This is a genomic window from Ruminococcus sp. 210702-SL.1.03 (genome assembly GCF_020559915.1).
GTDB lineage: Bacteria > Bacillota > Clostridia > Oscillospirales > Ruminococcaceae > YE71.
In genome coordinates, this window is the sequence record NZ_JAJCLZ010000002.1 from 115,344 (window position 1) to 229,581 (window position 114,238).

At 51.5% G+C, this 114,238-nt stretch carries 119 protein-coding genes (2 of these 119 only partly in view); 78 read left to right on the forward strand and 41 right to left on the reverse strand.

All coding sequences use genetic code 11. From position 1 onward, the window contains the following. Both LI114_RS02050 and LI114_RS02055 read left to right on the forward strand, forming a co-directional pair. Positions 1–371: the end of a diacylglycerol/lipid kinase family protein gene (locus LI114_RS02050; protein ID WP_227218945.1), read on the forward strand. Its footprint begins 625 nt before the window's first position; only the last 371 of its 996 coding nucleotides appear in the window; its start codon lies off the left edge, out of view; it ends in the stop codon at positions 369–371. Positions 372–374: 3 nt separating this feature from the next. Continuing rightward, positions 375–1,196 (forward strand): RluA family pseudouridine synthase, encoded by an 822-nt coding sequence (locus LI114_RS02055; RefSeq protein ID WP_227218947.1) that lies wholly within the window; start codon positions 375–377, stop codon positions 1,194–1,196. Positions 1,197–1,241: 45 nt separating this feature from the next. Here the strand turns inward: LI114_RS02055 and LI114_RS02060 are convergent, their stop codons facing one another. From LI114_RS02060 to LI114_RS02090, 7 genes are all read right to left on the reverse strand, one after another. Then, the gene (locus LI114_RS02060; RefSeq protein ID WP_227218949.1) at positions 1,242–1,826 is read right to left on the reverse strand and encodes a helix-turn-helix domain-containing protein; all 585 of its coding nucleotides are present in this window, start codon (positions 1,824–1,826) and stop codon (positions 1,242–1,244) included. Between the two features lie 15 nt (positions 1,827–1,841). Then, positions 1,842–2,588 carry an elongation factor P 5-aminopentanone reductase gene (gene ymfI / locus LI114_RS02065; protein WP_227218950.1) on the reverse strand — a complete coding sequence of 249 codons (747 nt, stop codon included), beginning with the start codon at positions 2,586–2,588 and terminating at the stop codon, positions 1,842–1,844. Further along, positions 2,585–4,231, reverse strand: coding sequence for a DAK2 domain-containing protein (locus tag LI114_RS02070; RefSeq protein WP_227218952.1), 1,647 nt, complete (start codon positions 4,229–4,231; stop codon positions 2,585–2,587). The genes ymfI and LI114_RS02070 overlap by 4 nt, the downstream gene beginning before the upstream one ends. A gap of 42 nt (positions 4,232–4,273) precedes the next feature. Next, a complete protein-coding gene (locus LI114_RS02075) occupies positions 4,274–4,567 on the reverse strand; it encodes an Asp23/Gls24 family envelope stress response protein (protein ID WP_022126811.1) in 294 nt (97 codons plus the stop codon). A gap of 165 nt (positions 4,568–4,732) precedes the next feature. Continuing rightward, the gene (locus LI114_RS02080) at positions 4,733–6,073 is read right to left on the reverse strand and encodes an MATE family efflux transporter (protein WP_227218955.1); all 1,341 of its coding nucleotides are present in this window, start codon (positions 6,071–6,073) and stop codon (positions 4,733–4,735) included. Positions 6,074–6,126: 53 nt separating this feature from the next. Then, positions 6,127–6,789 carry an endonuclease III gene (nth, locus tag LI114_RS02085; protein WP_227218957.1) on the reverse strand — a complete coding sequence of 221 codons (663 nt, stop codon included), beginning with the start codon at positions 6,787–6,789 and terminating at the stop codon, positions 6,127–6,129. A gap of 1 nt (position 6,790) precedes the next feature. After that, positions 6,791–7,438, reverse strand: a complete 648-nt coding sequence (locus tag LI114_RS02090) for a hypothetical protein (protein ID WP_227218959.1) — start codon at positions 7,436–7,438, stop codon at positions 6,791–6,793. A gap of 493 nt (positions 7,439–7,931) precedes the next feature. Here LI114_RS02090 and spoIVB point away from each other — a divergent pair, with 493 nt between their 5' ends. From spoIVB to LI114_RS02215, 25 genes are all read left to right on the forward strand, one after another. Beyond that, positions 7,932–9,167 carry a SpoIVB peptidase gene (gene spoIVB, locus LI114_RS02095; RefSeq protein WP_227218961.1) on the forward strand — a complete coding sequence of 412 codons (1,236 nt, stop codon included), beginning with the start codon at positions 7,932–7,934 and terminating at the stop codon, positions 9,165–9,167. A 357-nt stretch (positions 9,168–9,524) separates the two neighbouring features. Then, on the forward strand, positions 9,525–10,310 hold the full coding sequence (gene spo0A / locus LI114_RS02100) for a sporulation transcription factor Spo0A (protein WP_022126806.1): 786 nt from the start codon (positions 9,525–9,527) through the stop codon (positions 10,308–10,310). A gap of 202 nt (positions 10,311–10,512) precedes the next feature. Then, entirely contained in the window at positions 10,513–11,436 is a 924-nt protein-coding gene (locus tag LI114_RS02105; RefSeq protein WP_227218962.1) for a hypothetical protein, read from the forward strand. 151 nt (positions 11,437–11,587) lie between these two features. Beyond that, a complete protein-coding gene (locus tag LI114_RS02110; protein WP_227218964.1) occupies positions 11,588–13,216 on the forward strand; it encodes a potassium/proton antiporter in 1,629 nt (542 codons plus the stop codon). Between the two features lie 63 nt (positions 13,217–13,279). Beyond that, complete coding sequence (locus LI114_RS02115; protein ID WP_413770894.1) at positions 13,280–14,068, forward strand: NAD-dependent protein deacylase; 789 nt, start codon at positions 13,280–13,282, stop codon at positions 14,066–14,068. Positions 14,069–14,269: 201 nt separating this feature from the next. Continuing rightward, positions 14,270–14,542: an anaerobic ribonucleoside-triphosphate reductase gene (gene nrdD / locus LI114_RS02120; protein WP_022127099.1), complete on the forward strand. Its 273-nt coding sequence runs from the start codon at positions 14,270–14,272 to the stop codon at positions 14,540–14,542. A gap of 275 nt (positions 14,543–14,817) precedes the next feature. After that, a complete protein-coding gene (locus LI114_RS02125; protein ID WP_227218969.1) occupies positions 14,818–16,395 on the forward strand; it encodes a S1C family serine protease in 1,578 nt (525 codons plus the stop codon). Positions 16,396–17,459: 1,064 nt separating this feature from the next. Further along, positions 17,460–18,326: a substrate-binding domain-containing protein gene (locus LI114_RS02130; RefSeq protein ID WP_022126879.1), complete on the forward strand. Its 867-nt coding sequence runs from the start codon at positions 17,460–17,462 to the stop codon at positions 18,324–18,326. A 140-nt stretch (positions 18,327–18,466) separates the two neighbouring features. Continuing rightward, complete coding sequence (pstC, locus tag LI114_RS02135; RefSeq protein WP_227219134.1) at positions 18,467–19,300, forward strand: phosphate ABC transporter permease subunit PstC; 834 nt, start codon at positions 18,467–18,469, stop codon at positions 19,298–19,300. 3 nt (positions 19,301–19,303) lie between these two features. Further along, on the forward strand, positions 19,304–20,158 hold the full coding sequence (gene pstA / locus LI114_RS02140) for a phosphate ABC transporter permease PstA (protein WP_227218971.1): 855 nt from the start codon (positions 19,304–19,306) through the stop codon (positions 20,156–20,158). A gap of 61 nt (positions 20,159–20,219) precedes the next feature. Continuing rightward, positions 20,220–20,972, forward strand: coding sequence for a phosphate ABC transporter ATP-binding protein PstB (pstB, locus tag LI114_RS02145; protein ID WP_227218972.1), 753 nt, complete (start codon positions 20,220–20,222; stop codon positions 20,970–20,972). 209 nt (positions 20,973–21,181) lie between these two features. Continuing rightward, positions 21,182–22,975 carry a Na/Pi cotransporter family protein gene (locus tag LI114_RS02150; RefSeq protein ID WP_227218974.1) on the forward strand — a complete coding sequence of 598 codons (1,794 nt, stop codon included), beginning with the start codon at positions 21,182–21,184 and terminating at the stop codon, positions 22,973–22,975. A 42-nt stretch (positions 22,976–23,017) separates the two neighbouring features. Further along, positions 23,018–23,695, forward strand: a complete 678-nt coding sequence (locus LI114_RS02155; protein WP_022126874.1) for a response regulator transcription factor — start codon at positions 23,018–23,020, stop codon at positions 23,693–23,695. A 66-nt stretch (positions 23,696–23,761) separates the two neighbouring features. Next, positions 23,762–25,495, forward strand: coding sequence for an ATP-binding protein (locus LI114_RS02160; RefSeq protein WP_227218976.1), 1,734 nt, complete (start codon positions 23,762–23,764; stop codon positions 25,493–25,495). 147 nt (positions 25,496–25,642) lie between these two features. After that, positions 25,643–26,440, forward strand: a complete 798-nt coding sequence (locus tag LI114_RS02165) for a TatD family hydrolase (RefSeq protein ID WP_227218978.1) — start codon at positions 25,643–25,645, stop codon at positions 26,438–26,440. Between the two features lie 13 nt (positions 26,441–26,453). Next, on the forward strand, positions 26,454–27,431 hold the full coding sequence (locus tag LI114_RS02170; protein WP_227218979.1) for a glycosyltransferase family 2 protein: 978 nt from the start codon (positions 26,454–26,456) through the stop codon (positions 27,429–27,431). A 25-nt stretch (positions 27,432–27,456) separates the two neighbouring features. Continuing rightward, positions 27,457–28,002: an SseB family protein gene (locus LI114_RS02175; RefSeq protein WP_227218981.1), complete on the forward strand. Its 546-nt coding sequence runs from the start codon at positions 27,457–27,459 to the stop codon at positions 28,000–28,002. 232 nt (positions 28,003–28,234) lie between these two features. Next, a complete protein-coding gene (locus tag LI114_RS02180; protein ID WP_227218983.1) occupies positions 28,235–28,726 on the forward strand; it encodes an SH3 domain-containing protein in 492 nt (163 codons plus the stop codon). A 20-nt stretch (positions 28,727–28,746) separates the two neighbouring features. Then, positions 28,747–29,433 (forward strand): M48 family metallopeptidase, encoded by a 687-nt coding sequence (locus LI114_RS02185; RefSeq protein ID WP_227218985.1) that lies wholly within the window; start codon positions 28,747–28,749, stop codon positions 29,431–29,433. A 172-nt stretch (positions 29,434–29,605) separates the two neighbouring features. Continuing rightward, complete coding sequence (locus tag LI114_RS02190; protein WP_227218987.1) at positions 29,606–30,010, forward strand: bis(5'-nucleosyl)-tetraphosphatase; 405 nt, start codon at positions 29,606–29,608, stop codon at positions 30,008–30,010. Positions 30,011–30,579: 569 nt separating this feature from the next. Continuing rightward, positions 30,580–32,097 (forward strand): L-aspartate oxidase, encoded by a 1,518-nt coding sequence (locus LI114_RS02195; RefSeq protein ID WP_227218988.1) that lies wholly within the window; start codon positions 30,580–30,582, stop codon positions 32,095–32,097. A 14-nt stretch (positions 32,098–32,111) separates the two neighbouring features. Next, the gene (nadC, locus tag LI114_RS02200) at positions 32,112–32,954 is read left to right on the forward strand and encodes a carboxylating nicotinate-nucleotide diphosphorylase (RefSeq protein WP_022126864.1); all 843 of its coding nucleotides are present in this window, start codon (positions 32,112–32,114) and stop codon (positions 32,952–32,954) included. A 122-nt stretch (positions 32,955–33,076) separates the two neighbouring features. Next, positions 33,077–33,970, forward strand: a complete 894-nt coding sequence (locus LI114_RS02205) for a DMT family transporter (RefSeq protein ID WP_227218990.1) — start codon at positions 33,077–33,079, stop codon at positions 33,968–33,970. A gap of 267 nt (positions 33,971–34,237) precedes the next feature. Next, positions 34,238–36,001 (forward strand): ABC transporter ATP-binding protein, encoded by a 1,764-nt coding sequence (locus LI114_RS02210; protein WP_022127516.1) that lies wholly within the window; start codon positions 34,238–34,240, stop codon positions 35,999–36,001. Further along, positions 36,002–37,771, forward strand: coding sequence for an ABC transporter ATP-binding protein (locus LI114_RS02215; RefSeq protein WP_227218992.1), 1,770 nt, complete (start codon positions 36,002–36,004; stop codon positions 37,769–37,771). It abuts the gene before it with no gap. A gap of 98 nt (positions 37,772–37,869) precedes the next feature. Here LI114_RS02215 and LI114_RS02220 read toward each other — a convergent pair whose 3' ends face one another. The 3 genes from LI114_RS02220 to LI114_RS02230 all read right to left on the reverse strand — a co-directional run bounded on the left by LI114_RS02220 (position 37,870) and on the right by LI114_RS02230 (position 42,015). Beyond that, positions 37,870–40,587 carry an FtsX-like permease family protein gene (locus LI114_RS02220; RefSeq protein WP_227218995.1) on the reverse strand — a complete coding sequence of 906 codons (2,718 nt, stop codon included), beginning with the start codon at positions 40,585–40,587 and terminating at the stop codon, positions 37,870–37,872. Then, complete coding sequence (locus LI114_RS02225; RefSeq protein WP_227218997.1) at positions 40,587–41,288, reverse strand: ABC transporter ATP-binding protein; 702 nt, start codon at positions 41,286–41,288, stop codon at positions 40,587–40,589. The genes LI114_RS02220 and LI114_RS02225 overlap by 1 nt, the downstream gene beginning before the upstream one ends. An 88-nt stretch (positions 41,289–41,376) precedes the next feature. Beyond that, positions 41,377–42,015 (reverse strand): TetR/AcrR family transcriptional regulator, encoded by a 639-nt coding sequence (locus tag LI114_RS02230; RefSeq protein ID WP_227218998.1) that lies wholly within the window; start codon positions 42,013–42,015, stop codon positions 41,377–41,379. Positions 42,016–42,401: 386 nt separating this feature from the next. On the opposite strand from LI114_RS02230, the gene argS reads away from it, so the two are divergent. The 34 genes from argS (at position 42,402) to rplQ (ending at position 61,886) form a co-directional block, all read left to right on the forward strand. After that, positions 42,402–44,156 (forward strand): arginine--tRNA ligase, encoded by a 1,755-nt coding sequence (argS, locus tag LI114_RS02235; RefSeq protein WP_227219000.1) that lies wholly within the window; start codon positions 42,402–42,404, stop codon positions 44,154–44,156. 67 nt (positions 44,157–44,223) lie between these two features. After that, complete coding sequence (locus LI114_RS02240; protein ID WP_319638287.1) at positions 44,224–45,141, forward strand: DUF368 domain-containing protein; 918 nt, start codon at positions 44,224–44,226, stop codon at positions 45,139–45,141. Between the two features lie 63 nt (positions 45,142–45,204). Further along, the gene (locus tag LI114_RS02245; RefSeq protein WP_227219002.1) at positions 45,205–45,702 is read left to right on the forward strand and encodes a DNA-deoxyinosine glycosylase; all 498 of its coding nucleotides are present in this window, start codon (positions 45,205–45,207) and stop codon (positions 45,700–45,702) included. 432 nt (positions 45,703–46,134) lie between these two features. Continuing rightward, the gene (gene rpsJ / locus LI114_RS02250; RefSeq protein WP_022127524.1) at positions 46,135–46,449 is read left to right on the forward strand and encodes a 30S ribosomal protein S10; all 315 of its coding nucleotides are present in this window, start codon (positions 46,135–46,137) and stop codon (positions 46,447–46,449) included. 100 nt (positions 46,450–46,549) lie between these two features. Continuing rightward, positions 46,550–47,185 (forward strand): 50S ribosomal protein L3, encoded by a 636-nt coding sequence (gene rplC, locus LI114_RS02255; RefSeq protein ID WP_022127525.1) that lies wholly within the window; start codon positions 46,550–46,552, stop codon positions 47,183–47,185. Between the two features lie 18 nt (positions 47,186–47,203). Continuing rightward, entirely contained in the window at positions 47,204–47,827 is a 624-nt protein-coding gene (gene rplD / locus LI114_RS02260) for a 50S ribosomal protein L4 (RefSeq protein ID WP_227219004.1), read from the forward strand. Next, positions 47,827–48,120 carry a 50S ribosomal protein L23 gene (rplW, locus tag LI114_RS02265; RefSeq protein WP_022127527.1) on the forward strand — a complete coding sequence of 98 codons (294 nt, stop codon included), beginning with the start codon at positions 47,827–47,829 and terminating at the stop codon, positions 48,118–48,120. Before rplD ends, rplW begins: the two co-directional genes overlap by 1 nt. Positions 48,121–48,182: 62 nt before the next feature. Further along, the gene (rplB, locus tag LI114_RS02270) at positions 48,183–49,016 is read left to right on the forward strand and encodes a 50S ribosomal protein L2 (protein WP_022127528.1); all 834 of its coding nucleotides are present in this window, start codon (positions 48,183–48,185) and stop codon (positions 49,014–49,016) included. Positions 49,017–49,039: 23 nt separating this feature from the next. Then, positions 49,040–49,324, forward strand: a complete 285-nt coding sequence (gene rpsS, locus LI114_RS02275) for a 30S ribosomal protein S19 (protein ID WP_022127529.1) — start codon at positions 49,040–49,042, stop codon at positions 49,322–49,324. A 21-nt stretch (positions 49,325–49,345) separates the two neighbouring features. Beyond that, positions 49,346–49,681, forward strand: coding sequence for a 50S ribosomal protein L22 (gene rplV, locus LI114_RS02280; RefSeq protein WP_227219006.1), 336 nt, complete (start codon positions 49,346–49,348; stop codon positions 49,679–49,681). Between the two features lie 21 nt (positions 49,682–49,702). Continuing rightward, positions 49,703–50,503: a 30S ribosomal protein S3 gene (rpsC, locus tag LI114_RS02285; protein ID WP_022127531.1), complete on the forward strand. Its 801-nt coding sequence runs from the start codon at positions 49,703–49,705 to the stop codon at positions 50,501–50,503. Next, positions 50,503–50,925 carry a 50S ribosomal protein L16 gene (rplP, locus tag LI114_RS02290; RefSeq protein WP_022127532.1) on the forward strand — a complete coding sequence of 141 codons (423 nt, stop codon included), beginning with the start codon at positions 50,503–50,505 and terminating at the stop codon, positions 50,923–50,925. The genes rpsC and rplP overlap by 1 nt, the downstream gene beginning before the upstream one ends. Next, entirely contained in the window at positions 50,925–51,116 is a 192-nt protein-coding gene (rpmC, locus tag LI114_RS02295; RefSeq protein ID WP_022127533.1) for a 50S ribosomal protein L29, read from the forward strand. The genes rplP and rpmC overlap by 1 nt, the downstream gene beginning before the upstream one ends. Positions 51,117–51,131: 15 nt before the next feature. Beyond that, positions 51,132–51,389 (forward strand): 30S ribosomal protein S17, encoded by a 258-nt coding sequence (gene rpsQ / locus LI114_RS02300; protein WP_022127534.1) that lies wholly within the window; start codon positions 51,132–51,134, stop codon positions 51,387–51,389. Positions 51,390–51,522: 133 nt separating this feature from the next. Then, positions 51,523–51,891, forward strand: a complete 369-nt coding sequence (gene rplN, locus LI114_RS02305; RefSeq protein WP_022127535.1) for a 50S ribosomal protein L14 — start codon at positions 51,523–51,525, stop codon at positions 51,889–51,891. Between the two features lie 16 nt (positions 51,892–51,907). Further along, a complete protein-coding gene (rplX, locus tag LI114_RS02310; RefSeq protein WP_022127536.1) occupies positions 51,908–52,231 on the forward strand; it encodes a 50S ribosomal protein L24 in 324 nt (107 codons plus the stop codon). Between the two features lie 19 nt (positions 52,232–52,250). After that, positions 52,251–52,790 carry a 50S ribosomal protein L5 gene (gene rplE / locus LI114_RS02315; RefSeq protein WP_022127537.1) on the forward strand — a complete coding sequence of 180 codons (540 nt, stop codon included), beginning with the start codon at positions 52,251–52,253 and terminating at the stop codon, positions 52,788–52,790. A gap of 17 nt (positions 52,791–52,807) precedes the next feature. After that, positions 52,808–52,993 (forward strand): type Z 30S ribosomal protein S14, encoded by a 186-nt coding sequence (locus tag LI114_RS02320; RefSeq protein ID WP_022127538.1) that lies wholly within the window; start codon positions 52,808–52,810, stop codon positions 52,991–52,993. An 18-nt stretch (positions 52,994–53,011) separates the two neighbouring features. Then, positions 53,012–53,410, forward strand: a complete 399-nt coding sequence (gene rpsH / locus LI114_RS02325) for a 30S ribosomal protein S8 (protein WP_022127539.1) — start codon at positions 53,012–53,014, stop codon at positions 53,408–53,410. 13 nt (positions 53,411–53,423) lie between these two features. Continuing rightward, positions 53,424–53,975, forward strand: coding sequence for a 50S ribosomal protein L6 (gene rplF / locus LI114_RS02330; RefSeq protein WP_227219009.1), 552 nt, complete (start codon positions 53,424–53,426; stop codon positions 53,973–53,975). Positions 53,976–53,997: 22 nt separating this feature from the next. Then, positions 53,998–54,357, forward strand: coding sequence for a 50S ribosomal protein L18 (gene rplR / locus LI114_RS02335; protein WP_022127541.1), 360 nt, complete (start codon positions 53,998–54,000; stop codon positions 54,355–54,357). Between the two features lie 14 nt (positions 54,358–54,371). Further along, entirely contained in the window at positions 54,372–54,872 is a 501-nt protein-coding gene (rpsE, locus tag LI114_RS02340; protein ID WP_022127542.1) for a 30S ribosomal protein S5, read from the forward strand. 13 nt (positions 54,873–54,885) lie between these two features. Continuing rightward, entirely contained in the window at positions 54,886–55,065 is a 180-nt protein-coding gene (gene rpmD, locus LI114_RS02345) for a 50S ribosomal protein L30 (protein WP_022127543.1), read from the forward strand. 20 nt (positions 55,066–55,085) lie between these two features. Continuing rightward, positions 55,086–55,526: a 50S ribosomal protein L15 gene (gene rplO, locus LI114_RS02350; RefSeq protein ID WP_022127544.1), complete on the forward strand. Its 441-nt coding sequence runs from the start codon at positions 55,086–55,088 to the stop codon at positions 55,524–55,526. A 2-nt stretch (positions 55,527–55,528) separates the two neighbouring features. Beyond that, positions 55,529–56,830, forward strand: coding sequence for a preprotein translocase subunit SecY (secY, locus tag LI114_RS02355; RefSeq protein ID WP_227219011.1), 1,302 nt, complete (start codon positions 55,529–55,531; stop codon positions 56,828–56,830). A gap of 39 nt (positions 56,831–56,869) precedes the next feature. Then, positions 56,870–57,502 (forward strand): adenylate kinase, encoded by a 633-nt coding sequence (locus LI114_RS02360; protein ID WP_022127546.1) that lies wholly within the window; start codon positions 56,870–56,872, stop codon positions 57,500–57,502. A gap of 36 nt (positions 57,503–57,538) precedes the next feature. Then, the gene (map, locus tag LI114_RS02365; RefSeq protein WP_227219013.1) at positions 57,539–58,288 is read left to right on the forward strand and encodes a type I methionyl aminopeptidase; all 750 of its coding nucleotides are present in this window, start codon (positions 57,539–57,541) and stop codon (positions 58,286–58,288) included. 273 nt (positions 58,289–58,561) lie between these two features. Continuing rightward, complete coding sequence (infA, locus tag LI114_RS02370; protein WP_022127548.1) at positions 58,562–58,780, forward strand: translation initiation factor IF-1; 219 nt, start codon at positions 58,562–58,564, stop codon at positions 58,778–58,780. 72 nt (positions 58,781–58,852) lie between these two features. Beyond that, positions 58,853–58,966, forward strand: coding sequence for a 50S ribosomal protein L36 (gene rpmJ, locus LI114_RS02375; protein ID WP_022127549.1), 114 nt, complete (start codon positions 58,853–58,855; stop codon positions 58,964–58,966). A gap of 27 nt (positions 58,967–58,993) precedes the next feature. Then, entirely contained in the window at positions 58,994–59,362 is a 369-nt protein-coding gene (gene rpsM, locus LI114_RS02380) for a 30S ribosomal protein S13 (RefSeq protein ID WP_022127550.1), read from the forward strand. 17 nt (positions 59,363–59,379) lie between these two features. Next, positions 59,380–59,772, forward strand: a complete 393-nt coding sequence (gene rpsK / locus LI114_RS02385) for a 30S ribosomal protein S11 (protein ID WP_022127551.1) — start codon at positions 59,380–59,382, stop codon at positions 59,770–59,772. Between the two features lie 93 nt (positions 59,773–59,865). Further along, complete coding sequence (gene rpsD / locus LI114_RS02390) at positions 59,866–60,462, forward strand: 30S ribosomal protein S4 (RefSeq protein WP_227219015.1); 597 nt, start codon at positions 59,866–59,868, stop codon at positions 60,460–60,462. A 98-nt stretch (positions 60,463–60,560) separates the two neighbouring features. Then, positions 60,561–61,520, forward strand: coding sequence for a DNA-directed RNA polymerase subunit alpha (locus LI114_RS02395; protein ID WP_022127553.1), 960 nt, complete (start codon positions 60,561–60,563; stop codon positions 61,518–61,520). A 24-nt stretch (positions 61,521–61,544) separates the two neighbouring features. Then, complete coding sequence (rplQ, locus tag LI114_RS02400; protein WP_022127554.1) at positions 61,545–61,886, forward strand: 50S ribosomal protein L17; 342 nt, start codon at positions 61,545–61,547, stop codon at positions 61,884–61,886. Between the two features lie 75 nt (positions 61,887–61,961). On the opposite strand, the gene LI114_RS02405 is transcribed toward rplQ, so the two are convergent. Genes LI114_RS02405 through LI114_RS02415 form a run of 3 tightly spaced genes read right to left on the reverse strand, consistent with a single transcriptional unit; the run spans position 61,962 to position 66,984 of the window. Further along, on the reverse strand, positions 61,962–64,124 hold the full coding sequence (locus LI114_RS02405) for an ABC transporter ATP-binding protein (RefSeq protein ID WP_227219017.1): 2,163 nt from the start codon (positions 64,122–64,124) through the stop codon (positions 61,962–61,964). A gap of 27 nt (positions 64,125–64,151) precedes the next feature. Next, on the reverse strand, positions 64,152–64,691 hold the full coding sequence (locus LI114_RS02410; RefSeq protein ID WP_227219019.1) for a DUF1854 domain-containing protein: 540 nt from the start codon (positions 64,689–64,691) through the stop codon (positions 64,152–64,154). A 13-nt stretch (positions 64,692–64,704) separates the two neighbouring features. Continuing rightward, complete coding sequence (locus LI114_RS02415) at positions 64,705–66,984, reverse strand: ABC transporter ATP-binding protein (protein ID WP_227219021.1); 2,280 nt, start codon at positions 66,982–66,984, stop codon at positions 64,705–64,707. A 493-nt stretch (positions 66,985–67,477) separates the two neighbouring features. Between LI114_RS02415 and LI114_RS02420 the strand changes: the two genes are divergently transcribed. Then, a complete protein-coding gene (locus LI114_RS02420; protein WP_227219022.1) occupies positions 67,478–68,005 on the forward strand; it encodes a nitroreductase in 528 nt (175 codons plus the stop codon). Between the two features lie 65 nt (positions 68,006–68,070). On the opposite strand, the gene LI114_RS02425 is transcribed toward LI114_RS02420, so the two are convergent. From LI114_RS02425 to LI114_RS02450, 6 genes are all read right to left on the reverse strand, one after another. Continuing rightward, positions 68,071–68,793: a TVP38/TMEM64 family protein gene (locus LI114_RS02425; RefSeq protein WP_227219024.1), complete on the reverse strand. Its 723-nt coding sequence runs from the start codon at positions 68,791–68,793 to the stop codon at positions 68,071–68,073. Positions 68,794–69,011: 218 nt separating this feature from the next. Then, positions 69,012–69,899 (reverse strand): homoserine kinase, encoded by an 888-nt coding sequence (gene thrB, locus LI114_RS02430; RefSeq protein WP_227219026.1) that lies wholly within the window; start codon positions 69,897–69,899, stop codon positions 69,012–69,014. Between the two features lie 47 nt (positions 69,900–69,946). Further along, positions 69,947–70,381 (reverse strand): NUDIX hydrolase, encoded by a 435-nt coding sequence (locus LI114_RS02435; protein WP_227219028.1) that lies wholly within the window; start codon positions 70,379–70,381, stop codon positions 69,947–69,949. Between the two features lie 129 nt (positions 70,382–70,510). Next, entirely contained in the window at positions 70,511–71,749 is a 1,239-nt protein-coding gene (locus LI114_RS02440) for a homoserine dehydrogenase (RefSeq protein WP_227219030.1), read from the reverse strand. A 40-nt stretch (positions 71,750–71,789) separates the two neighbouring features. After that, positions 71,790–72,272 carry an ACT domain-containing protein gene (locus LI114_RS02445; protein ID WP_227219032.1) on the reverse strand — a complete coding sequence of 161 codons (483 nt, stop codon included), beginning with the start codon at positions 72,270–72,272 and terminating at the stop codon, positions 71,790–71,792. A 545-nt stretch (positions 72,273–72,817) separates the two neighbouring features. Then, the gene (locus tag LI114_RS02450) at positions 72,818–73,177 is read right to left on the reverse strand and encodes a hypothetical protein (RefSeq protein WP_227219034.1); all 360 of its coding nucleotides are present in this window, start codon (positions 73,175–73,177) and stop codon (positions 72,818–72,820) included. A gap of 454 nt (positions 73,178–73,631) precedes the next feature. Here LI114_RS02450 and xylA point away from each other — a divergent pair, with 454 nt between their 5' ends. Next, positions 73,632–74,960, forward strand: a complete 1,329-nt coding sequence (gene xylA, locus LI114_RS02455) for a xylose isomerase (RefSeq protein WP_022127567.1) — start codon at positions 73,632–73,634, stop codon at positions 74,958–74,960. A gap of 65 nt (positions 74,961–75,025) precedes the next feature. On the opposite strand, the gene LI114_RS02460 is transcribed toward xylA, so the two are convergent. The 14 genes from LI114_RS02460 to LI114_RS02525 form a co-directional block, all read right to left on the reverse strand. Further along, positions 75,026–75,508 carry a chemotaxis protein CheW gene (locus LI114_RS02460; protein ID WP_227219035.1) on the reverse strand — a complete coding sequence of 161 codons (483 nt, stop codon included), beginning with the start codon at positions 75,506–75,508 and terminating at the stop codon, positions 75,026–75,028. A 12-nt stretch (positions 75,509–75,520) separates the two neighbouring features. Next, positions 75,521–76,555 carry a chemotaxis-specific protein-glutamate methyltransferase CheB gene (gene cheB, locus LI114_RS02465; RefSeq protein ID WP_227219037.1) on the reverse strand — a complete coding sequence of 345 codons (1,035 nt, stop codon included), beginning with the start codon at positions 76,553–76,555 and terminating at the stop codon, positions 75,521–75,523. Next, positions 76,548–77,441: a CheR family methyltransferase gene (locus tag LI114_RS02470; RefSeq protein WP_227219039.1), complete on the reverse strand. Its 894-nt coding sequence runs from the start codon at positions 77,439–77,441 to the stop codon at positions 76,548–76,550. Before LI114_RS02470 ends, cheB begins: the two co-directional genes overlap by 8 nt. A gap of 33 nt (positions 77,442–77,474) precedes the next feature. Next, on the reverse strand, positions 77,475–77,906 hold the full coding sequence (locus tag LI114_RS02475; protein WP_022127571.1) for a chemotaxis protein CheW: 432 nt from the start codon (positions 77,904–77,906) through the stop codon (positions 77,475–77,477). After that, a complete protein-coding gene (locus LI114_RS02480; protein WP_227219041.1) occupies positions 77,903–79,963 on the reverse strand; it encodes a chemotaxis protein CheA in 2,061 nt (686 codons plus the stop codon). Before LI114_RS02480 ends, LI114_RS02475 begins: the two co-directional genes overlap by 4 nt. A gap of 14 nt (positions 79,964–79,977) precedes the next feature. Beyond that, complete coding sequence (locus tag LI114_RS02485; RefSeq protein ID WP_227219042.1) at positions 79,978–81,492, reverse strand: PH domain-containing protein; 1,515 nt, start codon at positions 81,490–81,492, stop codon at positions 79,978–79,980. Beyond that, positions 81,489–82,067 carry a hypothetical protein gene (locus LI114_RS02490; RefSeq protein WP_227219044.1) on the reverse strand — a complete coding sequence of 193 codons (579 nt, stop codon included), beginning with the start codon at positions 82,065–82,067 and terminating at the stop codon, positions 81,489–81,491. The genes LI114_RS02485 and LI114_RS02490 overlap by 4 nt, the downstream gene beginning before the upstream one ends. Before the next feature lie 74 nt (positions 82,068–82,141). Next, positions 82,142–82,984 (reverse strand): fumarate hydratase, encoded by an 843-nt coding sequence (locus LI114_RS02495; RefSeq protein WP_227219046.1) that lies wholly within the window; start codon positions 82,982–82,984, stop codon positions 82,142–82,144. Positions 82,985–83,019: 35 nt separating this feature from the next. After that, positions 83,020–84,189, reverse strand: coding sequence for an amidohydrolase (locus LI114_RS02500; RefSeq protein WP_227219048.1), 1,170 nt, complete (start codon positions 84,187–84,189; stop codon positions 83,020–83,022). A 26-nt stretch (positions 84,190–84,215) separates the two neighbouring features. Next, complete coding sequence (dut, locus tag LI114_RS02505) at positions 84,216–84,659, reverse strand: dUTP diphosphatase (RefSeq protein WP_227219050.1); 444 nt, start codon at positions 84,657–84,659, stop codon at positions 84,216–84,218. Positions 84,660–84,661: 2 nt separating this feature from the next. Next, complete coding sequence (locus tag LI114_RS02510) at positions 84,662–86,731, reverse strand: U32 family peptidase (RefSeq protein WP_227219052.1); 2,070 nt, start codon at positions 86,729–86,731, stop codon at positions 84,662–84,664. Further along, positions 86,731–87,162 (reverse strand): cell division protein ZapA, encoded by a 432-nt coding sequence (locus LI114_RS02515; RefSeq protein ID WP_227219054.1) that lies wholly within the window; start codon positions 87,160–87,162, stop codon positions 86,731–86,733. Before LI114_RS02515 ends, LI114_RS02510 begins: the two co-directional genes overlap by 1 nt. 183 nt (positions 87,163–87,345) lie before the next feature. Then, positions 87,346–87,633, reverse strand: coding sequence for a hypothetical protein (locus tag LI114_RS02520; RefSeq protein WP_227219056.1), 288 nt, complete (start codon positions 87,631–87,633; stop codon positions 87,346–87,348). Positions 87,634–87,637: 4 nt separating this feature from the next. Then, on the reverse strand, positions 87,638–88,624 hold the full coding sequence (locus LI114_RS02525) for a PP2C family protein-serine/threonine phosphatase (protein WP_227219058.1): 987 nt from the start codon (positions 88,622–88,624) through the stop codon (positions 87,638–87,640). A 166-nt stretch (positions 88,625–88,790) separates the two neighbouring features. Here LI114_RS02525 and trhA point away from each other — a divergent pair, with 166 nt between their 5' ends. Continuing rightward, on the forward strand, positions 88,791–89,450 hold the full coding sequence (gene trhA, locus LI114_RS02530; protein ID WP_227219059.1) for a PAQR family membrane homeostasis protein TrhA: 660 nt from the start codon (positions 88,791–88,793) through the stop codon (positions 89,448–89,450). A gap of 108 nt (positions 89,451–89,558) precedes the next feature. Here the strand turns inward: trhA and nifJ are convergent, their stop codons facing one another. From nifJ to LI114_RS02555, 5 genes are all read right to left on the reverse strand, one after another. Then, a complete protein-coding gene (nifJ, locus tag LI114_RS02535; RefSeq protein WP_227219061.1) occupies positions 89,559–93,152 on the reverse strand; it encodes a pyruvate:ferredoxin (flavodoxin) oxidoreductase in 3,594 nt (1,197 codons plus the stop codon). A gap of 376 nt (positions 93,153–93,528) precedes the next feature. Next, a complete protein-coding gene (locus tag LI114_RS02540) occupies positions 93,529–94,788 on the reverse strand; it encodes a D-alanyl-D-alanine carboxypeptidase family protein (protein WP_227219063.1) in 1,260 nt (419 codons plus the stop codon). A gap of 32 nt (positions 94,789–94,820) precedes the next feature. Then, positions 94,821–95,309: a CBS domain-containing protein gene (locus tag LI114_RS02545; RefSeq protein WP_022127586.1), complete on the reverse strand. Its 489-nt coding sequence runs from the start codon at positions 95,307–95,309 to the stop codon at positions 94,821–94,823. 29 nt (positions 95,310–95,338) lie between these two features. Beyond that, positions 95,339–96,289, reverse strand: coding sequence for a hypothetical protein (locus LI114_RS02550; protein WP_227219065.1), 951 nt, complete (start codon positions 96,287–96,289; stop codon positions 95,339–95,341). 217 nt (positions 96,290–96,506) lie between these two features. Further along, a complete protein-coding gene (locus LI114_RS02555; RefSeq protein WP_227219067.1) occupies positions 96,507–96,830 on the reverse strand; it encodes a hypothetical protein in 324 nt (107 codons plus the stop codon). A 303-nt stretch (positions 96,831–97,133) separates the two neighbouring features. Between LI114_RS02555 and LI114_RS02560 the strand changes: the two genes are divergently transcribed. After that, positions 97,134–97,478, forward strand: a complete 345-nt coding sequence (locus LI114_RS02560; RefSeq protein WP_227219069.1) for a fibronectin type III domain-containing protein — start codon at positions 97,134–97,136, stop codon at positions 97,476–97,478. 178 nt (positions 97,479–97,656) lie between these two features. Here LI114_RS02560 and LI114_RS02565 read toward each other — a convergent pair whose 3' ends face one another. Together LI114_RS02565 and LI114_RS02570 are read right to left on the reverse strand one after the other, a co-directional pair. Continuing rightward, entirely contained in the window at positions 97,657–99,090 is a 1,434-nt protein-coding gene (locus LI114_RS02565; protein WP_227219071.1) for a DEAD/DEAH box helicase, read from the reverse strand. Positions 99,091–99,341: 251 nt separating this feature from the next. Then, positions 99,342–101,033 (reverse strand): AAA domain-containing protein, encoded by a 1,692-nt coding sequence (locus tag LI114_RS02570; protein WP_227219073.1) that lies wholly within the window; start codon positions 101,031–101,033, stop codon positions 99,342–99,344. 506 nt (positions 101,034–101,539) lie between these two features. Here LI114_RS02570 and LI114_RS02575 point away from each other — a divergent pair. Further along, positions 101,540–103,048, forward strand: a complete 1,509-nt coding sequence (locus tag LI114_RS02575) for a sodium-dependent transporter (RefSeq protein ID WP_227219075.1) — start codon at positions 101,540–101,542, stop codon at positions 103,046–103,048. 88 nt (positions 103,049–103,136) lie between these two features. On the opposite strand, the gene LI114_RS02580 is transcribed toward LI114_RS02575, so the two are convergent. Continuing rightward, a complete protein-coding gene (locus LI114_RS02580) occupies positions 103,137–103,577 on the reverse strand; it encodes a GNAT family N-acetyltransferase (RefSeq protein ID WP_227219077.1) in 441 nt (146 codons plus the stop codon). Positions 103,578–103,779: 202 nt separating this feature from the next. On the opposite strand from LI114_RS02580, the gene ruvC reads away from it, so the two are divergent. The 12 genes from ruvC to truA form a co-directional block, all read left to right on the forward strand. Then, a complete protein-coding gene (gene ruvC / locus LI114_RS02585; protein WP_022127596.1) occupies positions 103,780–104,274 on the forward strand; it encodes a crossover junction endodeoxyribonuclease RuvC in 495 nt (164 codons plus the stop codon). A 22-nt stretch (positions 104,275–104,296) separates the two neighbouring features. Then, complete coding sequence (gene ruvA / locus LI114_RS02590; RefSeq protein ID WP_227219079.1) at positions 104,297–104,896, forward strand: Holliday junction branch migration protein RuvA; 600 nt, start codon at positions 104,297–104,299, stop codon at positions 104,894–104,896. A gap of 12 nt (positions 104,897–104,908) precedes the next feature. After that, positions 104,909–105,949, forward strand: a complete 1,041-nt coding sequence (gene ruvB / locus LI114_RS02595) for a Holliday junction branch migration DNA helicase RuvB (protein ID WP_022127598.1) — start codon at positions 104,909–104,911, stop codon at positions 105,947–105,949. 61 nt (positions 105,950–106,010) lie between these two features. Continuing rightward, a complete protein-coding gene (gene glmM / locus LI114_RS02600) occupies positions 106,011–107,354 on the forward strand; it encodes a phosphoglucosamine mutase (RefSeq protein ID WP_227219081.1) in 1,344 nt (447 codons plus the stop codon). Positions 107,355–107,358: 4 nt separating this feature from the next. After that, positions 107,359–108,057 carry a flavodoxin family protein gene (locus tag LI114_RS02605; RefSeq protein ID WP_227219082.1) on the forward strand — a complete coding sequence of 233 codons (699 nt, stop codon included), beginning with the start codon at positions 107,359–107,361 and terminating at the stop codon, positions 108,055–108,057. A gap of 22 nt (positions 108,058–108,079) precedes the next feature. Continuing rightward, positions 108,080–108,958, forward strand: coding sequence for a class I SAM-dependent methyltransferase (locus LI114_RS02610; protein ID WP_022127601.1), 879 nt, complete (start codon positions 108,080–108,082; stop codon positions 108,956–108,958). Then, positions 108,946–109,575, forward strand: a complete 630-nt coding sequence (locus LI114_RS02615) for an NUDIX hydrolase N-terminal domain-containing protein (protein WP_413770892.1) — start codon at positions 108,946–108,948, stop codon at positions 109,573–109,575. Before LI114_RS02610 ends, LI114_RS02615 begins: the two co-directional genes overlap by 13 nt. 13 nt (positions 109,576–109,588) lie before the next feature. Continuing rightward, on the forward strand, positions 109,589–110,476 hold the full coding sequence (locus LI114_RS02620; protein WP_227219084.1) for a carbohydrate kinase family protein: 888 nt from the start codon (positions 109,589–109,591) through the stop codon (positions 110,474–110,476). Between the two features lie 13 nt (positions 110,477–110,489). Next, on the forward strand, positions 110,490–111,356 hold the full coding sequence (locus tag LI114_RS02625) for an energy-coupling factor transporter ATPase (RefSeq protein WP_227219086.1): 867 nt from the start codon (positions 110,490–110,492) through the stop codon (positions 111,354–111,356). After that, positions 111,353–112,210 carry an energy-coupling factor transporter ATPase gene (locus LI114_RS02630; RefSeq protein ID WP_227219088.1) on the forward strand — a complete coding sequence of 286 codons (858 nt, stop codon included), beginning with the start codon at positions 111,353–111,355 and terminating at the stop codon, positions 112,208–112,210. Before LI114_RS02625 ends, LI114_RS02630 begins: the two co-directional genes overlap by 4 nt. Before the next feature lie 61 nt (positions 112,211–112,271). Next, positions 112,272–113,078, forward strand: coding sequence for an energy-coupling factor transporter transmembrane component T family protein (locus LI114_RS02635; protein WP_227219090.1), 807 nt, complete (start codon positions 112,272–112,274; stop codon positions 113,076–113,078). Between the two features lie 410 nt (positions 113,079–113,488). Continuing rightward, positions 113,489–114,238, forward strand: partial view of a tRNA pseudouridine(38-40) synthase TruA gene (gene truA, locus LI114_RS02640; RefSeq protein WP_227219092.1) — the 5' portion only. The gene runs 45 nt beyond the window's last position; 750 of the gene's 795 nt are visible here — the first part of the coding sequence; its start codon is at positions 113,489–113,491; its stop codon lies off the right edge, out of view.

Genomic DNA, 114,238 nt, shown 5'->3' on the forward strand with positions numbered 1-114,238 from the left:
ACAGCGTTTATTTCGACGACGGTTTGTTTGAGGTGACGCTGGTGCGCAAGCCCACAAACGCCATTATGCTCCAGCAAACGCTCAACGACGCGATAATAAACAGGCTCGACACCAAGAATTTCCTCACGTTCAAGACCTCGAAGGTCACTTTCAAGAGCGCCGAGCCGCTGCCGTGGACACTGGACGGCGAATCGGGCGGCAGCCACAAGCTCGCCGTCATCGAAAACTGCTGCCGTGCCATCAAGCTGGTGATAAAGGCGGACGACAAGACCGACCAGCAGATGCAGATCGACAACATGGCGAAGCAGGAAATGGAAAGCCCCGCGTGGCGCGAGGTGATCTTTGAAGATCAGCGCGGGATAGAGCAGTAACAGATGCTATACGAATTTACAGTATCTGCCGAGCGTGACGGCTGCAAACTGGGCGACCTGCTGCGTGCTGAGGGCTACTCGCGGCGGCTGGTGACCTCGCTCAAGCGCACCGAGGGCGGAATTTTGCGCAACGGCGAATTTGTTCGCACGGTGGATATTTGCCGCGCGGGGGATAGGATAACCCTCACCCGCGCCGACAGCACCGCGCCCGAGCCGAACCCTGCGCTGAAAGTGCGCTTGCTCTACGAAAACGAGCGCTGCGCCGTGTTTGATAAGCCCGCCGGTATGCCCGTGCACGAGTCGATGAAGCACCGCGGCGACTCGCTGGCGAACGCCTTTGCCGCGCGGTACGAGGGGCTGACCTTCCGCTCGGTGAACCGCTTAGACCGCGAAACTTGCGGCTGCGTGATATGCGCAAAGGACGCTCACGCGGCGAAAGTCATGCAGAGAAGCTATGAAAAGCGCTACGTAGGCGTGTGCGAGGGCGTTTTAGAGGGGCAGGGCAGCGTGCGCGCGCCCATCGCCCGCGAGAGGGAGTCGGTGATAACTCGCTGCGTCCGCGCCGATGGCAAGCCCGCCGAAACGCTTTGGCGCGTGATCGAGCGGCGGGGGGACTTCACCTTGCTAGAGTTCACATTGCTGACAGGCAGGACTCACCAGATAAGGGTACACATGGCGCACATCGGTCACCCGCTGGCGGGGGACAGCCTTTACGGCAGCGGCGCTTCGGCAGAGTACCCGCGCTTGGCGCTCTGCTGTAAAGAGATAGCCTTTACATTGCCCGACGGTGAAACAGTCACCTGCCACTCGGGATTTGAAATATGAAAGACCTGTACACGGCTAAATGTACAGGTCTTTTTTTGTCTAAATTCAATTATCCAGCCCGCCGAAACGGCTCTCGCAGCTCTTGATAAGCTGCAAAAACTGCGCCGTCGCGTATTCGTCAGGCTCTAGCGCGGCGCGCTTCACGTCCTTCGCGGTGCGCGCATATGCAGCTATTTTCCGCGGCTCGTCCGCAAGCAGACGTTCCAGCCGTGTGAGGTCGTCGCCGCCCAGCGAAAAGATCCGCTCGCTGTTGTGCGGATTGGCGAGGTAGATGTTCCTCAGAAGCAGGTAACAGCATAGACTGATGTAATTTTCTGCCGATTGTACCAGTTTATCGCTGCCCGAACGCCCCGCAAACTCCAGCAGAGCCGTCAGCGCTTCCGCCGCGCCGCCCTCTTTCAGCTTGGGCAGACCCGTTTCCGCGATGTTTTCGCCGTACACCGCCGACATTTTCAAAGCCATGTCTGCCGAGAGCCGCCGCCTGCCGTTTTCCAGCATCGAGAGCTGCGACTGCGTTATGTCAAGTGCGCCCGCCGCCTGATCCTGAGTCAGCCCGCTGCGCTTTCTAGCGTCGCGAATGGCAGCGCCCAGCAGCGTGCGCTCGGTATTTATGTCAAATTCAGGTTTCATAGTAAATGTTCCCCGTCAGCAAAATCCGCCGCCGTCTACCTTTATCGAAGCGCCGCAGATGTAGTCCCCCTTGCCCGAAACGAGAAAAGCCGCCGCGTTCGCAACGTCCTGCGCCGTACCTGCGCGGCAGCAGGGCACGCTTTCTATCACTTCGCGCTTGTCCTCATCCGTCAGCGACGCGTTCATGGGCGTGTCGATAAAGCCGGGCGATATGCAGTTTACCAGCACGCCGCTCGGCGCGACCTCTTTCGCCAGCGCTTTCGTGAAGCCGATAACGCCCGCTTTCGCCGCCGAGTACGCCGTTTCGCAAGAGCCGCCCTCTTCCCCCCATATCGAGGAGATGTTGACGATGTACCCCCTGCCGCCGCGTATCATGGCGGGCAGCAGCCGCTTTGTAAGCTTCATCGCGCCGGTAAGGTCGGCAGCCATTATGCGGTCAAGCTCGGCGTCGGTCATATCTTGAAACAGCCCGATGTACTCCGCGCCGCCGTTGTTTATAAGTATCTGCGGTTCGCCGAACTGCTCGCGCAGGCTCTCCGCCGCCGCGTCAAGGCTCGCCGTATCGGTAAGGTCGATGTGCAGGGCAAGCGTTTCAGCGCCGTACTCGCGGGCAATTTCCTCCGCGTGCGCTTCCGCCGCCGCCTTGTTTTTCGCATACCCCAGCGTGACCTTGTGACCCATAGCCGCCAGCTCGCGCGCGATGGCGTACCCGATAGCGCCCGAAGCGCCCGTTACCAGCGCCGTCATTCTGTCGCTCATCATTCAGCCGAGATGATGTAGTAGTACACGGGCTGACCGCCGCGCGCCATGTTTATATCCATACCCGAGAATTTTTTCGAGAGCATGGCGTGCAGGTTCTCAGCCGCTTCGTCGGTAACGTCCGCGCCGTAAAGCACCGTGATGAACGAAGTGTCGCCCTTTACCAGCCGCTTCGTCAGCTTGTAAGCGCCCTTGTTTATGTCGCGCTCGGTGAAAGCCAGCTTGCCGTTTTCCATGCAGAGTATCTCGCCCTGCTTTATGGTGTGGCCCTCAAAATCGCTGTCGCGCGCCGCAAATGTCACCTGTCCCGTGGCTACGCGCTCAAGGGCGTTGGTCATCTCAAGACGGTTGGTGCTGAGGTCGGCGTCAGGGTCGAAAGCCATCATAGCGCTCATTCCCTGCGGTATCGAGCGGGTCTGGAGCACGCAGACTTTTCTGTCCGCCAGCTTTACAGCCTGCTCAGCCGCCATTATGATGTTCTTGTTGTTCGGCAGTACGAATACTGTTTCGGCGGGGCAGCTCATTATAGCTTTCAGAATGTCGTCGGTAGAGGGGTTCATCGTCTGTCCGCCGCGCACGATGCAGTCTACGCCGATGTCGGTGAACATCGCCTCTATCCCGCTGCCCGCCGCCACCGCTACGAAGCCGTATTTCTTTTCGGGCTTAGCGGGGGTGAAGTCTGCCGCCGCAGATCTCTTGCGGTTCTCGTGCTGCAATTTCATATTCTCTATCTTAGGCAGATTTATGCAGCCGAATTCCAGACCCTTTTGTATAGCAAGTCCGGGGTCGTTTGTGTGAACGTGCACCTTTATTATCTCGTCGTCCTCTACTACCACTACGCAGTCGCCGATGGTCTCCAGATAAGCGCGCAGCGCGTCGGAAGAGCCGCAGCCGTGCTTTTTGGTGATTATCATTTCAGTGCAGTAGGTGTAGTGTATCTCGCTGTCGTACATTCCTACGGCGTCTTTGAAAGAATCTATCGTGATAGCCGCCGATTTGTCGGCAGGCTCGGCGGGCGCAGCTATCTCGCCGCCCTCGAATACACGCTTCATTTCTTTGAATATTATCAGCAGACCCATTCCGCCCGCGTCAACTACTCCCGCTTTCGCAAGCTGCGGCAGCAGGTTAGGCGTGTTGTCCAGCGATTTTTCCGCCTGAGCGCACATCTCGCTCCATACCATGATAGGGTCGTTGGTAGAAAGCGTGGCCTCGCGCGCTTTTTCCGAAGCTTCGCGCGCTACTGTCAGTATAGTGCCCTCGGTAGGCTTCATTACCGACTTGTAAGCGCCCTTTACGCCAGCTTCCAAGCTTTCGGCTAGCAGTTCGCTGGTAAGTTCGTCGCGGTCTTTCAGCGTTTTCGCAAAGCCGCGGAATATCAGCGAAAGTATTACGCCCGAATTTCCGCGAGCGCCGCGCAGCATACCCGAAGCCGTTTCTGCGGCAGCTTCGCCCACGGTAGCTGTTTCGGGCAGGGCTTTAAGCGCCGCCGCCGCGTTCGATATTGTCATAGACATATTTGTGCCCGTATCGCCGTCGGGTACGGGGAAAACGTTTAGCTGGTCTACTGAGCTTTTCTTATTTGTAAGAACGTTTGCCGCGCTTATCACCGCGCAGCGGAAAACGTTGCCGTTTATAGCGGATCTCAATTATATAGTCCTCCTTAATATCTCACAAGTGCCTTTTAGCCTTTATGAAATAATGTTCTGCGTAAATATCTCTACCGAGCGTACCTTTACCCCCGCCTGCTTTGTGAGCACATAGCCCACCTTGTGCGAAACTGCGTCTGCTACGGCGGGTATGTTCACGTCGTCCGCCGCGGTAACGGTAAGCTTTACGTCAAGCGAATCATCGGCGTTCTGGTATACCGAAACGCTGTGCAGCCCAGCTATGCCGAAGCAGCCCTCAGCCGCCGATGCCGCAAGCTTTACAAGGTATCTCTTTGAAATACTGATGTTTCCCAAGTAGCTGCAAATTTTTATCATGATAAGGTTCGCCTTCCTTTCGGTGTTTAAAAAACAGCATTATACAGGCAATAGCGCACATCTGCCGCCGAAAAGCTGCCGAAGCGCAGTTGCCTATAATATTATACATCAAATCATCGCAAATGTAAAGTGATTTAAGTAAAATTTATCGGTCGGGCAAATTCGTCATGCCGAAAGCCTGCTGCTGCGCGAGGTGAAGTACCGCGCTACGCAGAGCAGCATGGTGATGAGCCATGTAAGCGCCGTGGTCGCCCATACCGAAATGCAGCCGATCTGAAGGACTTTTGCCAGCAGCAGCGAAAAGCCTATCCTGCCCGCTACCTCGCAAAGCCCGTTTATCAGCGCGAAGTTTACGTCGCCGATACCGTTGAGCAGACCGCGGGTGAGGTGTATCATGCCGAGGAAGAAGTAGAAAAGGCAGTTTATCCGCAGACCTTTCGCCGCTATCTCGATAACTGCGCGGCGGCTTACGAAAAAGCCCGCTATGCCCTCTGAGAATATCAGGAAGAGCGCCGTCATCACCAGCGAAAAGCCCAGCACCAGCAGCGTGCAGCGGCGGTAGCAGCGGGATATGCGCTCGTTTTTGCCCGCGCCATAGTTCTGCCCAGTAAAGGTAGCCATAGCCGAGCCGAGCGATGCGTAAGGCTGCTGTATGAGCTGCTCTACGCGCATGGAAGCGGTGTATGCCGCCATTACGTTCTTGCCAAAGCCGTTCGCCGTCTTTTGCAGCGAGATCATTGATACCGAGATCATAGCGTTTTGCAGCGCTATCGGCACGCCGGTTTTCACGCACTTGCCGCATATTGCCCTATCGAGCCGCGTGTGCTCAGCCGAAAAGCGGAAAAAGCGGTTTTTCGCGAAGGCGAATATTATGCTCGCGACCGCCGATACGCCCTGCGATAATACCGTAGCCAGCGCCGCGCCGTTTATGCCCATGCCCAGCGGTATCACGAAAAGCAGGTCGAGCGCTACGTTCAGCACGCTGGATACTACTAAGAATATAAGCGGCGTGCGCGAATCGCCCAGCGAGCGCAGTATAAAAGCTATCCAGTTGTAAGCCGCCACGGCGATAGTTCCCGCGCATGAGATCCTCATGTACCCCGCCGCTTCGTCAAGTATGGAAGCGGGCGTGTTCAGCAGCGTAAGCAGCCACTTCGCCGCCAGTACTGAGATAATGCTTATCGCGACGGCAAATCCGCCGATGACGTAAGCTGAGTTTACAATGGTCTTTTTCACGCGGTCGTCGTCCCCCGCGCCGTAGTGCTGCGCGGTGAGTATGCCCGCACCCGTGCCCAATCCCAGACAGAGGGTGTAGAAAAGGTAGGTTATCGAGCCGGTAGAGCCTACTGCCGCCAGCGCGTCAGAGCCGAGGTATTTGCCGACTATCACCGAATCGACTACGTTGTAGAGCTGCTGAAACAAGTTTCCCGCCAGCATAGGCAGGGTAAACATGACGATGGCGGGCAGCTCGCTGCCAACTGTCAGATTTTTTTCATAAGCTTTCATTTTTTCTTCTTCACCGATATATGTATCATTTTTCCCGTATCATATAAAACTGTTCATATCTGTTCCGCCGATGGGCATATCTCCCGCAGGGTACATTCCCCGCAGCGCTGCCCGCGCGCTTTGCACACCTCGCGGCCAAAGAGTACCAATCTGTGGCAGAAGTCTGAGGATTTCTCGGGCGCGATAAGCTCTTTCAGCTCGCGCTCGGTCTTTGCTGGGTCGTCTGAGGTGGTAAGCCCCAGCCTGCGCGATATGCGTATGCAGTGGGTGTCTGCGACTATGGCGGGCTTGCCGTAAATGTCGCCCATTATCAGGTTAGCCGTTTTCCTGCCGATGCCGGGCAGGGTGGTAAGCTCCTCTATCGTCTGCGGTATCTCCCCGCCAAAATCTTCCATTATCTTTTTGCACATACCTATGACGGACTTCGCCTTTGTTTTGTAAAGGCCGCAGGGCTTTATTATCTCCTCCACTTCGCCGAGGTCGGCGGCGGCAAATTCGGCGATGGTGCGGTACTTCGCGAAAAGCTCTTTCGTCACTATGTTCACGCGCGCATCAGTGCACTGCGCCGAGAGCCTGCCCGCTATCATAAGCTCGTGCGGATTTTGGTATGTCAGCGAGCATAGCGCGTCGGGGTATTTATCCTCAAGCAGAGCCACCGCCTGCGCGGCGCGCTCTTTTTTTATCTCAAATTCGGTCATTTCGCTCATATCTGTCATATCACTCGCTGCCTATGATGCTCTCTACGGGGGCGTTGTCGCGCTCAGCCTTTTCGCGGCGCTTGCGGCGTATGGTTATGACTATGCTTATCACGAGCAGTATCAGCGAAAACAGCAGCGTAAGCATCATCGGGTAGTAGCGTATCATGTAGTCGCGGTACATATTCTGCTGGTCGGGCGCGACGTACTGGGTATCCATCATGGTTTTCAGCGTTTTCATCATGTAGCGCACGCCGTGCATATACACCGCGCTGCCCGCCAGTACGCCGATGAATGAGGCGATGTATTTTTTTACAAAAGCGAGTATTATCGCGACAAACACCACCGCCGCGCCCGCAAGCGCGCAGTAAGCCACCCAGTGCGGCATAGTCTTGTCCTTAGCGATGTAGATGTTCTCGCCCAGCACCGCCGCCGCCAGAACCCCGCCGTGGAAAAATCCCGACCAAAGGAAAGCCGCCGTCATCAGCAGTTTCAGCAGCATTTGCCAAACGCCTATGTAGCCCCGTTTCGCGCGGCGGCGCATTTTTTTCGCACCGCGGCTCTCTTTGTGCTTCGCCGCTTCCTTTTCCTCAAGCTCTTCGAGGTCGGCGAGCTTTTTCATATTGAGCTGTTTTTCTTTTTCTTTTTTGAGTTTGTCTTTTTTTGACATATTGCACCACCAGTATATTGTATAATTGATATTACGAAAAATAAAAGTTTAAGGCAACACCGCACAACTACCGCCTGTCGGCTTTGTGCACGTCTTACTTGCATATTTTTCGCCATATCACCCAAAACCTCCTAGCTTAACGCGAGTTAAGCGTCGTCGGCTTTAGGTAATCTGACGAAAAATCTGACTGCGTAATACGTACGCAATAGTTGTGCGGTGCTGCCTTAAGCGTGAATACACTATATTATATCACACCGCGCTGAGAAAATCAATAGCTATTTCTGTCACTATATTATTAAATAAATAACATGATAATTATAAATATATAGCATCATTTCCAATGAAAATAATACTTGTGCGAGCGGCTGTATGAAAGCGGCGATGAAGTCAAAAATAAAATTATCACTAAGATTTTTTTAAAAACGGCGAAAGCGTGCCTATTATATAAGGTATACTGAGCCGCGTGAGGAGAAAGGGCGGAGAGATAAGGAATATGTACAAGCGAAACATTTTCGGCAGGCTGGCGCAGTCGGCGGCGGCGGTAACGGCTGCGGTGTGCGCCGCGGTGATGACTACCGTTGGCTATTACAGCGCGGCGCTGCCCGACAGCTACACCTGCGCATACGGCAGCGAGATAACGGCAAATACAGTGCTGCCCATTACCGCGCAGGAGCTTGCGGAGAGCAGGGCGGCTTTTAAAAACGTGAGCGCGGGCGGGGCGGGGCGCAGCAGCAAAAACGTGAGCCTGCGGCTCTTCGGCAGCGTGCCGATAAAGGACGTAAAGGAGGAAACGGTGGATAGACCCACTCTTGCCGCAGGCGGCAGCGCTTTCGGCATACGCTTAGTCACCGACGGCGTAATGATAATCGACATGAAAAGCGTCAGCGGAAAATGCCCCGCTAAAGATGCAGGATTGAAGATAGGCGACGTTATCGAGGCGGTGAACGGCGAGCGCGTAAGCACAAACGACCGCGTGAGCGAGATAATAAAATGCTCGGGAGGCAAGAAATGCACCGTGCGCTACCGCCGCGGCGGAAAAGAGCACGAGGTAAGCATAAAGCCCGTGCTGAGCGAGGGCAGCTACCGCGCGGGTATGTGGGTGCGCGACAGCTCGGCGGGAATAGGTACTATGACCTTCTTCGACCCCGAAACGCTGGCTTTCGCAGGGCTGGGACACGCTATCTGCGACAGCGATACTCACGAGCCGCTGCCGCTTTCAGAGGGCAGTATCTCGGACGTTAAAGTAAACGGCTGCAAAAAAAGTGAAAAGGGCGAGCCGGGGCAGCTTGTCGGCGAATTTACGGGCGGAGAAACGGGCAGCCTTTCCGCCAACTGCGACGGCGGCGTTTACGGCTCGCTTTACAGCCTGCCGCAGGAGTATACGGCTTATCCGCTGGCGTTTTCGGGCGAGGTGCATGAGGGCGCGGCGGTGATACTCTCGCAGACCGATGGCGGCGAGCCGCAGCAGTACGACATCGTGATAGAAAAGCTCAGCGCGGGCTGCGACGGCCACGATATGGTGATACGCGTGACGGACGAGGCGCTGATAAGCAAGACGGGCGGCATAGTTCAGGGCATGAGCGGCTCGCCTATAATACAAGACGGCAGGCTGGCGGGCGCGGTGACGCACGTTTTCATCGACGACCCCGAGGGCGGCTATGGTATTTTTGCCGAAAAAATGTACGACTATGCGTGCGCCGCCGTTAAAGAGCAGCAGCTTGCGGGTTAAGGCAATTTACTGAACTAAAGCGTAGAAGTTTAATATTTTTGCATAATTATGTGCGTACCCTGCGGATATTTGGAAATTCGCGGGGTATCGGCGTATATAAAAACGAATTTGGTCGAAACGGCGTACACTTTGAGATATAAGCTATTATTATCACTATATGTGATAATACTTGTAAATTAAGCTGCAATCTTGGTGCATTTAGTACAAATAAGTCGATAAAAAATTGACGTAAATTCTAAAAAACTATTGCTTTTCACGAAAAATTGTGATATGATATAGTTACAGCAATAAAGGCTGGCAGCTGAAAATAATACACCGAAGAAGCTTCAAGAGTAAATTCAAGCGGAGGACAGAATAATGAATGACAAAATTAAAATTTTAATAGGCGACGACTCGGCGCAGTACGGCGTGAACTGCGCGGCGGCTTTGCGCACCAGCGGATTTTTCGTGATAACCCGCCCGAAGGACGGCATGACTATATTTGAGGCGATAACGAGCGAAGTGCCCGACGTGGCGGTGATAGACGCAGTAATGCCGGGGCTTGACGCCATCGCGCTGATAAAAAAGATAATGGCTTCAAGCTACAAAAAGCCGTTTTTCATCGTCACCAGCGCTTACGAAAACGCTTTTATAGAGCAGCAGGTGATGCAGGCGGGCGCTTCTTACTTCATGATACGCCCCTTTGACGTGAAAATGCTGGGCGAGCGGATAAAGGCGCTGCTGGACATCGACAGCGATATTTCGGGCAGCGCGCCTGTAAGCTCGCGCGCGGGTGCGCACCCGAACCTCGAGATCATAGTTACCGATATTATCCACCAGATAGGCGTGCCCGCGCACATAAAGGGCTACCACTACCTGCGCGAAGCGATAATGCTCTCGGTAGGGGATAAGGAGATGCTGGAAAGCGTTACAAAGCTATTATATCCCGCCGTTGCCAAAAAATTCTCGACCACGCCCTCGCGGGTAGAGCGCGCAATTCGCCACGCGATAGAGATAGCCTGGGACCGCGGAGATCTCGACATACTAAACGGCTTTTTCGGCTACACCATAAATACAGGCAAGGGCAAGCCCACAAACAGCGAATTTATCGCGCTGATAACGGATAAGATATGCCTGAAATACAAAGCCGCGCTTACCGCGTGAGCGCCGCCGTACCTTGCATGGCAATGGCAGGGTGCGGCTTTTTTATTGGTGAAAATGCAAGAATTTGTTTGGAAGAAATGCACAAATTGCTTGGAAAACACTTGACAGGGGGGTACAATTTGGTATAATATAACCATAGATATATAAACACGAAAAGTGTAGAACAAAGAACAAAAAAATCATCTGAGAGGAGAATGCTGCTATGAAAAAGATCAATTGCAGAAAAAAGCTTGCGGCGGCGCTGGCGCTCATGATCTGCGCTTCATTCGCATCATGCGGGGCGCGGTCAAATGACGAAGCTCAGCCGACAAATCAGACAGAAAAAGCATCGCAGACCACAAAGAGCACAAACAACGAAAAGACCGAGGAATCGCAGACTCAGCCCGCTGTTTCGGCAGAGCCGACTGCCAATAAGGAAAGCGAGCACGCGCCCGGTGAGTTGGTCATCGAGGATATTTATTTCGATAACGATGGCGGTATCGGCTCGGTGGAGTGGGTCGCCGACGGCGCGGCTGAAAAGACCATCAAAAAGATACTGACGGAAAATTTGGGGAATACTAATCCCGAGAAGACGTATGAGAATGTAAACACCCCCGAAAACTGCGAGGGTCTGAAATTCAGCTATGACGGCAATACATACTTTTTAGCGGACGACCTCGCGGCTTGCTATGAAAACGGTACGAACGAGTTTTGCGTGAACGGCGAATATTCATGGCTTACTGCCCGCGAATATGAAGAGCTTAAAGCCGCGGCGGAGGAGAGCCGCCCGCGCGATTATTCCGCGGTAAGCGACGGCTGGGAGGACAGAGATTACCTTATCAGCGACCCCTCGCTCGAAGTATTCACCATCAGCGATAAGCGCGACAAGCAGAAGATAAACGACTGGGCGGCAAAGGTGATGGCTGTCGCAGACCAATTCCCGCGGGACGAGCGCTTTGAGGACGCAAGCGGCACCGGCTACATTATAAAGACCAACGGCAAGAAGTACGAGGAGATGTTCTTTGTAGAATTCGGCGTAGAAAGGCCCAGCAATTTCTCAAATAACTTCAACGAAGCGATGATACCGCAGAAGTACGTTCGCGAGATCATCGACATAATACAGCATTCGGAACATTCATACGAATAATTACCACAAACGGGCGGCTTTTTTACAGCCGCCCGCTTTTTTTGACAATACTCATTTGACACGCCCGCAGAATTTGTGTTATAATTAAATAGTAATATGATATAAGAGGATGAGCATGGGGAAAGACAACTGCGAGGGAGGACATTTTTAGATGACGGAATTTGCCATTATTTTATCCGTAACAGCCGCCGTGATAGTGCTTTGTATATTGAGCGGCGGGCTTTCTTCAAAAGCAGGGCTTCCCGTGCTGCTGATCTTTATCGCGATAGGTATGCTTTTCGGCTCAGACGGCGTTTTTAAGCTGGAGTTTGAGAATTTCGAGTTCGCCGAGCAGATATGCACCGTAGCGATGGTCTTCATAATCTTTTACGGCGGCTTCGGCGCTAAGTGGTCTGAGGCGAAAAAGGTCGCCGCGCCCTCGCTGCTGCTCTCCTGCGGCGGCACGCTGCTTACGGCGGGGCTTACAGTGGCTTTCTGCCATTTCGTGCTGCGCATGGAAACGCGGCAGTCGCTGCTTATCGGCGCGGTGCTCAGCTCTACCGACGCCGCCTCGGTATTCAACATACTGCGTTCTAAAAACCTGAACCTGAAATACAACTCTGCCTCGATATTAGAGATCGAGAGCGGCAGTAACGACCCCTGGGCGTATATGCTTACGGTGATAATGCTCGCGGTGCTGGGCAGCGGCGGCGCTGCGGGCGGCGAGATAGCGCTGATGTTCATAAAACAGCTTGCATTCGGCACGGCGATAGGCGTGGGCTGCGCGCTGCTGGGAATGGGCTTGCTGAAAAACGCCCGCATGAAGATCTCGGGCTTTGATACGATGCTGCTGGCGGCGATAGCGCTGCTCTCATTCTCGCTGCCCAGTATCGTCGGCGGAAACGGCTTTTTAAGCTGCTACCTCGCGGGAATAATCCTCGGAAACTCGCGCATCGGCAACAAGAAAGCGATAGTGCATTTCTTCGACGGCGTTACGGGGATAATGCAGATAGCGCTGTTTTTCCTGCTGGGTCTGCTATCTACCCCCAGCGAGCTGCCCGCGGTGATAGTGCCCGCCCTGCTGATAGTCCTCGCAATGAATTTCGTGATACGCCCGCTCGCGGTGACGGCGGCGCTCGCGCCGTTTAAGGCAAAGGCGCGGCAGATAGCGGTAGTTTCCTTCGCGGGTCTGCGCGGGGCTACCTCGATAGTTTTCGCAATAATGGTAGTAGTCAGCGACAGCCAAAGCCGCACCGACGTATTTAATATAGTATTCTGCGCGGTGCTTTTCTCGATAGGCATACAGGGCACGCTGCTGCCGTGGTTCACCAAGAAGATGGATATGCGGGAAGAGGGCGACGTAATGAAGACCTTTACCGACTACTCCAACGAAACGCAGATACAGTTCATACGCCTGCCCGTGCGCGCGGGGCATAAGTGGCTGGGCAAGAGCGTAGAGCAGATAGACCTGCCGCCCGAAACGCTGCTTGTCATGATACTGCGCGGCGAGAGGGTGGTTATCCCGCGCGGCGGCACGGTGATATGCGAGGGGGATATAATTATCCTCAGCGCGCTGGGCTACGATGGCAGGGGAGATGAGAGCCTGCCGCTCACAGAAGAGCAGATAGACGAAGCACATGAATGGGCGGGCAGGACGATAGCCGAAGCTGTGCCGAAAAACGTGCTGGTGGTGCTGATAAAGCGCGGCGGCAAGACCAAGATACCAAACGGCAGCTCGGTGATACAGGCGGGCGACGTGCTCGTTATACACACCGCCGAGCGCGAGCTGATAGAGAACTGACAGAACTGACAAAATTGGAGATGTTTTGCTATGGAAAAAGCTATGAACAAAAACGATGAGATGATGCAGCGCGAGAAAGAGGAGTTTGAGCACGATATTTCGCGGCTGAACGATATGATAAAGATAAGCAAAAAGATAGTTTTCTTCGGCGGGGCGGGCGTTTCTACCGAAAGCGGCATACCCGACTTCCGCTCGCCTAACGGTCTTTACCGCGATTACCTCGACCCGCGCGTAGTACCGCCCGAGGTGATACTCAGCCACACATATTTCGAGGAGCACCCGAAGGAATTTTTCAAATTTTACCGCGAGAAGATGCTCTACCTTACCGCTTCGCCAAACCGCGCGCACAAAAAGCTCGCCGAGCTTGAAGCCGCGGGCAAGGATATTACGGTAGTGACTCAAAATGTGGACGGTCTGCACCAAAAGGCGGGCAGCAAAAAGGTGCTTGAGCTGCACGGCTCTGTATACCGCAATTACTGCACCGGCTGCGGCCAGTTTTACAACGTGAATTTTGTGGCGAACAAGAAATACCCCGTGCCCGAATGCTCCATCTGCGGCGGGATAATAAAGCCCGACGTGGTGCTCTACGAAGAGAGCTTGCGCGAGCAGACCATCGTGGATACTGTGAAAGCTATGGAAGAGGCGGATATGCTGATAGTGGCGGGCACATCGCTTACGGTGTACCCCGCGGCGGGCTTTCTCAATTACTTCCGCGGCAGATACACGGTAGTAGTGAACCTCAGCCGCCACGAGCGCGAGGACAGAGCGGATATTGCTTTTCACCAGCGTGTGGGCGACGTTTTCTCGCGGATAGATACCGATTACTGCACCGATAAAAAAGATACTATTTAAGTATATATTTAGGCTCTTTCGTTTAACTAATTGTGCAAAGCGTACAATTTATGCGCCGCGGTTTTTATATCTACATACGGCAGACACCCTTGACAAACACAATATGTAGTGCTATAATATATACTACACCACAAAGAAATGTGGTGAAATGAAACAACTGATAATGATAGCATAGATAAAAAATGTTTGGAGGAACTTAAAATGGTAAATGTAAATGTAGTAAACGGCGAGCTTTCGCAGGATGAGATCAACGCTTATATCGCCCACGGAAAAGAGCTTTACCCCGAAAAGACTATCGAATCAATGGATATAAAGCTTGACGGAGAATATGTTGACGTAGACTACCACTTCGCCGACGTACCTTTTCAGCGCATAAGAAGAATAACAGGCTACCTTGTAGGAACTCTCGACCGCTTCAACAACGCTAAGAGATGCGAGGTAGAGGACAGAGTAAAGCACAGCCTTGCGCACTAAATCACGCAAAATAAGCCTATACCTTAACCAAAAATAAAATAATTACTGATAAGCCGCTCGTTTCACAAAAACGGGCGGTTTTTTTCAGCTTCGGCTTAAAAAATTATCATTTTATTATCACATTGGCGGGTATAATTATATACAGAACAAGAAAAGAGCACGAAAAGCTCAGAAAACAGCTTGTTCACACGAAAGCATTTTTGAACACACGAAAAAGCACGGGCGGTAAGCGCTTGCGGTTCGCAGCTTTTTTCAGATACAGGAGGAATTGAGCTATGAACGATTTTAATGACAACAACTTCAACAAAAACGGTATGAATAATATGAACGGCATGAATGGCGCTGACGGATACGGCTATAACGCTCAGGGCGGTCAGAATCAGAACAGCAATCCGTATACATCTAGTATGAACGCCAACAATGCAAACAATGCCTACGGCGCAGCGGGCAGCGCTCAGAATACGCAGTACACCGAATACGCATACGGCGCGCAGGACCCTCAGCAGAACGAGGTATCCTACCACCCTACTAAGAAAAAGAAAGCCCGCAAGGTGCTCAACGGAGTGCTCGCGGTTCTGTGCGTAGCTGCTATCGGCGTAAGCTCCGCCGTAGGATACTCTATGCTCAACGAAAAAGGCGTTATCCTGAAAACTTCCAGCTCCAGCTCGGAAGCTTCTAACATAAAGCAGAGCGCATCTGACAGCAGCACTTCAAGCCGCGACAAAAGCAACCTGCCTACGCTGGAACAGGTAGCTACCCCCGACGACGCTATGAGCATTCCCGACATTGTAAACAAACTTTCGCCCTCGGTAGTAGGGATCTCCTGCATAACGGGCGGCTCGCAGGTATCGGGCACGGGCATCGTAATGAGCAAGGACGGCTACATTATCACCAACGCGCACGTTGTAGATGGCGCTTCGGCGATCTCGGTAGTTATGACCGACAAAACTAAGTCGACCGACAGCTCTTCAGACAGCTCCTCGAAATCAGTGGCCGAGCAGATACTTGATAATCAGAATAAGTCAGACAGCGACGAAAACACCATCACCGCCGAACTGGTAGGCATGGACACCCAGACAGACCTCGCGGTGCTCAAGATCGACGCTGACGACCTTACCCCTGCCGAATTCGGCACATCGAGCGATATACAGGTAGGCGAGATCTCGATAGTAATAGGCAACCCGCTCGGCTTCGACCTCGCGAACACCGTTACCGCAGGAATAATCTCCGCTACCGACCGTACCCTTACGATAGAGGACAGAACGATGAACCTTATCCAAACCGACGCTTCGATAAACTCGGGCAACAGCGGCGGCCCGCTGATAAACGCATACGGTCAGGTCATCGGCATCACCTCGGCTAAGGTATCTTCTTCATACGGCGAGGGCTTAGGCTTCGCTATCCCGATCGACGAGGCTAAGGACATAATCGACGACCTCATCAACTACGGCTATGTAAAGGGCAGACCTACCCTCGGCATCAGCGGCGAGAACATCAGCAGCTTCTATGCGCAGTATTACGACGTACCGCAGGGCTTTATAGTCCGCAGCGTAGAGAGCGGCAGCGCGGCTGACGAAGCGGGCATCAAGGAAAACGATATAGTAGTCGGCATAGAGGGACAGCTCATAAACTCAATCGAAGAGTTCAACGAGATCAAGAGCCAGTATAAGGCGGGAGATAAAATAACTGTATCGGTATACCGCGATAAAGAGATAACCGACCTAAATGTAACGCTGGGCGAAGCGAAAGACACGAGCGACAGCAGCTCGCAGAACAGCAATGATAACCAGCAGGATCAGCAGGGCAACGACAACTTCGGCGACTTCTACAATTACTACTATAATAATAGATAATAGCCGAAATAATAAAGCATTCTTCTAATAATTTTTTCATATTCTTTTACTTCATGCAGAGAGCCGCACGGACGAGAGTTCGGGCGGCTTTTTGTTTGTGAAAGTAGGTTAATAACAAAGAAAAAGCCGCGGTGCAAACGTAATAGTTCACTCAATATCATAGCGTGAAATTAAAAAGCGCGGGATGCAACGACGCGTGGAAATCAGCGAAGCTGAGTTTCCTGCTTTGCCGAGGGGGTCGAGGGGGGCGAGAAGCCCCAATCGTCGCCGTCCGCAGACGGCGAAATCCTCACCGTAGGGCGCTCCGCATAGGGTGAATGGGAAAGTCGGCTTCGCCGAATTTCCTAAAACAGTCCTGTGGACTGATTTTCAAGAGGGGCATGCCCTGCAAGGGAGGGCTGCCCCTAGTAGGTCGCCCGCAGGTATACCCCTTCAAGGGCGCACGCCCTTGAACGAACAGACGTAATAGCTAAAACAAGAAAAGCGCATGACTGCTGAGAGAATAGCCATGCGCAAAATAATTGACAAAATTCTACAAGTGTGATATAATACCAATAAGGCGTACTGCAAAAACGGTAGGCGGTTCTAATCTTCCTCCAGAGATGGAGGTGAGCTGTATGAACGTATCAACGGTAATAGCATTACTTAACCTGATTATCAACGTAATCAGACTTGCGTTATATATAAGCAAAAACAAAAAGAAATAGCCGCCCAACCGCCAAATAGGGCAACTATTTCTTAATAGCAAATCCTAGGAGGTGAACCGCTTACAGCAGTGCGCCTCTTTTTATTTATTATAGCACTTTGTGGGGAAGTTGTCAAGCGGGAACGGCGGGGTGTTAATAAAATTTTACCGAGGTGTGGCGGGGTCAGCAATATTTTACGCAGACTTTACTTTCAGCGCGATTTGTAAAAATAAATATTACTTTGGATTTACAAGAGGGCGGTTTGGCTTTTTACATTCGGCGTGTATTATATATATTGTCGGATGAATAAAATTTATTGACTGCGACAGATCAAAGAGTGCACACGGTACTCTGCATTATTGAAAGGAAAGAATCTGTATGAAAAATCTTGTAAAAACTGTTTCGATCTTCTCGGCGGCTGCGGTCGCGCTCACAATGGCTTCCTGCGGAAGCGGCGACGGCGAGCTGGGTACTATCAGCGTTATCTCCCGCGAGGACGGCTCCGGTACTCGCAGCGCTTTCGTTGAGATAACAGGCGTTGAGGAAAAAGACGCCGACGGCAATAAGACCGATAAAACTACTACCGAGGCTATGGTCTGCAAATCTACCGACGTTATGCTTACTCAGGTAAAGGGCGACCTTAATTCCATCGGCTACGTATCCTACGGCTCGCTCAACGACACCGTAAAGGCGCTCAAAGTTGACGGCGTAGAGGTTTCTCCCGATACTATAAAGGACGGCAGCTACGGCATAGTTCGTCCCTTCAATATCATCACAGGCGATGGTCTTTCCGACGCGGCTCAGGACTTTATCAATTATATAATGAGCAGCGATGGACAGACTATCATCAAGGACGAAAAATACGTTGCGGTAGATGAATCCGCCGAGGCTTACAAGGCTTCTTCAGCTTCGGGCAAGGTCACGGTAGCGGGCTCTTCATCCGTAGGCCCTGTAATGCAGAAGCTTGCTGAAAAGTACATGACTGTAAACAGCAACATCACCGTAGAGGTACAGGTCTCCGACTCCACCACGGGCGTTAAGTACACTCAGGACGGCACTTGCGATATAGGAATGATCTCCCGAGAGCTGAAATCTGAGGAGACCGGCCTTACACCTACCATGATCGCTCAGGACGCCATCGCAGTTATCGTAAATAAGGATAACCCGATAGATGACATAACCTCCGACCAGATAAAGAGCATCTACACCGGCAAGACTACCGAGTGGGCGGACGTTACTAAGTAAGTAAATTTTTTAGGGATATATAGAATGAGAGTGTGATAAAAGTGAAACAAGCATCTACATCAGGCATTACTGCACCGATAGTCGTGCCCGCTGCGCCGAAAAAAAGCAGTTTTTCGCTGAAAACGGCGGCGGAATATTTCATGCAGGCAGTTTTTCTGGTATGCGCCTGCATATCTATACTCTGCGTAGCGGTGATATGTATATATATGTTCGCCAAGGGCTGCCCCGCCATCGCGAAGATAGGCGTTGCGGAGTTCTTAGGCGGTAAGGATTGGTTCCCTACCAATTCGCAGCCCAGCTTCGGAATTTTCCCGATGATAGTAGGCTCTATGTACGTCACCGCGGGCGCGATAATGATCGGCGTGCCCGTAGGTCTGCTGACGGCGGTCTTCCTCGCGAAATTCTGCCCCAAGCGCCTTTATAAATTCGTGCTCCCCGCAGTAAACCTGCTGGCGGGCATACCCTCCATCGTATACGGCTTCTTCGGCATGATAGTAGTAGTACCTTTCGTAAGAAGCGTGTTCGGCGGAACGGGCAACAGCATAATCACAGCTTCATTCATCTTAGGCATAATGATACTGCCGACAGTTATAGGCATGAGCGAGAGCGCGCTGAACGCCGTACCCTCGCAGTATTACGAAGGCGCGCTGGCGCTTGGCGCTACTCACGAGCGTTCGGTGATGCGCGTAGTGCTCCCCGCTGCAAAGTCGGGCGTGTGCGCGGCGATAGTCCTCGCGATAGGCAGAGCCGTCGGCGAAACTATGGCGGTAGTAATGATAGCAGGAAATCAGGCAAGACTTCCGCACCAGCTCACTCAGGGCGTGCGCACCCTTACCGCAAACATCATCATGGAGATGGGCTACGCGACGGGTCTGCATTACGACGCGCTGCTCGGAACTGGCGTAGTGCTCTTTGTATTCATCTTGATGCTCAACCTGCTGCTCAGCGCCGTTACCTCAAAGAAAGAGAGATAAGCCATGAATGAACAAATGAAAATGACATATAAGGCTCACCCGCTCTCATTCGTGATGAAGCTGCTGGTGTGGATATGCGCGGCGGCTACCGTGGGCGTGTTCCTTATGCTGGTGGGCTATGTGCTGGTAAGGGGAGTGCCGTATCTTTCCACGAGCCTTTTCAGCCTGCACGGCACTACGGATAATGTATCTATACTGCCATCTATAATCAATACGCTTAAAATGGTGGGCATCGCGCTGCTGATAGCCGCGCCGCTCGGTATTTGCTGCGCTATTTACTTAGTAGAGTACGCAAAGAAGGGAAGTAAGTTCGTGAAAGCGATAAGGCTTACTACTCAGACGCTCTCGGGCATACCCTCCATTATATATGGTATCTTCGGAAGTATGTTTTTCGTCACGGCGCTGAAATGGCGGCTCTCGCTGCTCTCGGGCGCCTGCACGCTGGCGATAATGGTACTGCCCGTTATAATAACCTCGGCGGAGGAAGCGCTGAAGTCGGTAGACGACAGCTACCGCGAGGGAAGCTTTGGTCTGGGCGCAGGAAAGCTGCGCACCGTGTTCCGCGTGGTGCTGCCCTCGGCGGTATCGGGAATACTCTCTGGCGTTATCCTCGCGATAGGCAGGATCGTCGGCGAAACTGCGGCGCTGGTATTTACCGCAGGCGCGCTCACTAAGATAGCGGGTCTGAAAGACTCGGGCGCTACCCTCGCAGTTCATATGTATAACCTTTCAAACGAGGGTCTGCACATGAACGAAGCGGCCGCGGCGGCGGTGGTACTGCTGATAACGGTAATGCTGCTGAACGCTTTCGCTTCGTTCGCCGCTAAGCGTATAAAAAAGACCTCCGGCGAGATCTAAAGATATAAACTGATAGATGATAGTTTGATAGTTGTTTGACAAATAAACTGGTGAAAAAAGTATGAGCTATAAATTTGAGATAAAAGACGCAAATCTTCATTACGGCAGCTTTCAGGCGCTGTATGATATAAACCTCGACGTTCCGCAAAAGCAGGTAATGGCTTTCATAGGCCCTTCGGGCTGCGGAAAGAGCACCCTGCTGAAATGCCTCAACCGCATGAACGATCTGGTAGAGGGCTGCAATGTAGAGGGCGACTTCCTGCTCGACGGCGAGGATATTTACCGCGATATTGAGGTCACTTCGCTGCGCAAGAGAGTAGGAATGGTGTTCCAAAAATCAAACCTCTTCCCTATGTCGATATACGATAACATAGCTTTCGGCCCGCGCACCCACGGCATAAAGAAAAAAGCCGAGCTTGACGAGATAGTTGAAACTTGCCTAAAGCAGGCGGCTATCTGGGACGAATGTAAAGACCGATTGAAAAAATCGGCGCTGGGAATGAGCGGCGGTCAGCAGCAGCGGCTTTGCATAGCCCGCGCGCTGGCGGTAAAGCCCGAGGTGATACTTATGGACGAGCCGACCTCCGCGCTCGACCCCATCTCGACGCTGAAAGTAGAGGAGCTTTGCACCGAGCTGAAGCGCAAGTACACTATCGTGATAGTTACCCACAATATGCAGCAGGCAATGAGAATAGCCGACAGAACAGCCTTTTTCCTGCACGGCAGGATAGAGGAGGAAGGCCCTACCGAGCGGATATTCAATAATCCGCATAACGAAAAGACCCGCGAATACATCGGCGGTCAGTTCGGATAATCAGCGCGAAAATATCTTATCTTCCGCGTTTCTTTACACACATTTTTAAGCACACTCCATATCTATATATCATATATCCCCATAAGATCCGCGTGAAAAAATTTACGCGGATTTTACAATAGACGTGTAGAGTTTTTACATTAGTGCGATATAATAAGCCGTGTGTAAAGAAAGTACGAAAATTGTAAAATTGGAGGATAAGATTTAGTATGGACATTTTTGCGGTGCTTACCCTGCTCGGCGGACTTGCTCTCTTCCTTTACGGAATGAACATAATGGGCAGCGGTCTGGAAAAGATGGCAGGCGGTAAGCTGGAGACCATATTTGAAAAACTCACCTCAAACCCCTTGAAAGCAATGCTGCTCGGCGCAGGCGTTACGGCTGTGATACAGTCCTCATCCGCCACTACGGTAATGCTGGTAGGCTTTGTAAACGCAGGCCTTATGAAGCTGCATCAAGCTATAGGCGTTATCATGGGCGCAAATATCGGCACCACCATCACGGCGTGGATACTCTCCCTTTCGGGACTGGACGGCGAAAGCTTTTTTATCAGAATGTTAAAGCCGACCTCTTTCTCGCCGATACTCGCCGTTATAGGCATAGCTTTTATAATGGTAGCGAAATCAGATAAGAAAAAGACGCTGGGTACTATATTCTTAGGCTTCGCGATACTGATGTACGGCATGAACATGATGTCCGGCGCGGTAGAGCCGCTGAAAGACTCGCCCTCGTTCACCAATATGCTGACATGGTTCTCTAACCCCGTATTCGGCGTGCTCGCAGGAGCGCTGCTCACGGCTATAATACAGTCCTCCTCCGCTTCGGTAGGAATACTTCAGGCGCTTTCATCTACCGGCGCTATCAAGTTCGGCACTGCTTTGCCCATAATATTGGGTCAGAATATAGGCACTTGCGTTACCGCGATAATCAGCTCAGTAGGCACAAGCAAAAACGCCAAGCGCGTAGCCGCTGTGCACCTCAGCTTCAACGTTATCGGCACGGTTCTTTTCCTCACGATATTCTATATACTCAACGCTATCTTTGATTTCTCTTTCATGACCAGCGTGGTAGACGAAAAGTCGATAGCGATAGTGCACACTATATTCAATCTCGTTACATCTTTCATGCTGCTGCCTTTCGTTAAGCAGCTCGAAAAGCTGGCTTACCTCATTGTAAAAGAGGATAAGAACGAGAAGAAGCAGGCAGAGGGCGATATGCTCAGCCTGCTGGACGACCGCTTTCTCCGCACCCCTTCGGTAGCGGTAGAGCAGACCAGAAACGTTATCGGCGGCATGGCGCACTCGGCGCAGGAAAGCGTTACTTTAGCTACCGAGCTGCTTTATGATTACGACGAAGAAAAGGCAAACAGCGTTTTCGCTATGGAAAAGCTGGTAGATAAGTACGAGGACGTGCTGGGCAGCTACCTTGTAAAGCTCTCCTCGCTAGAAATGAGCCATAAGGACGCGCAGACGGTAAGCACGCTGCTGCACAACATCAGCGACCTCGAGCGCATTTCAGACCACGCGAGAAACATCGCACTCGCCGCTAAAGAGAAGCACGATAAGGACATCGACTTCTCGAAAAAGGCTAAGGACGAGCTGGGCGTGATGTGCAGCGCGGTAAATAAAGTAATAGAGTACGCGGTAAAAGCCGTTTGCGACCAAGACCTTTACGCAGCCTACGAAGTTGAGCCGCTCGAGGAGGTAGTAGACCAGCTGCGCACCAAGATAAAGAACCGCCATGTAAAGCGTTTGCAGGCGGGCAAGTGCACGATAGAGCTGGGCTTTATCTTCACCGACCTGCTGACTAGCTTAGAGCGCATTTCAGACCACTGCTCGAATATAGCGGTATGCTTAGTTCAGGTGAACGACGATAACTTTGAAACTCACGAGTATCTGCGCACCGTAAAGACCAGCGGTCAGGAATTTGACAGCGAGGTAGAGAAATTTCAGAAAGAATTTCCGCTGCCTAAAAAAGAAGAATACAAGCTCGACCCCGCCTGATACACGCGGCGAGCCGATATACATTACAGGAGATGACATAAATTGCCGACGATATATTGTGTAGAGGACGATAACGGTATTCGCGAGCTGATAAGCTGCGCGCTGAGATCGGGCGGCTACGGCGTAAAGGCTTTTCCTATGGCGAAGCCTTTTTACGAAGAGCTTGAAACAAGTCAGCCCTCGCTGATACTGCTGGACATAATGCTGCCGAACGAGGACGGGCTTAGCGTGCTCTCGAAGCTGAAAGCCGACCCTAAGTACAAGGATATACCCGTGATAATGCTTACGGCGAAATCCAGCGAGATCGACAAAGTTTCGGGGCTGGAGCTTGGCGCGGACGACTACATCACAAAGCCTTTCGGCGTTATGGAAATGCTCTCGCGCATAAAGGCGGTGCTCCGCCGCACCGCAAGGCAGGAGGACGACTCGGAAGTGCTGACGATACGCGAGGTATCGCTCGACGTTTCAAAGCGCATGGTTACTGTAAACGGGCAGGAGGTAGCGCTGACCTACCGCGAATTTGAGCTGCTGATGTACCTCATGCGCCATGTTTCGATAGCCGTTAGCCGCGACAAGCTGATGGAGCGCGTTTGGGGCTACGAATTTGCGGGCGAAACGCGCACGGTGGATATGCACATAAAGACTATAAGGCAGAAGCTGGAAGCTGCAGGCTGCACCGACCTTATAAAAACGGTGCGGGGAGTCGGCTACAAGGTCTGAAAAAATCTATTGGCGGCTGTTATTGCCGCCTTTTTTTATCCATAAATTTTCGGGAGATGATGGAAAATGCAGAAAAAGCTATTCACCAGCATGATGCTGCTGGTGTGCAGCGCGCTGACGATATTTGCGGGGGTGGTGGTGTTTATTTGCTACCATACATACCGCGGGGCGGCTTTTTCAGAGCTGCGCAATACGGCGAATATAATCGCTATGACCGACGCCGACCCCGCCGTAATAGGCGATAAGATAGACAAAACGGTGGAGGAGTACCATATTCGCGTTACTTTTATCGACTCTGCCGGCAAGGTGGTCTTCGACAGCGACGAGGACATAGTCGATATGGATAACCACGCCGACCGCCAAGAGGTGAAGCAGGCGCTGAAAGAAGGCGAGGGCGAGGACGAGCGCCTTTCGGAAACGCTGGATAAGACCTGCTGCTACTACGCGATAGCCTACCACGGCGGCGTGCTGCGTTTGGCGCGCACCCGCAGCAGCATGATAACGATAGTAGGCTCGGTATTCGCGCTGCTTATCTGCGCGGTGGGCATACTGCTGGTGATAGCTACCGTCATCTCGATAAAGCTTTCGGAAAACGTGATGCGCCCGATACACGAGCTGGTGCGCCGCTTCGACCTCTCGGGCGAGAGCGAAACGGACGGCGAGGCTGCGGAAAAGCTGGATAAGGGCAACGTTTACGAAGAACTTGAGCCGGTGGCGGAAACGGCTGAAAAGCTGCTCGACGAAACGCACCGCATAGTCCGCAGGCTGAAAAAAGAGAAAGAGAAATTCTCGCTCATCACCGAAAAAATGGCGGAGGGCATGATCTTGCTCGACTCTGACAACACCGTGCTTTCGGTGAATCGCACGGCTTTACAGCTATTCAACCCGAATTACGACCCCGCTTCAAAAATGAAGCTCTACGATTTCACCACCGAGCCGCAGCTATGGTCGCTGCTCGAGGGGCTGCACGACAGCAATTCGGCGCGCGGGATAATCAAGATGGGCGACCAAAGCTGGAGGACTTTCCTCAACAAGACCGAGTACGCGGGCAAATTCGGCATAGTTATAATACTCGCGAACGTCACCGAAAGCCTGAGAAGCGAGGAGATACGCCGCGATTTCTCGGCAAACGTATCTCACGAGCTGAAAACGCCGCTGACCACGATAAAGGGCTTCGGCGAGATGATGGAAAACGGAATCATCACCGGCGCGGACGACATAAAGCGCTACGGCGGCACGATCTACCGCGAGTCTGAGCGCCTGCTTTCGCTGATAAACGATATAATCCGCCTTTCGGAGATAGAGGACGAAAACAGCCGCTCGCATATGGAGCAAGTAAATCTGCTCGCCGCGGCGCGCGACTGCGAGGAGATATTGGCGAACAAGGCGGAAACGCACGGAATAGAGATAGCTGTTTCGGGCGAGGAAGTATCGGTAACGGGCGACCGCAGCTACCTTGTGGAGATGCTGCTTAATCTTATGGACAACTCCATCAAGTACAACCACGAGGGCGGACACGTTCGCACCACCATAAAGGCTCTGGAAAAGGGCGCGCAGATAGAGGTGGCGGACGACGGGATAGGCATAAGCGAGGCCGACCGCGAGCGCGTTTTCGAGCGCTTTTACCGCGTGGACAAGAGCCGCTCGAAAGAAACCGGCGGCACGGGTCTGGGCCTTTCGATAGTTAAGCACATCGTGGGTCTGCACGGCGGTACGCTGGATATAAAGAGCGCGCTCGGCAAGGGTACGGCTATTACGGTATTCATACCTTATTCGCACGATGACGCCGAGGAAGAATAATATTGCTGCGGACGCTGATGAAAATATCGGCGTTCGCTTTTTATGTGAAAATTTTTTCATGAAAAAAATATTTGCAATCTCTTTACAAAGTTTTTGAAGTGTGTTATAATAATATAGTATAGGTTGACAGAAAGGCGGGTGCGGGATATGCACGCGGATATTTTGCAGGACGGGCTGAGCGGCATTTTCGATTCGCACTGCCATTACGACGATACAGCTTTCGACGGCGACCGCGCCGAGCTGCTGGGGGATATGCTCTCGGCAGAATCGCCCGTGAGCTTTCTTATGCACGCCTGCACCGACCTCGCTTCGGCAGAGTACGGCATAAAGACGGCGGGGGCTTATCGTAATTACTACACATCGGTAGGCATACACCCCGAGAATATGGAAAATTTAGACCCCGAATATGCCGAAAAGCTGCGTGTGCTGGCACTGGAAAACGCTAAAGTAAAAGCAGTTGGCGAGGTGGGGCTTGATTATCATTACGATGGGTACGACCGCGCGGCGCAGATAAAGCTTTTTGAGCGTCAGCTTGAGCTTGCGGCGGAGCTTGGCCTGCCCGTGATAATGCACGTCCGCGACGCTACGGAAGACCACCTCGCGATAATGCGCGAGCACAAGCCGAAAGGCGTGGTGCACTGTTTCAGCGGCTCGGCGGAAACGGCTGAACAGCTTCTTGATATGGGGCTGTACATAGGCTTTACAGGCGTGCTCACATTTAAAAACGCGAAAAAAGCGAAGCGGGCTTTCGCAGTAGTGCCTGCCGACAGATTGCTTTTTGAAACAGACTGCCCGTACATGGCGCCCGAGCCTTTTCGCGGCAAAAGGTGCAACAGCAGCATGATAGCAAAAATAGCCCGCGCGGCGGAAACGCTGAGCGGCGTGCCTGCACAGCAGCTCATAGACATTACAAACGAGAATGCACGCAGACTATTTGATATATAGGAGGAACAGCAAAATGGAAGAGAACAAAACAACCAACAGCGCAGAGATAATGTATATAGTGATACCCTGCTACAACGAAGAGGAGATGCTGCCGATAACGGCTAGGGCGCTTGTAAAAAAGCTCGACACCCTCATAGCAGACGGCAGGATCTCGCCCGCAAGCAAGGTGATGTTCGTAGACGACGGCTCTAAGGACAAGACTTGGCAGATAATCGAGCGCCTGCACCGCTCATGCGAGCTTTTTACGGGACTAAAGCTTTCGCGCAACAAGGGTCACCAAAACGCGCTTCTTGCGGGACTAATGACCGCTAAAAATTACGCCGACATAATAGTTTCTATGGACGCCGACTTGCAGGACGATATAAACGCGATAGACGGCTTTCTCGATAAGCGCGCAGAGGGCTGCGAGATAGTTTACGGCGTGCGCTCCTCCCGCGAAACGGATACGGGCTTCAAGCGCTGGACGGCGCAGAGCTACTATAAACTGCTGGAGCACATGGGCGTAGAGATAACCTACAACCACGCCGATTACCGCATGATGAGCAAGCGCGCGGTGGAAGAGCTGGAAAATTTCAAGGAAGTGAACCTCTTCCTGCGTGGCATAGTGCCTATGATAGGCTTCAAGACCGACATCGTGACATACGAGCGCGCGGCGCGTCAGGCGGGCGAGTCGAAATACCCGCTGAAAAAGATGATCTCATTCGCGGTAGAGGGCATAACCTCGCTCTCGATAAAGCCGATAAGATTTATCACCACGCTGGGCATAGGCATATTCTTTATCTCGATAATAATGCTCATCTACTTCCTAGTTATACACATAATGGGCAGGACGGTACACGGCTGGACTACCACCGTGGTATCGGTATGGGCGCTGGGCGGCTTGCAGCTTTTGGCGATAGGCGTTATCGGCGAATATATAGGCAAGATATATCTTGAAACAAAATCAAGACCTAAATATATCATAGAAACAAATCTCGAAGAGAACGAGTAATAAATTTAAAGGAGTTTTGAATAACATGGCAGAAAATGAAAACGCTATCCGCAACGACGAGCTGCTGGAAGCTATCGACGCAATGAGAGCTGACTTTAACGTACAGACCCAGAGCAAGGTGATAAACCTCGCGCTGAGAGGTACATATGTAGTACCCGCTATCATCAACAAAAATACTCAGCTGATACAGGATAAGGAGAACCACCTAAAGTTCGAGGACAAGCCGCAGGCAAAGTTTATGCTGGTAAAGCACAAGACCAACGGCACTTTCTTCCCCGTATTCACCGACAGCGAGGCTTTTGAGAAACTTCAGAACAACGACGGCTTCCAGCCTGTAAGAATGAAGTTTTCCGATATCGCCCAGCTCACCGAGCAGACCCCGAACGTAGCGGGCTTTGTCATCAACCCCATGACCACAAACCTGCCTTTCCCCAAGGCTATGCTCGACCAGATCAAGCAGCAGCTTATCAAGCACCGCCAGCAGCACGAGGCTGAAAAGGCTAAAGAGCAGGCTGAGGCGCAGGGCATTACCATGACCTCTGCATCCGAGGGCGAGGGAAGCGCTGAATAATAATCCCAATATGCACACAACGAGGTGCGCCGCGCAGTTTTTTTTGCAAGCGGTGCGCCTTTTTTTATTGCCCTTTTGTCAGAATTATTTTACAATTCAATAAAAATCGCTTTTTATCTGCAAATTTTTTAGACAGTTTTGACTAAAGCAGTTGACAAACGAGGGAAAATGGGGTATAATAGAAGTGTATTACAATGGCTATACCATCATACAAAATAAAGGATTTGATCTTATGAGCAATGAAAAAAATTACAAACCAACGGAAAAGCTTACAGTCGCGGGCATCGCGGCGGTAATAGTAGTGGGCGTTTTTGTAGTGTGCGTTATACTCATACTCGCGAAAAGCCTTTTCCCCTCTAATAACGACTCCACCCCCGAGGGCGTTTACACAGGAACGAAATCCTCGCAGGCACAGGTAGTTACCTCAAAGCCTGACAAGAAGGACGAATCCTCCGCCGCAGACGCCGACACCAGCACCGCTGCCGAAAGCACTGCTGACTCGCAGGCGGAAGAGAGCAGCTCGGCGGCTGATAGCACCGGCGAGACCGCTACCCTGACCCAGACCGCATATCTGCGCGCCTCTAACGATCAGAACAGCGACCCGATACTTTCGATAAATGGCGGCGAAACTGTAACGATAATAGAGCGCCCCTCTGACTCGGAATACGTTCACGTTTCTTACTACGATTACGAAGGCTGGATCTGGAACGGCTATTTACAGTAAGATCTAAAAGGCGAGGATAAATGAAAAAGCTTTGCAGCACCGAGCTGGGCGGCGTAAAGACCGACTATATGCTCGATATAGGAAAACGCTCAAACGGATACCTCTGTATAAAAGACGGGGTGATAACTGTGCGCCTGCCTATGACCGGCTCGCAGCGTGCGGCGGAAGAGATGCTGAAAGCTCACGAAAGCTGGATAATTGAAAAGCTGAAACAGAGCGAAGAGCGTTCGCGTATGCCTCAGGGCTTTTACAGCGGCGAGAACTTTTCGCTGCTGGGCAGAAAGCGGCAGCTAATAATAGAGCACTCGGCGGAGTACCGCGAGCCGCTGCTCACCGAAAACGCGCTGACGGTGTATATATCGCCGCAGATGAATGAGAGCGAAGCGGGCAGGCTTTTCATGCGTTACGCGGCGGCATTTTGTGAAAAGTGCGTAAAGGCGGCTTTCGATAAATATTCGCCTATACTGGGGCTTTACCCGAAAAAGGTAACGCTCAAAAAAATGACATCGCGCTGGGGAAGCTGCTCGTCAAACGGCAGCATCTCGATAAACGTAGACGTGGTATGCTTTGAGCAAAAGTGTATCGACTATGTGGTAGTGCACGAGCTTTGCCACCTAAAGCACATGAACCACGGCGAGGAATTTTGGCGGCTGGTAGCAAGCTGCTGCCCCGACTACAAGGCGCTGCGCGAGCGGATGAAACACTAAAAAACATAGCGGAGCTTTTTACCGAAGCTCCGTTTTTTCGTCATATTGCACAAAAATTCATCTGAAAGCTGTATGCGGTAGACAGACATAAAAAAATGTGATATAATAATATTAATTGAAATGCTGCGGGCAGCCGCAGTGTTTAAAATCTTAGAGGAAAGGGATCCTGTAAATGCTGCATGAGAAATCCTGCGGTGGGATAGTTTACAGAAAATATCACGGCAATACCGAGATCCTGCTGATAAAGCACATAAACAGCGGGCACTGGTCGTTTCCGAAAGGCCATGTAGAAAACGGCGAAACGGAAGTGCAGACGGCGATGCGCGAGATCAAGGAGGAAACGGGGATCGACGTGCTGGTAGACCCCACATTTAGGGAACTTGTGACATACAGTCCGAAGAAGGATACGCAGAAAGTGGTAGTTTATTTTATAGCAAAAGCGAAGAGCGGCCCGCTGGTACCGCAGGAAAACGAGATAGCGGAAGCAAAATGGGTAGAGATAAACTTAGCGGCAGATATGCTGGCGTATGACAACGACAGATGTATAGTCAACAAAGCCAAGAAATGGATACCGTAATCCATAATCCGTAATCAAAGTCAGGGGAACTGCCGTAAGCCGGCGGCTCTCCGATTTTTTTGCAAAAACTGCTGCGCTGCTTGACAAACCGAGCGCAGCGTGTTATAATTAAGATAACAAAGAGGCGCACTGCTGTAAGCGGTTCACCTCCATAAGGAAAAAGTTATAAGAATAACCGACCTATTGGCAGTGGGGGCGGTTATTTCTTTTTATTATTGCTCATATCAAACACAAGTCTGATTATGTTAATGACCAAAGTAAGTATTGCTACTATATCCGTCACGCTCATAAAGCTCACCTCCATTTCTGGAGGAAGATTTGAACCGCCTACCGTTTTTGCAGTACGCCTTGAAATTATTATAGCATACTTGTCGATATTTGTCAAACGTGGGGAGCATCGGCTCTCTTTTTTTGTCGCAAAATGAATTATTAACAAAATATCTGTTGAAATAGACGCGGGAATATGCTATCATAAAATAAGTATATCTTGTAAAGGTTATGCTAAGATGAAGTAAACTTGCCCCGCTTGACAGACACGCCGCGGGGCGGTAAAAAGGAATGATGTAGTAATGAATAACTTTGACGTCATTATATGCGGCGCGGGCGCTGCGGGTCTTTACGGCGCTTACAATCTTTCGCGCGACCTGAACGTTCTCGTTATCGCTAAGCGCGAGCTTACACTCTGCAACTCCTCTCTCGCACAGGGCGGTATTGCAGGCGTTTACAGATCGCCGGCTGATTCCCCCGAAAAGCATAAGCACGATACTTTTGTGGCAGGCGGCTTTGAAAACGACCCCGCCGCTACCGATGTGCTGGTAAACGAAGCCTGCATCGACATCGGCAAACTGATAGAGCTGGGCGCGGATTTTGATAAAAAAGAGGACGGCGATTACCACCGCACGCTCGAGGGCGGCCACGGTATGCACCGCATTTTCCACCACGCTGACTCTACCGGCTTTGAGATAGAAACTACCCTGCTGGAAACTGTAAAGAAGCTGCCGAACGTTACTATATGGGAAAATACGCTGGTCTGCGATATGGCTAAGACCCCTACCGGCTTCTCATTTTTGATGCTGAAGGACGGCGAATACATTACCGCAAACAGCCACTTCGCTATACTGGCTACCGGCGGTATAGGCAGAGTTTATGAATACACCACCAATTCCGCTATCGCTACGGGCGACGGAATAGCTATGGCTTACCGCCTGGGCGCTGAGATAAAGAATCTCAGCTACATACAGTTCCACCCCACGGCCTTCAATGACCACCATACCCGCGAGTGCTTCCTTATATCCGAAGCGGTGCGCGGCGAGGGTGCTTATCTGAAAAACTGTAACGGCGAGCGCTTTATGCAGCATTACGATAAAAGGCTGGAGCTTGCTCCGCGCGACGTAGTTTCGCACTCGATAATCTTTGAGGCTAACAGAACAGGCAGCAAGAATTTCTACCTCGATATTACCCACAAAGATCCCGAATTTATCAGAAACCGCTTCCCGATGATCTATAAAAATCTGAAAGATGTCGGAATAGATATGACTACCGATATGATACCGATATACCCCTGCCAGCATTACCTGATGGGCGGCATAAAGGTAGATACTTACGCGCGCACAACTATCCCCGACCTGTACGCCTGCGGAGAATGCTCCTGCACGGGCGTTCACGGAAACAACCGTTTGGCGAGCAACTCGCTGCTGGAAGCGCACGTTTTCTCGCGCCGCGCCGCCGCCGATATAAACGAAAAGGCAAAGACCGCGCCAAAAGCTTACGCGCCGCACATCTTCGACCTGCACGAAAACGCGCCGAAGATACCTCACGGTTACAGAACGCAGATACGCGCTATAATGCAGAACACCTATTTCGTTATCCCGAATGTGGACGAGCTTATGAACGGGCTGGAGCAGGTTACGGATATACTCACCGTGCTGGATAACGGCGTTTTTGAGATAAACCGCGACTATGTAGAGGCGCGCAGCCTTGCTACCGTGGCGTACATAATACTCACTGAAGCTTTCAAGATATGCTCTGAGAGCGAGGAGCTGCCGAATATGCCTATATTCGAAGCCCCCGATGAGGACAGATATTAACGGAGGAGAACGATATGAGATTGATGCAGTTTCAGATTGACGATATGATAAAGACCGCGCTGGCGGAGGATATAAATTACATCGACGTTACCACGGACTACCTTGTGGACGAGGATAAGGTAAACACCGCGCAGTACGTTGCGAAAGCTGAGGGCGTGCTCTGCGGAATAGAGATAGCGCTGAGAGTTTTCACCTTGCTCGACCCCACGGCGACCTTTGAGGTGCTGATACACGACGGCGAAGAGGTGAAAAAGGGCGATATAATCGCGAGGATGACCGCCCACACACGCGCTCTGCTTAAAGGCGAACGCACCGCGCTCAATATTTTGCAGCATATGTCCGGCATAGCTACGGCTACCAATAAGTGCGTGAAACTGGTAGAGGGCACGCGCGCGAGCGTTGCGGATACCCGAAAGACCCTGCCGGGACTGCGCATTTTCCAGAAATACGCGGTAACAGTCGGCGGCGGCAAAAATCACCGCTATAATCTTTCCGACTGCGCTATGCTGAAAGACACTCACCTCGACGCTTATGGCTCGATAACCGCGGCGGTGAACGCACTGCGCGAAAAGATGGGCCACACAGTGAAGATAGAAGTAGAGGTCGGCACGCTGGAGGAGCTGAAAGAGGCGCTGGCGGCAGGCTGCGAGATAATAATGCTCGACAACATGAGCTGCGAGCAGATGGCTGAGGCGGTAAAGATAACCGACGGCAAGGCTAAGCTGGAAGCTTCGGGCAACGTTACCGAGGAAACGATAAAGGCCATCGCGCAGACGGGCGTTGACATAATCTCGATGGGTGCGCTTACCCACTCGGTAAAGGCTTTCGACATCTCGATGAAGATGTTGAAAGAGTAATTTTCAAACAGAATATTTATTCGGAGGGCGGAGAATATCCGCCCTTTTTTGCACCCTAAAGGCATATCCCGCCGCTTGTTTCATACATTTTATATATGAACATGACTATCGGAGGGCTTTGAATGGCGGAGATCGAAGACAAAATGCGGGCGAGGACGGGCGGGGCGATGGCGCTCGCGGCGGCGGTGCTTTGGGGATTTATCGGGCTGGCGGTGCGGCCGCTGGGCAGGCTGGGGCTTACGGCAGTGGAGCTGACATTCGTGCGCTCGGCGGCGGCTTTCATCGGGGCGGCGGCAATGGCGCTCTGCTGCGGGGGAAGCCTGCGCATACGCCTGCGCGACCTATGGATATTTCTAGGCTCGGGGTTGGCGAGCGTGGTGTTTTTCAACGTCTGTTACTTTTACACGCAAAAGACCCTGCCGTTGGCGGTCTCGAGCGTTTTCCTATACACCGCGCCGTTTTTTGTGGCGGGCATATCGGCGGGGGTGTTTGGCGAGCGGCTCACGGCGGGCAGGCTGGGCGCGCTGGCGGCGGCATTCATCGGCTGCGTGATGGTCAGCGGCGCACTCTCCGGCTATTCTTCTGATATGCCGATAACGCTGAAAGGCGCGGCGGCGGGGGCGGGCTCGGGCTTCGGATACGCGCTTTATACAGTATTTGGACGATTGGCGGCGCGGCGGTACAGCGCCGAGGTCTTTATGGCGTACACGTTTTTCATCGCGAGCTGCGCGCTAACGCCTTTTGTCAGCGTGGGGCACATAGTTGGCGCGGCGCAGGGCAGGGGAGTGGCGGCGCTTGCGGCTTTCGCGCTGATATTCACGCTGCTGCCCTATCTGCTTTACACCGCTTCGCTCGGCAGGCTGAGCGGTTCTACTGCTTCCGCGCTGGCGTTCGCCGAGCCGCTGACATCGGCGGCGGTGGGGTATGTATTTTTCGGCGAGCGGCTGACGGCTGTGCAGGCGGCGGGCATCATCCTTACGGCGGCGGCTCTGCGAAAGGTGTTAAAGTCAGAATAAAATAATTGCATATCAAGCGAAAACGTTTACTTATTTTTATATACTACAAATGGTTTTGATTTTGTAATAATTTGTCGAAAAGCTACAACCGCGCCCTCTAAAGCCCCTGAAAATTCTTCATATATAACGTCAAAATAATTTGCCGCACCCCCTTGACATACCCGAGCAAAAAGTATATAATACCAATTAGCCTTAAATTTTTTTATTTCAAATATTTATATAATTAGGCTGAGTAAAAGATGTTGAAAGATGAGGAGGAAGAGTGATATGTTTCAGATACAATGGCTGTGGCACAATCTGAAAGGGTATAGGAAAATATACATCGCGGCGCTGGTGCTCTCGCTCGCTTGCAACGCGCTGTATCTCACAACGCCGTATTTCAGCTCGAAGATAGTAGATACATACATCACGGGCGAAAACGCCGCCGCGAATTTGCAGGCGGATAAGCACGGCTTTATAATGCTGCTGGTGGGCATGATAGGCTTTACGCTGCTGCGCACGGTCTGCCAGTATTCCTGCAACATGACCTACGAAATATCTTCGCAGGGCATGATATACAAGATACGCAACCGCCTTTTTCAGCGCGTTCAGCGGCAGGATATGGATTTTTACGATAAGAACCGCACGGGCGACCTTATGACCCGCCTGACAGGCGACCTCGATATGGTTCGCCACGCGGTATCTTGGGTATTCAAGGGCATTGTGGAATCGCTCTCGCTCTTCACCGCCTCGATGGTGTATTTCTTTATCATAAACTGGAAGATGGCGCTGATGCTCTTCGCGGTAACGCCCTTTATCTTCGTGATAACGGTTATGTTCAAAAAAGTAGCCGGCCCCGTTTACGTTGAGCTTCGCGAAAAACTCTCGAAGCTGAATACCGACGCGCAGGAGAATATCTCGGGCAACCGCGTTGTAAAAGCATTCGCGCGCGAAGATTTCGAGATAGAGAAATTCGGCAAGGCGAACCGCGAGTATTCGGAAGCGAACAAGAAAGCTTCGCTGATGTGGCTGAAATATTCGCCGTATATGGAAACGCTGGCGAACGTGCTTTCGGTAGTGATGCTGCTGGGCGGCGGTATCTTCCTTATAAAGGGCAGCCTTACTATGGGTCAGTATATAGCTATCTCAGGACTTATCTGGGCTATATCGAACCCCGTAAGAAATTTGGGTATGTACGTCAACGACCTTCAGCGCTTTATGGCTTCCGCCATGAAGATAATCGAGATATACTACTCTCAGCCGAAGATAGTAGACCGCGACGACGCCGAGGATATTGACGGCAGACTGCGCGGCGAGGTAGAGTTTAAAAACGTAAGCTTCAAGTACGGCAATAAAACAGTGCTGGAGGATATTAGCTTCCACATCGCGCCTGGAGAAACGGTAGCGATAATGGGCGAAACAGGCTCGGGCAAGACTACGCTGATAAACCTTATCCCCCGCTTTTACGACACCGCGGGCGGCGAGGTGCTGGTAGACGGCGTTAACGTGCGTATGCGAAAGCTCTCTCAGCTTCGCAAGAACATAGGCATGGCTACGCAGGACGTTCTGCTGTATTCTGATACCATAGACGGCAACATAGCTTACGGCGATTCTTCAATGCCCGAAGAGGACGTGAAGCACTACGCCAAGCTTGCGGCGGCGGACGGCTTTGTCAGCAAGATGCCGGAGGGGTACGAAACGCTGATAGGCGAGCGCGGCGTGGGTCTTTCGGGCGGTCAGAAGCAGCGTATATCGCTCGCACGCGCGCTGGCTATAAAGCCCGCCGTGCTGATACTCGACGACACCACTTCGGCGGTGGATATGGAAACGGAAAAGCACATACAGGAAAGCCTGCGCACACTGGATTTCCCATGCACTAAGATAATCATAGCGCAGCGCATATCATCCACCAAGGACGCCGACAAGATAATAATTTTAGAGGACGGAAAGATAAAAGAAATGGGCACTCACGAGCAGCTTCTTGCGCAGAAGGGCTACTATTACGACGTTTTCCGCCTGCAAAACGAAGGCTTCGGAAAGGGGGCGGAGTAAATGGCACGCAACAGATACGATGTGGACGAGGTTCTTGAAACGCCGTTCGACTTCCGCCACCTAAAGCGCTCGTTCGTTTACATGAAAAAGTACAAGGGCAAGATGATACTGGCGCTGGTGCTCAGCGTTTTCGCGGCGGTATCGGGCCTGCTGGCGCCGCTCATCACGCAGTACGCGCTGGATAACACCATACCGCAGAAAAATATCCCTCAGCTTTTCCTGCTGAGCGGACTGCTGGTGCTCACGATAGCCGTATCGGTAGCTTTCTCAAATATCCGCTCGCGCATAATGACAGTAGTGGGTCAGGATATTATCTTCGACATTAGAACAGACCTCTTCGCGCATTTGCAGGAGCTGCCTTTTCAGTACTACGACGACCGCCCGCACGGCAAGATACTTATTCGCGTAGTAAACTATGTAAACTCGGTCTCCGATATGCTCTCAAACGGCGTTATCAACGTTATACTCGAGTTTCTGAATATGCTTTTCATAATGGTATTCATGTTCTTTGTAGACGTTCGCCTTTCGCTGGTGGTGCTTTCGGGCGTGCCGATATTCGCGCTGGTTATGATGGCGATAAAGAAGCGCCAGCGCCGCGCATGGCAGGACGTTTCAAACAAAAGCTCAAATATGAACGCATACTTGCAGGAAAACATAGTCGGCGCTAGGGTAACGCAGATATTCACCCGCGAGGAGGAGAACGAGGGAATATTCGACCGCCTCTCGAACAAATACCGCAAGAGCTGGATGACTGCCGTTACCTACTCGAATATGGTATGGCCCGCTACGGATAATATATCCACGCTGGTGCGCGCCGCGATATTCTTTGTGGGACTGCTGGTGCTCTCCCCCGCGAGCGTTACGCTTGGTACTATCGCCGCTATGACTAGCTACGCTTCTAGCTTTTGGCAGCCGATAATGAATCTCTCGAACCTATTCAACAACTTCATCAACAACGTAGCGTACTTAGAGCGCATATTTGAAACGCTTGACGAGCCTGCTACCATTGCTGATAAAGAGGGCGCGAAGGACATCGGCGAGATAAAGGGCGCTGTACGCTTTGAGGACGTGACATTTGCTTACGAAGAGGGCAAAAACGTACTCGAGCACGTTTCCTTTGAGGTAAAGCCTGGCGAGAGCGTCGCGCTGGTAGGCCCTACGGGCGCGGGCAAGTCTACTATAGTTTCGCTCATCTCGCGCTTTTACGACGTATCTTCCGGCAGGATAACGGTAGACGGCAAGGATATAAGCGCCGCTACACTGCACTCGCTGCGCTCGCAGATGGGTATAATGCTGCAGGACAGCTTTATTTTCAGCGGCACTATACTCGACAATATCCGCTACGGCAAGCTGGACGCCACTAAGGACGAAATAGTAAGCGCAAGCCGCACGGTATGCGCCGACGAATTCATCAGCGAGATGGAAAATGGCTACCTTACTGAGGTGAACGAGCGCGGCTCGAAGCTTTCGGGCGGTCAGAAGCAGCTAATATCTTTCGCGCGCACGTTGCTTTCCGACCCGCGCATACTTGTGCTTGACGAGGCTACCTCCTCGATCGACGCGCGCACCGAGCGCCTGCTGCAGCAGGGCTTGAACGAGCTGCTGAAGGGCAGGACATCTTTCATAATAGCCCACCGCCTATCCACCATAAAGAACTGCGACAGGATAATGTACATCGACAACAAGGGCATTACCGAAAGCGGCACTCACGAAGAACTTATGGCGAAAAAGGGCGATTACTACAAGCTTTACACGGCTCAGCATATTTGATATAAATATATATGACAAAAGGCTCTCCGAAGTTTTATCGGAGAGCCTTTCGCTTATGCTGTATTTAGTGGGATATTTTGCAGGTATGTTTGTTCGCGTTATTCGCGGTTCTTCAGCACCTCTGCGGGGGTCATCTTTTTCAGCTTTCTTACCAGCAGGGTGTTTATTATAAAGTACAGCGCCATTACCGCCGCGAAAAGTCCGAGGTACATATACCATGTGAAGTGCAGGTTCATTCCGCAGGCGGTGTTTGAGATAAGGAATGGGTACATAGCGTCGGAGCAAAGCTTAGAGAGCGGTATGCAGATAGCCGCGCCTATCGCGATGATGTATGTGTTGCCGTTTAGGTAAAGCTTTCTTATCTCGCCCGTGCGGAAGCCGAATATCTTTATCAGCGAGATGCCGAAGCTTGCGCGGTCTGTCATGACGTTCAGCATGAGGAACATTACCATAAAGAATATAGCTGCCGAAGCGCCTATCAGCGTGGCTATCATTGGCGTCATAAGCTCGATGAATACGTCGGAGGCGCGCTCGATGTCGGCGCGGGTGGTAACGCTGTAAAGTCTGCCTTCGTCAATGTCAAGCTCTTTGTCGGAGAACACGGTGTTGTAATGATCGTCCTTCTGACCGAAAAGCTCGCGCATACTGTCAATATCCATGAATACCATCAGTCCCGCCGAGTAGTCGCAGATGTCCTCTACCGTAAAGGCGTAGTCCATATCGTTGGTGTTGTCGGAAAGTATAAGCTTATCGCCTTTGGATAATCCGTACTTCTGCTGTACAGATGTGCTTATAGTCACGCTCGATTTTCCCTTTGCGGGGCGGCAGGTGAAGTAGCGGTAGGCGGAGTCGCTGCCGTCTATGCCCAGTACAGTGAGGTCTACGGTATCGCCGTAAGCGGATTTAGAGAGCGACTCGGCGTAAGCGGGCGTGCCGCCTGCGGGCACTGTTTTTTCGGGATATTTCAGCGAGTACATATACTCGTACTTGGTGTATTCTTTGGTATCAGCGGCTACGTTTTTGCAGAGCACATAGCAGTCCGCACCCAGCATGAATATCAGCAGTGTTATGAACATAGCGGCTACTACCGTTATGCCGGTGCGCACTTCGCGCAGCATTTGGCGTATGCGGAAAGCGGTGACGAATTTCTTTGTTTTGAGCGTTACGTTCTTCACGCGCGACTGCTTCTGCTCGTTTTTTATGAGCGAGAGCGCTGTCTGCGAAAGCTTTTTGTTTATTACTATGCTGTTCACTATCATAGCGGCAACGGGGGGCATAACTATTCCGTACACGAAGAGGTAGGCGGGAACTACTACGTCGAATTTCGGGATAGAGAAGTAGTTGTAGCTATCCACCATCTCGCTCGGTATCTTGTAAATACCTATTATCGTGCCGATAATGCCGCCCGCCAAAGCTATCAGCGCGGGCAGGGTTATGTAGTGGCGCAGCAGGTCGCGCTTTTTAACGCCCAGCGCATACAGTGCGCCGATAACGCTGCTTTCGTTCTGTATGCGGTGGATAACGAATACTGAGATAACGTAGGTGAAGAGCACCATGAGTATAACGCCCGCCAGCGCGCCTATCTGCTTATTTTTCGCAACGTCGTTCTCAGCGCCGCGTATGCGCAGGTTGTCGCTCGCTTTTACGAAAGATGTAAGGTTATCGAGGTCGATGGTGAAATATTCGTCGAGCAGCTCGGCGGTCTTTTCGTCAAGCTTCGCCACGCCGTCAGCCAGCTCGCCCGCGCCTTCGGCAGCGCTGTCTACGCCATCTGTATAATCCACCGTGCCGCCGCGCAGCTTATCCGCAGCAGCGAGGGACTCTTTAAGCTGCTTTATGTCGGCGCTTTTTGCAGCTTTGTAAAGCTTATCGAGGGTATCGGCGTAATTATCGGCGGTAAGCTCAGCCTTTACGCCCGAAGCGGCAAGGCTCTGATTTGACTGAGCAAGGCAGGTTTCAAAGAGCGCGTTCATGCCCTCGGTAAGGCTGCCGCTCGAAGCTTTCAGCTCGTTCAGTCCTTCGTAAAGCTCTTTCGCGCCGTCGTTAAGGTCAGCCACGCCCTCTTCTATATCTTCCTTTTTGCCGATGGTGTCTTCTGCCGTTTCCTTGAAATACTGATCTTCCACGGCGGAGTAATCGAAATCGAATGAGCGCAGAAGCTCTTTTATCTCCTTATCCTCAGCGCCGTTCTTTAAAACGTATGAGTAGCTGAGGTCTTCGGCTTTCTGACCGCCCGCGCTAAGTATAGCGTCGTACTGGTCGCCGCTGACGAAAGCCAAACCAAATCCGCTGCTTTCAGCCGAAGCGTCGGAGATGTTCTTAACGGGCATATCGTAATCGGGCACGCTGCCGATACCTGTAACGGTAAGCTCGGTATCCGCAAGCGGTATCTTATCGCCTATCTTGATGTCGTTTTCCTCGCAGTAGCGCTTTTCGAGGGCGACTTCGCCTGCTTTATCGGCAAGCTCGCCGTCGTCGAGAGTCATGAGGTTTATATCTGTGCGGTTTTTCATAACGCGCAGTATCTTGTTTTTGCCCGACTCTATATCCATGCTGAATTTTGCTTCGACTTCCGCGCCGGCTTTATCCAGCTCGGCTATCTGCTCATCGGTAAGGGGCAGGAATACGGTAAATTCGCCGTCCTCGCAGTTTTTATCGCGGCAGTTCTGCTCAGTGCCAGCGATTATAGTTTCCGCACCGCCTATCATGCTTATTACCAGATACATACCAAGCACTATCATGACGAGCAGGGCAAGGTTTCTCAGCAGGCTGTTTTTCAAATCGCGCGGTATGCGCTTTCTAAGTACCTTGTTCATCAGAGATCCTCCAGCTCGGCGGCGGGAATGCGCGTTTCGTTCTCGTATTCTTTCTTTATCATGCCGTCTTTAAGTATTATTACTTTGTGCACCATGTTTTTGATAGAATTATTGTGGGTGACTATAAGCATGGTAGTGCCGTACTTTTTGTTTATCTCTTCAAGCAGAATAAGTATATCGCGCGAGGTCTTTGAGTCGAGCGCGCCCGTAGGCTCGTCGCAGAGCAGCAGCTTAGGATTTTTTATCAGCGCTCTTGCAATGGCGCAGCGCTGCTGCTGACCGCCCGAAAGCTGCGAGGGGAATTTGTTGCGGTGCTCGGAAAGCCCCAGCGTTTCCAGCAGCTCTTCCATATCAAGCGGGTCTTTGGTAAGGTATTCGCAGACCTGTATGTTTTCGCGAACGGTGAGGTTCGGAACGAGATTGTAAAACTGGAATATGAAGCCTAAGTTGTCGCGGCGGTAATCGGCGAGCTTATCGGCTGAAAGACCGCCTACCTCCTTTCCGTCTACCTTTACCGAGCCGCTGTCGATATTATCCAAGCCGCCGATGCAGTTGAGCAGGGTAGATTTTCCCGAGCCGCTGGTGCCCTGTATTACGCACATCTGCCCCTTTTCCAGACCCGTGGACACACCTTTGAGCACCTGCACATAGCCCTGATCTTTACCGTAGCTTTTTTTCAGATCTTTTACCTCTAAATACATCTGTGAATACCTCCTGTATGCCTGTTTAACATAACGATGTTATGTTGACGTTATGTAAAAAGCCGTGTGTTGATACGGCTAAAATTTACTATTTTTGTGTTTCGTCGGGGATAAGGATCATCTTAGTCCAGCCCGTAACGATGTAGTCCATTATCTGGCTCATGTGCTCGATGGCCTTAGCCTCGTCGCACTCGTGCGTCAGCAGGTGTATAAATGCGTCGATGTTCATATGCGTCAGCCAGTGCAGCATATATTCGTTCACCTTAGTGCCGGGGTGAGCTGAAGCCATCTGTTCCGCCATAACGTGGTAAGAGCTTTCCATAAGCCCCACCACCTCGTCAACGGCGTTTTCGTAAGAAGTTCCGTGCGCGCGGGTGAGCAGCAGCAGGAACGCTTCGCGGTTGGAGTAAAGGTGGTGGACAAGCATACGCGCGAGGTCGTCGTGGTCGCCCTCCTGCTGGGTGTAGTCGGCGGCAGCGTGGCTGTCAAACTCGAAATGCTCTTCCAGCGCGGTGACAAGCCGGCGGTAAGGCTTTTCGACTATAGAGGAGAAAAGGTCTTCCTTATCTTTAAAGAAGAAGTAGAGCGCGCCGGTAGTAACGCCCGCGTCTGCGCATATCTTGCGCAGAGAAGCTTTTGTGTAGCCTTTTTCGAGAAACTCCGCCCTCGCGGCTTTCAGCAGCAGCTCTTTTGTTTCGCCGCTTTGTTCGTGGTTTCTGGGTGACATATCCGCCGACCTCCTTTTGCTCAACTTGCACTTATTCAGCGCTTTGTATAACGCTGTTATGTCAGATAACAATGTTATGTTACCACAATATCCGCCGTTTGTCAAGCTATGCGTCAAAAAAAACGCGCATTTCTCCGATTTTTACAAAAATTATTCCGCCGCGGGGCTGAATTGTATAAATTTAAGCATAAATTTGCCCTTGATCAGCCGTAAACAGGCGTTAAACGGCTTAAAACCTGCCTTAAAATGCGTAAAGACCGTGTAAAGGTTCGGTATAATCATTATTAGTACATTGAAAGTTTACAATTAGTACATTTACAGTCTACCGAAAGTTAGTATAATAAACTGGTATTCATGAATATTTACTCTGGAGGACTATTATAATTATGAGCATTACTAAGATCTTAACAGATAAGCTTTCGGCTGCTTTTGCAGAATGCGGCTATTCTGCCGAGCTGGGCACGGTAGTAACTTCCGACCGCCCCGACCTCTGCCAGTTTCAGTGTAACGGCGCTTTCGCGGGCGCGAAGCTTTACCACAAAGCGCCCCGCATGATAGCCGCCGACGCCGCGGCGAAGCTTGAGGGCGACGCCGACCTCGAAAAAGTAGAGGTAGTGGGCGCGGGCTTTATAAACATCACCGTTTCCGACGAATTTCTGCTGGGCTATGTAAAGCAGGCGCTGGCGGACGAGAACCTCGGCATACCGCAGGCTGAAAAGCCCGAAACAGTAGTGCTCGATTACGGCGGCCCAAACGTCGCGAAACCGCTGCACATAGGCCACCTGCGCTCTGCCGTTATAGGCGAAGCGCTGAAAAGGCTGGTGCGCGCTACGGGCAGAAAGACCATCAGCGACGTGCACCTCGGCGACTGGGGCTTGCAGATGGGTCTGGTAATGGCTGAATTGCAGGAGCGCCACCCCGAGTGGGCTTGCTTTGCCGAAGATTTCGACGCGGAGAACTTCGCGGGAGTAGACCTCGACGCGGAAAGCCTAAACGTGATATACCCCTTCGCGAGCGCGAAGAGCAAGGAAAATGACGACTTTAAGCAGAAAGCGCGCGCTGTCACCGCGAAACTTCAGAAGGGCGACCCCGGCTACACTGCGCTTTGGCGCGAGATAATCCGTATCTCTGTAGCCGATATGAAGAAGAACTACGAGAACCTTAACGTAGATTTCGACTACTGGTATGGCGAGAGCGACGCGGAAAAGTACGTTCCCGAGCTGCTCGATGTGCTAAACGAAAAGGGTCTGCTGCATGAGAGTCAGGGCGCTATGGTAGTAGACGTGGCGGAGGAGAGCGATAAGATAACCATTCCCCCCGTTATCATCAAAAAGTCGGATAATTCCAACATCTACGCTACCACCGACCTCGCTACGCTTATCCAGCGCGAGCACGATTTCAAGCCCGACCAGATATGGTACATAGTTGACGCGCGTCAGGGTCTGCACTTCACGCAGGTATTCAGATGCGCGAAAAAGGCAGGGCTCGTGCCAGAGGAAGTTACCCTTGCGCACATCGGCTACGGTACGATGAACGGCGCGGACGGCAAGCCCTACAAGACCCGCGAGGGCGGCGTAATGAGGCTCGCGGACTTTTACAACACCGTTTACGAAGCGGCACTTGAGCGCGTTTCGGCCTCGAATTTCAGCAAGGACGCGGACAGAGAGGACATTGCCCGCAAGATCACGGTAGCTACCATCAAATTCGGCGACCTCGTGAACTACTGCATGAAGGACTACGTTTTCGATATGGATAAATTCATGGCGCCCGATGGCAAGACCGGCTCGTTCCTGCTGTACACTATCGCTAGAATAAATTCGATACTGAAAAAGGCTGAGGGCGCGGGCGAGCAGTTTGACTCGTCGGCGGTATACACCGACTCTGAGCGCGACCTGCTGCTGAAAATATCGCTCAGCGGCGAGGCTTTCGCACTGGCTTACCGCGAGAAAGCGCCCAGCGTGATCTGCGAAAACGCTTACCAGCTCGCTTCGGCATTCTCAAAATTCTATCACGACAACCACATCCTTACCGAGGAGGACGCGGACAAAAAGCGCGCTTGGCTCAACATCTGCGCGGCGGTTCGCACCGTGCTTGAAAAGCACCTCGACGTTCTCGGCATAGAGCCTGTTGAGATGATGTGATCTGCATACGATCATACAAACAGACATTCATATATTTATACGGAGATAAAGAAAGGGACAAAATTTTATGCTGATACTCAATATGTTCAGAGGTTTCTGCATGGCGCTGGCGGACAGCGTTCCGGGCGTTTCGGGCGGCACTATCGCTTTTCTGCTCGGCTTTTACGATAAATTCATCGGTTCGCTGGACGCGCTGGTATCGGGCACTAAGGAGGAGCGCAAAGAGGCGTTGGTATTTCTCGTAAAGCTCGGCATAGGCTGGGCTATCGGCTTGTGCTCTTCGGTGCTGGTGCTTTCAAAGCTTTTTGAGAGCCATATATACATACTCAGCTCGGTATTTTTCGGCTTGACGCTTTTCGCGATACCCGTAGTGGCGCGCGAGGAAAAAGACTCGCTGAAAGGCAAGTACTACAACCTGATATTCTGGGCTCTGGGCACGGCGCTTGTAGTCGGCATAACCTACCTGAACGGTCACTTGGGCGCTTCAAAAGACTTTGAGCACATTACCGTTGGCTTAGTGATATATGTATTCATCGCGGCGATGATAGCTATTTCGGCGATGGTGCTGCCGGGCATCTCGGGTTCTACCATGCTGCTCTGCTTCGGCATTTATCTGCCCGTTATCAACTCGATAAAGGAATTTCTGCACTTTAATTTCAAGTATGTGCCGATGCTTTTCGTATTCGGTTTCGGCGTTATCGCGGGAATAATAGTTATTATAAAGTCGGTAAAGCGCTGCCTTAAAAATCACCGCAGCAAGACCATCTACACGGTACTGGGACTTATGACAGGCTCGCTTTACGCGATAATACAAGGCCCGACAACGCTCGACACGCCTAAGCCCGCGCTCTCGCTGAGCACTTTCAGCATCGTGGCGTTCATCGGCGGCGGCGTACTGCTTTTCCTGCTGGAGCTTTTCAGATACCTTATGGAAAAGAACGCGGCGAAAAAAGAGCTGAAGGCAGCTATCGAAAAGATCGACTAAAAACGCAAAGCCCGACGGAAAAGGTCGGGCCTTTTTATACTATTATAAAAGGGGGCTTGCAGAATGGCGGAATATATGCATCTGGTGCACTGCTTCGAGCCGGTTTACGACGAAAACAGCCGCGTGCTGATACTCGGTTCGTTCCCGTCGGTGAAGTCGCGCGAGGAGGGCTTTTATTACGGCCACCCGCGGAACAGATTTTGGCGGCTCATCGCCGAGCTTTACGGCGCGCCGCTGCCGCAGACCACTGAGGAGAAAACTGCATTGCTGAAAGCCTGCGGCGTGGCGCTTTGGGACAGCATAGCCGAGTGCGACATAGCGGGCTCTGACGACTCGTCCATCAAAAATGCGAAAGCGGCGGACATAGCGGGTCTGCTGAAAAAGTGCCCGATAGAGCGAATTTATGCCAACGGTGCGGCGGCGGCGAGGGTGTACGCGAAGTTCCAGCAGGAGCGTTGCGGCATGAGCGCGGTGACCCTGCCCTCGACCAGCCCCGCCAACGCTGCATGGAGCTTCGAGCGGCTGAAAACGGCGTGGGAGCGGGTGACTAGAGGGGAGTGAAAAGAGCGCAGCGCAGCAAGTTGTAAATAAAGTGTAAATTTTTGCGTAAGTCCTTGCAATATCGGTAAAAGTGATGTATAATATATCTTGCGTGACTGCAACGGATACGTTCGCCAGGAACGTATCAAAAGATATGCGTTGAAGCGGGAGGTTGCTGACGGTGCGTCAGGTAATTTCCGCCGAGTATGTCCGATTTTAAACCGGGCGGCTGTAATAACGAAACACTGTGTGTGCTTGTACTTCTTGCGAAAGGCGGTATGTCCGCTTTTAGTATGGGCAGGCGTGTGTCTTATTGAGTCCGGGAGCGTTAATGGTAATGCTTTCGGTATTTTTTATGACTAAAGCGCGGAACACACGGATAAGTGGTTAAACGTTAAAACAGTGATTTGCCCCCAGAAAACATCATTCATGCGCACAAGGAGGCGATTTAAAGTGGCAGTCAATGAAAAGATCAGAATCAAGATCAAGGGTTACGAGCACGCTACCGTTGACGCGGCAGCAGCTAAGATCGTTGACGTTGTAAAGCGTTCGGGCGCTAAGGTTTCGGGTCCTATCCCGCTCCCTACCGATAAGGAGATCGTTACTATTCTCCGCGCTGTACACAAGTATAAGGACAGCCGTGAGCAGTTCGAAATGAGAACTCACAAAAGACTTATCGACGTCATCAGACCTACCAAGGAAACTACATCTACTCTTGAGAACCTTGAACTTCCTGCCGGAGTAAGCATCGTAATGGAGATCAAGTAATTTCCGAAAGAGATCGCGGGCGATCTCGAAACGAAAGCTTAAACGCAGGTCATGTTGGAGCTTCAGAGCTTCAACCAATAACCATTAGGAGGAAATTAAAATGCAGAAAGGTATCATCGGAAAGAAAATCGGCATGACACAGATTTTCGATGAGTCGGGAAAAGTGATCCCCGTTACCGTAGTAGAAGCAGGCCCCTGCGTCGTAGTACAGAAGAAAACTCTGGAAAACGACGGCTACGAGGCTGTACAGCTCGGCTATGGCGACGTAAAAGCTAAGAATGTAAACAAGCCTCTTGCAGGTCACTTCAAGAAGGCTGACGTAGCGGCTAAGAGAACTCTCAAGGAATTCAGACTTGAAGATTGCAGCTCTCTTAACGTACAGGATATTGTAAAGGCTGACATCTTTGCAGCAGGCGACATCGTAGATGTAAGCGGCACCAGCAAAGGTAAGGGCTTTGCAGGAACGATAAAGCGTCACAACAACGCAAGACTTAAGGAAACTCACGGTACAGGCCCTGTTCACAGACATGCAGGATCTATGGGAGCTTGCTCCTCACCTTCGAGAATCTACAAGGGCAAGGGAATGCCCGGACATCTCGGCGCTGAAAAGGTTACCGTACAGAACCTTGAGATCGTAAAGGTAGACGCAGAGAACAATCTTATCGCAATCAAGGGAGCTATCCCCGGTCCTAAGAACGGCACCGTTACAATAGTAGATTGCGTTAAGAAGGCTTAATGGAAGGAGGAAATCAATATGTCACAGATTTCAGTATTTGATATGAAGGGCAGCAAAGTTTCCGACCTTGAGCTTAACGATAAAGTATTCGGAATCGAGCCTAACGCGGCAGTAATGCACGCAATGGTTGTAAATTATCTGGCTAACCAGCGTCAGGGCACACAGAGCACTCTTACCAGAACAGAGGTAAGCGGCGGCGGAAGAAAGCCCTGGAGACAGAAGGGTACCGGCCACGCTCGTCAGGGCTCTATCAGAGCACCTCAGTGGGTACACGGCGGTGTTGCACTCGGCCCTAAGCCCAGAGATTACAGCTACTCGCTTAATAAAAAGGAAAAGAGACTGGCTATGAAGTCGGCGCTTTCTTCTAAGGTAGCTGAGAGCGAAATGGTAGTAGTAGACTCCATCGCACTCGAGGCATACAAGACCAAGACTGTTGTTGAGATGCTCAAGGCACTCGGCGCAGATAAGAAAGCTCTTATCGTAACTGAGGGAGTAGACGCAAAGCTTGTAAAGAGCGCTGCTAACATCCCCGGAGTTAAGACGGCTACGGTAAACACCCTCTGTGTTTACGACATTCTCAACTGCGACAAGTTCATCGTAGTTAAGGACGCCGTTGCTAAGATCGAGGAGGTATATGCGTAATGGAAAAGATTGCTTCTGATATCATCTTAAAGCCGATCATCACCGAGGACTCTATGGAGCGCCTTGAGAACGGCAAGTATACCTTCAAGGTAGCAAAGGACGCAACTAAAGTCGAGATCGCTAAGGCTGTTGAGACCCTTTTTGACGTAAAGGTGGCTAAGGTAAACACCATCAGCGTAAAGGGCAAGGCTAAGAGAATGGGAAGATTCGTAGGATATCGTCCCGACTGGAAAAAGGCGATCGTTACCGTAGAAGGCGACAAGACCATCGAATTCTTCGACGGAATGTTCTAAGATATAAATGTATAGGCGAGAATATCACGCCTGCAAAACCCTAATTAAGGAGTGAATTTGAAATGGCAATAAAGAGCTATAAGCCTACTACTCCCGGCAGACGCGGCATGACCGTTACTGATTATTCGGGACTCAGCAAGGCAGCTCCCTGCAAGAGCCTGTTAGAGCCTATGGATAAGCACAGCGGCAGAAACAGCTACGGCAGGATCACCGTACGTCACAGAGGCGGCGGAGTAAGAAGAAAATACCGTGTTATAGATTTCAAGAGAAACAAGCTCGATATGGACGCAAAGGTATTGACTATCGAGTACGATCCTAACAGATCTGCATTCATCGCACTCGTAGAATACGAGGACGGCGAGAAGAGATATATCATCGCACCTAACGGACTTAAGGTAGGCGATGTAGTAAGAGCCGGCGCTACCGCGGACATCAAGCCCGGAAACGCACTTGCACTTGCAAACATCCCCGTAGGTACTTTCATCCACAACCTTGAGCTTTATCCCGGCAAGGGCGCACAGCTCGTACGCAGCGCCGGCAATATGGCACAGCTTATGGGTAAGGAAGACACCTACGCACTCGTAAGACTTCCTTCGGGCGAAATGAGAAAGCTTCCCATCAACTGCATGGCTACCATCGGCCAGGTAGGCAATATCGACCACGAGAACGTGAACATCGGTAAGGCAGGAAGAAAGCGTCACATGGGCTGGAGACCTACCGTAAGAGGTTCGGTAATGAACCCCTGCGATCACCCCCACGGCGGTGGTGAAGGTAAATCACCCGTTGGACGTCCCGGACCTGTTACCCCTTGGGGCAAGCCTACACTGGGATACAAGACCCGTGCAAAGCATCATCGTTCCGATAAGTATATCGTAAAGCGCAGAAACGGTAAGTAATGCTGAAAGGAGGCAGATGATACATGGGAAGAAGTGTTAAGAAGGGACCTTTCGTCGAAGAGTCTCTTATGAAAAGAGTTTTAGCAATGAACGAGGCAGGCGAGAAGAAGGTCGTAAAGACCTGGAGCAGAGCTTCCACCATTTTCCCTGACTTTGTTGGTCATACATTCGCTGTTCACGACGGACGCAAGCACGTTCCTGTTTATGTAACCGAGGATATGGTAGGTCATAAGCTGGGCGAATTTGCTCCGACCAGAACCTACAAGGGTCACGCCGGTTCAAAGACATCGAATAACGGCAAGAAGTAACGGCGGAAAGGAGGAATTCAAATGGAAGCAAAGGCAATTTTAAGAAATGCCAGAATCGCCCCCAGAAAGGTACAGATCGTACTGGATCTGATAAGAGGTAAAGATTACGAAGTTGCGCTTGCAACAGTACAGCATACACCCAAGGCTGCCAGTGAATATCTTGAGAAGCTTCTGAAGTCCGCCGCTGCAAACGCAGAAAACAATCACAACATGGATAAGAATAACCTCTATGTTGCAGAGTGCTACGTTTGCCCCGGACCTATAATGAAGAGAATCATGCCTAGAGCACAGGGCAGACCCTATAGAATTCTGAAGAGAACATCTCACGTTACCGTGGTTCTCAAGGAAAAGGAATAAGCGTAATAGAGGAGGTAAACTATGGGCCAGAAGGTTAATCCGCACGGACTCCGCGTCGGTGTAATTAAAGATTGGGATTCCCGTTGGTTTGCAGACAAGAGCACTTTCGGCGATACGCTTGTAGAAGACTACAACATTCGTAAATATATCCTGAAGAAGCTCAACACCAGATCTAAGAATCCTGCAAACAAGACCGTTTATGCCGGTGTTCCTAAGGTAGAAATCGAAAGATTTGCCGACAGCGAGGGCGGTCAGAAAATAAAGGTACACGTACACTGCGCAAAGCCGGGCCTGGTAATAGGCAAGGGCGGTGCAGAGATCGAAAAGCTTCGCGGCGAGCTCGAGAAGATGACCGGCAAGAAGGTTTCGATCAATATAGTAGAGGTAAAGCAGCCTGACATCAACGCACAGCTCGTTGCTGAAAAGATCGCTCACGACCTCGAAGACAGAGTTTCCTTCCGCCGTGCAATGAAGCAGTCCATCGGACGTGCAATGAAGCTTGGCGCAAAGGGAATAAAGACAAGAGTAAGCGGCCGTCTTGGCGGAGCTGAAATTGCAAGAGCAGAAAGCTATCACGAGGGTACTATCCCCCTGCAGACCATCAGAGCCGACATCGACTACGGTTTTGCTGAGGCAAACACCACCTACGGTAAGATCGGCGTAAAGGTTTGGATATACAGAGGCGAAGTTCTGAAGGGCGAAGTTGCTGCATCTGACAGAAAGAGCGACAGAAAGCCCAGAAGAAGAAACGACGACAACCGTCGCGGCGGCAGAAGAAACAACAACCGCGGCGCAAACAGAGTAGAAGGAGGTAACAACTAATGCTGCTTCCAAAGAGAGTAAAGTACAGAAGAGTACAGAGAGGTAGAATGAAGGGCAAGGCTACCAGAGGTAACAAGGTCACCAACGGTGAATACGGCCTTCAGGCTCTTCAGCCGGCATGGATAACTTCCAACCAGATCGAGGCTGCCCGTATCGCTATGACAAGATACATCAAGAGAGGCGGACAGGTATGGATAAAGATATTCCCTGACAAGCCCGTAACTGAGAAGCCCGCCGAGACCCGAATGGGTTCAGGAAAAGGCTCGCCTGAGTACTGGGTAGCAGTAGTAAAGCCCGGCCGCGTAATGTTTGAAATTGCAGGCGTCAGCGAAGACGTAGCACGCGAGGCTATGAGACTTGCGATGCACAAGCTTCCTGTAAAGTGCAAGTTCGTCAAGAAAGAAACGGATGGTGAACAGTAATGAAAGCAAGTGAACTGAAAGATTTATCGACAGCTGAGCTCGAGCAGAAGCTTGCAGAACTGAAGCAGGAGCTTTTTAACCTTCGTTTTCAGCATGCTGTAAACCAGCTTGAAAATCCCATGAGAATGAAAGCTGTTAAGAGGGATATTGCTCGTGTAAAGACAGTTCTTCGTGAGTCTGAGAACGCTTGAAGGGAGGACTTTTAAATGAGCGAAAGAAATCTTAGAAAAACCAGAGTAGGAATGGTAGTTTCCGACAAGATGGATAAGACTATCGTAGTAGCTATCGTAGATAACGTAGCACATCCTCTCTATAAGAAGATCATTAAGAGAACCGTAAAGCTGAAGGCACACGATGAAAACAACGAGTGCAAGATAGGCGACAAGGTAGAGGTAATGGAAACCAGACCTCTCTCCAAGGATAAGAGATGGAGACTTGTAAGAGTTCTCGAGCAGGCTAAGTAATTAAAATACTTCGCCGCGAAAAGTTCGGCGGAAAAGAAGCGGCGCGGCGTAAAAAAAGCGCTGCGAAGGTTTTCCGCGAAAATGACTAAAAGCTTAAAGCATTTTTTGGATTTTTTGAAAGGAGGAACGCACTGTGATTCAGATGCAGACTTATCTCAAGGTTGCAGATAACTCCGGCGCTAAGGAGCTTATGTGCATCAGAGTATTAGGCGGTACACGCAGAAGATATGCAAACATCGGCGACGTAGTAGTAGCTTCTGTTAAGAAGGCAACACCGGGCGGAGTTGTTAAAAAAGGCGATGTAGTGAAGGCAGTAATCGTTCGTTCAGCCAGCGGTCTCAGAAGAGCAGACGGAACATACATCCGTTTCGATGAAAACGCTGCTGTAATTATAAAGGAAGACAAGAACCCCAAGGGTACACGTATTTTTGGACCGGTAGCAAAGGAACTTCGTGATAAAGATTACATGAAGATACTTTCGCTCGCTCCCGAAGTACTTTGATTAGGAGGCGTCGTTAATGAATAAGGTACACGTAAAGACCGGCGACACCGTAGTAGTTCTTTCCGGAAAGAATAAGGGACAGCAGGGCAAGGTACTTGCGGTTTCCCCGAAGGAAGGAAAGGTAATCGTTGAGGGACTTAACAAGGTAAAGAAGCACGTAAAACCCAGAGCAATGGGTCAGCAGGGCGGCATAGTAGAGGCCGAAGGCGCAATGTACGCCAGCAAGGTACAGGCTGTATGCCCTAAGTGCGGCAAGCCCACCAGGATCGCACACAAGATCCTCGAGGACGGCTCCAAGGTCAGAGTTTGCAAGAACGAAGGCTGCGGAGAGGAATTTTAATTAAGGAGGAGACATTACGATGGCAAGATTAAAAGAATATTATGTTTCAGACGTAGCTCCTGCCCTGATGAAGAAATTCAAGTATGAAAACGTGATGCAGATCCCTAAGCTTGATAAGGTAGTTATCAACGTAGGCTGCGGCGCGGATAAGGATAACAAGAAGGTTATCGACGCTATAATGGCGGATCTCGCGGCAATCACAGGTCAGAAGCCGATCGTCTGCAAGGCGAAGAAATCGGTAGCAAACTTCAAGCTCAGAGACGGACAGGTCATCGGCGTAAAGGTAACGCTGAGAGCTGACAGAATGTACGAGTTTGTAGACAGACTTTTCAACGTAGCATTCCCCAGAGTACGCGACTTCAGAGGAATCAACGGCAACTCTTTTGACGGCAGAGGAAACTACTCGACCGGTATCAAAGAGCAGCTCATCTTCCCGGAGATCGAGTATGACAAGATAGACAAGGTGCGCGGTATGGATATCAACTTCATCACTACCGCAAAAACAGACGAAGAGGCTAAGGAGCTGTTATCGCTTCTGGGCGCACCGTTTGCAAAGTAAGAAGGAGGGTATTATAAATGGCTAAGAAGGCTATGATCAACAAGCAGCAGGCTGAACCTAAGTACTCCACCCGAGCTTACAACAGATGCAAGATCTGCGGTAGACCGCACGCATATTTAAGAAAATACGGAATCTGCCGTATCTGCTTCAGAGAACTCGCACATCAGGGCAAGATTCCCGGAGTTAAGAAGGCAAGCTGGTAAAAGGGAGGTTAATCAATAATGCAGATTACTGATACAATTGCAGACCTGCTTACGAGAATCCGTAACGCAAGCACTGCAAAGCACGCAACAGTTGACATTCCCGCTTCCAACATGAAGAAGTCTATTACCCAGATCCTCCTTGACGAAGGATACATCAAGGACTACAAGGTAATCGACGACGGAAAGCAGGGAACTATCAGAGTTACTCTGAAGTACGACGAGAACAGAAACTCAGTTATCACTGGTCTGAGAAGAGTTTCTAAGCCCGGTTTAAGAATCTATGCAGGCTGCGAAGATCTGCCTAAGGTAATGAAGGGACTTGGCGTAGCCATCATCTCTACTTCCAAGGGCGTTATCACCGACAAGAAGGCAAGAGAGCTTAACGTAGGCGGCGAGGTTCTCGCATTTATCTGGTAAGGAGGACTATACTATGTCAAGAATAGGTATCAAACCCATTACAGTTCCTGCCGGAGTAGATGTGACCATTGCAGACGGAAACGTTGTAACGGTAAAGGGACCTAAGGGTACACTTACAAAGTCCTACAACAAGGACATGATAATAAAGTGCGCTGACGGCGTTATCACAGTAGAGCGTCCCAGCGAGGACAAAGCGCACAAGTCCCTCCACGGACTTACAAGAACGCTCATCAACAATATGGTAGTAGGCGTTACCGAGGGCTATTCCAAGCAGCTCGAGATCGTCGGCGTAGGTTACAGAGCACAGAAGCAGGGCAAGAACGTAAACCTGAACCTTGGTTTTTCTCACCCCGTAGTTATCAGCGAAACTGATTCCATCAAGCTCGACGTACCCCAGCCCAACCAGATCGTTGTATCGGGTATCGATAAGCAGGAGGTTGGTCAGTTTGCCTGCGAGATCCGCGAGAAGCGTCCGCCTGAGCCTTATAAGGGCAAGGGAATCCGCTACGCCGGTGAATATGTCATCCATAAGGAAGGCAAGGCCGGTAAGGGCAGCAAGAAGTAATTAGAGAAGGAGAGAATAGCAAATGGTTAAGAAGCTTGACAGAGCAAAGGCAAGAGCAAAAAGACACTTCAGAGTCCGCAACAAGATCAGCGGTACAGCAGAGTGCCCCCGCCTTAACGTATTCCGCTCCTCGAAGCATATATATGCTCAGATTATCGACGACGTAAAGGGTGTAACACTTTGTGCAGCTTCCTCGATGGATAAGGCATTCGAGGGCAACGGCGGCAACAAGGAAGGCGCGCGCAAGGTCGGCGAGATGATTGCAAAAGCAGCCGCTGAAAAGGGTATCTCCGAAGTCGTATTCGACAGAGGCGGTTACGTTTATCACGGACGCGTTCAGGAGTTAGCAGAAGGAGCCCGTGAAGGCGGACTCAAGTTCTAAAGGAGGTTTTACTTTTGGCTTTAATAGATGCGACAGGATTGGAGCTTGCCGAGAAGGTAGTTGCAATCAATAGAGTATCCAAGACCGTAAAGGGCGGCCGTATAATGAAGTTTTCCGCGCTTGTAGTAGTAGGCGACGGAAACGGCATAATCGGCTTTGGTCTTGGCAAGTCGGGCGAAGTTCCCGACGCTATCCGCAAGGGTATCGAGGACGCTAAGAAGAACCTTGTCAAGGTTTCCCTCAAGGGCACCACGATCCCCCACGAGATCGTAGGCAAGTTTGGCGCTGGCGAAGTACTTCTGATGCCCGCCGCACCCGGTACCGGTGTTATCGCCGGCGGCCCCGTAAGAGCCGTAGTAGAAGTAGCCGGAATCAAGGATATAAGAACAAAGTCGCTGCGTTCAAACAATCCTTCAAACGTAGTAAGAGCTACCATAAACGGTCTTGCTTCGGTAAAATCCGCCGAGGAGGTTGCCGCTAAGAGAGGCAAGTCCGTAAAGGAAATCATAGGTTAAGGAGGACAAGGCAATGGCAAATCTTAAGATCACTCTTGTAAGAAGCCTCAACTCTAAGTCTGAGAAGCAGATTGCAACCGCACATTCCCTTGGTCTTCGTAAGATCGGCGCTGAGACCGTACAGCCCGATAACGCACAGACGCAGGGCAAGATCAAGGTTATTTCACATCTTATAAAAGTAACAGAAGCGTAAGTTAGGAGGTGCAACAGATAATGAAACTGCACGAATTATCACCTGCTCCCGGTTCTGTTAAAGACGTTAAGAGAATCGGCAGAGGACACGGTTCCGGTCAGGGCAAGACCGCCGGAAAGGGTCACAAAGGTCAGAAGGCACGTTCCGGAGGCGGCGTAAGACCCGGCTTTGAGGGCGGACAGACCACACTCGCTAGAAGAATCCCGAAGAGAGGATTCAACAACATTTTCAGAACCGAGTATGCTACCGTTAACGTTTCGGATCTTGAGAAATTCGTAGACGGCACCGTAGTAGATGCAGAGCTGCTGAAGGCTTCGGGTCTCATCAAGAAGGAGCTCGACGGCGTAAAGATCCTCGGAAATGGAGAACTCACTAAAAACCTTACCGTTAAGGCTGCAAAGTTTACCGCAGCTGCTAAAGAAAAAATTGAAAAGGCAGGCGGGAAGGCTGAGGTGATGTAATAGTGTTACAGACGTTAAAAAATGCCTGGTCGGTACCTGAGCTTCGCAAAAAGCTTTTGTACACACTACTCATCATCATAATTTATCGAATCGGCGGAGCTATCCCCGTGCCGTTCCTCGACACGGCGGTAATCAAAAGCTGGTTTGAAACACAAAACAGTAACGGAAATATATTCAGCTACTTAAACGTACTTTCGGGAGATAACTTCTCGAAAGGTACGCTGCTGGCTCTTTCCGTTTCACCTTATATCAACGCACAGATCATCATTCAGCTTCTTACTTACGCTCTGCCGCCGCTCGAAAGACTGGCTAAAGAGGGTATGGAGGGCAGAAAGAAGATCGACAAGGTCACAAGATATGCGGCGCTCGCTATCTCGGTTTTCCAGGCTTGGGCTTACTACCTCACCCTGAAAAATCAGGCGCACGCGCTTGTATACACCGGCAGCGGCTTCGACAAAGTATTCTCTGAGATCGTAATTATCATGTGCTTCACGGCAGGCTCTTCGCTTACTATGTGGCTGGGTAATCAGATCAGCGAGAAGGGTATCGGAAACGGTATCTCGATACTGCTGTTCGCAGGAATCATCGCACGCATCCCTTCCGATATGGTAAGAGATTTCGGTTACATGACCAGCGGCGATACCAAGTACAAGATACTTGTTCCCCTGCTCTATGTGATCTACATTTTCATGATCGCGCTCATCGTTTTCATGAACAACGCAGAAAGACGTATCCCGATCGCTTACGCCAAGCGCGTGGTAGGCAGAAAGCAGTACGGCGGTCAGAACACCTTCCTTCCTATAAAGGTATCTATGGCGGGCGTTCTCCCCATAATCTTCGCTATGGCATTTATGTCGCTGCCCGCTACTCTGGAGCTTTTCATTACTCCTAAGGCAGGCGGTTTTTACGAGAAGGTGCTGAACGTGTTCAGCTACAGCCACCCCGTATACGGCGTTCTGTATTTCATTCTGATAATCGCGTTCAACTACTTCTATATTTCCATGCAGTATAACCCGCTTGAGATCGCGAACAACCTTCGTCAGTCAAACGGCTCGATACCCGGTATAAGACCCGGCAAGCCTACGGTAGATTACCTGCGCCGCGTACTTTCTAAGATCACGCTGCTGGGCGCTTTCTTCTTAGGTCTTATCGCGCTGTTCCCGATAATCTTCGGTTACGCGACTAACCTGCCTGTTTCGATGGGCGGTACTTCGATCCTCATCGTAGTAAGCGTTGCACTGGAAACTGCAAGAACAATGGAATCTCAGATGATGATGCGTCATCATAAGGGCTTCCTTGAATAATAAAAGACAGTCTGAGTTTAGATAAGGAGGACACCACTGATGAATCTTATTTTATTAGGCGCTCCCGGCGCCGGCAAGGGCACTCAGGCAGAAGTTATCTGCAAAGAGCTCGGCATACCCACTATCTCGACGGGCAATATGCTCAGAGCAGCCGTTAAAGCCGGTACCGAATACGGTCTGAAAGCTAAAGCTGCTATGGACGCAGGCGACCTTGTTTCCGACGACATCGTTATCGGAATACTTAAGGATAGGATAAAAGAGCCAGACGCACAGAACGGCTTCATTCTCGACGGCTTTCCCAGAACTGTTCCTCAGGCTGAAGCGCTCGACGCTATGGGCGTTACCATCGACAAGGTAATTGAAATATATGTACCCGATGAGAAGATCCAGCAGCGCATGAGCGGTAGAAGAGTTTGCCTCGACTGCGGCGCAACGTTCCACACAGATTTCAAGCCCCCCAAGCAGGAGGGTATCTGCGACGCTTGCGGCAAAGAGCTGGTTATCCGCAAGGACGACGAGCCTGAAACAGTAAAGAGCAGACTTAAAACTTACCACGAGCAGACAGCTCCTCTTAAAGATTACTACAAGGCACAGGGCAAGCTGACCACCGTAGTAGGTCAGGAGGAAGTTGCCGATACCTCTAAGCTCACGCTTGAGGCGCTCAAGGCATAAAAACTTGTTTTCGGGATCTAGAAAGAAGTTTAAAAAATGATTTCTGTAAAATCACCTAAGGAAATTGAAAAAATGCGCAAAGCCGGTCTTATCACAGGCGGCGCGCTGGTGGCGGCGGGCGAGGCTATCCACGCGGGTATGACTACCAAAGAGCTGGATACCGTAGTTCGCAAATACATCACATCGCACGGAGCAAAGCCGAGCTTTTTAGGCTACGGCGGCTTCCCCGGATCTGCCTGCATTTCCATCAACGATGTGGTTATCCACGGAATACCCGGCCCTCAGGTAATAAAGGATGGCGACATCGTTTCGGTGGACGTCGGAGCTTATATCGGGGGATTTCACGGTGATTCCTGCAAGACCTTTGCAGTCGGCGAAGTTTCCGAAGAGGCAAAGGCACTGATGAAGTCGACCGAGGAAAGCCTTTACCTCGCGATAAGTATGGTAAAGCCGGGCGTAAGGCTCGGAGATCTCGGAGCGGCTATTCAGAAATACAATGAGGATAACGGATACGGCGTGGTTCGCGAGTTCGTGGGCCACGGAGTTGGAAGAGATCTGCACGAAGACCCCGAAGTTCCGAATTTCGGAAAAGCGGGTCACGGCGTAAGACTTCAGGCGGGAATGGTAATAGCCATAGAGCCTATGATAACCGAGGGAAGCCCCAAGGTGAAAGTAATGGGCGACGGCTGGACTACTAAAACTGCCGACGGCAAACTATCCGCTCATTTTGAACACACCATCGCAGTTACAGAAACAGGCTGCATGATTCTTACAAAGCCTGATTAACTCGAAAAACGTGTTCACACACACTACTTTACAATCGAAACGTGAAAGATCGAGGGCAGTCTTTTTTGCCGCGGCGCGAAACGTTGCAAAGCGCCGAAAAGGGAAGAGAGCATTTCACTGCCTGAGATCATAATCGTTTTGAATATAATAAGCGCAAGCTGATATCGGAGTTTAAAACCCAAAGCGAAGAAATCGGCAGACCGTTCATAAACCTAAAGAACGGGAGTTGTTTTAAATCCGATGATTTTCGATCCTTGAAAGGAATGTGGATCTATGTCAAAGGAAGATGTAATCGAACTCGAAGGAGTAGTAACAGAAGCACTGCCTAACGCAACTTTCAGAGTAGAGCTTGCTAACGGCCACAAGATTCTGGCGCAGATCTCCGGAAAGCTTCGTATGAATTACATTCGTATAGTACCCGGTGATAAGGTAACGGTCGAAATGTCGCCTTATGATCTTACAAAGGGAAGAATCACATGGAGAGCGAAATAATAAGCTTTCCGTCATAAGTCAAGTGCGAGGCTTTTGAAGCTTCGGCGTTTATATTTGAAGGAGGTATTTCAAATGAAAGTAAGACCTTCAGTTAAGCCCATGTGCGAAAAGTGCAAAGTTATCAAGAGAAAAGGCAAGGTAATGGTAATTTGCCAGAACCCCAAGCACAAGCAGCGTCAGGGTTAACAAACCAAATTTGGAGGTGCAGCTATAATGGCTCGAATTGCTGGTATCGACCTGCCCAAGGATAAGAGAGTAGAAATCGGACTCACCTATATTTACGGCATCGGTCAGAAGACTTCCGCTAAGATTCTTGCGGAAACAGGCGTCAATCCCGACATCAGAGTTAAAGATCTGTCGGAAGACGACGTAGCAAAATTACGTGAATATATCGATCACAATTTAACGGTAGAGGGCGACCTCAGAAGAGAAGTTGCGCTCAACATTAAAAGACTTGTAGAGATAGGCTGTTACAGAGGCGTTCGCCACAGAAAGGGTCTGCCTGTAAGAGGACAGAGAACTAAGACCAACGCCAGAACCCGCAAGGGCCCTGTAAAGACCATCGCTAACAAGAAGAAGTAAGGAGGGACTAAAAGAACATGGCTCAGGCTAAGAAAGTAATTCGCCGTCGTCGCGAAAGAAAGAACATTGAACAGGGACAGGTTCACATCCAGTCCACCTTCAACAACACCATAGTTACTATCACCGATATGCAGGGCAACGCTATTTCTTGGGCTTCCGCAGGCGGTCTCGGCTTCCGCGGATCTAAGAAGAGCACTCCTTTCGCAGCACAGACTGCTGCTGAGACCGCTGCAAGAGCAGCTAAGGAGCATGGCCTCAAGATCGTAGAAGTATACGTTAAGGGACCCGGAGCAGGAAGAGAAGCAGCTATCCGCGCTCTTCAGTCGGAAGATCTTGAAGTAAGAATGATCAAAGACGTAACTCCTATCCCCCACAACGGTTGCCGTCCTCCTAAGAGAAGACGCGTATAATAAGACAATTTGAGTGCAGTTTACTCAAAGTCGGGCAGTCGGCAAAAAAGCCGCAGAGGCCCGATACAACATTAAAAAACGGAGGTAATTACAATGGCAGTAAACAGAAAACCTATCCTTAAAACTTGCAGAGAGCTCGGCATCAGCCCTATGGTCATGGGCGTAGGCAAAGAGACAAAGCGCGATCCTAACGCGGGCAAGAGAAAAAAGGTTTCCGAATATGGAATGCAGCTCAAGGAAAAGCAGAAGCTGAGATTTATCTACGGCGTACTTGAGAAGCAGTTCTCCCACACTTTTGAGATCGCTCAGAAGATGGAAGGTCAGGCCGGTGAAAACCTCATCACCTGTCTCGAGTCCAGACTCGACAACGTAGCATTCAGAATGGGCGCAGCTCTTACCAGACGCGAAGCTCGTCAGCTCGTTGCACACGGCCACTTCCTCGTAAACGGCAAGAGAGTAGATATCCCTTCTTACAGCGTTAAGGTAGGCGACGTTATCTCCCTTTCCGAAAAGAGCAAGAAGAGCGAAAAATTCAAGCAGATCGCCGAAGGTACGGCTGACAGACTCACTCCCGCTTGGCTTGACGTAAACAAGGAACAGGGAAGTGCTAAGGTACTTCGCGCTCCTGTTAAGGAAGACCTTGATTACGAAGTTGAAGAGCACCTTATCGTCGAGCTGTATTCTAAGTAATAACTTAGAATACGCTGTAAACGGCGTTATGTTTTGCAGACATCCACTCGTAAACGTGAGAAAACTAAGCAGAGTTTTTGAAAACAGGAGGGTTTTAAATGCTTGAAAAAATAGAAAAGCCTGAAATTGAAACAGAAGAGCTTAAGAGCAACGGCACATACGGACGTTTCGTGCTTGAGCCGCTTGAGCGTGGCTATGGCATCACACTTGGCAACAGCTTAAGAAGGGTGCTGCTCTCCTCGTTACCGGGCGTAGCCGTTACATCGGTAAAGATCGACGGCGTACACCACGAGCTTACGACGATTCCGGGAGTTAAGGAAGATGTAACAGAGATCATCCTGAACCTCAAGGGACTTACAGCAAAGTTATACGGCGACGGACCCAAGACCATTTACATTGAGGCTGAGGGCGAATGCGAAGTTACCGCAGGCGACATCAAGGCTGATTCGGAAGTGGATATTCTCGTTCCTGATATGCATATAGCTACTCTGGGACCTGACGCAAAGCTGTATATGGAGATCGTTATCGACCGCGGCAGAGGCTACGTTTCTGCCGAGAAAAACAAGTCCCTTACGCCAAACGCGCCGATAGGTGTAATTGCGGTAGACAGCATTTATACCCCGGTGCTGAAGGTAAATTATACGGTAGATAATACGCGTGTTGGACAGATCACCGACTACGACAAGCTTACTTTAGAGGTATGGACCGACGGTACTATTTCCGCTAAGGAAGCAGTTTCAATGGCAGCCAAACTCCTCAACGAGCATCTTAACCTCTTTATCGACCTTTCGGAAGAGGCGAGCGTTGTAGAGATCATGGTAGAGAAAGACGACAAGGGCAAGGAAAAGATCCTTGAGATGACCATTGAGGAACTTGACTTATCCGTTCGCTCGTTCAACTGCTTGAAGCGTGCGGGTATCAACACCGTAAACGATCTGATTGAGAAATCGGCTGAAGAAATGATGAAGGTTAGAAACCTTGGTAAAAAGTCATTTGACGAGGTCAAGGAAAAGCTGCATTCGCTTGGATACGACCTCAGTTCCGAAGAAGATAATTAAGTTATAAGTAAGGAGTGAAAATCTATGCCAGGCACAAGAAAGCTGGGAAGAGCTAGCGACCACAGAAAGGCTATGCTGAGAGCTATGGTCACTTATCTTCTTGAAAACGGTAAGATTGAAACAACTGTAACAAGAGCTAAAGAAGTCAGCGCTATGACCGAGAAAATGATCACTCTGGGCAAGGCGGGCGACCTCCATTCCAAGCGTCAGGTACTTTCCTACGTTACTAAGGAATCGGTTGCGAAGAAGCTTTTTGACGACATCGCTCCGTCCTATTCCGGACGTAACGGCGGTTACACCAAGATCGTAAAGATCGGACCCCGCCGCGGTGACGCTGCTGAAATGGCTATCATTTCGCTTGTATAAGTTTTTCGATTTAATATCACATAAAAAAGACCTCCCGAGTTTTTCGGGAGGTTTTTCTTTTGCATTTGTGTCGGTTTACTGCTTCATTTTCGTTGTCTGGCGCTGCGCCATTACCAGCTTGTAGTAAACGCCTTTGTGCTTCATAAGCTCGGTGTGCGTGCCGCACTCTGCCAAATGCCCTTTGTCGAGAACTATCAGCCTGTCCGCGGCGCTCAGGGTCGAGAGTCTGTGGGCTATCGCAATGGTAGTCCTGCCTGCCGTCAGCTTGCCGAGCGCTTCCTGTATCTGCTTTTCGGTCTGGGTGTCGAGCGAGGCTGTCGCTTCGTCGAGGATTATTATCTTCGGGTCGTGAAGTATCGCCCTCGCGATAGCTATGCGCTGGCGCTCGCCGCCGGAGAGCTGATAGCCTTTGTTGCCGACGCGCGTGTTGTAGCCGTCGGGCAGCTTTGTTATAAAGTCGTGCGCGTTCGCTATCTTCGCCGCCTTTATGACCTCCTCAAAGGTCGCGTTCGGCTTGGCGTAGGCGATGTTTTCCAGCACGTTGCCGTCGAAAAGAAAGGTTTCTTGCAGTACCACGCCCACCTGCGAGCGCAGGCTGTGCAGGTCTATCTGCTTGATGTCAACGCCGTCGATGCGTATCTCGCCCTGCGTGCAGTCGTAAAGCCGCAGGATAAGGTTTATCATAGTCGATTTGCCGACGCCCGAGTGACCGACTATGCCGACCATCTCGCCCTGCTTTATGCGGCAAGTGATGTCTTTCAGCACAGGGTCGTAAGATTTGTAGCCGAAGTACACGCCGTCGAACTCTATATCGCCCTTTATGTCGAGCTTTATCGGGTCGGCGCAGTCGCGCACGTCGCTCTCTTCGTCTAGTATCTCAAAGACCTTGCCCGCCGAAACGGAAACGTCCGCCAGATTTCGCGGTATCTGTATCATCCAGCGTATCGGCGTGTACAGCATCGCAACGTAGGTGGTGAACTGTATGAGCTGACCGAGCGACATTGTTTCGCCCAGCACCATTCGTCCGCCGAAATACAGCACAAAAAAGTTGCCGATGGTGAGGATAAATTCCGAAATGGGTATCGTCAAGTACCACATTATCTCGGCGCGGGTGCAGCTTTTCGCCCACTCCTCCGAGCAGCCGGAGTAGCGCTGTACCTCGCGCCATTCGTTGCCGTAGGATTTTACTACCCGTATGCCGTTGAGTATATCGTGCAAGGTTTCGCTGTGGCGGGTCGAGTTTTTCCAAACTCTGGTGTAGCGGATAGCCATAGCGTTGAAAAGCTTATCGACTATCGCGAAAACTATCGGCACGGGGAGGACAGTCATGAGCGCCAGCCGCCAGTCCATGAAAAATACCAGCACGCCGATTATGATGAGCGAGAGCGTTTGCACCACCGCGTCCTTGCCGTTTGCAGTGATGAAGTCCTCTATCTTCGCCGCGTCGTTGGAAACGCGGTTTATCAGCTCGCCCGCCGTGCGCTTCGACACCGCGCTCATCGAGAGCGTCTGCGATTTTTCAAAAACTTCCTCGCGCAGGTCTTTGCCCAGCCCCAGCGCCGTGCGAAAGCTGAATTTCATGTTGATGAAGTCGAAAATACCCGTCATGAGTATCAGCCCGACTGAGGTCACCGCCAGCGCGATGAAGCCGCTCCATTCCTCAAAGCGCGGGGTGACGTAGCGGTCGATTATTAGTCTGTTGATGTAAGGTGTGATGACCCAGGTCGCTTCCGAAAGCACCGCGCAGATGACGGCTATCGTGAAAATTTTCTTGTACGGGGCTACGCGCTTTATCAGCCGCAGCAGCGTGCGGCTCTTGCCAACGCAGTAAATGCACTCCTTCGCGCCCTCCAGCGGCATACCGCATTTCGGGCAGTTCGGCTCTTCGCCGCCCGTGTCTGTTATCAGCTCGGCCGTGCGCACATAGTGGTCGAGCAGCTTCATCATCTCGGCGAACCGCAGGAATTTCTCTTGCGTAAACCCGCAGAAAGCCAACGTTTGCCCGCTTTTATCAACGCCCTGCGCCATAGAGCTTCCCGCGCCGCGCGTTACCTTAAATTCGGTGAAGTCGCTTATCAGGTATTCCCGCGCAAGCTCGCCGTTTTCGTAGATGAGCAGCTTTTCACGCGTAGCGCAAAGGCAGCCGCCGCGCTTTTCGCCCTCGGCGGTGAAGTCCGCGGGCAGCGAGTACACCACGCCTTCCGGCGCGTTTTGCGGTACAGATATGCAGAGATCCATTTGCAGACCCCCTTTCGTTAGATTTTATTAGGTAAACATCTCCAGCACCTGCAAGCTTTTCTTGTCAAGCTTGCTGATGTCGGGACAAAAATATTTGTTGCCGTCGGCGTCGTTGACGTAAAGATAGCTGCCGTTCAGCAGTCGGAAATTCTGATACCAGTCGCGAACGCATATCGTCTTTTCGCCCGCTGTGGTGTCGGTCTTTACGAATATCGCGCCGCGCATATTGTCGCGTATCGAGTAAACGCGCGTTATCTCGGGCATGAAATATTTGTACTCTAAGTAGCCGTTCAGCAGCTCAAACTGCTCGGGAGGCAGCTCCGCCATGTCTTTTATAACGCCCACTTCGCGAAATTCGCGCTCCTCGTTCTCGTAATGCAGGCTGATGTACTGCGTTTTTGAGTAAAAGGGTATCAGCCGCGTGGGGTCTATCTTGCGGTACGTTTTGCCGCCGTACTCCAGCGTCAGGTAGCCGCTCGGCTCTTTTTTCAGATGTATCTCCGCGCAGTTCAGCAGCGTTAGCTTGTCCACCTCGTAGACCTCGGCGGTGTTAATTTCTTCTGACATATTCTCATTTCCCTCATTCCTGTATGAATTGCAGCGCTTCGGCCTGCAGCTTGTAAAGCTCGAAATACTTGCCCTTGCGGCGGATAAGCTCGTCGTGCGTGCCGCTTTCTTTCAGCTCGCCGTTTTCGATAACGCAGAGCATATCCGCGTCGCGCAGGGTAGAAAGCCTGTGGGCTATCGAGATTATCGTGCGCCCCTGTTTCAGATTGTCGATCGCCGCCTGTATCTTGCGCTCGGTGCGGGTGTCCATCGCGGCGGTCGCTTCGTCGAGTATCAGAACGTTTGGCTTTTGGATTATTGCGCGCGCTATGGATATGCGCTGTTTTTCGCCGCCCGAAAGGGAAATTCCGCCCTCGCCTACGCGCGTGTTGTAGCCCTCGGGCAGCTTGGTGATAAATTCGTGCGCGTTCGCCGATTTCGCCGCTTCTATTACCTCCTCCATGCTCGCTTCGGGGTCAGCGTAGCGAATGTTGTCCGCGATAGAGCCTATAAAGAGGTAGGTTTCCTGCGAAACTATGCCGATGTTGCGGCGCAGGTCTTCAAAAGCTATCTTGCGTATCGGCACGCCGTCGATGGTAATTTCGCCTCCCGTAACGTCGTAAAGCCGCGCCATCAGATTTATGATGGTCGATTTTCCCGCGCCCGTCTTGCCGACTATTCCGTACATCTTGCCCGCTTCGACTTTCAGCGATACGTTCTTGATTATCGGGTGGCCCGCTTCGTACTCAAAGCTTACGTTTTTCAGCTCTATCTCGCCGCGCATGTTTTCTATCCGCACGGGGTGCTCGTCCTCTTTTACAGTGGGCAGGGCGTCGAGTATCTCAAACATTCGCGAGGCGGCGTCCATGCACTTCGCCCAGCGGTCGCCTATCCATGTGAAAAAGTTTATCGGGTCTACCGCCATTTCGGTGTAGGAAAGCAGCGCCGAAAGCGCGCCGAAGAGTATGTGCCCCTTTATGACCATTACCGCGCCGACAAAAAATACCAGCTTGTTCACCACGCGGTAAAACGTCCATATCACAGGTATGGTGTTGGCTATGCGCAGATTTATGCGTGAATTTATCGTGTACGCTTCGGTATTTTTCAGGCTGTAACGCTCTATCTCGCGCTGCTCGCGGGCGAAAGCTTTCACCACGCGCTGACCGTTCATCACGTCGGAAAGCACTGAGTTTGCCGAGCGTGTAGCCACGTCAAACTTGCGGTAAAGCTTGCGCTGGCTCTTGTAAAAGCGGTGCTGAACTATCTCTATCATCGTGATGGTGAGGATAATTCCGAGCGAAAGCAGGGGCGATATGGTAAGCATTATCACCGCTATGCCGACTATCTTAAAGACGTTCGTCAAGCCGTATGGCACTATGTCGGTGAAAAACCAGTAGATGTTCTGGCTGTCGCGGTCAACTCTCGACATCAGCGAGCCTGTCTGCTTGCCTGTAAAAAAGTCGAGCGAGAGCCGCTGGAGCGAGCTGAATATTTTCACGCGCAGGCGGTGGGTAACTACCGGCACGATCTTTGAGGTGATTATGCCCGAGATTATGCGTATCAGCATACCCGCGAGGTCTACACCCGCTATCAGCAGTACTATCATGAGTATTTGTCCGTAGTATTTTCCGCCCTCGGCGAGCACGTCGTCGTAGAGCATCTGCGAGCCGAATATCGGCGAGAGCACCGCGAAAATGCTGCTGACTATGATGGTGAGCAGTATCATGATGGTCGCGCGGCGGAAGTCTTTGAATATCGAAAGCAGCCGCTTGAAAACGCTGCGCCTGTCTACGCACCGCGGACAAACGGGACGGTTCGGGTCCGGGTAAGGCTCGCCGCATACAGGGCAGTGGGTCTTTATCCCCTCAAGCAGCGAATCGTCAGGCGTTTCGCCCGCCGCTACCTGCGTTACGCGCTGAGAAAATTTCTCAAATTTGTCGGCAAAGCCGAGCGAAAAGCGCGCTATCGGAAACTCCGCGCCGCTTTTGTCTTTTACCATCAGCCGTGCGGAATCGTAGTGGCGGTCGGCGTACATTTCGGCGATGTCGGCAAGGGGGTATTCATCATACCCGACGGTCTCAAACGCCGTCAGCTCCGCGCGCTTCGCACCGCGTTTCAGCTTGCCGTATCGCTCGTAACCGCGCAGTACCGAGAGCGTTTCGCGCGTGAAAGTGATGTACACGTCGATGTAGCAGCCCTCGCCGTCGAGGTCGGCTTTAACGCAGTAAAGCAGCTCGTCGGTCATTACGCCGCGCTTCAGCAGCTCCGCCTCCGCCGCAGAGGGCAGCAGGTCGAAGTATTTCATTTGTTGCATCTGGTCAGCTCCTTTCATTTTCAGGCGTTTGCGCGCATCAGCACGCAAAAAAAGCGCCCGACCTTATACGCAGTCGGGCGCTCACAGCCTATATCATGGGCAGGGGAATATCACAAAAAAGGCGATAATATCACTCTGCTAAAATAAAAAGGCGGGGCCGCGTGCCTACGCTAAGGTCAATATTCTTATACTCCGAATTCAAGATCTCAGTAGTTATTAGATTAAGCATCTAGCCCGCCTCCTTTCATATTCTTAAACTTTTGATAAACGTATGTACATTACGCATTTTTGATTATAACACCCTTTTTGTGATTTGTCAATAGCTTTTTTCAAAAAACATCAAAAATTTTTTCCTCACCCTGCCGCCGTGCTTGACATTTGCCGCAAAAAATACTATAATAATAGTGTACATTCAGAACTAGTGAAACATGGGGCGGCTGTGGAGAGATTTTCAAATATGGGGTAATATGCCGATAATTAGGAGGTCTTTTTTATGAACGAAGTTATTGAAATGATGAAAACGCGCAGAAGCATACGCAAATTCAAGCCCGACGCGCTGCCCGATGAGATCATCGAGCAGATAGCCGAGGCGGGAACATACGCCGCTACCGGCAAGAATTTGCAGTCGCCGACAATAATAGCGGTGACGAACAAGCAGCTTCGCGATAGAATATCTGAGATGAACCGCAAGATCGGCGGCTGGCAAGAGGGCTTCGACCCGTTTTACGGCGCGCCCGCCATGCTGATAGTGTTGGCGGACAAGAACGTGCCTACCGCGGTCTACGACGGTAGCCTTGTAATGGGCAACCTTATGCTCGCGGCGCACTCGCTCGGCGTCGGCAGCATATGGATACACCGCGCGAAGGAAGAGTTTGAGAGCGAAGAGGGCAAGGCTATACTGGCAGAGCTGGGCATTACCGGCGATCAAGTCGGAATAGGTCACTGTGCGCTCGGCTACATCGACGGCGAAGAGCCGAAGGCTGCTTCGCGTAAGGAAAACTGGGTGTATTACGCTAAGTGATAGAGTGAACAGCAAAAAACGCACGGAGCGCTTCTTAGCTCTGTGCGGTTTTTTATCTGCAAAATTCAGTTTTCCTGCGCGGTTTCACGCTCGCGGTGCTTCATGAACCTGCGGCTGATGCTCTTGTTCAGACGAAAACTCAGCACCGCCGTCAGCGCGATAAGCCCTATCATCACCAGCACCGACTTCACGCTGAAACTGCTCAGCTTGCCGCCGATGTACGTTTCGACAAGCATTTCGGGCAGTATGCCGACCAGCGAGCCGATGATGAACGAGGGAAAAGGCATCTCCATCGCGCCGTGGAGCATACTCACGAGGTCGTTCGGCACTACCGTCACCGCGCGCGAGGCGTAGACGGTGAAAAAGTTGTTCTCCTGTCCGTAATTTATCAGCTTTTTCGCTTTTGGGTAACGCTCGGTGAGCGCCTCGACAAGCTGCGAGCCGGAGTACCTGCCGATGTAGTAGGGCAGTGCAAAGCTCACCGCCAGCCCGATTATGTTGATGATAACGGCGACCCAGTAGGGGTAGATGTGTCCCGCGACGACGAAAAATACCGTGGCGGGAAATACTATCGAGAGCGATTTCAGCGCGTAAAACGCCCAAAGCACCACCGCCGCGAGAAAGTAGTTGTGCGGAGTGTATGCGAGTATATCTTCAAAATCCCATTTCATGGCGAATATGGCGCAGAGTATCACGAATATCAGGCTGACCAGCAGCGGCGTGAGTTTTAGCGGGTCTATTTTTATGCGGCGCTTTTTCGGCGGTTTTGCACTGTCATTTTTATCCATTCAGCAAATCTCTCCTTTAAAAATTAAGATAAATTTAAGATTTGAAGATATTATAGCACATCAGCAAAAAAATTTCAAGCGTATATCACGAAAATATGCGGAAATACGTCCGCTTTTCCGACTTTTTTATTAAATTGGTGAAAATTCACACGTCCATATTTTGCATACAGTTACAAAAAGCGCATGACAGTCATTGCGACCGCCATGCGCATTATTATTCAGATAAGCTTCGTGCCCTCGTTGTCGATGTGGAACTCGCGCACCTGCCAGCCCGTAAGCCCCGCGTTTTCCAGCGAGAATTTCATCTTGCCCTCGAAAAATTCGTTGCTCTCGTCCGCGATAGCCATGATGGTCGGGCCTGCGCCGCTGATGAAAACGCCGTATGCGCCGTGCGTGTAGGCGATGTCGAATACCTCGCGGCAGTTGGGGATAAGCTCCATTCTGTACGGCTGGTGCAGTTTGTCATGCACCGCGGTACGCAGGTTTTCGAACTTGCCTGTCAGCAGCGAAGCGGAGAAGAGCGCCGCGCGCGATAGGTTGTACACCGCGTCCTTATGCGAAACTTCTTTCGGCAGGCAGGCGCGGGCTTTTTCGGTCTTCAGCTCGAAATCGGGTATCAGCGCGGCGAATTTCAGCTTTGTGAAAACTTCCTGCTTTACCCAGTGTACCTTTCTGCCGTCGAAAACGGCAGTTACAATGCCGCCCAGCAGCGCGGGCGCGGTGTTGTCGGGGTGACCCTCTATCTGCGCGGCGAGGTCTACCAGGTCGTCGGTGGTGAGGGGGTTGCCGAGAAGCGTGTTTGCGCCGACAAGTCCCGCTACTATGCAGGCGGAGGACGAGCCTAAGCCGCGCGCCATAGGTATATTGTTGGTCTGACGCAGTTTCAGACCCTCCAGCTTTTTGCCGCAGACCTCGAAAAGGTCTTTTGCCGAAACGTAGATGAGGTTGCTTTCATCAGTAGGCACGGCAATATCGTCGGCAGAGGAGATCTCTACTCTGTCAGACTCTTCCATTTCAACATAATTATAAAAGCTCAGCGCCAGACCCAGCGCGTCGAAGCCCGCGCCCAGATTTGCGCTGGTGGCGGGAATGCGAATTTTTATCATTTTAAAAAGCGCCTTTCTTGGGCGATAGCCCGAAATTTTTTGTCACTTTACTTTATCACTTTGCCGAGCAGCTCAGCGCTGTGCAGCTTTATGTGCTCCAGCATATGCCCGATGTTGCCCTCGCCCGCGTAGTGCTTCATATCGAAGAAATTGCGGCGCAGGTCTGTCCACACAAGGCGGTTTTCCTCGCCCTCGGGCTTTATCGGCTTGTTCAGCCTGCCGACGTACACTTCCACGAAGCAGTCGTCGAGCGGGTAGCAGTAATCCATAAGGTGCACCAGCTTGATGTCGTCGGCGGTGATGGAAGTTTCTTCTTCCAGCTCGCGGTAGGCTGCCGAGAGGTGCTCTTCGTCAGGCTCTATCTTACCGCCCACGAGGTTGAGCAGACCCTTGTATGGGTCTTTTTTTCTCATGCACATCAGCCATCTGTCGGCGTCCTCGTTGAACACCGCTATACAATTGTAACCCTGCATTTTTTTCATATCCTTCCACTAGTGCGCTTATCTGCCCTAAGCTCATGTTTGACTCAGCAAACATTGCGCTCTAAAAAGCAAAACCACACGCCGCCCTTTGGCGAAACGTGCGGCAAAGCTTTTAATTTATCGACAATATCAAAGAAGTCTGATCTTGCTCTTTATCTCAGCCGAGTGCGAGAGTATCGCGAGGTTGGCGTCGATGTCGCTCTCTACCATGGTCGGCGTGATGAATGCCAGCTCGTTTTCGGGGCGGTTCTTGCGCTCGATGTATGTCAGCTTGCCGAACATTTCCGAGATAGAGGCTTTCAGCTCGTCGGCGTTCTCGGCGTTTATGCGAACGTACATAGCCGTTTCAACGCTCTTGTAGTCAACTACATAGCCCTCTTCGTGGCAGTCTTCCCAAGAGATCATTACCGAGCGGTCTTTGTGCTTTAAGCAGTCGATTATGTCGCCCACTACTGCGGAAGCGGTAGGCAGCTTGCCCGCGCCCTGACCGTAGAAAAGTACGTCGCCAACGCCGTCGCCCGTAACGGATATAGCGTTGTAAACGCCGTCTACGGTAGCGAGCAGGTTGCTCTTAGATACCAGTCTGGGGCAAACTATCGCGGAAACTTTTCCATCTCCCGCAGGCTTTACCGAGCCGATGAGCTTTATAGCAAATCCCGCGTTCTCAGCGTAAGCAACGTCGTCTAGCGTTATCTTTGAGATACCCGAGCAGTGTACGTTCTGCGGGTAGATGTGTTTTCCATAAGCCAGCGAGCCGAGAATGCAGATCTTGCGGCAGGCGTCGTGGCCCTCAACGTCGGCAGTGGGGTCTTTTTCGGCGTAGCCCAGATCCTGAGCCATTTTCAGCGCAGTTTCAAAGTCCAGCTGCTCTTTTATCATCTTAGTAAGTATGAAATTGGTAGTGCCGTTTAAGATACCGCTTATCTGCTCGATGGTGTTTCCGGCAAGGCACTTGTTCAGCGGGCGGATTATAGGTATGCCGCCGCCTACGCTTGCTTCAAAGAGATAGTTGCAGTTGTGCTCGTGAGCTATCTTGAGCAGCTCAGCGCCCTTGTTTGCAACAAGCTCTTTGTTTGAGGTAACTACGCTCTTTCCTCTTTCGAGCGCCTGCTTAGTAAAGGTATAAGCGGGGTTGATACCGCCGATGACCTCGGCTACTACCTCTATCTCGTCGTCCTCAAGAACGGTGTTGAAGTCCTTTACCATTTTGTCGGCAAAGGGGCTGTCGGGGAAATCACGCAGGTCAACGATGTACTTTATATCGCAGTCTCTGCCGACCTTAGCGTTTATCGAATCTCTGTTTTTCTCAAAAAGCTCTACCGTACCCGAGCCTACTACTCCATATCCTATAACAGCTACATTTTTCATACTAAGTAATTCCTTCCTATTCTTTGAAATACGCAAATATTTACTTATTTACAAGCATCTTGCTCTTGCCCGCCGCAATTTTCACGTCGAGCACGCCGTCTATCGCTGATAAGCTTTCGGAAAAGCCCGCGGTGTCTGAAGCGTCAGCCGAGTTTTCCGAGCGGTTTTCTTTCTGCACTGAGATGGATACCGCCGCTACGCCGTCTACGGGCGGGTTTTGGTTTATCTCGATTATGTTCACGCCAAGCTCGTAAAGCTTTGATATTACAGCCGAAAGCACGCCCTGGCGGTCTGAGAGCAGCATATTTATCAGCATAACGCTGTCCTCGCCGCGCTCGTTGTATCTGAAAACCGAGTCTTTATACTTGTAATACGCGCTGCGCGATATGCCCACTATTCGGCAAGCCTCAGAGGAGGACATCTGCTGCGAGGCGGCGCGAAGCTCTTTCGCGTGCAGCACCTTTATAATAACTTCGGGCAGGGCGCTTTCAGCCACTACCACAAAACCGCTGCTTTTTTCCATCTTGAAACAGTCCACCTCCAACGCACAACTGTATCTGCGTAATATACACATTATTTTATCACATTTTCCCCCGCTTGTCAATAGCAATACTGCACAAAGAAACTTTATTTTTTATATAGTCACAGTAAAAATGAAACCACAAAACACTCATTATTCTCCATAATTATATTGTTAGACAATTGTTTTTTTGCATATAATGTTATATTGAACTGACTAGTTACAAATATAGAAATAAAATAATACTCATTTTTCTCTCTTGAATATAATAAAAGTATACGGCATAATATGAAGTTGGGTAGGTTTGTAAAATAACATGATTGAAAATCTGTATATTTGTTTTATTTTTACAAAAAAATCATTTCCCATCTTATCTTTTATAAATAATGAAGTAGGACCATCAGATACTTGCAAGATTTTATTCTCTTTTAAATAATTTAATATTTCTTTTTTTGTTTCTTTTTTCATCTTTTTATGTTTATACCTTTCTTGGTTTTATCAAATTTTCACCGATGCGCTAGCATCTCCTAAATAAGCTTTACCACCTACTACGGTTGTAATATATACATTTTTCCAACTTTCACTTTTTTTGTACTTTTAGGAATTTTAAAAGAATCTGTTGAGCCTGATGCTAAATTGTATCTGCCTTTTAGATCTTTATATTCAGTAGTTTTAGATGAATAATAATTTTTTGGTTTAATTATTGATGTATTTTTGCAGTATATTTTCCCAGTGACTTTTGTTATTTGAGTTCCAGTTGCACTCCAATATAGGTGAGCTTTTGTTTTTGAATCTCTTACAACACCAACATGAAATGTTCCAATATCAATAACTTTTTTCAGTATTATTCTTTGGGACGGTGTTATGGCATCTAGCTTATCGCCATTTTTAATAATTATTATGTCCATTCCTTTTTCTAGTCTTGAAAATGAAACATCTTGTTGGAAATTCGAAATCTTAGCTTAATTTACAGTTATAGCGTTTGCAGGAATTGTAATAAAGCTGAACATTATTACACAGAAAAAAATTGATATGATTTTAGTTTTTATTCGCATAATTACCTCCAAAAAAATGAAATATAGTAATTATATAATAACATAATTATACTTATTTGTCAATAGAAAAATGGATATATTTGAAATTATATGTTACTATTTCAATAAGGTATAAATTTTTACTGCACGAAGAAACTTTGTTTTACAAGCCTCGCCTCAATACTATGTTAAACATATAACGATATGAAAAATAATAAAATTTATGTGATAGCATTGACAAACGGCGTTTTTTTGTGTACAATATATATTGTAAACGTTCCCGTAGTGGAACGATTTGTTAGAAATATTTTTTTGGAGGTTCAAAAAAATGGCTGAGTATTTTGCTAATATCCCGAAGATACCTTATGAAGGTCCTAAATCTACTAACCCGCTTGCATTCAAGTATTACAACCCCGACGAAGTAGTTGCAGGCAAGACTATGAGAGAGCAGCTCAAATTCGCTCTTTCTTGGTGGCACACTATGGGCGGCGACGGAACTGATATGTTCGGCTGCGGCACTACCGACAAGACCTGGGGACAGGCTGATCCTGCTGAAAGAGCTATCGCTAAGGTAGACGCTGCTTTCGAGATCATGGAGAAGCTTTCCATCGACTACTACTGCTACCACGACCGCGACCTCTCGCCCGAGTACGGCACTCTCGCTGAGACCAACGCGCAGCTCGATAAGGTAGTCGCTTACTGCAAGAAGAAGCAGGAAGAAACAGGCAAGAAGCTGCTTTGGGGCACTGCTAAGTGCTTCGACCACCCCCGCTATATGCACGGTGCAGGCACTTCGCCCAGCGCTGACGTTTTCGCTTACGCTGCCGCTCAGATCAAGAAGGCTGTTGAAACAACAGTAGAGCTCGGCGGTAAGGGCTACGTTTTCTGGGGCGGAAGAGAAGGCTACGAAACTCTGCTCAACACCAACATGGCTCTCGAGCAGGACAACATGGCTCGCCTTATGAGAATGACCGTTGACTACGCTCGTTCCATCGGCTACACCGGTGATTTCTACATCGAGCCTAAGCCGAAGGAGCCTACCAAGCACCAGTACGATTTCGATACCGCTACCGTTCTCGGCTTCCTGAGAAAGTACGGTCTGGATAAAGATTTCAAGATGAACATAGAGGCTAACCACGCTACTCTTGCGCAGCACACCTTCCAGCATGAGCTGAGAGTTGCCCGCGACAACGGCGTATTCGGCTCTATCGACGCTAACCAGGGCGACGTTCTCCTTGGCTGGGATACCGACCAGTTCCCCACCAACGTTTACGACGCGGCTCTCGCTATGTACGAAGTGCTCAAGGCAGGTGGCTTTACCAACGGCGGTCTGAACTTCGACGCTAAGGCTAGAAGAGGATCTTACACCATGGAAGATATTTTCTACAGCTACATCGCAGGTATGGATACCTTTGCGCTGGGTCTGAAGATAGCTGCCAAGATGATCGAGGACGGCAGGATCGACAAGTTCGTTGAGGACAGATACGCCAGCTGGACTACCGGTATCGGCGCTGACATCATCAGCGGCAAGGCTACCATGGCTGACCTTGAGAAGTACGCTCTCGAAAAGGGCGAAGTTACCGACAGCCTCACCAGCGGCAGACAGGAGCTTCTTGAGAACACAATGAACCAGATCATGTTCACCATCAACGCTTGATCTGCTGAAATTACTGCATAAAATAAGAACTGCACTCTTTTTACGGAGTGCAGTTTTTTTGTTTGTTAAACTCTCTTTTCGCCGATGGTCTTGTTCGGCGAGATGACGAAGCAGGTCGCGCCGTTTACTTCAAGCGTGCCCGTGACGTATTTGACGCAGCTGTCTGCGTTTATCTCGGGCGGCGGCAGCAGGTCTTCGTCCGCGCACTGCACCGAGCCGTTTATGGCGTCCGCCAGCAGCGCGCATTTTATGTACCGCTCGTCCTTATCCTGACCGCTAAGCTCGTCGCTTTCGCTGCCTATGTCGGCGACTATGTAGCAGGCGCGCGTTCTGTCGCCCGCTTCGCCCAGCCCGAAACGCTTCGCCGCGTCGATTATCGGCGTTATTTCGCCGTCGATCTCCGCCGTGCCGGGCATATAGTCGGGAAAGCCCGGTACGGGCGTTATCTCAGCCGCACCGCCCCCCGCCGCAGGCTCTATCCTCAGTATATCTTCAAAAGCGCAGGCAAATCTGCGGTTTGAAACAGTAAATAGCAAAAAATTTTTCATGCAGCGCCCTCCTTATCCTTTCAGCAGTCGGCAGATCTCGCCCGCGATGTTTTCCAGCGCGCATTGCTTTTCCACCGCGCCCAGCTCGAAAGCCGCTTTCGGCATACCGTACACCAGCGAGGTCTTTTGATCTTGCCCGATGGTTCGCGCGCCGCGCTCCCTCAGCTTTAGCAGGCCTTTCGCGCCGTCGCTGCCCATGCCTGTAAGCAGCACGGCTATCACCTTTTCAAATTCCACCTGTGCCGCCGACTCAAAAAGCGCGTCTACCGAGGGGCAGTGGCCAGAGATCTTCGCGCCCTCTGCCACGCTCAAAAAGCAGCCTTTCGTATCCGCCGCTATCCGCATATGCTTCGAGCCCGGCGCGATGTACACGCTGCTGCGCTTCGGCCGCTCGCCGTTTTCCGCTTCTTTTACCCGCAGGTCAAGCGTGCCGTCGAGCCGCTGAGCGAATATTTTCGTGTAGCCGCTAGGCATATGCAGCGAGGCGGCGATGGGCGGAAGGTCTGCGCCGCGGCGGTTTTCGTCCAGCATTTTCAGCAGCTCGGGCAGCGCTTCGGTGCTTCCCGCCGAGCCGCCTATCAGTATTATCTCGCCCCCCGCCGACCTGCGCGGCGTTTCGGTGCGGCGTTTCAGCTCGTAGACCACACCGTTGCACTCCACGCTGCGCAGTATCAGCGCGCTTTTCATCGCCCGCACCAGCGTTTGGCGAAACTGCATGAAATCGTCGGGATTATCGGCAGGCTTCGGGATAAAATCCGCCGCACCCGCTTTCAGCGCCTTGCTTGCCGCCGCGCGGTGCGATGTGCATACGATAACGGGCACTGCGTACTGCGGCAGCAGCGAGTGTAAAAAGCTGATCCCGTTCATGCCCGGCATTTCGATGTCGAGTATCACAAGGTCGGGCTTCTGCCTGCCCACCTCGTTCGCCGCGGCGTATGCGTCGCGCACGCTCGCGCAGACGGTAAAGCCCTTTTCGGCGTTGACGATGCGCTCCAGCACCTCGCGGAAAAGCTGCGAATCGTCCGCTATAAGAACCTTTTTATCCATGCTTCTGCACACCTCCCGCCTGAGTTATCTTGCGGTATACCGCCGTTTTTTCGCGCACATACGGGCAGTCCTCGGGCACGGCTTCCGCGTGGCCTATGTAGAGGTAGCCGCCCTCGTTAGTCGCGTCGTAAAAGCGCTTTATAAGCTCTGACTTCGTTTTCTGGTCGAAATATATCATAACGTTTCGGCAGATTATAAGGTCGAACTTTTTCTTGAAGCTGATAGGGTCCATCAGATTATGGTACTTGAACACCACCTGCGAGCGTATCTCTGGCTTTACGGTGTATATCCCGCCCTTGCCCGTGAAGTATTTTTCTACCCACGCCGCTGGCAGGTCTTTCAGCGCCGCTTCGGCGAACATTCCGTGCTTTGCGGCGAGGATAGCGTTTTGCGAAATGTCGGTCGCGAGTATGCGCTTGTCCCAGTCCGCCCCGCGCGACTGAAAATACTCCTCGGCGCACATCGCGAAATTGTAAGCCTCGTTGCCGAAAGAGCAGCCGGCGCTCCATATGCAAAGCTCTTTATCAGTCTTGTGCTTTTCGGCGTAGGGCAGAAAAACGTCGATAAAGTGGCGCATATGCTCCTGCTCGCGCATGAAATATGTGTAATTTGTAGTCAGCCTGTTGATTATATTCGCCATCTCGTCGCCGCCGTTTTCATACACCGTTTCCAGATATTCTGAAAAAGAATGAAATCCGCGGTCAACTATGTAAAAGCAAAGGCGGCTCTCTACCATTGATTTTTTTCCTTCCAGGTTCAGCCCGTAGCGCTGCTTTATAGTGTACGCCAGCCGCTCGAAATCCTCGTTGCTCATGCTGGCGGGCGTTTTCTCGAGAAATATCGAGTCGTAAGCGCTGCCGCTGAAAAAGTCTGCCGTGTTCGCCATTTTTAGTATTTTCACCATCCCGCGTCTGCGCGCTTATTTTTTCTCAAATAGCATTTCTGTTCGTATAAGCTGTATCTTCTCGCCGCCGTCGGTAATGTACCCCGCTATCACGCTCTTGGGGTCGGGCAGCGGCAAAAAGCTTTCAGGCAGGTAGCGCTTTGATGTAAGCACCTCGTCTACCTTTATCGCTGCGCTTTCTTCGCCGTGCCGCAGCACCATAAGGCAGCTTCGCGGGCCGTACTCGCAGTCCTCAAAGTCCAGCCGCCGCCGCAGGTCTATCACGGGGGTAACGCTGCCCATCAGGTTTATCACGCCCAGTATGTAGTCGGGCAGGCAGGGCAGGGGGGTGAGGTCGGTGCGGCTGTTTATTTCTATTACGTCCTGCATAGGCACGGCGAAAAGCCCGCCTGCGCTGCGGAATATTACCGCCGAGCTTACGCCCGCGGGGTTTGCGCTCTCGCTCATTTCCTGCTCACCTTCTTTATTATCTCGTTTACGTCAAGTACGGGTATTATGCTGCCGTCGCCCAGCACGCTCGTTCCCGAAAATCCCGCTTCTTTCAGCCCGAATTTCGAGAGATAGGCGGAAAAGGGCTTTATCGCTATCTGCATCTCTTCCAGTATGCCGTCCGCCATCAGCGCCGCTTCGCCCGATTCGGCGGTGCAGAGCAGTATTATGCCGCCCTTCGGGTCGCTCTCGCAGCCCTCCAGCCCGAAGTGTTCCGAAAGGCGTATCATGCGGTAAAGCTTGTCCGAAAGCACCGTTTCCCTGCCGTCGGGCGTTACATTCAGCTGCTCGGCTTTCGGGCGGAATATCTCTTTTATCGCGCTGACCGGCACTGCGTACTCTCTTCCGCCCAGCTGTATCACCATGCAGTCGCTTATCGAGAGCGACATCGGCACGCGTATCGTGAATACCGAGCCTTTGCCATGCTCAGAGTCTACCAGCAGCGCGCCGCCGACCTTCTCCAGGTTCTTGCGCACTACGTCCATGCCTACGCCGCGCCCCGAAAATTCCGTTACCTCGGTGTTGGTGGAAAATCCCGCTTTCATTATCAGCTCAAGGCACTCGCGGCGGGTGTACTCCTGCTCGGGCTTTTCGAGCATACCCTTGCTGCGCGCTTTTTCCAGCAGCTTTTTCGGGTCCATGCCTGCGCCGTTGTCGCGTACTTCTATCAGCGCGTCGTTTGATTCATATCGCGCGCTCAGCGTTACGGTAGGCTGCTCGGTCTTGCCCGCTGCCGCGCGTTCTTCGGGGCTTTCGATACCGTGGTCTACCGCATTTCGCACTAGGTGCATCAGCGGGTCGCCTAGCAGGTCGGCGGCGGATTTATCCACCTCGGTGTCCTCGCCCTCTATCACTAGCGTAACGTTTTTGCCTAGCTTTTTGTTCATATCGCGCACTACGCGGTTCATCTTTGAAAATACCGTGTTTACGGGCACCATTCGCACCGACATTACTACGTCCTGCAATTCGTCGGTCAGCTTTTTCAGCTCGCGCGCCGATTTGTAAAAGTTCGGTATCTCGCTGCGGTAGGGCAGCAGGTCGCGGCTGTGCAGTACGCCCGATTCGGCTATAACTATCTCGGTCGCGAGGGTCATCAGCCTGTCTAGCTTTTCCAGCTTTACCGAGATCATAGCGCCGCTCTTGTCGTCGTGCTTTTTGGCTGGCGCAGAGGGTCTCGCCGAGGGTTTTTCGGCTTGCTGCGATTGCGCAGGTTGTGCAGGTTGTGAAGATGGCGCGGGCGCGGGGGTAGGCGCAGGTTCAGTCTTTTTCGCCTGACGCTGTATCTGCACGGCGTTTTCTACGTTTATGCCGTTTTTCAGCTTTTCGAGCACTGCTTCTGGCGAAGCCGCCTTTACTTTTATAACAAGCCCCTTTGCCGATATTTCGTCGCCCGCGCTGTCTGCGTCGAGGTCGGCGGGTATGGTGCTTACAAGCTCGCACACCGCTTTCAGATGTTTCAGCAGCACCATCGCGCGGATAGAGGGCATTAGGCAGCTTGACTGATACATCACGCGGAAAGCCAGCACGTCTTCGCCGTCCTCTGCCGTGAATACGCCGTCCGCTTCGCCCGCGCTCTGCTGCGGGGCGGCCTCAGCCGCGGGTGCTTCGCCTTTCATAGCCGCCGCAAATGCGCGGTTTTTCGCTATCTGCTCGGTGAAGTCGGTAAGCGGCACGCTTTCGTCTGACAGATTTTCTATCTCGCTCTTCATTCCGTCAGAGCCCGCGTAAAGCAGCTCGTAAAGCGCGGGTTTGTCGAACTGCACGTTCGGGTCTTCGCGGATTATCGAGAAAAGGTCTTCCAGCGAGTGTGCCAGCTTTGAAACGTTGTGAAGACCCATCATCGCCGCCGAGCCTTTTACCGTGTGCATTATGCGGAAAATCTCGCCCACGTCCTCCTCGCCCAGCGTGTCTGACTCGGTGCGGATAAGTATTTCGTCGAGCTTTTCCAGCAGCTCGTTTGTTTCAAACAAAAATACGTCGAGCATACCCTCCATGCTCTGTTCATACTTTGCCATTCCGTCACCCCTTTTTATTCAAACATGATGTAGCCCTCGCGCAGACATATCTTCTTTATCTCATCGTAGGGCATGAATTTCATTTTATGGCATTTTTCTTTCTCGCCGCAGGTGTATATCATAAGCGTGCACCTGTTGTTGAGAAGCTGAAAAGGTGTTCTGCTTATGCTTATCTTGCTGATATTCGCCTTTGGCAGAAATACTTTGTGGAACTGGTACAGCTTGCAGTAGCTCATAGCGCAGCCGTTTTCGTTAAAGCCTACCGAGGTGTTGAACGAAGCGGCTACTTTTACTATAATGAGCCATATCAGAGGTATGGTTATGATTACAAGCAGTATGTTGAATTCCCGCTGCCATATGCTTACATACTTGTTCAGTATGTACAGCGCGGCGGGCGGTATGGCGCATACTATCATCGGCGTCCATACAAAGTCGCTGATGTTTTCTCTGCCAGTTTTTATCTCCGGCCGCGGCTTAGGCAGGTCGGGCACTAGCATTTTCAGCGAGGCGTTCATCTGCTGATAGGTGGTTATCGGTATCAGCGCTGAGATCTCGCGGCGCGATTTTCCGTAGCCGGTGCAGTCCAGCGTTACCGAGCATATCTTAAAGGCTTTCATAAGCAGCGTTTGCTGTAAGTCGTAGTAATTTATCTTGCTGCGGTTGATTATGTGGCGGCGCTTTATCAGCACTCCGCTTTTTACCAGCAGCTGATCTTCCGTGCGCGATATGGTGAAAGACCAGTGCCGCGCGAGAGTGGCTATGAAAGATATAAACCAGCCGCCTATTACCAAGCCCCCCAGTGCGAGCACAGCCTTAGGTATAGTCTGTGAGAGCTTGAAAAGCCGCGAATCTATCCGCGTAAGCTCGCTGTTTACTTTCAGCATCAGCTTTTGCTCAAATTCCAGACCGATAATTTTGTAGGCCTCGAACATGAACATTCCGTACAGCAGCATTCCCGAAAATGCCGATGAAAACAGCAGCGAGAACATCAGCAGGTGTGTCTTTCGCGGCGAGAAGGTCACTTTCGGCGCGCTTTCCTCGCTGTCGCGCACGAAGTCGAAAAGCAGGTCTGCGTTTCGCTTTGAGATGACTAGGCGCATATCTTCGCTCGAAAGCGTTCTCGCGTTCGTTTCGATGTACATGGTATAAGCCTTTACGGGACGGTTTATCCAGCTTTGGCAAAACGTGAGCGTGGTTATCTCGTTATAGTAAACTTTTGTGCGAACTATGCCGAAAAGTCCCGTGTGCGCCGTGATCCCGTCGCTCTCTATCGTGAAGCGCACGAATATCCAGCGCAGTACCGCCAGCGCGAAAATGCCCGAGATCGAGAGTATGTCTACCCAGTTAGTGCGTATCCAGCTCTGAAAATCGAAGCGCGAGGCTATCAGGTACTTGGTAAGCGGTATCAGCAGCAGCCACAAGTTCTTCGAGGTGTAGTCCAGCATTTTTACAGGGTGCTGGCGGTGGCGGAAGAAGTGCGATACCGCGGCGCGGAAGCCGTGGCGCATTTTATATTTCAGCTTAGTCATACAGCCCCTGCGCCCCCGCTCTTTTTATTTTCGTTGTTGTTGGTTTGCTCATGCTCATGCTCATGGTCATCCGCGCGCTTTTGCGGCTGCCTGCGTGTTTTTTGCGCGCGGCGCTGCGTTTCCTGCGGCTCTTCGCGGCTGCGGATAAGCGCGTTTATAGTTTCCGCTATCTCGGTAAGGTCGCTTTTTCGCATAAAGCATATCAGTATGCGCGCGCCGAGGGCGTTTATCACGGCGAAGTTAAAGCCTGTGAACCGCCCCAGCGGCGTTATTATCACCGATATTGATTTTATCGAGCTTATAGGCATATAGTCGTTCTTTAGGAATATAAAGCCGCCCGAGGTAGCTATCTCGTTTTTCGTGATTATGACCTTGGCGTGCAGAAAATAATGGGGTATCACTATCACCGCTATCAGCAGTATCAGCACCCATACCGCAGCCGCGATCATTTTTACCAGCTCTTCGGGCAGCATTGTGACGTAGCGGTATATCACCACGTTCAGCGCCGCGCCCGCAGCCGCTATGAGCAGATAAAACATAAGCATCGCCCTCTTGGCGGGCAGAAATCTTTTCAAAAGCTGCGTTCTCCTTTACAAATAGTACAAGTACAAAATGTACAGCCGTAAGCCGTCAGCCGTTCCGAATGTTATCAGATCTCGGCTTCGGCGTGGCGGGTAACGTGGCAGCCCACGTTTACTGAAACGGGCAGCCCCGCGATGTGCGTCGGGGCTTGCTCAATGTTTACGGCAAGGCAGGTCTGCGTACCGCCAAAGCCCTGCGGGCCTATACCCAGCTTGTTTATTTTATCAAGAATTTGCTGCTCAAGCTCGGCGTAGAGGGGCTTGGGGTTGCGCTGCGAAACGGGGCGGCAGAGCGCCTTTTTCGCAAGGTAAGCGCATTTTTCAAAGTCGCCGCCAATGCCAACGCCTATCACTATGGGCGGGCAGGGGTTAGAGCCTGCCTGCGCGCAGACGTTTACAACGTAGTCAACTATCTCTTCGCGCGTAACGGATGGGGTCATCATTTTAAGCTGCGACATATTCTCGCTTCCAAAGCCTTTCGGCGCACAGACTATCTTCACGCTCTCGCCAGCAACTATTCTTATGTGCAGCACCGCGGGGGTGTTGTCGCCCGTATTCACGCGCTCCAGCGGGTCGGAAACTACCGATTTTCTCAGCAGACCGTCAGTGTAGCCCGCCGAAACGCCTGCGTTTACAGCTTCTTCAAGGTCGCCGCCGACGAAGTGCACGTCCTGACCTATATCCATAAAAATAACAGCCATGCCCGTGTCCTGACAGATGGGCAGAGTTTCCTGCTCAGCCGCTTTCAGATTATCGAGAATGTCGTCGAAAACGCTCTTTCCTACTGGCGACTTTTCCGCCGCCGCGCCGCGCTTTATGCACTCGCACATATCCTGCGGCAGCACGCGGTTTGCTTTAATGCAAAGCTCTTTTACCGTCTGCGTTACTACGCTTACATCTATCTCTCTCATTATATTATATTCAATCCTTTTCTGCAAATTCCGTTTTAGTATCTTATCTCTTTGCGATATTTGATGAGCGTGCCGTTTATCATAACGAGTTTCGGTTCGCTCATAACTTCAAAGGGGCTGCCTTCGAACATCACCATGTCGGCGCGCTTGCCTGTCTCTATCGAGCCTGCCAGGTCGTCTATACCGCCTATTTCCGCCGCGTTTATCGTTACGGCTTCAAGCGCCTGCATGAATGTCATGCCGTTTTTCACCGCAATGCCCACCGTGAGCGGCAGGTACTCTATCGGCGTTTCGCTGTGGTCGGTGCATATGGCGGTCTTTACGCCGTGCTGCGCCAGCAGACCTGCGTTTTTCGGGGTGATGTTGGCAAGTTCGGGCTTGCAGGGGTCGCAGATTATCGGGCCGACGACCGCCGAAGCGTTCTCCAGCGCCAATTCGCCCGCGATAAGATGACCGTCGGTGCAGTGTATCAGCACATAGTCAAGCCCAAATTCACGGCTTATGCGCAGGGCAGTGAAGATGTCATCCGCGCGGTGGCAGTGGAAGTGCGCTTTCAGCTCGCCGCGCAGCAGGGGTATCAGCGCCTCGCTCTTCGGGTCAAGCTCGGGCAGGTCAGACTCGCTCTCGGCGGCTTCCTTGTCCGCCATGTACCTCTGCGCTTTAAGCAGCGCTTCGCGGATCATCGCGGCTATCGCCATGCGGGTGCAGGGTGTTTCGTCGCGGTTCATATATGTCATTTTCGGGTTCTCGCCGAGCGCGAATTTTATGCCCACGCGCCGCAGAAGCATATTGTCGATGCGCCTGCCATCGGTGGAAACTGCCACGATGTCGCCCGCCACGGGGTTCATCGAGCCGGGGGAGATAAGCACCGAGGTTATGCCCGCGTTTCGCGCCTTTTCAAACGACTCGTCGAATGGGTTTATCGCGTCGATGACCCTTAGCTGCGCCGAGCAGGGTTCGCTCTCCTCATTAAAATCTTCGCTTTCGATACCGACGCCGTTCGTAGTCAGTCCGACGTGCGTGTGCGCGTCGATGAAGCCGGGGTAGAGCGCCGCGCCGCCGCCGTCGATGTCAACGTCCTCAAAGCTTGAGGGCGTGCCCTCGCACACGGCGGTGATCTTGCCCTCAGTTATCTCGACCCAGCCCTTTTCGATGACCGAGCGGGCTTTGTTCATTGTAAATATTTTAACATTGTATATTTTCATAGAATATTCCTTGTCGTTCAGTTCGTTCAGTACTTTCCAGTGCTTCCAAATCCGCCGCTTCCGCGTTCGGTATCGGTAAGCTCTTCACATTCCTCTATCTCGGCGAATACCGCGGGCGTAACCACAAGCTGCGCTATGCGCTCGCCGTTCTGCACTGTGTACGCTTCTTTGGAAGAATTATGCAGCGGAATGAATATCTCGCCGCGGTAATCCATGTCTATAACGCCGACGCAGTTCGCGGGTGCAAGCCCGTGCTTCGCTGCCAGCGATGAGCGCGCGTAGGCCAGCAAAACGTACTCGCCGTCGCAATCAAGCTGCGCCGCCACGCCTGTAGGTATCATGGCAGTTTCGCCCGCGCCGATGGTAACAGCGCTTTCCAGACAAGCCGTAAGATCGCAGCCCGCGCTGTGCGCCGTCATGCGTTTCGGGATAACTGCGCCGTCACGCATTTTTTTGAATTTTAACTTCATATTTATCCTTTCAATCCGCGGTAATACAAACCTCTTGTTATGGTTTCGCCGTTTATCGCAGTACATTGCTTTTGATATTTGAACATATTTATAACTTCCGCCGCTCGCTCCGCCGACTCGTCAAAAAGCTCTATCTGCACGAAATCCACCGCGCGGAAATCCGCCATTTTGTCCGATATGCAGAGCAGGTCGGAGTTGAGCAGTTCGGTGTATCCGAGCCTTTTTGAGCACTTTATCGGGAATCGCCTGCCGGTTCTGTCGTAGACCGCGCCGGTGCATTTTTTGCAGCCGACCGCCGCGCGTATCGGGCAGTTGACCGTCAGCATGAGCGGCAGCCTGCCGTAACCCTCCGCACCGATTGGTATTTCCGGCGCTAGCGCGCTGATCTGCGAAGCTTTCATTTCTGGCGAGATCACCGCGTCCGCTACGCCGAATTCGCGCAGCTTTTTGAGCGCGAGCGAGTTTGCAATGTTCAGCCCCGCTGCCCCATGAGGCGTAAGCCCCAGTTTTTGCGCGGTTATAATGTGTGCATAATTCGTGCATAAAATGTGCTTAATATGCGTATGTTTTGCTTGCTCAAGCAGCGCAGTCTGACTATTTTCATCTAACGTGAAGCGCGGCATTGCTACGCCGAGCTTCTCGGCAGGGAAGCGCTCCGCAGCCTTTTTGATCTCGTTCATATCTAACGGCAGCCACGCGATCTCGATGTCCTCGGGGTCGAGCATGGCAAGCTGCTCCGCTTTACAGACGTTCACGCGCAGCCTCGGCTCGCCAAAATCGCGCTCGCGCGGTTCGGGCTTCGGGATATCCAGCGTAAAATCCACGCGGCGAGAAAAATGCTCCTCGCGCAGAGCGCTGAGTTTTTCGCAAAGTTCGCGGCGCGCAGCGTTCAGCTCTCCCGCCGCGACTGCCAATCCGTCGTCAATTTCGCAGTGCATATCGCCCAGTTCAAAGTAAGTATCTCCCAGCTTGCCCAATTGCTTGCGCAAGAACGCTTCATCGCAGGGCTTGTTTTGCGCCTGTTCGGGAACCTTGCCAATAAATTCCGCTCGCAGACCGTTCTCGTCCGTCGCTGTGATGTGCAAAGGCTCGCCGCGGCGCACATCGGCGGCAATATCCAGCCGCGCGCGCTTGTATTCGCGGCGGTAAAGCTCGTGAATGGCGGGGTAGGCGGCGGCGGCGGTCTTGGCGTCCTCGGCGGTGCGTGTGCCAAACATTTCCGCGCCCGTGCGCCGTTTCAAATAGCCATCGGTGAAGCCCCCGCGCGAGAACACGTCCGCCAGCAGTCGCTCGTCGTAATCCTCGCCCGCCAGCGCCTTTTTCGCACAGTACGCCGAAAGCGCGGCGTACTCGGGTCGCTTCATTCTGCCCTCGATCTTCAATGAATCTACGCCAAATTCAGCCAGTTCGGGCAGATCGTGCAAAATGCTCATGTCTTTCAGCGAAAGTACATGGTCTTGTCTTCCTTTTTTTACTGAACACGGCAGACGGCACGGCTGCGCACAAATGCCGCGGTTGGCGCTTCTTCCGCCGACCACTGCGCTCATCAGACATTGCCCCGAAACGGACATGCACAGCGCGCCGTGCACGAAGATCTCAATTTCCATATTTTGCAGCTTACACAGCTCTTTTATCACGTCCGCGGGCAGTTCGCGCGAAAGCACCGTGCGCGTGTAGCCCAGCCGCCGTGCAAATTCGCAGCCCGCCGCCGTGTGCAGGGTCATCTGTGTCGAGGCGTGCAGTTCCAGTTCGGGGCAGCAGCTTTGCGCCAGTTCCGCGACCGCCGGATCTTGCACGATCGCTGCGTCAACGCCAGTTTCGCAAAGTATCCGCAGCGTTTCGGCGCAGTCGGCAAGTTCGCCGTCGAAAAGCATCGTGTTCACCGCCGCATAGACTTTCACACCGCGCTGATGGCAAAAACTTACTGCTTCTTTGAGCTGCTGCTCGTCAAAATTCACCGCAGAACCGCGCGCGCTGAAGCGTTTCAGCCCCAGATACACCGCGTCCGCGCCGCTTTGCACCGCCGCAAAAAGCTGCTCCGGCCCGCCCGCGGGCGAAAGTATCTCCGCCATCACTTTTTCGGCGGCAGACCCAGCGCACCGGTGATGCTGCTCTTCAAGATCTGCTCGGCGGTGTTCTCATCGACCGCGAATTTCGTGCGCAGCTTCACTTCGCTCTCCAGTTGGCGGATGCGTTCGCGCTGGCGTTCGACCTCTTTTTTCAGCTTCTCGCACTCGTCGTGCGCGTCGTTTGCCGATTCGACGTAGGCGCTGATCTGCGTGCGTATATTTTTCTCAGTCTGCTTATTCTTAACAAGTTCGTCAAGACATTCCAGCGAGATTATCGCCGCCGCGTCCTGTATAGAAAGTGTTCGTTTCGCCGCTTGAAGCGCCTTCATGCGCTCGTTCAGCGTGTTTGCAAGGCGCTGGGTGTACTCCTCGCTCTCGTCGGTCATCATGGGGTAGCTTCTGCCATATATGTTTACTGTTACCTTATTTTTCATGATTTACAACCTCCTTAGATCTTTTATCTGCGGTCAAAGCGGCTCAGCGCCGCATATCTGCATACTCTCTTTTATTATAGCACATTTGACGAGTGTTTTCAATGGCTTTTTCACATTTTGTACACTTTGTTAAATAAAAAAGCCGAGCTTTCGTCGGCTCGGCATAAATCTCGCTGTTGATTTTCAATTTCGAGGCTCGCTCAGTTTTTTTCGGTACTCCGCCGCCAGCTCGTTTATCTTTGCGATCACCCGCTGGTATCCATCGTCGGAAAACTCTTCCTCAAATTCCGTCGAGATCTGCCCCAGTTCAAAGCATATCTCCCCATACCAAACGCTGACTTTCAGCGCGGGCGGCTCGGCTTTTTTCAGCGGTTCTATTCTGTAATTCATATCGCCGAGCAGACTTCCCATCCATATATTGCCGAAATCGAAGTACGCAAACGTCGGTACATCTATCAATCCATGATACATATTCTTACTCCTTTTCCTCTATATCGCAATCATTTTCATCTATTCCGCCAAAAAGCTCCTCAAATTCCAGCACTATGCAGGTAACGTTGTCCATTCCGCCATTTTTGAGCGCCTTTTCGGCCAGTACACGAGCCGAATTCTTGCAGTCCGCGGTCTGCGAAAGCGTCTGCGCGATCTCCTCTCGGCTGCACATATCCGTCAGTCCGTCGCTGCATATCAGCAGTTTCACACCCGCCTTTGCCGGCACGGGCATACACGGCTGCGGGTCAAGTCCCATTCCGCCGCTGTCAGCACCAAGAAAACTTGTCAATCTATGGTGGTCAGGGCTGTTCTCCGCCTCGTCCGCTGTGTAAACGCCCGCCTTTATCTTGCGCACGGCAAGCGTCTGATCTTCCGTTATCTGTAAAAGTGTGCCTTCATCGTACAGGTAAATTCTGCTGTCACCGATATAAAATGGATATGCTTGCCCGTCCTTCACGCACACCGCTGCAAAAGTGCTGCCACCGCGCGAACCCCTCTCGGCGCACATATCGCAAATCGCGTCGTTGGCGGCGCGGGTGTACTCGTTCATGTAGTAGGGCAGGTCAGATGACGCGGCAGTTCTGAAGATGTCCGTCATACCCTCCATTCGCGCGGCGGCTAGCGCTGAAGCCGTTTCGCCGAACGCTTCGCCGCCCATGCCGTCAAATACGCTGTAAAGATGCGTTTCTGTGGTCAGCTCGATGTACGAATCGCACTCGTTTTTGCCATAATTATGGCGATATTTGCCGTCTATGTAGAAATTATCCTCGTTATTAGCCCGCCGTTTGCCAACGTCTGTCGCAAAGCTGACTTTCAGATACAGGTCTTTATCCTTTTCCATGGTACTGTTAGCACTTATAGGTATCTGCAACGGCGCGCTGACAGCCACTGCCTTAGCAGGCTCGTCCTCAGTTTTGGATTCGTTTTTCTTAGATTTTCCAAAAAGCCGCTTGAACCATTCCCGACCCATAGCCGCAGACCTCTTTCCCAATAAATTCACTACTACTATTATAGCACAAAAATTGCCGTTTTGCAACGGTATTTTATCACAGTTTTCGGATTTCGTCGGTTGACACACCTCCGTTAAAGTGTTATTATTTAGATAGAGGTATTTGCTTTGAAGGAGATGTATATTTATGGAAACTGCAAGACCGCAGAGCGCGAAACGTTACACGCTCGGCGAAGAGATATTCAATTCCGTGTCGCACGGCGTGGGCGGGGGGCTATCCATCTCGGGAACAGTGGTGCTCATCGTGCTCGCCGCTATCCACTCCGATGCTTGGGGCGTTGTCAGCTCGGCGATATTCGGCGCATCACTTATAATTCTTTACACAATGTCCACGCTTTACCATGCGATAACCAACCCGCGCGCGAAAGCGTTCTTCCGCATAATGGATCATAACACGATCTTCTTCCTCATCGCGGGAACGTATACGCCGATAACGCTCGTGCCGCTTCGCGGTGCGTTGGGCTGGGTGCTCTTCGGAATAGTTTGGGGCGCGGCGGTGCTCGGCATCGTGTTCAACTCCATCGACCTTGAGAAATTCCGCAAGCCGTCGGTAGTCTGCTACATAGCAATGGGCTGGGTCATCGTCATCGCGATCAAGCCTATGCTGCAAAAAGTCAGCCCGATTTCGCTCTGGTTTCTGCTGATCGGCGGACTTTTCTACACCGTTGGCGTTATCTTTTACGTCAAGAAAAAGAAGAAATACTTCCACTCGATATGGCATCTGTTCACCATCGCGGGCAGCGTTTTCCACTACTTCGCGGTGGTCGGCATGATAGTCGGCGGGTAATTTGAGCTGATCGAATATCTAACGGCAGGCGCGCAAAACGCCTGCTTTTTTTTGGCGCAAAAAAAAAGACCCCGCATCTCTGCGAGGTCTTTATTATTCAGTTATGAATTACTTCTTAGCCTTGTCAGCGGGAGCTTCTTCAACGGTGTTGTAGAGCTTTGCATATCTCAGCAGGTAGTCATATCTGTCGTTAGCGTTCTTGATAGCCTTGTTGAACAGGTCTTCTGCTCTCTCAGGATTCTGTCTTGCCAGAGCGTTGTAACGAACCTCTCCCATAAGGAAGTCCTTATAGTCAGCAGTAGGAGCCTTAGAATCCATGATGAAAGGATTCTTGCCCTCAAGCTTGAGAGTAGGATTGTATCTGTAAAGGTGCCAGTAGCCTGCCTGTACAGCCTTCTTCTCCTCGGTCTGCGCGATCTTCATACCGCCCTTGATGCCGTGGTTGATACAAGGAGCATAACCGATGATGAGCGAAGGACCGTTGTAAGCCTCAGCCTCAGCGATAGCCTTGATGCACTGGTTGTAGTCAGCGCCCATTGCGATGTGAGCAACGTATACATAGCCGTAGGTCATAGCGATGCCTGCCAGATCCTTCTTCTTAACTTCCTTACCGGCAGCAGCGAACTGTGCGATAGCGCCGGTAGGAGTAGACTTAGAGGACTGTCCGCCGGTGTTGGAGTAAACCTCGGTATCGAATACGAAGATGTTTACGTCCTCGCCCTGAGCCAGTACATGGTCCAGACCGGAGAAGCCTATATCGTAAGCCCAGCCGTCGCCGCCGAAGATCCACATCGACTTCTTTCTCAGATAGTCAGCGTCCTTCAGTATCTCCTCAGATGCTTTAGTCTTAGACTTCTTCAGAGCAGCGATAAGAGCGTCGGTAGCGGGCGAGTTGGTCTTGCCGCAGTCGATGGTAGAGAGATACTCTTCGCAAGCAGCTTTGAGATCCTTAGCCTTAGTGGTCTTAGAAAGCTCGAGTACCTTAGCGATGGTTCTCTTTCTGATTGTATTCTGTGCGAGGAACATACCGTAGCCGTACTCAGCGTTGTCCTCGAAGAGGGAGTTTGCCCAAGCGGGGCCCTTGCCGTCCTTATTCTTGGTGTAAGGAGTGGAAGGTGCAGAACCGCCCCAGATGGAGGAGCAGCCGGTAGCGTTAGCGATGTACATTCTGTCGCCGAAGAGCTGGGTTATCAGCTTAGCGTAAGGTGTTTCACCGCAGCCTGCGCAAGCGCCGGAGAACTCGAGCAGGGGCTGCTTGAACTGCGAGCCCTTAACGGTGGTCTCCTTAAATTTCTCGTGAACCTCAGGCTTGTCCTTGAGGGTAAGTGCGTAGTTGAATACTTCCTGCTCAGCGAGCTGCTCGTCAAGAGGACGCATAGAGAGTGCCTTTTCACCCTTCTTGCCGGGGCATACGTTTACGCAAGAGCCGCAGCCTGTGCAGTCGAGCGCAGACATGGTCATTACGAAGTAGTAGCCGGGCATACCGGTGCAGGCAACAGCCTTCTTCTTAGCAAGTTCTGGAGCCTTCTTCAGCTCGTCCTCGCTCATGATAACGGGACGAATAACAGCGTGCGGACATACATAAGAGCAGAAGTTACACTGGATGCAGTTTGCGCCGTTCCAAGCGGGAACGTCTACCGCGATTCCTCTCTTCTCAAATGCAGCCGAACCCTGCGGGAAGGTACCGTCTGCCATGTGTACGAAAGTAGAAACGGGGAGCTTGTCGCCTACCTGAGCGTTGCAGGGGATCTGGATCTTGTTTACGAAGTCCTCGAGAACCTTGTCGTCGCAGGTAACTGCTGGCATACCCATAGGAGTATCTTCGCAGTCCTTCCACTTTTCAGGTACCTTAACTTCTACTACCTGATGGCAGCCGGCGTCGATAGCGTCGTGGTTCATCTTTACGATGGCCTCGCCCTTCTTAGAGTAAGAAGCGGTAGCAGCGTCCTTCATGTACTTGATAGCGTCGTCTATCGGGATGATGTTTGCAAGCTTAAAGAATGCAGACTGGAGAACGGTGTTTATTCTGTTGCCCAGACCGATCTCTTTACCGATCTTAACGCCGTTGATGATGTAGAACTTGATGTTGTTCTGAGCGATGTATCTCTTTACCTGTCCGGGGAGGTGCTTATCCAGCTCTTCCTCAGTCCACTGGCAGTTGAGCAGGAAAGTTCCGCCCGGCTTGATGTCGGAAACCATATCATACTTGTTGATATAGGATTCGTTGTGGCAAGCTACGAAGTCAGCCTGGTTGATGAGGTAGGTAGACTTGATAGGAGTCTTACCGAAACGCAGGTGAGATACAGTTACGCCGCCCGACTTCTTAGAGTCGTAAGCGAAATATGCCTGTGCATACAGGTCGGTGTGGTCGCCGATGATCTTGATGGAGTTCTTGTTAGCGCCAACGGTACCATCTGCACCCAGACCCCAGAACTTGCAGGCGGTAGTGCCGGCAGGAGCGGTGTCGAGCTTAACGGAGGAATCGAGCGAGAGGTTGGTAACATCGTCTTCGATACCGATGGTGAATCTGGGCTTGTATGTATCCTTCCAGGAAGCGTTCCAGTAAACTGCCTTGATCTGTGCAGGAGTAGTATCCTTAGAACCAAGACCGTATCTGCCGGAGGTAACGGGAACGTCGTGGAACTTAGTGCCCTTGAGCGCAGCAACAACGTCGAGCCACAGAGGTTCGCCGAGCGAGCCGGGTTCCTTAGTTCTGTCGAGTACCGAGATCTGCTCTACGGTGTCAGGCAGAGCCTCAACGAGCTTATCAGCGCAGAAAGGTCTGTAAAGACGTACCTTAACAAGACCGAGCTTAGTGCCCTCTTTCTCGTTGAGGTAGTCGATGGTTTCTTCGATAGTATCGCAAACAGAGCCCATAGCTACGATAACGTGAGTAGCGTCGGGTGCTCCGTAGTAATTGAAGAGCTTGTAGTCAGTGCCGATCTTGGCATTTACCTTGTCCATATACTCTTCTACTATTCCGGGGATAGCGTTGTAGTAGGTGTTGCAAGCCTCGCGAGCCTGGAAGAAAATATCAGGGTTCTGGGCAGTACCGCGAAGTACGGGGTGCTCAGGGTTGATAGCTCTCTTTCTGAACTCTTCGATAGCCTCGTAGTCTACCATTTCAGCTACGTCTTCCTTATCCCAAGTCTCGATCTTCTGGATCTCGTGAGAGGTTCTGAAGCCGTCGAAGAAGTGGATGAAAGGTACTCTGCCCTTGATGGTAGAGAGGTGAGCTACTGTGCCGAGGTCCATAACTTCCTGCGGGCTGCAGGAGCACAGCATTGCGAAGCCGGTCTGACGACATGCGTAGATGTCGGAGTGGTCGCCGAAGATGTTAAGAGCGTGAGAAGCTACGCATCTTGCGGAAACGTGGATAACGCAGGGAAGCAGCTCGCCTGCGATCTTGTACATATTCGGGATCATGAGCAGCAGACCCTGCGAAGCAGTGTAGGTAGTAGTCAGAGCGCCGGCTGCAAGTGAACCGTGAACAGTACCCGAAGCGCCCGCCTCGGACTGCATCTCGGCTACCTTTACGGGAGTTCCGAAGATGTTTGTCTGACCCTTGGCTGCCCACTGGTCAGTAACCTCTGCCATAACGGAAGAAGGTGTGATCGGATAGATAGCAGCGACTTCTGTAAAGGGGTATGACGCCCATGCAGCAGCGTTGTTTCCGTCCATGGTTTTCATTTTTCTTGCCATTTAAGAATCATTCCTTTCTAGATTCCGGGAAAGCGATGATATCTGCCGTCCCTTTTCTGAATTTCCCGGCACTTTGTAAATGCCATAGAAATTTTCGCACCGCCTTCACTGTGCCATTTTATGGTCGGTTCAAGCGGGCGTGGAAAGGCCATAGCGCAGCCCTCCCTACTGAATAATATTATAACACTTCTTTTCCGTTTTGTAAATACCCTTTATCAATTTTTTCACTTTTTTCACATGATAATTAACAAATACGCGCTCATTTTCGGAGTTACTTTATGCTAACTCACCAAAAAAATAAGAGGAACAGCCTTTTTCGTGGCTGTTCCTCTGAATACTTGTTCATATGAATTTATGTGGCTGTATCTGCCGCGGTTCACATAGGCACTTCGTCGTTCGGGATAGAGTCGGCGGCGGAGCTGTCGGGTACGGTCGAGGTATTCTGGTCGCTCTCAGTCTGGTCTATCGGCGCGGGGGTCACATCTACCGTGCTGCTCGATTCTGCCGAGCTTTCGGAAGAGCTGGAGCTGTCATCGCCCAGCAGGTCGTAAACGGGCAGGTAGCGCTCGGCTATCGTGAGGTTGTCGCTGGTAGCCGTTTCCGCGGTGGTGGACTTCATGGTAACGCAAACGTAGTAGGTGTCCTCTATCTTGTAAACGGAAGCGAGCGAGTAGCCCGATTCGTCGGTAAAGCCCGTCTTGCCGCCTATGATGTCGGCGTCCTCTTTGCCGTCCTCATCGCGGTCGATGTAGAAGCCGTCGTATCTGCTCATGAATATGCTGCTGAGGGGTATGCCCGCCTCGTGCTTGTTGCTCTTGTAGGTGGTGTAGTCTTTAGCCGAGATTATCTTGATAAATTCGTCGCTTATCTTATCGTTGTTCAGCGCGTACTCTACTATCATAGCCATATCCAGCACGGTAGAGTAGTGGTCGTCGTCGTGCAGACCGCTGGCGTTGGAAAAGTGCGTGCCGGTAAGGCCAAGCTCTTTCACCTTAGCGTTCATCAGCTTTACAAATTCTTTTTCCGAGCCTGCAACGTAGTTCGCCAGACCCAGAGTAGCGTCAGCGCCGCTGGGCAGCATAGCGCCGTAGAGCAGGTCTTCTACCGTTACCTTTTCGCCCGCGGAAAATCCCGCTACGGAAGCGTTCGCGTCGGAGAGGGACTTTATATCGCTCTTTGTGAATTTGTATGTATCGGAAATATCATCGCAGTTTTCCAGCGCGATGATAACGGTCATAAGCTTGGTGAGTGAAGCGGGGTAAGCTTTTTTCTTGTAATTCTTTCCCGCGTATATCTTGTTGTTCTCGCAGTCGAGCAGCACGCCGTACTTAGCGGTAAGTCCGTCAAAAGAGATCTTCTGGAACTCGTAGTCCTTCTCGGGGTACTCCATAAGCGCCTTAGGCTCTTCCTGTACAGGCTCCTGCTGGTCTACGGCAGAGGATTCATCGGCGAAGGATACCACGCCGTTTGCGGGCATATTCTGATTTTCATTTATGCTCGTTCTGCCGGTTACGACAAGCGCCGCCGTGCCTATCGCGAGCAGCATTATCATTATAAGTATAGCGCAGAGCGCGGCGTTGCCCGCGTAATTTCCCGCTATCTTCGTCATTCTTTTCATCTTTAGCTTTTTCATCATAGATCTCTCCTTATATCAGTACGGCAGCTGTATCAGTCGTACATCTCGTCCTCTTCAAGCTGTTCGCCCAGCTCGTTGCGTTCATACTCGGGCAAGAAAACATCTCCGTGCGCTTTCAGCGCCTTGCAGCATTCCTGTATTATGTCGCGTCGGGTGACTATCCCGATAAAAATATCGCGGTCGTCGATAACGGGCACGAAGTTTTGGTTCATAGATATTTCCAGCAGGTCTTCTATAGTCGAGTAGACGTATACCGGCTCGCACTTTACTCTGCGGGGAATGTCTTTCAGCGAGTAATCCTCCAGCTCAGTTATGTCGGTTATGTGCTTATCCAGCATGAACCACAAAAAGTCGCCCTCGGCGATGGTCTTTACATAAGAGCCGTCTTTGTTTATTACAGGCACTGCGGTGTAGCCGTGGTGCTTCATCTTCTCTATCGCCTGCCGCACGGTGCAGTCCTCGTAGATGTATGAGGTCATAGCTTTCGGCTTCAGCAGCTGGAGTATATTTTTTATATTCATTTTATGCGCTCTTTTCGTTGCGTTTGTCGTTATTTCTTCGGCTTTGCGTATGTGCACACCAGCTCGAAGAATTTATCGAAGCTTATTTTCTTCAGGTCGTCGGTGGTTATGTCCATCTTGTACATATCGTCAGTGCTGATATTGTAGGTGGCGCATACACCCTGGCAGAAGCCGAGCCTTGTGTCCTCCGAGATGTTGTCGAAGTCAGTCATGTCCTCGGTAAAGTCGGTGTCAAAAAGCTTTTCGTCCGCCGAATCGGTTATCTCCTTCACCTTTACCGTCTGTATTATGTCATCATCGCCCTCGGTGATGTAGGTGGCGGTGTATTTCTTTATATCGCCCGTTTTCTTGCTGAAATACAGGTCATAAACGGTGATGTATGTGTCGCCTGTGTAGGTGTATTCCTCCACCTTGCAGCCCTCGGTGTCTTCGGGGATATGGGTAGAGGTAACGTCGAGCTGCTGGTCGATGATCGCCTGATAGATATTAAGCTCCTCAGCACTTGTCTTTGACGTAAAAGCGCTGGTGTTGTTATCTATATAGTAGCTCTTATCGCCCGAGCGCAGGTAGGTGAAGTCCTCGGCAAAGCCGCTTTCCGTCACCGACTTGTTGTTCTGGTAAAAATTCTTGCCGTCGCTCGCCTGAGTCACCTCAGAAACGTTGCCGGCGGCTTCGTCGGAGTAGGTCACTTCCGTCTTGTAGGTGTAAGCTCCGCTGAAAAGCGCAGCGGTCTTTTCCAAGCCCTCGCCGGGGGTAAATTCCTTTTTCGGCTCAGCCTGTGAGCTTTCGTCAGCCGCGCTTTCAGCCTGCACGACGCTGTTATCAGTATCGGCGGTATCCGCCTTGCTTTCGATAACGGGCGCGGTGGTGGTCAGCGCGCTGGAGGTATCTTTTTTATCGCTGCCCGCGCAGCCCGCCGCGAAGCATGAGCACATAGCGGCTGCCAGACAAGCACATATTTTTATATTTTTGTAAGTCATTTATCGACTATCCTTTCAAAGATGTTCGTAATTCAATTATACATCAATTTGCAGGCATTGTCAAGAGCGCCGCATGAAAATGCGGGGATAATGCGGGTACATTATTTAATATTAGATAGTCTAAAGAGCGCAGGCAGGCAAATATATTTGTTAGCAAAAACTTCACAAAAAATTCTTAAAAAAAGCTACGACCAAACCTGCTGCTGAAACGTCTTATTTATAGCAGGTAAAATTGCAATGCTGCATTAAAGGGAAATGGAGAATATTTGCGCGGCGGTGGTGGCTTCGCCAACGTCCACAAAGGAGATATGCGTATAGATTCGGGTATCGACTCTGCCGAAAGCACCGTGAGCATATATGCAGAAGAGCAAAGCTCGGCAAACTCTCTCAGCGAGAGCCTGCTTACGTCTTCGCTGAGCATATCGAGCAGGTCAAGCAGCAGTAATTCGAGCAGAAGAGGTTCACGATCCTCATCTGCTGTTTCAAATTCATCATCTAGTGAGGGCTTGGAATCAAGCTCAGTTGCGGATTCATCAAGCAATTCGGAATATCTGGATGCGGATTTTTTTGCAATATTTCATTACTACATTGATGATGACGGTATTGTCTTAACAGGTTATGCGGGCGATGATGTACGCGCTGCGGCTATCTAGATATAGAGGTCATTCCGAAGATAAGATTTGATATTTCTTCCGCAGCGATCACGCTTTCGCGCACCAAATATACATATACCGGCAAGGCGAAAAAGCCCGCGGTTACAGTTATCTTTAGCAGCAAAAAGCTCAAGGCGAATACTGATTACACCGTAAAGTACAGCAATAACATCGCCGCAGGTCGGGCTAAGGTGACTATCACGGGCAAGGGCGGCTATAAGGGCGCTGTTGTAAAATACTTTAAGATACTGCCCGCTAAGCAGAAGATAAAGGCAGTCACCCCGCTGACGAGATCTTTCGCCGTAGCTTGGACAAAGGACAGCGGCGTTACGGGCTATCAGGTGATGTACGGCACAAAGTCTGATCTTTCCGACGGCAAGAGCACTTACGTCACTAAAAATACATCGGTCAAAAAGACGATAAAGGGTCTGAAAGCTAAAAAGACGTATTATGTAAAGGTACGCTCTTATAAAAAGGTAGGCAACAGCAAATATTACGGCGCGTGGTCGGCTACTCAGAAAGTAAAGACCAAATAAGCGCGGCTTTAAGGCGATGAAAGGAGGCGCACTGAATGTCAGACTACACCGAAAAAACATATCCCGCCGCCGAAATGCGGCACGAGATAGTTATCGGCAACCCCGACGTGGTGCTGCAAAAGGCGGCTCTCGGCAGGTTTTTATTTTGTTATTAAGAATTGCGGCGGCAAAAAAACGCTTACTCTTGCTTTATCTGCGTAGCCAATGTGGTTTTTTCAGTGCGCTTTTCGGGGATAAACGAAACGTAGTTTCCCCGCTTGATTATCTCGTCAGCCTCGGCGGTGTTTAGGTAGATGTTTTCGTTTATGGTGTAGCGCTTGTTGTCATCGCCTATGATATACGCGTACTTGCTGGTCTTGCCCTGTCCCACGCGGTCGATCTTTCCTCTTATGCGCTTGTCTGAGTCGTTCGCGGGGGCTTTTACGGTCACAACGGTCTTAACGGCGTTATCTGAAAGCTCGGGGTGCTGTCTGCCGTATTTGGTGATGACTTCGTAAGTCTTTGATACTACTTCGCCGCCGTTTTCGAGGTACAGCTGCTTGTCGCCTATCAGATAAAATTCTTCTTTCGCGCGGGTAGCCGCTACGTTCATCATATTAGGCTCGCTTACCGCCCACCTTGCCGCGCCCGCGCTCTGCTTATCCGCGCCGAGGACCATAAAAACTATCGGCGCTTCTTTTCCTTGAAATGTGTGTATAGTTCCAACGTTAGTAGGTTTCCCGCTGTTGTCAAACCGCGTGAAGCCTATCTCTTTCAGCTTCTGAGCCAGCTGGTAGGCTACATTTGCAAAAGGCGATATGACGTATATCACGTCCTTGGCGCTCTTATCGCCTATGGCGGGGTCAGCCTCCATCATCTTCTTTATCTTTTGCAAAAGGAACTCGCCCTGCGCTTCCACATACTTGTCAGCAGCCTTGCCCTTTACGTTGAACCAGCCGGTCTTGCCGTAGCCCTCTTTGCCCTGCACCATGAATCCGTTGTAGGAAATTTTGTTTGAGATTGTGAACATGGGGTAAAGGCACCTTCTGTGCACCCAAAGAGGTATGCCTATCCATGAATCTTCCGACCTGTCCTGCTCTCTGTAAAAGCCGAATCTGCTCGCCGCGTCGGTCAAGGTCTGCACCGAGGCAGAGGCAGAGAGGTATTTTTCCGTTACCCCGAAATGTCCGTTCAGCATACTCAGTACGCCTGGATCCAGCGTGAGTACGGGCTTTATCTGCGAGGGGTCGCCTACTGCCATAACGTGGCGGCTTCTGAATATCGCGCCCACGCCCGCCTGCGGAACAGCCTGCCCCGCTTCGTCGATAAAAAGATGACCGAGGGTGTTTGGCTCCAGATTTTTGCACATACGCGAAAAGCTCGCAAATGTTGAGCTGATAACGGGTATAGTCATGTTTATCCAGCTCCAAGCGGCTGCGATGATGTGTTTCTTTTCGAGGTAATTGCCCTGCATACTCCATATCAAAGCCGCCGCCCTGACATTCTTTCTGTTGTCGTACAAAAACTGCTTGCGCACCATTAGCGCTTTTATAAAAAGCCTTGACTGCGCGACTCTGTATTCTTCGCCGAACCACGGGTTTGATAGATGCAGTTTATCGTAATCCTGCGTCATGTTCAGCGGGCTGACCTTGTCAATATCAAAACCGCGGCTAAGTTTGCGGACTTTTTCTTCCAGCCCGGCAATTCTCTCCTCGGCAGAGGTTTTCCATGAAGCGAGGTCTTGCCGCAGGGCTTCTGCCTGTTTGGAATACTGCGCGCCAGTGTTTGCCAGCTTTTTTATCCTACCGCGCAGATCGTTTTCCTTTTGGCTGCGGAGAAGCTCTTTTTCTCTCAGCGCTTTCAGCTGCGCGGAAGCTTCGGCCGTTAGCTGCTCGTGCTCCAGTTTTCTGCTTTTTGGGGCAAAAAATCCCGGCTTTGTTTCAGCAGCATATTGCTGTACTGATATGCGCTTTCCATATCCGCTTGGTTCTTTCTCTGCTGAACGGCGATCTCTTCGATAAGCCGCTCGCTCTGCGCGCGCTCTTCGGCATTTGCTTTCAGCGCGTTCTCGATCTCAAAGATCTTTCCGTTGAGCAAAATGTTCCTGTTTTTCAGCTCGGCGTCGAATTCCCGTTTTAGTTCGTCAAGCTTCGCGCAGTTTTCGCGGTATGATGCAATGGTCTTTGAAAGCTTCTGCATTTTGTCGCGAATACCCTTGACTTCATCGTACTGCTCAAGAAATTCTGTATATACGTCGCTGTCGGGTTCGTATTCTTCATTCAGATATTTAAAAACGCAGTTTATATTTGCTAAAATGCTCGCCATATTGGCGGACTTTCCGCCCTCGAGCGAAAAAAGACCCCAGAACTTATCTTCGCCCTCGTTAGGCTCGATATTATACTGCAAGTATTTTTTGCCGTTCTCGTCCTTTTCCCATTTAGTAGTCACTTTCGAGTTGGCTAGCTTGCTGAAATAGTCAGCATTTTTCAGCTCGTCCGCAAATTTTTCATCTATCTGACCTTCTATGAGCGGAAGCTCGTTCACGATGTTCTGCACAGCGCCGTTGTTGGAACTTGCGACCACTACACCGTTTTCCGCGATGTTTTCAGGTATCACGCCGATGGAAGCACTGTTGTAATATACAGTTTTTTCCGTCCCCCCTATCGTGTGCTTTTTCAGCGCGGCGATGTCGCGCGCCTGCTTTACTATAAGCTCGGCGAAAATATCTTTCAGCAGGGTAGTCTTGCCCGTGCCGGGAGGGCCGTTTACGCTCCTGATAGTTTCGGTATCATATCCTATGGAAAGATTTACCGCTGCTTGCTGCATGAGCGAGAGCGCATATTTCGTGTTGCCCGGAAATCTGCCAAGCGGATAATTTTTAGGCTGAAGTATATCCTCAAAAGCGGACGGAGCGAACTTTGCGGAATCCTTTTTGCTGTCAAGGTCAACTCTGTTCTTTGTGTTTCCATAAAGATATTTCTCAAGATTTTGGGTAGAGATATTTTTCGCTTTTTCGAGGTCGTTGATGAAAAAAGAGTGGAGGTTTACAGCGCCTGTTTCCATATTTTTTAGAAACTGTATCCTGCAATTATCCGTGCTCATATTAAACTTCTCGAGCAGCCTGACGAACGCTTCGTTGAATTTCTCTGCGTCATTTGCAGTTTCGGAAAATTCTTTGGAAAGCTCAGTTTTCAGATCATTTTCAAAAGCTCTGAATTCGCTCTCGTGCGGAACTTTCTTGTAATAACGTATGTAAGCGCTTTCGGTAAAGAACATCATATCGGGCATATAGTTCAGATCTTTGTCGAAATAAAGGGCGAAGCCGAACTTTTTGCCCGAAGTAATCTCCTCTTCGGCAGGCTTTAGTTTATACTGTTCGCGCAATATCGAAACAACTTCCATGAAGTCGAAAATATCAAAATACAGCACTACCCCGCCGGTTTTATACTTGCCGATCTTGCTTTTAAAGATCTGGTGTTTGAACATAGAATAAAAGTCAAGGTCTATCGGCGTTTCAAGGGTGCGTATGGCGGTATCCTTTTCGTTGAAATTGCCCTCGGATAAATGTTCTGACATTATCCAAGCTTCCAGAATTTTATTTTTATCGATCATTTTTTTCTCCCGTGATAATAATATTTGCGGCTTTTTTGACCCTATTTTACCGTTATGAGAATAATTGTTATACTTATTATACCATTTTTTCGGTTGAAAAGCAAGGGGGTGAGGGAGTTACTGCGACAAAAAAAGACCGCCCGGGCGGTAAAACCATAGACGATGCGCCGAAGTATTTTATGCCGTTTACAGTCTTGTACGAGCGTGCTTTTACTAAGTAGGGATTTTTGCTCTTTAACGAAGTCGGCGTCGTATACTATGCCGCTGGGGTCGATGGCGCTTTTTCCGTTTATCATTCATAATGTCAAATTTACCGAGGCGCTAAAAAAGCCTTCTATAAATAAGACGTTTTAAAACGGATCCGGTTGCAAAAAAAATTCGTCCGGAATTATTAACTGAAATTTTATTGACAAACCCACGGGCATAATATACAATAAATATATTATTATTTTTGAAATTGGAGATGCTCTATGGAAAAATCTAACGAACGAGCCACTTTTCAGTCGCGGCTCGGGTTTATACTTGTGTCTGCGGGCTGCGCTATCGGGCTGGGCAATGTCTGGAAATTCCCCTATATCTGCGGTCAGAACGGCGGCGGAGCTTTTCTGCTGCTCTACTTGCTCTGCCTCGCGCTGCTCGGTATGCCTATCCTGCTCTGCGAATTCGCCGTCGGCCGCGGCAGCCGCAAGAGCCTTTCGCGCGCTTACGATATTCTCGAAAAGCCCGGCAGCAGATTTCACCTTACAAAATACGCCGGCGTGGCGGGCAATTACCTGCTCATGATGTTCTATACTATGGTCACTGGCTGGATGCTTTACTACGCTTTTCGCTACCTCACGGGCGGCATACAGGCGGCTGATACTCAGCAGACCGCAGCCGCTTTCGATAGTATGCTCGCCTCGCCGCAGCAGATGTTCATATTCTCCGCGGTGGTCATAGCCCTCTGCATAGGCGTCTGCGCGCTGGGTCTGCAAAACGGCATCGAAAAGGTCACTAAGGTCATGATGATACTGCTCATGGTGCTTATGGTAGTGATGGCGGTCAACTCCCTTACCCTTAAAGGCGCGATGAAGGGCTTGAAATTCTACCTGGTGCCCGATTTCAGCAAATTTTCCGAGATCGGCTTCCCCACTGTGCTTTTCTCCGCTATGACGCAGGCTTTCTTTACTCTCAGCATCGGTATCGGCTCGCTAGAGATTTTCGGCAGCTATCTCAAAAAAGACCGTACCCTTATCGGCGAATCGCTCAACGTTATCATTCTAGATACCGCCGTTGCAGTAGTCGCGGGACTCATAATAATCCCCGCCTGCTTCGCTTACGGTATCCAGCCCGACTCAGGCCCTTCGCTGCTTTTCATCACCCTGCCTAACGTTTTCTACCATATGCCTTACGGCAGGGCATGGGGCACGCTTTTCTTCATATTCATGTCCTTTGCCGCGCTCTCGACAGTTATCGCCGTTTTCGAGAACATCATCACGATGATCTCAGAGCTTAGCGGTATCAGCCGCCGCAGCTCGCTGCTGCTCAATCTTGTGCTGATCACTGTCCTCTCGCTCCCCGCGATACTGGGTTACAGCACCCTTTCGGGCATACAGCCGCTTGGCGATGGCAGCACCATAATGGATCTCGAAGATTTCCTCGTTTCCTCAAACCTCCTGCCGCTAGGTTCGCTCACCATCGCGCTCTTCTGCGTTAAGAAAAACGGCTGGGGTTGGGAGAACTTCTCCGCCGAGGTCAATACCGGCGAGGGCAAACGCCTGCCCGACTGCCTGCGCGGCTACATGACATACATCGTGCCCGCCGTTATCTGCTTCATCTACCTCAAGGGCTATTACGATACTTTCGCAGGCAGCGGCACGCTCACGCTTTTCTTCTGGATGACGTTCGCGGTCGTACTGCTCGCGCTGGTTTTCGCCGCCGCATTCACCCGCCGCGGAAGCGCTGCCGAAAGCGCCCGCCGCGCCGTAGAAGAGCAGTAAGCTCGGCAATATCCGCACAAAAAAATATCCCCGACGATTTCCGCAGACCGTTTTGCCTGCCAAACGTCGGGGATATTTGCATTTTGGGTCATATTTCGAGCTGCATTTCGATGTGCGGTATGCCGTCCTCCAGAAACTCCTCAGATGTCTTCCGAAAGCCCACGCCCTCGTAGAACTTCCGCGCGTATGTCTGCGCCTCGATGGTGAGCCTGTCTGCGCCGAATTTCTCTTTCGCGACCTCTATGCCCTTGCGCATCAGCTCGCTGCCCAGCCCGCACCGCCGCTTCATCGAGATAACGCGCCCCAGCGCCGCTGTCGGGAAAGTTGCCCCCTGCGGCAGCACGCGCAGGTAAGCGTCGAGCGCGCCGTTCTCGCCGCGGTGAAAAACGTGGTAAGCGCAGCCGTCGTTGCCGTCGATCTCGGGGTAAGGGCACTCCTGCTCCACCACAAAAACGTTCACCCGCAGCCGCAGTATATCGTAAAGCTCCTCGTTAGTAAGCTCGCTGAAATGCTTTACTGTAAAATCCATGCTATGAACCTCGCTTAGCTGTATTAGTTGTCCTGCGTTATGATTTTAGCACGAAATATGCACAATGTCAATCATACAGAAGTCAAATGTGTAAATTTCCCGAAAGTTCAGCCTTTGGCTCTTGAAAAATACAGCGCGGTGTGTTATAATTAAAAAGATTGTAAAATAGGGGAGTTATGCTCCCACGAAAGGAGGGGCGTTTGTGCGCATACTCGGTATCGACCCCGGCTACGCGATAGTCGGCTACGGGGTGATAGATTACGTCGGCGTGAAAGTTTCGCTCGTAGATTACGGCGCTATAACCACCGCGGCGGATATGCCTTTCGAGCGCCGCCTTGCTGCCATTTACGACGATATGCGCGTGCTGCTAAATACTTATAAGCCGCAGGAGATGGGCATAGAAAAGCTTTTTTTCAATACTAACCAGAAAACGGGTATCGACGTGGCGCAGGCGCGCGGCGTGACTCTGCTGCCCGTGATACAGGCGGGCGTGCCTTTTTACGAATACACCCCGCTTCAGGTAAAAAGCTCGATAGTCGGCTACGGCAGGGCGGAGAAAAAACAGGTGCAGGAGCTTGTACGAACTATACTCCACCTAAAAGCTGTCCCAAAGCCCGACGACGCCGCCGACGCTTTAGCCCTCGCGATAACTCACGCTTACTCGATAAACTCGCGTAAGCTGCTGGGCGGCAAGTAATTTATCTAAGGAGATCTTTGTTATGATATATTCCGTCAGCGGAAAACTGATACATACCGAGCCTGAGCTTGCCGTGGTGGAATGCGGCGGCGTTGGCTACGGCTGCAAAACTACTTTCAATACTCTGCAAAAAATAGCGGGCGAGAGCGAGGTAATGCTTTACACCTACCTCAGCGTGCGCGAGGACGCCGCCGAGCTTTACGGTTTTGCTGACCGCGAAGAGCTGAAATGCTTCCGCCTGCTCATATCCGTTTCGGGGGTAGGCCCTAAAGCCGCGCTCTCGATACTTTCGGGCATGAACACTCAGCAGTTCGCCCTCTGCGTAGCCACCGCCGATTCAAAGGCGCTGACTAAGGTGAAGGGCATTGGCGCAAAGACCGCTCAGCGCATAATCTTAGAGCTTAAAGATAAGCTGGCGGGCGAAACTATCTCGGTGCGCGGTCAGTCGGCGCAGCCTGCGGCAGTTTCCGCGGCGGGCTCGAATATTGCCGAGGCAGTCACCGCGCTCGAGGTGCTGGGCTATACCGAGGGCGAGGCGCTTAGCGTGCTTTCAAAGCTCGACCCCGCGCTGCCCGTAGAAGAGCTTATAAAGAAATCTTTAATAGGTCTTGCAAAATTTTAATGGAGAACGAATATGATAGAACAAGGCGAATTTGATTTTGAAAACAGGCTGGTGTCCCCCACCGAGCAGCCGCCCGACTCTACCGATGATTTTGAGGTAGGTCTGCGCCCGAAAACGCTCGATGAATACATCGGTCAGGACAGCGTTAAAGAGAATATAAAAATATGTATAGAAGCTGCCAAGCAGCGCGGCGACGCCCTAGACCATGTGCTGCTCTACGGCCCTCCCGGTTTGGGCAAGACCACCCTTTCGATGATAATAGCGCACGAGATGGGCGTGAATATTCGCACCACTTCCGGCCCTGCGATAGAAAAGCCGGGCGACTTAGCGGCGCTGCTGACAAACCTCGAAAAGGGCGACGTGCTCTTCATCGACGAGATACACCGCCTTTCGCGGCAGGTGGAGGAGATACTTTACCCCGCGCTGGAGGATTACGCGCTGGATATTATCATGGGCAAAGGCCCTGCGGCGCGCTCGATACGGATAGAGCTGAACAAATTCACGCTTATAGGCGCTACCACCCGTTCGGGTCAGCTCAGCGCACCTCTGCGTGACCGCTTCGGCATAATCGAGCGGCTGGAGCTTTACAAGCCCGAGCAGCTCGCGGATATAATCCAGCGCTCGGCGGTGATACTCGGCGTGCCCTGCGACTTAGAGGGCGCGCGGGAGCTTGCCTGCCGTTCACGCGGAACGCCGCGTATAGCCAACAGAATGCTGCGCAGAACTCGCGATTACGCGCAGATAATGGGCGACGGCAGGATAACGAAAGACATAGCCCGATTCGCGCTCGACAGGCTCGAGATCGACGATCTGGGGCTGGATAAGCTCGACAGGCGTATGCTGAAAATGATAATAAACGGCTACGGCGGCGGACCGGTGGGTCTGCAAACGCTCGCGGCGGCAATCGGCGAGGAAGCCATAACGCTGGAGGACGTGTGCGAGCCATACCTGATGCAGCTCGGATTTATCTCAAAAACGCCGCGCGGCAGGGTAGCCACTCAGCTTGCTTACGACCACCTCGGCATACTGAGGGACGGGCAGACGCATTTGTAACGACGACCGACAACTACAATTTACATAAACCGGTAAAACGGAACTAAGGGAGTAATTTATAATGGGAAGATTATTTGGTACAGACGGCGCGCGCGGCGTCGCGATAACTGAGCTGACCTGCGAACTGGCTATGCAGATAGGCAGAGCGGCGGCTATGGTGCTGGCAGGCGAATGCGGCCACACACCGAAGATGATCATAGGCAAAGACACGCGTATCTCGGGCGATGTGCTCGAAGCGGCGCTTGCGGCGGGCATATGCTCGGTCGGCGCGAACGCGCACATTCTCGGCGTAGTGCCCACACCTGCGGTGGCTATGCTGGTGAAAAAGTACGGCGCGGACGCGGGCGTTATGATCTCGGCTTCGCACAACTCCGTTGAATTTAACGGAATAAAGCTCTTCTCGGGCAGCGGCTTCAAGCTTCCCGATAAGACCGAGCAGGAGATAGAAGCGCTGATACTCGACACCCCCGAGAAAATGCAGCTAAAAGACGGCTGCGATATAGGCAGGATGGTGTTTGAAGAAAACGCCGTGAACGACTACGTTGACTATATAAAGTCGGCAGTGGCGGGAGATATGAGCGGCATAAAGGCAGTTATCGACTGCGCGAACGGCTCGGCAAGCGCTACGGCTCATCAGATATTTGAGGGTATAGGCGCGCAGTGCGAATTTATATCCTGCGAGCCTGACGGAACTAACATAAACGAAAACTGCGGATCTACCCACCTAGGAAACCTGCAAAAGGCAGTCAAGGAGCGCGGCGCGGATATAGGCATAGCATTCGATGGCGACGCTGACAGATGCCTTGCGGTAGACGAAAACGGCGAGATCATCGACGGCGATAAGCTGCTCGCGATATTCTCGCGCTACATGAAAGACTGCGGAAAGCTGAAAAACGATACCTGCGTGGTAACGGTAATGAGCAACATCGGCTTCTTCAAATTTGCCGAGAGCGAGAACGTGAACGCGAAGATAACCGCCGTCGGCGACCGCTATGTGCTGGAAGAAATGCTGAAAAACGGCTATAATCTCGGCGGCGAGCAGTCGGGACACATAATCATGCTTGACCATGCGAACACGGGCGACGGCGAGCTTACGGGCGCGAAGCTGCTGGAGATAATGGCGGCTGCGGGCAAAAAGGCGAGCGAACTTGCCGCCTGCATGGAGAGCTACCCGCAGGTGCTCGTGAACGTAAAGATCACCGCCGACAAAAAGGGTATGTGGAGCAAGACCGCGGCTGTCACCGAAGCTATCGCGAAAGTAGAGCAGGCGCTGGGCGCTGACGGCAGGATACTGGTGCGCGAATCCGGCACCGAGCCGCTGGTGCGCGTGATGCTCGAGGGCAAGAATACCGAAGAGATAACGGCTTTCGCGAACGAAGTCGCGGCGCTGATAGAGCAGATGTAAGCGCATGAAAATCTGCATAATAAACGGTCAGAACCACCGCGGGTCTACCTACCACATAGGCAGGATGCTGGCAGATAAGCTGGCGGACGCGGGAGATATAACGGAATTTTTCCTGCCGCGCGACTTCGGCGAATTTTGCTGCGGCTGTACCAACTGCTTTATGAAAAGCGCGGAGAAATGTCCGCATTACGAGAAGCTTTCGCCGATCACTCGCGCGGTGGACGAAGCCGACCTGCTGATACTTACTTCGCCCGTGTACGTTTACCACTGCACAGGCGCGATGAAAGCGTGGCTCGACCACTACGGCTGGCGCTGGATAGTGCACCGCCCCGAGGAGAAGATGTTCTCAAAGCGCGGGGTGGTAATATCGACGGCGGCGGGAGCGGGTATGCGCCCGACGAACAAAGACATGGCGGACAGCCTGAGCTTTTGGGGCGTGCCGAAAATATACAAGCTGGGCTATGGAGTGCACGCGACGAGCTGGAGCGAAATATCGCCGAAAATGCGCGCGAAGATAGAGCGCGGGGTGAGCGCTGTCGCGAAAAAGCTGGAGAAGGACGATCTCGCGCCGCGCGTGAGCATAAAAGGCCGCCTTTTTTTCACGGTGTTCCATTTCGCGAACAAAAAAGGCTGGAACCCTGCCGACGGCGAATACTGGCGGGAAAAGGGCTGGACTGAGGACGTAAGGCCGTGGAAGAAGTAATAGATAATTACGGAGTAAACATATGAGAATTGCAAAAAACTGGAACAGCAGTGAGTATAAGATAATAGATACCTCGGGCGGCGATAAGCTCGAGAGCTGGGGCGGCAGACTGCTGGTGCGCCCAGACCCGCAGATAATCTGGAAGACCGAGCACCGCTCGCCGCTTTGGAACAAGGCTGACGGCGTTTACCACCGCTCGAGCAAGGGCGGCGGCGAATGGGAGTTCCGCAAAAAGCTGCCTGAGAGCTGGGTGATCTCCTACGGCGCACTGCGCTTCGTTATCCGCCCCACGGGCTTTAAGCACACGGGTCTTTTCCCCGAGCAGGCGGTCAACTGGGACTTTATGGCTGATAAGATACGCGCCGCTAAGGAGCAGGGCAGAGAAGTCAAGGTGCTCAACCTCTTCGCGTACACGGGCGGAGCTACCCTCGCCTGCGCTGAGGCAGGCGCTGCGGTAACGCACGTTGACGCATCAAAGGGCATGGTTTCTTGGGCTCGCGACAACGCCGCTGCGAGCGGGCTTTCAGATAAGCCTATACGCTGGCTGGTAGACGACTGCGAGAAATTCGTAAAGCGCGAGATACGCCGCGGCAGCCGCTATGACGGCATAGTTATGGATCCGCCCAGCTACGGCAGAGGTCCCGGCGGCGAGGTCTGGAAGCTGGAGGACTGCATCTACGATCTGGTAAAGACCTGCGCGCAGGTGCTAAACGACGAGCCGATGTTTTTCCTGCTAAACAGCTACACTACGGGGCTTTCGCCGTCGGTAATGGCTTACATACTCAGCGAGGTGCTGAGCGAGAAGTTCGGCGGCGGGGTGACGGCTGACGAGATAGGCCTGCCCGTAGAGATGTCGGGTATGCCGCTGCCATGCGGGTCTACCGCTATATGGCAGAAATGAGCCTGCGAGAGCCGTGGCTCGGCTGGGCGATAGAGATACAGAGCATAGCGCAGAACGGGCTCGCCTACTGCACCAACGCTTACGATATTGAGCGTTACGAACGTCTGCGCGACATAGCGGCGGAGATGCTCAGCGAAAAAACAGGCGTGCCAAAAGAGCGGGTAAAGCTGCTTTTCTGCGGCGAAAAGGGCTACCAAACGCCGAAGATAGACACCCGCGCGGCTATTTTTTCGGAAGGGCGTATACTTCTGGTACGCGAAAACGACGGCAGATGGTCGCTGCCCGGCGGCTGGTGCGACGTGCTGGAATCAGTAGCCTCAAACACGGTGAAAGAGGTGCGCGAAGAGGCGGGCATTACCTGCGAGCCGCTGCGCATAATAGCAGTGCAGGACAGAAACCGCCATAATAAGCCGCCTTACGCATACGGCGTTTGCAAGATATTCGTGCTTTGCAGGGCGCTGGGCGGGGCTTTTGAGGAAAACTGCGAGACCACCGCCGCGGAGTATTTCGCGCCCGAAGAGCTGCCGCCGCTGGCGGAGGAAAAGTGCACTGCCGCGCAGATAACCATGTGCTTCGCGGCGAACTCGCAGCCCGATATGCCGACTTTGTTTGACTAGAGAGGTATAAGTTATGACATACGAAAAAGACTATGTATATATGTACGGACAGATAATGAGCACATACGCTTACCTGCTCAGCGGCGTTTTTCCCGAGGCTGACGGATACGCCGAGATAGCCCGCAAATGCCATATCGTAGGCGGCGAAACAGGTACTGCCGCCGCAGTGCTTTGCAGTTTGGGAGCTCCCATAAAGCTGGGCGGCACACATCTGGGCAGGGCGAACGCCGCGCTTATCACAGACTATTTTGCGGATAAGTGCGCCGATATATCTGAGCTTGAATATGAGGATTTTGAGGGCGTTAGCGACTACGTTATCATCGACAAAAATACCCGCACCTGCTTCGGCGAATGGGAAAAGCTTTATTCGCGCGGCAAGCCTTTTTATGAGCCGCCCTGCGAAAACTCGATAAAAAATGCGAAGTGCGTTGCCGCAGACCCGTATTTCGGCGATGAAGCAGCTGAGCTTTGCGTAAAGCACGGCGTGAAATATGTAACGATAGACTGTGCCTACGACAGCTATACGCATAAGCACTGCGCGGTGAACTGCATTTCTCATCAGCACCTTGACGTAGATTACGCGGGCGTGAGCTATGAAGAGCTCTACCTGAGGTATACTGAAAATACCGAGGGACTTGTGATATTCACGCTGGGCGAGAAAGGGGCTATGTACGGCAGAAAGGGCGAGCCGCCTAAGTACTGCCCCGCCTGCGGCGTGGAAGCTGTATCTACACTGGGCGCCGGCGACAGCTTTAAGGCGGGCGCAGTGTACGGACTGTATAAAGGCTTTGCCGACGACGAGCTTGTGCGCTTTGCCTGCGCCTGCGCGGCGGCTGCGATAACCCGCTTCCCCATAGCGGAGCATCCGCCGACTTTGACCGACATTAAAAGCTTATTATAAAAAAGGAAACTCAATGAATAATTTTATCCAAGCGAAAAACTTAAAATTTTCATATATAAACGAAATGGAAGAGCCGCCTGTAAAAACAGAGGTGCTGAAAGACGTCACCCTCGACGTGAAAAAGGGCGAGTTTCTCGCGGTACTGGGACATAACGGCTCGGGAAAATCGACGCTGGCTAAGTGCTTCAACGCCATAAATATCCCCGAAAGCGGTACGGTAACGGTAAACGGGCTGGATACCGCCGATGAGGATAACCTGCTGGCGATACGCAAAAGCGCGGGAATGGTCTTTCAAAACCCCGATAACCAAATAGTGGCTACCATAGTGGAAGAGGACGTGGCTTTCGCGCTAGAAAATTTGGGCGTAGAGCCTGCCGAGATACGCCGCAGGGTGGACGAGGCGCTGAAGACCGTGGGTATGTACGAATACCGTCTGCACGCTCCGCATAAACTCTCTGGCGGACAGAAACAGCGCGTCGCGATAGCGGGCGTTATAGCTATGAAGCCCGACTGCATACTGCTGGACGAGCCTACCGCTATGCTTGACCCGCGCGGCAGAAAAGAAGTTATGGACACAATAAAACAGCTCAACCGCGAGCAGGGTGTTACCATAGTGCTGATAACACACTACATGGATGAAGCCGCGCAGGCTGACAGAGTAGTGGTCATCGACGAGGGCGAGATAATGCTGGATGGTACGCCTAAACAGATATTCTCGCAGGTGGATACTATGAAAAATCTGGGGCTCGACGTGCCGCAGGTGACCGAGCTTTGCCACCGCCTGCGCAAGGCGGGCTGCAATCTGCCCGCAGACGTTATAACCGAAGAGGAGTGCGTAAAAGCGCTCGCGCAGCTGCTGAGAAAGGGGGCGCAGCCTTGAGCATCATAAAAACAGAGGGGCTGACCTACGTTTACGGCGAGAACACCCCTTTCAGAAAAGTCGCGCTGGATAACGTTGACCTAGAGATAAATGAGGGCGAGATACTCGGCGTTATCGGGCACACCGGCTCGGGAAAATCGACGCTGATACAGCATTTCAACGGGCTGATGAAGCCTACCTCGGGCAGGGTATTGGTAGACGGCGAGGACTTCGCCGCCGATAAGGAAAAGCTGCGCGCCGTGCGCTTTAAAGTAGGGCTGGTCTTCCAATATCCCGAATATCAGCTTTTTGAGGAAACGGTGTATAAAGACATCGCCTACGGGCCGAAAAACATGAAGCTTGACGAGCAGGAGATAGACCGCCGCGTGCGCGAAACAGCCGAGCTTGTCGGCCTAGACCCCGAGATACTCGATAAATCGCCCTTTGAGCTTTCGGGCGGACAAAAGCGCCGCGCCGCGATAGCGGGAGTTATGGCGATGGAGCCGCGGGTGCTGATACTGGACGAGCCTGCCTCGGGCCTAGACCCGCAGGGCAGGGACAGGATATTTGAGATAATAAAGCGCTACCACGAGGAAAAGGGCAGCACTGTGCTGATAGTTTCGCACTCGATGGAGGACATAGCGCGCTTGGCGGATAGGATACTCGTTATGAACGAGGGCAAAGTATTTTGCTGCGCCGAACCGCCCGCCGTTTTCAGCCGAAGCACTGAGCTGGAGCAGATAGGCTTATCTGTACCGCAGGTAACGCGCGTTTTTAATGCGCTCAACGAGCTGGGCTTCGGTCTGCCGCAGGACGTTTACACCGTGAAGTACGCTGAAAAGGTACTGAGAGAAAGGCTTGAACAGGAAAGTTGATACGGGCAGTGCCGCACGATAAATGTGAGGTATTGACTAAAAAAGGAAAGTGTGAAATAACTTGCTTAAAGATATAACTCTGGGACAATATTTTCCGGGCAGCTCGGTGATACACCGCATGGACGCGCGTGTGAAGCTGGTGCTGACGATAGTATTTATAGTAATGCTTTTTGCCGCACATAATATATGGGGGCTGATGGTGGGGGTAGCCTTTACCATAATAAGCTTCGCCATATCGCGCATACCCGCGAGCATGATCGGCAAGAGCCTAAAGCCTATAATACCGCTGGTGATATTCACCGCTCTGCTGAACGTACTTTTTGTGCGCACGGGCGATGTATACTGGCAATGGAATTTTATAAAGATAACGAACGAGGGCGTGAGCACGGCGGTGTACATGGTTATACGAATAGTGTGCCTTATAGTAGGCTCGTCGCTGCTGACGTACACGACCTCGCCGATAGACCTTACAGACGCGATAGAGCGTCTGCTTTCGCCGCTGAAAAAGATAAAAGTGCCTGTGCACGAGCTGGCGATGATGATGACGATAGCGCTTAGATTCATACCGACGCTTATCGAGGAAACGGATAAGATAATGAACGCGCAGAAAGCGCGCGGCTCGGAGCTGGATACGGGCACGATGGGAGATAAAGTAAGGGGAATGATACCGATATTCATACCGCTTTTCGTTTCGTCATTCAGGCGAGCGGAGGAGCTTGCGACGGCTATGGAGTGCAGATGTTACCATGGCGGCGAGGGCAGAACGAGAATGAAGCAAATGAAAACGGCGATGAGAGATTGGGTAGGCTGTGGGTATACCGCGGTGTTCATGGCGGCAGTAGTAGTTATGAATATTGTGATTAAGTAAAAAAGTCATACACCTAAACAAAGTAAAAATCGCGGTGCAACAGTAATAGTACGCTCAACAGCATGGCGTGAATTTAAAAAGCGCGGGATGCAACGCCGCGCCAGCCGTTGCCGAGGGGGTCGAGGGGGGCGAGAAGCCCCAATCGTCGCCGTCCGCAGACGGCGAAATCCCCACCGAAGGGAGCTCCGAAAAAGGTGAATTTTAAAACAGTCCGGTGGACTGTTTTAAAAGAGGAAAATCCCTGCGATAGAGGGATTTTCCTAGTAGGTCGCCCGTACAAAGATACCTTCAAGGGCGCACGCCCTTGAACGAACAAACCAAAAGCTCAAAACCCATAAGCCCCCGCACTCCGTAAAAACGAAAAGCAAAAAGCATAAATCAAAAAGCACAACAAAAGAGTGAAAAAGAAAATGAGAAACTTCAAAGTAAAAATGGCGTACCGAGGAACAGCCTACCACGGCTTTCAGCGCCAGAATAACGCGTATACCGTGCAGCAGGCGGTGGAGGAAGCGCTCTCTTCGCTGCTGGGGGAAAACGTTACGATATACGGCTGCTCGCGTACCGATACGGGCGTGCACGCCAGAGAATTTTATTTTAACTTTTATACCGAAAATACTATTACCTGCCGCGGGATAGTTTTTGGCGCAAATTCACGCCTTGGCGACGATATTGCGCTGCTTTCATGCGAGGAAGCGCCCGAGGATTTTCACGCGCGCTACCTCTGCCGCGGTAAGGAATATGAATATATAGTACATAACAGCGAGTATAAAAACCCATTCTATATAGATACCGCTTACCGCTCTTGGTACCCCATAGACGCCGAAATGCTTGACGCTGAGGCTAAGGACTTTATCGGCGAACACGACTTTAAAAGCTTCTGCTCGGCTGACTGCACTAAGGAAAATACAGTGCGCACTATTTATGACTGCGGCGTTAGGCGCGAGGGCGAGCTTGTGATATTTACCGTTTCGGGAAGCGGCTTTCTGTATAATATGGTGAGGATAATGGTGGGCACACTGCTGCATATCAACGAGGGCAAACTGCCCCGCGGCGCGATAAAAGACCTGCTAACTAAACGCGACCGTACACTCGCGGGCAGAACAGTTCCCCCGCAGGGACTTTACCTTAATAAAGTGTATTACGATGAGGATATAGATAAG

What these genes read in the sequence shown, in the direction of transcription:
- LI114_RS02360 (WP_022127546.1), top strand. Translation starts at nt 56,870, where the DNA reads ATGAATCTTATTTTATTAGGCGCTCCCGGCGCCGGCAAGGGCACTCAG.
- LI114_RS02185 (WP_227218985.1), top strand. Translation starts at nt 28,747, where the DNA reads ATGAAAAAGCTTTGCAGCACCGAGCTGGGCGGCGTAAAGACCGACTAT.
- LI114_RS02190 (WP_227218987.1), top strand. Translation starts at nt 29,606, where the DNA reads ATGCTGCATGAGAAATCCTGCGGTGGGATAGTTTACAGAAAATATCAC.
- LI114_RS02495 (WP_227219046.1), bottom strand. Translation starts at nt 82,984, where the DNA reads ATGAGAGAGATAGATGTAAGCGTAGTAACGCAGACGGTAAAAGAGCTT.
- LI114_RS02075 (WP_022126811.1), bottom strand. Translation starts at nt 4,567, where the DNA reads ATGATAAAAATTTGCAGCTACTTGGGAAACATCAGTATTTCAAAGAGA.
- LI114_RS02060 (WP_227218949.1), bottom strand. Translation starts at nt 1,826, where the DNA reads ATGAAACCTGAATTTGACATAAATACCGAGCGCACGCTGCTGGGCGCT.
- LI114_RS02440 (WP_227219030.1), bottom strand. Translation starts at nt 71,749, where the DNA reads ATGAAAAATGTAGCTGTTATAGGATATGGAGTAGTAGGCTCGGGTACG.
- LI114_RS02475 (WP_022127571.1), bottom strand. Translation starts at nt 77,906, where the DNA reads ATGAGCGAGAGCGCAAACCCCGCGGGCGTAAGCTCGGCGGTAATATTC.
- LI114_RS02165 (WP_227218978.1), top strand. Translation starts at nt 25,643, where the DNA reads ATGCACGCGGATATTTTGCAGGACGGGCTGAGCGGCATTTTCGATTCG.
- rpmC (WP_022127533.1), top strand. Translation starts at nt 50,925, where the DNA reads ATGAAAGCAAGTGAACTGAAAGATTTATCGACAGCTGAGCTCGAGCAG.
- LI114_RS02125 (WP_227218969.1), top strand. Translation starts at nt 14,818, where the DNA reads ATGAACGATTTTAATGACAACAACTTCAACAAAAACGGTATGAATAAT.
- LI114_RS02525 (WP_227219058.1), bottom strand. Translation starts at nt 88,624, where the DNA reads ATGGGTCGGGAATGGTTCAAGCGGCTTTTTGGAAAATCTAAGAAAAAC.
- LI114_RS02205 (WP_227218990.1), top strand. Translation starts at nt 33,077, where the DNA reads ATGGCGGAGATCGAAGACAAAATGCGGGCGAGGACGGGCGGGGCGATG.
- LI114_RS02110 (WP_227218964.1), top strand. Translation starts at nt 11,588, where the DNA reads ATGACGGAATTTGCCATTATTTTATCCGTAACAGCCGCCGTGATAGTG.
- LI114_RS02605 (WP_227219082.1), top strand. Translation starts at nt 107,359, where the DNA reads ATGAAAATCTGCATAATAAACGGTCAGAACCACCGCGGGTCTACCTAC.
- rpmD (WP_022127543.1), top strand. Translation starts at nt 54,886, where the DNA reads ATGGCAAATCTTAAGATCACTCTTGTAAGAAGCCTCAACTCTAAGTCT.
- LI114_RS02230 (WP_227218998.1), bottom strand. Translation starts at nt 42,015, where the DNA reads ATGTCACCCAGAAACCACGAACAAAGCGGCGAAACAAAAGAGCTGCTG.
- LI114_RS02195 (WP_227218988.1), top strand. Translation starts at nt 30,580, where the DNA reads ATGAATAACTTTGACGTCATTATATGCGGCGCGGGCGCTGCGGGTCTT.
- rpsS (WP_022127529.1), top strand. Translation starts at nt 49,040, where the DNA reads ATGGGAAGAAGTGTTAAGAAGGGACCTTTCGTCGAAGAGTCTCTTATG.
- infA (WP_022127548.1), top strand. Translation starts at nt 58,562, where the DNA reads ATGTCAAAGGAAGATGTAATCGAACTCGAAGGAGTAGTAACAGAAGCA.
- rplD (WP_227219004.1), top strand. Translation starts at nt 47,204, where the DNA reads ATGTCACAGATTTCAGTATTTGATATGAAGGGCAGCAAAGTTTCCGAC.
- pstB (WP_227218972.1), top strand. Translation starts at nt 20,220, where the DNA reads ATGAGCTATAAATTTGAGATAAAAGACGCAAATCTTCATTACGGCAGC.
- LI114_RS02580 (WP_227219077.1), bottom strand. Translation starts at nt 103,577, where the DNA reads ATGGATTTTACAGTAAAGCATTTCAGCGAGCTTACTAACGAGGAGCTT.
- LI114_RS02170 (WP_227218979.1), top strand. Translation starts at nt 26,454, where the DNA reads ATGGAAGAGAACAAAACAACCAACAGCGCAGAGATAATGTATATAGTG.
- rplF (WP_227219009.1), top strand. Translation starts at nt 53,424, where the DNA reads ATGTCAAGAATAGGTATCAAACCCATTACAGTTCCTGCCGGAGTAGAT.
- trhA (WP_227219059.1), top strand. Translation starts at nt 88,791, where the DNA reads ATGGAAACTGCAAGACCGCAGAGCGCGAAACGTTACACGCTCGGCGAA.
- LI114_RS02445 (WP_227219032.1), bottom strand. Translation starts at nt 72,272, where the DNA reads ATGGAAAAAAGCAGCGGTTTTGTGGTAGTGGCTGAAAGCGCCCTGCCC.
- LI114_RS02420 (WP_227219022.1), top strand. Translation starts at nt 67,478, where the DNA reads ATGAACGAAGTTATTGAAATGATGAAAACGCGCAGAAGCATACGCAAA.
- ruvA (WP_227219079.1), top strand. Translation starts at nt 104,297, where the DNA reads ATGATATATTCCGTCAGCGGAAAACTGATACATACCGAGCCTGAGCTT.
- rpsH (WP_022127539.1), top strand. Translation starts at nt 53,012, where the DNA reads ATGCAGATTACTGATACAATTGCAGACCTGCTTACGAGAATCCGTAAC.
- rplV (WP_227219006.1), top strand. Translation starts at nt 49,346, where the DNA reads ATGGAAGCAAAGGCAATTTTAAGAAATGCCAGAATCGCCCCCAGAAAG.
- nifJ (WP_227219061.1), bottom strand. Translation starts at nt 93,152, where the DNA reads ATGGCAAGAAAAATGAAAACCATGGACGGAAACAACGCTGCTGCATGG.
- LI114_RS02405 (WP_227219017.1), bottom strand. Translation starts at nt 64,124, where the DNA reads ATGGATCTCTGCATATCTGTACCGCAAAACGCGCCGGAAGGCGTGGTG.
- nth (WP_227218957.1), bottom strand. Translation starts at nt 6,789, where the DNA reads ATGACAGATATGAGCGAAATGACCGAATTTGAGATAAAAAAAGAGCGC.
- LI114_RS02435 (WP_227219028.1), bottom strand. Translation starts at nt 70,381, where the DNA reads ATGAAAAAAATGCAGGGTTACAATTGTATAGCGGTGTTCAACGAGGAC.
- glmM (WP_227219081.1), top strand. Translation starts at nt 106,011, where the DNA reads ATGGGAAGATTATTTGGTACAGACGGCGCGCGCGGCGTCGCGATAACT.
- LI114_RS02410 (WP_227219019.1), bottom strand. Translation starts at nt 64,691, where the DNA reads ATGTCAGAAGAAATTAACACCGCCGAGGTCTACGAGGTGGACAAGCTA.
- LI114_RS02210 (WP_022127516.1), top strand. Translation starts at nt 34,238, where the DNA reads ATGTTTCAGATACAATGGCTGTGGCACAATCTGAAAGGGTATAGGAAA.
- LI114_RS02470 (WP_227219039.1), bottom strand. Translation starts at nt 77,441, where the DNA reads ATGGCGAACACGGCAGACTTTTTCAGCGGCAGCGCTTACGACTCGATA.
- rplP (WP_022127532.1), top strand. Translation starts at nt 50,503, where the DNA reads ATGCTGCTTCCAAAGAGAGTAAAGTACAGAAGAGTACAGAGAGGTAGA.
- LI114_RS02540 (WP_227219063.1), bottom strand. Translation starts at nt 94,788, where the DNA reads ATGATGAAAAAGCTAAAGATGAAAAGAATGACGAAGATAGCGGGAAAT.
- LI114_RS02520 (WP_227219056.1), bottom strand. Translation starts at nt 87,633, where the DNA reads ATGTATCATGGATTGATAGATGTACCGACGTTTGCGTACTTCGATTTC.
- map (WP_227219013.1), top strand. Translation starts at nt 57,539, where the DNA reads ATGATTTCTGTAAAATCACCTAAGGAAATTGAAAAAATGCGCAAAGCC.
- thrB (WP_227219026.1), bottom strand. Translation starts at nt 69,899, where the DNA reads ATGATAAAAATTCGCATTCCCGCCACCAGCGCAAATCTGGGCGCGGGC.
- LI114_RS02570 (WP_227219073.1), bottom strand. Translation starts at nt 101,033, where the DNA reads ATGTCAGAACATTTATCCGAGGGCAATTTCAACGAAAAGGATACCGCC.
- nrdD (WP_022127099.1), top strand. Translation starts at nt 14,270, where the DNA reads ATGGTAAATGTAAATGTAGTAAACGGCGAGCTTTCGCAGGATGAGATC.
- LI114_RS02500 (WP_227219048.1), bottom strand. Translation starts at nt 84,189, where the DNA reads ATGAAAATATACAATGTTAAAATATTTACAATGAACAAAGCCCGCTCG.
- LI114_RS02105 (WP_227218962.1), top strand. Translation starts at nt 10,513, where the DNA reads ATGAAAAAGATCAATTGCAGAAAAAAGCTTGCGGCGGCGCTGGCGCTC.
- LI114_RS02620 (WP_227219084.1), top strand. Translation starts at nt 109,589, where the DNA reads ATGACATACGAAAAAGACTATGTATATATGTACGGACAGATAATGAGC.
- ymfI (WP_227218950.1), bottom strand. Translation starts at nt 2,588, where the DNA reads ATGATGAGCGACAGAATGACGGCGCTGGTAACGGGCGCTTCGGGCGCT.
- pstA (WP_227218971.1), top strand. Translation starts at nt 19,304, where the DNA reads ATGAATGAACAAATGAAAATGACATATAAGGCTCACCCGCTCTCATTC.
- ruvB (WP_022127598.1), top strand. Translation starts at nt 104,909, where the DNA reads ATGATAGAACAAGGCGAATTTGATTTTGAAAACAGGCTGGTGTCCCCC.
- LI114_RS02395 (WP_022127553.1), top strand. Translation starts at nt 60,561, where the DNA reads ATGCTTGAAAAAATAGAAAAGCCTGAAATTGAAACAGAAGAGCTTAAG.
- cheB (WP_227219037.1), bottom strand. Translation starts at nt 76,555, where the DNA reads ATGGATAAAAAGGTTCTTATAGCGGACGATTCGCAGCTTTTCCGCGAG.
- LI114_RS02610 (WP_022127601.1), top strand. Translation starts at nt 108,080, where the DNA reads ATGAGAATTGCAAAAAACTGGAACAGCAGTGAGTATAAGATAATAGAT.
- LI114_RS02160 (WP_227218976.1), top strand. Translation starts at nt 23,762, where the DNA reads ATGCAGAAAAAGCTATTCACCAGCATGATGCTGCTGGTGTGCAGCGCG.
- LI114_RS02510 (WP_227219052.1), bottom strand. Translation starts at nt 86,731, where the DNA reads ATGGCGGAGATACTTTCGCCCGCGGGCGGGCCGGAGCAGCTTTTTGCG.
- LI114_RS02450 (WP_227219034.1), bottom strand. Translation starts at nt 73,177, where the DNA reads ATGGACATAATAATTATTAAAAATGGCGATAAGCTAGATGCCATAACA.
- LI114_RS02090 (WP_227218959.1), bottom strand. Translation starts at nt 7,438, where the DNA reads ATGTCAAAAAAAGACAAACTCAAAAAAGAAAAAGAAAAACAGCTCAAT.
- pstC (WP_227219134.1), top strand. Translation starts at nt 18,467, where the DNA reads ATGCAGGCAGTTTTTCTGGTATGCGCCTGCATATCTATACTCTGCGTA.
- LI114_RS02320 (WP_022127538.1), top strand. Translation starts at nt 52,808, where the DNA reads ATGGCTAAGAAGGCTATGATCAACAAGCAGCAGGCTGAACCTAAGTAC.
- LI114_RS02055 (WP_227218947.1), top strand. Translation starts at nt 375, where the DNA reads ATGCTATACGAATTTACAGTATCTGCCGAGCGTGACGGCTGCAAACTG.
- rplO (WP_022127544.1), top strand. Translation starts at nt 55,086, where the DNA reads ATGAAACTGCACGAATTATCACCTGCTCCCGGTTCTGTTAAAGACGTT.
- rplQ (WP_022127554.1), top strand. Translation starts at nt 61,545, where the DNA reads ATGCCAGGCACAAGAAAGCTGGGAAGAGCTAGCGACCACAGAAAGGCT.
- rpmJ (WP_022127549.1), top strand. Translation starts at nt 58,853, where the DNA reads ATGAAAGTAAGACCTTCAGTTAAGCCCATGTGCGAAAAGTGCAAAGTT.
- rplX (WP_022127536.1), top strand. Translation starts at nt 51,908, where the DNA reads ATGAATAAGGTACACGTAAAGACCGGCGACACCGTAGTAGTTCTTTCC.
- xylA (WP_022127567.1), top strand. Translation starts at nt 73,632, where the DNA reads ATGGCTGAGTATTTTGCTAATATCCCGAAGATACCTTATGAAGGTCCT.
- spoIVB (WP_227218961.1), top strand. Translation starts at nt 7,932, where the DNA reads ATGTACAAGCGAAACATTTTCGGCAGGCTGGCGCAGTCGGCGGCGGCG.
- rplB (WP_022127528.1), top strand. Translation starts at nt 48,183, where the DNA reads ATGGCAATAAAGAGCTATAAGCCTACTACTCCCGGCAGACGCGGCATG.
- rpsM (WP_022127550.1), top strand. Translation starts at nt 58,994, where the DNA reads ATGGCTCGAATTGCTGGTATCGACCTGCCCAAGGATAAGAGAGTAGAA.
- LI114_RS02115 (WP_413770894.1), top strand. Translation starts at nt 13,280, where the DNA reads ATGCAGCGCGAGAAAGAGGAGTTTGAGCACGATATTTCGCGGCTGAAC.
- rpsK (WP_022127551.1), top strand. Translation starts at nt 59,380, where the DNA reads ATGGCTCAGGCTAAGAAAGTAATTCGCCGTCGTCGCGAAAGAAAGAAC.
- LI114_RS02215 (WP_227218992.1), top strand. Translation starts at nt 36,002, where the DNA reads ATGGCACGCAACAGATACGATGTGGACGAGGTTCTTGAAACGCCGTTC.
- LI114_RS02415 (WP_227219021.1), bottom strand. Translation starts at nt 66,984, where the DNA reads ATGCAACAAATGAAATACTTCGACCTGCTGCCCTCTGCGGCGGAGGCG.
- LI114_RS02175 (WP_227218981.1), top strand. Translation starts at nt 27,457, where the DNA reads ATGGCAGAAAATGAAAACGCTATCCGCAACGACGAGCTGCTGGAAGCT.
- LI114_RS02480 (WP_227219041.1), bottom strand. Translation starts at nt 79,963, where the DNA reads ATGGCAAAGTATGAACAGAGCATGGAGGGTATGCTCGACGTATTTTTG.
- rpsC (WP_022127531.1), top strand. Translation starts at nt 49,703, where the DNA reads ATGGGCCAGAAGGTTAATCCGCACGGACTCCGCGTCGGTGTAATTAAA.
- LI114_RS02150 (WP_227218974.1), top strand. Translation starts at nt 21,182, where the DNA reads ATGGACATTTTTGCGGTGCTTACCCTGCTCGGCGGACTTGCTCTCTTC.
- LI114_RS02130 (WP_022126879.1), top strand. Translation starts at nt 17,460, where the DNA reads ATGAAAAATCTTGTAAAAACTGTTTCGATCTTCTCGGCGGCTGCGGTC.
- LI114_RS02545 (WP_022127586.1), bottom strand. Translation starts at nt 95,309, where the DNA reads ATGAATATAAAAAATATACTCCAGCTGCTGAAGCCGAAAGCTATGACC.
- LI114_RS02515 (WP_227219054.1), bottom strand. Translation starts at nt 87,162, where the DNA reads ATGAAAAATAAGGTAACAGTAAACATATATGGCAGAAGCTACCCCATG.
- LI114_RS02615 (WP_413770892.1), top strand. Translation starts at nt 108,946, where the DNA reads ATGGCAGAAATGAGCCTGCGAGAGCCGTGGCTCGGCTGGGCGATAGAG.
- LI114_RS02220 (WP_227218995.1), bottom strand. Translation starts at nt 40,587, where the DNA reads ATGAACAAGGTACTTAGAAAGCGCATACCGCGCGATTTGAAAAACAGC.
- LI114_RS02550 (WP_227219065.1), bottom strand. Translation starts at nt 96,289, where the DNA reads ATGACTTACAAAAATATAAAAATATGTGCTTGTCTGGCAGCCGCTATG.
- LI114_RS02425 (WP_227219024.1), bottom strand. Translation starts at nt 68,793, where the DNA reads ATGGATAAAAATGACAGTGCAAAACCGCCGAAAAAGCGCCGCATAAAA.
- LI114_RS02245 (WP_227219002.1), top strand. Translation starts at nt 45,205, where the DNA reads ATGGCGGAATATATGCATCTGGTGCACTGCTTCGAGCCGGTTTACGAC.
- LI114_RS02225 (WP_227218997.1), bottom strand. Translation starts at nt 41,288, where the DNA reads ATGTATTTAGAGGTAAAAGATCTGAAAAAAAGCTACGGTAAAGATCAG.
- rplR (WP_022127541.1), top strand. Translation starts at nt 53,998, where the DNA reads ATGGTTAAGAAGCTTGACAGAGCAAAGGCAAGAGCAAAAAGACACTTC.
- LI114_RS02485 (WP_227219042.1), bottom strand. Translation starts at nt 81,492, where the DNA reads ATGACTAAGCTGAAATATAAAATGCGCCACGGCTTCCGCGCCGCGGTA.
- rplC (WP_022127525.1), top strand. Translation starts at nt 46,550, where the DNA reads ATGCAGAAAGGTATCATCGGAAAGAAAATCGGCATGACACAGATTTTC.
- LI114_RS02080 (WP_227218955.1), bottom strand. Translation starts at nt 6,073, where the DNA reads ATGAAAGCTTATGAAAAAAATCTGACAGTTGGCAGCGAGCTGCCCGCC.
- dut (WP_227219050.1), bottom strand. Translation starts at nt 84,659, where the DNA reads ATGAAGTTAAAATTCAAAAAAATGCGTGACGGCGCAGTTATCCCGAAA.
- LI114_RS02625 (WP_227219086.1), top strand. Translation starts at nt 110,490, where the DNA reads ATGAATAATTTTATCCAAGCGAAAAACTTAAAATTTTCATATATAAAC.
- LI114_RS02460 (WP_227219035.1), bottom strand. Translation starts at nt 75,508, where the DNA reads ATGAAAAATTTTTTGCTATTTACTGTTTCAAACCGCAGATTTGCCTGC.
- rplW (WP_022127527.1), top strand. Translation starts at nt 47,827, where the DNA reads ATGGAAAAGATTGCTTCTGATATCATCTTAAAGCCGATCATCACCGAG.
- nadC (WP_022126864.1), top strand. Translation starts at nt 32,112, where the DNA reads ATGAGATTGATGCAGTTTCAGATTGACGATATGATAAAGACCGCGCTG.
- LI114_RS02565 (WP_227219071.1), bottom strand. Translation starts at nt 99,090, where the DNA reads ATGACGCAGGATTACGATAAACTGCATCTATCAAACCCGTGGTTCGGC.
- LI114_RS02180 (WP_227218983.1), top strand. Translation starts at nt 28,235, where the DNA reads ATGAGCAATGAAAAAAATTACAAACCAACGGAAAAGCTTACAGTCGCG.
- rpsD (WP_227219015.1), top strand. Translation starts at nt 59,866, where the DNA reads ATGGCAGTAAACAGAAAACCTATCCTTAAAACTTGCAGAGAGCTCGGC.
- argS (WP_227219000.1), top strand. Translation starts at nt 42,402, where the DNA reads ATGAGCATTACTAAGATCTTAACAGATAAGCTTTCGGCTGCTTTTGCA.
- rplE (WP_022127537.1), top strand. Translation starts at nt 52,251, where the DNA reads ATGGCAAGATTAAAAGAATATTATGTTTCAGACGTAGCTCCTGCCCTG.
- rpsQ (WP_022127534.1), top strand. Translation starts at nt 51,132, where the DNA reads ATGAGCGAAAGAAATCTTAGAAAAACCAGAGTAGGAATGGTAGTTTCC.
- LI114_RS02240 (WP_319638287.1), top strand. Translation starts at nt 44,224, where the DNA reads ATGCTGATACTCAATATGTTCAGAGGTTTCTGCATGGCGCTGGCGGAC.
- spo0A (WP_022126806.1), top strand. Translation starts at nt 9,525, where the DNA reads ATGAATGACAAAATTAAAATTTTAATAGGCGACGACTCGGCGCAGTAC.
- LI114_RS02575 (WP_227219075.1), top strand. Translation starts at nt 101,540, where the DNA reads ATGGAAAAATCTAACGAACGAGCCACTTTTCAGTCGCGGCTCGGGTTT.